This is a genomic window from Blastococcus sp. SYSU D01042 (genome assembly GCF_054050515.1).
Window position 1 is genome coordinate 169,477 of sequence record NZ_JBJGZM010000007.1, and the last position, 87,402, is coordinate 256,878.

The 87,402-nt window shown below is 74.9% G+C and carries 93 protein-coding genes and 2 pseudogenes (1 of these 95 only partly in view); 70 read left to right on the top strand and 25 right to left on the bottom strand.

Annotated elements, in window-relative coordinates:
• The 4 genes in view from galT to ACI79H_RS14420 are tightly spaced (at most 21 nt apart) and all read left to right on the top strand, a layout consistent with a single transcriptional unit that may run on beyond the window.
• Positions 1–246, top strand: partial view of a galactose-1-phosphate uridylyltransferase gene (gene galT, locus ACI79H_RS14405; protein ID WP_456555086.1) — the final stretch only. 840 nt of this gene lie to the left of the window's left edge; 246 of the gene's 1,086 nt are visible here — the last part of the coding sequence; its start codon lies beyond the left edge, outside the window; it ends in the stop codon at positions 244–246.
• Complete coding sequence (gene galK / locus ACI79H_RS14410; RefSeq protein WP_456555087.1) at positions 243–1,409, top strand: galactokinase; 1,167 nt, start codon at positions 243–245, stop codon at positions 1,407–1,409. The genes galT and galK overlap by 4 nt, the downstream gene beginning before the upstream one ends.
• A 21-nt stretch (positions 1,410–1,430) precedes the next feature.
• The gene (locus ACI79H_RS14415; protein ID WP_456555088.1) at positions 1,431–3,116 is read left to right on the top strand and encodes a sodium:solute symporter family protein; all 1,686 of its coding nucleotides are present in this window, start codon (positions 1,431–1,433) and stop codon (positions 3,114–3,116) included.
• Between the two features lie 20 nt (positions 3,117–3,136).
• A complete protein-coding gene (locus ACI79H_RS14420; RefSeq protein ID WP_456555089.1) occupies positions 3,137–3,421 on the top strand; it encodes a hypothetical protein in 285 nt (94 codons plus the stop codon).
• 9 nt (positions 3,422–3,430) lie between these two features.
• On the opposite strand, the gene ACI79H_RS14425 is transcribed toward ACI79H_RS14420, so the two are convergent.
• Positions 3,431–3,652, bottom strand: coding sequence for a hypothetical protein (locus tag ACI79H_RS14425; RefSeq protein ID WP_456555090.1), 222 nt, complete (start codon positions 3,650–3,652; stop codon positions 3,431–3,433).
• Between the two features lie 197 nt (positions 3,653–3,849).
• Between ACI79H_RS14425 and ACI79H_RS14430 the strand changes: the two genes are divergently transcribed.
• On the top strand, positions 3,850–4,515 hold the full coding sequence (locus ACI79H_RS14430; RefSeq protein ID WP_456555091.1) for a helix-turn-helix transcriptional regulator: 666 nt from the start codon (positions 3,850–3,852) through the stop codon (positions 4,513–4,515).
• Here ACI79H_RS14430 and ACI79H_RS14435 read toward each other — a convergent pair.
• Positions 4,512–5,213 (bottom strand): IclR family transcriptional regulator, encoded by a 702-nt coding sequence (locus ACI79H_RS14435; protein ID WP_456555092.1) that lies wholly within the window; start codon positions 5,211–5,213, stop codon positions 4,512–4,514. The two genes, ACI79H_RS14430 and ACI79H_RS14435, sit on opposite strands and share 4 nt — an antisense overlap.
• Positions 5,214–5,287: 74 nt before the next feature.
• Between ACI79H_RS14435 and leuC the strand changes: the two genes are divergently transcribed.
• Entirely contained in the window at positions 5,288–6,694 is a 1,407-nt protein-coding gene (leuC, locus tag ACI79H_RS14440) for a 3-isopropylmalate dehydratase large subunit (RefSeq protein ID WP_456555093.1), read from the top strand.
• 4 nt (positions 6,695–6,698) lie between these two features.
• Complete coding sequence (gene leuD, locus ACI79H_RS14445) at positions 6,699–7,298, top strand: 3-isopropylmalate dehydratase small subunit (protein WP_456555094.1); 600 nt, start codon at positions 6,699–6,701, stop codon at positions 7,296–7,298.
• Here the strand turns inward: leuD and ACI79H_RS14450 are convergent.
• Genes ACI79H_RS14450 through cofC form a run of 3 tightly spaced genes read right to left on the bottom strand, consistent with a single transcriptional unit; the run spans position 7,295 to position 10,941 of the window.
• Positions 7,295–8,224: an NUDIX hydrolase gene (locus ACI79H_RS14450; RefSeq protein WP_456555095.1), complete on the bottom strand. Its 930-nt coding sequence runs from the start codon at positions 8,222–8,224 to the stop codon at positions 7,295–7,297. The two genes, leuD and ACI79H_RS14450, sit on opposite strands and share 4 nt — an antisense overlap.
• Positions 8,208–10,280 (bottom strand): RNA degradosome polyphosphate kinase, encoded by a 2,073-nt coding sequence (locus tag ACI79H_RS14455; protein WP_456555096.1) that lies wholly within the window; start codon positions 10,278–10,280, stop codon positions 8,208–8,210. The genes ACI79H_RS14450 and ACI79H_RS14455 overlap by 17 nt, the downstream gene beginning before the upstream one ends.
• A gap of 4 nt (positions 10,281–10,284) precedes the next feature.
• Entirely contained in the window at positions 10,285–10,941 is a 657-nt protein-coding gene (gene cofC / locus ACI79H_RS14460; RefSeq protein WP_456555097.1) for a 2-phospho-L-lactate guanylyltransferase, read from the bottom strand.
• Between the two features lie 119 nt (positions 10,942–11,060).
• Between cofC and ACI79H_RS14465 the strand changes: the two genes are divergently transcribed.
• Genes ACI79H_RS14465 through ACI79H_RS14475 form a run of 3 tightly spaced genes read left to right on the top strand, consistent with a single transcriptional unit; the run spans position 11,061 to position 14,013 of the window.
• Positions 11,061–11,897, top strand: a complete 837-nt coding sequence (locus tag ACI79H_RS14465; RefSeq protein WP_456555098.1) for a lysophospholipid acyltransferase family protein — start codon at positions 11,061–11,063, stop codon at positions 11,895–11,897.
• Positions 11,894–12,889 carry an NAD(P)H-dependent glycerol-3-phosphate dehydrogenase gene (locus ACI79H_RS14470; protein WP_456555099.1) on the top strand — a complete coding sequence of 332 codons (996 nt, stop codon included), beginning with the start codon at positions 11,894–11,896 and terminating at the stop codon, positions 12,887–12,889. Before ACI79H_RS14465 ends, ACI79H_RS14470 begins: the two co-directional genes overlap by 4 nt.
• Positions 12,886–14,013: a cystathionine gamma-lyase gene (locus ACI79H_RS14475; protein WP_456555100.1), complete on the top strand. Its 1,128-nt coding sequence runs from the start codon at positions 12,886–12,888 to the stop codon at positions 14,011–14,013. Before ACI79H_RS14470 ends, ACI79H_RS14475 begins: the two co-directional genes overlap by 4 nt.
• On the opposite strand, the gene ACI79H_RS14480 is transcribed toward ACI79H_RS14475, so the two are convergent.
• Complete coding sequence (locus tag ACI79H_RS14480; RefSeq protein WP_456555101.1) at positions 13,987–14,760, bottom strand: CDP-alcohol phosphatidyltransferase family protein; 774 nt, start codon at positions 14,758–14,760, stop codon at positions 13,987–13,989. The genes ACI79H_RS14475 and ACI79H_RS14480 overlap by 27 nt on opposite strands.
• 76 nt (positions 14,761–14,836) lie before the next feature.
• On the opposite strand from ACI79H_RS14480, the gene ACI79H_RS14485 reads away from it, so the two are divergent.
• The gene (locus ACI79H_RS14485) at positions 14,837–15,958 is read left to right on the top strand and encodes a D-alanine--D-alanine ligase family protein (RefSeq protein WP_456555102.1); all 1,122 of its coding nucleotides are present in this window, start codon (positions 14,837–14,839) and stop codon (positions 15,956–15,958) included.
• Complete coding sequence (locus ACI79H_RS14490) at positions 15,955–16,623, top strand: hypothetical protein (RefSeq protein ID WP_456555103.1); 669 nt, start codon at positions 15,955–15,957, stop codon at positions 16,621–16,623. Before ACI79H_RS14485 ends, ACI79H_RS14490 begins: the two co-directional genes overlap by 4 nt.
• Before the next feature lie 2 nt (positions 16,624–16,625).
• On the opposite strand, the gene ACI79H_RS14495 is transcribed toward ACI79H_RS14490, so the two are convergent.
• Both ACI79H_RS14495 and ACI79H_RS14500 read right to left on the bottom strand, forming a co-directional pair.
• Complete coding sequence (locus ACI79H_RS14495; protein ID WP_456555104.1) at positions 16,626–17,156, bottom strand: DUF3515 domain-containing protein; 531 nt, start codon at positions 17,154–17,156, stop codon at positions 16,626–16,628.
• A 107-nt stretch (positions 17,157–17,263) separates the two neighbouring features.
• Positions 17,264–17,497: an Lrp/AsnC ligand binding domain-containing protein gene (locus ACI79H_RS14500; RefSeq protein WP_113834507.1), complete on the bottom strand. Its 234-nt coding sequence runs from the start codon at positions 17,495–17,497 to the stop codon at positions 17,264–17,266.
• Between the two features lie 92 nt (positions 17,498–17,589).
• On the opposite strand from ACI79H_RS14500, the gene ACI79H_RS14505 reads away from it, so the two are divergent.
• Genes ACI79H_RS14505 through ACI79H_RS14515 form a run of 3 tightly spaced genes read left to right on the top strand, consistent with a single transcriptional unit; the run spans position 17,590 to position 19,749 of the window.
• On the top strand, positions 17,590–18,627 hold the full coding sequence (locus ACI79H_RS14505) for a thiamine-phosphate kinase (RefSeq protein ID WP_456555105.1): 1,038 nt from the start codon (positions 17,590–17,592) through the stop codon (positions 18,625–18,627).
• On the top strand, positions 18,611–19,126 hold the full coding sequence (locus tag ACI79H_RS14510) for a GNAT family N-acetyltransferase (RefSeq protein WP_456555106.1): 516 nt from the start codon (positions 18,611–18,613) through the stop codon (positions 19,124–19,126). The genes ACI79H_RS14505 and ACI79H_RS14510 overlap by 17 nt, the downstream gene beginning before the upstream one ends.
• Positions 19,114–19,749, top strand: a complete 636-nt coding sequence (locus ACI79H_RS14515; protein ID WP_456555107.1) for a cytidylate kinase-like family protein — start codon at positions 19,114–19,116, stop codon at positions 19,747–19,749. The genes ACI79H_RS14510 and ACI79H_RS14515 overlap by 13 nt, the downstream gene beginning before the upstream one ends.
• Before the next feature lie 77 nt (positions 19,750–19,826).
• On the opposite strand, the gene rpmB is transcribed toward ACI79H_RS14515, so the two are convergent.
• Positions 19,827–20,018 (bottom strand): 50S ribosomal protein L28, encoded by a 192-nt coding sequence (gene rpmB / locus ACI79H_RS14520; RefSeq protein ID WP_029339036.1) that lies wholly within the window; start codon positions 20,016–20,018, stop codon positions 19,827–19,829.
• Between the two features lie 167 nt (positions 20,019–20,185).
• Between rpmB and ACI79H_RS14525 the strand changes: the two genes are divergently transcribed.
• The 12 genes from ACI79H_RS14525 (at position 20,186) to smc (ending at position 32,614) form a co-directional block, all read left to right on the top strand.
• On the top strand, positions 20,186–21,802 hold the full coding sequence (locus tag ACI79H_RS14525; protein WP_456555108.1) for a DAK2 domain-containing protein: 1,617 nt from the start codon (positions 20,186–20,188) through the stop codon (positions 21,800–21,802).
• Positions 21,803–21,820: 18 nt separating this feature from the next.
• Positions 21,821–24,016, top strand: a complete 2,196-nt coding sequence (recG, locus tag ACI79H_RS14530) for an ATP-dependent DNA helicase RecG (RefSeq protein WP_456555109.1) — start codon at positions 21,821–21,823, stop codon at positions 24,014–24,016.
• Between the two features lie 4 nt (positions 24,017–24,020).
• Positions 24,021–24,575: a 16S rRNA (guanine(966)-N(2))-methyltransferase RsmD gene (gene rsmD / locus ACI79H_RS14535; RefSeq protein WP_456555110.1), complete on the top strand. Its 555-nt coding sequence runs from the start codon at positions 24,021–24,023 to the stop codon at positions 24,573–24,575.
• Positions 24,572–25,060, top strand: a complete 489-nt coding sequence (gene coaD, locus ACI79H_RS14540; protein ID WP_456555111.1) for a pantetheine-phosphate adenylyltransferase — start codon at positions 24,572–24,574, stop codon at positions 25,058–25,060. Before rsmD ends, coaD begins: the two co-directional genes overlap by 4 nt.
• Positions 25,057–25,734, top strand: coding sequence for a hypothetical protein (locus ACI79H_RS14545; protein WP_456555112.1), 678 nt, complete (start codon positions 25,057–25,059; stop codon positions 25,732–25,734). Before coaD ends, ACI79H_RS14545 begins: the two co-directional genes overlap by 4 nt.
• A 117-nt stretch (positions 25,735–25,851) precedes the next feature.
• A complete protein-coding gene (locus tag ACI79H_RS14550) occupies positions 25,852–26,520 on the top strand; it encodes a YceD family protein (RefSeq protein WP_456555113.1) in 669 nt (222 codons plus the stop codon).
• A 2-nt stretch (positions 26,521–26,522) separates the two neighbouring features.
• Entirely contained in the window at positions 26,523–26,702 is a 180-nt protein-coding gene (gene rpmF / locus ACI79H_RS14555) for a 50S ribosomal protein L32 (RefSeq protein ID WP_456555114.1), read from the top strand.
• 35 nt (positions 26,703–26,737) lie between these two features.
• The gene (gene rnc / locus ACI79H_RS14560; protein WP_456555115.1) at positions 26,738–27,490 is read left to right on the top strand and encodes a ribonuclease III; all 753 of its coding nucleotides are present in this window, start codon (positions 26,738–26,740) and stop codon (positions 27,488–27,490) included.
• Between the two features lie 4 nt (positions 27,491–27,494).
• On the top strand, positions 27,495–28,373 hold the full coding sequence (gene mutM / locus ACI79H_RS14565; RefSeq protein ID WP_456555116.1) for a bifunctional DNA-formamidopyrimidine glycosylase/DNA-(apurinic or apyrimidinic site) lyase: 879 nt from the start codon (positions 27,495–27,497) through the stop codon (positions 28,371–28,373).
• A complete protein-coding gene (locus ACI79H_RS14570; protein ID WP_456555117.1) occupies positions 28,370–28,636 on the top strand; it encodes an acylphosphatase in 267 nt (88 codons plus the stop codon). The genes mutM and ACI79H_RS14570 overlap by 4 nt, the downstream gene beginning before the upstream one ends.
• 149 nt (positions 28,637–28,785) lie before the next feature.
• Positions 28,786–28,974, top strand: a complete 189-nt coding sequence (locus tag ACI79H_RS14575; RefSeq protein WP_456555118.1) for a hypothetical protein — start codon at positions 28,786–28,788, stop codon at positions 28,972–28,974.
• A gap of 73 nt (positions 28,975–29,047) precedes the next feature.
• Positions 29,048–32,614 carry a chromosome segregation protein SMC gene (smc, locus tag ACI79H_RS14580; RefSeq protein WP_456555119.1) on the top strand — a complete coding sequence of 1,189 codons (3,567 nt, stop codon included), beginning with the start codon at positions 29,048–29,050 and terminating at the stop codon, positions 32,612–32,614.
• Positions 32,615–32,638: 24 nt separating this feature from the next.
• On the opposite strand, the gene ACI79H_RS14585 is transcribed toward smc, so the two are convergent.
• The gene (locus tag ACI79H_RS14585; RefSeq protein WP_456555120.1) at positions 32,639–33,457 is read right to left on the bottom strand and encodes an endonuclease/exonuclease/phosphatase family protein; all 819 of its coding nucleotides are present in this window, start codon (positions 33,455–33,457) and stop codon (positions 32,639–32,641) included.
• Between the two features lie 12 nt (positions 33,458–33,469).
• On the bottom strand, positions 33,470–35,143 hold the full coding sequence (locus ACI79H_RS14590; protein WP_456555121.1) for an alkaline phosphatase D family protein: 1,674 nt from the start codon (positions 35,141–35,143) through the stop codon (positions 33,470–33,472).
• Positions 35,144–35,227: 84 nt separating this feature from the next.
• Between ACI79H_RS14590 and ftsY the strand changes: the two genes are divergently transcribed.
• The 5 genes from ftsY to ACI79H_RS14615 all read left to right on the top strand — a co-directional run bounded on the left by ftsY (position 35,228) and on the right by ACI79H_RS14615 (position 41,032).
• Entirely contained in the window at positions 35,228–36,427 is a 1,200-nt protein-coding gene (gene ftsY, locus ACI79H_RS14595; RefSeq protein WP_456555122.1) for a signal recognition particle-docking protein FtsY, read from the top strand.
• 189 nt (positions 36,428–36,616) lie between these two features.
• The gene (locus tag ACI79H_RS14600) at positions 36,617–37,948 is read left to right on the top strand and encodes an ammonium transporter (RefSeq protein WP_456555123.1); all 1,332 of its coding nucleotides are present in this window, start codon (positions 36,617–36,619) and stop codon (positions 37,946–37,948) included.
• A complete protein-coding gene (locus ACI79H_RS14605; RefSeq protein WP_091980408.1) occupies positions 37,945–38,283 on the top strand; it encodes a P-II family nitrogen regulator in 339 nt (112 codons plus the stop codon). Before ACI79H_RS14600 ends, ACI79H_RS14605 begins: the two co-directional genes overlap by 4 nt.
• A gap of 92 nt (positions 38,284–38,375) precedes the next feature.
• Positions 38,376–40,727 (top strand): [protein-PII] uridylyltransferase, encoded by a 2,352-nt coding sequence (locus ACI79H_RS14610; RefSeq protein ID WP_456555124.1) that lies wholly within the window; start codon positions 38,376–38,378, stop codon positions 40,725–40,727.
• A gap of 113 nt (positions 40,728–40,840) precedes the next feature.
• Complete coding sequence (locus ACI79H_RS14615) at positions 40,841–41,032, top strand: hypothetical protein (RefSeq protein WP_456555125.1); 192 nt, start codon at positions 40,841–40,843, stop codon at positions 41,030–41,032.
• A gap of 2 nt (positions 41,033–41,034) precedes the next feature.
• Here the strand turns inward: ACI79H_RS14615 and ACI79H_RS14620 are convergent, their stop codons facing one another.
• On the bottom strand, positions 41,035–42,081 hold the full coding sequence (locus tag ACI79H_RS14620; protein WP_456555126.1) for a baeRF3 domain-containing protein: 1,047 nt from the start codon (positions 42,079–42,081) through the stop codon (positions 41,035–41,037).
• Positions 42,078–42,524 carry a hypothetical protein gene (locus ACI79H_RS14625; RefSeq protein ID WP_456555127.1) on the bottom strand — a complete coding sequence of 149 codons (447 nt, stop codon included), beginning with the start codon at positions 42,522–42,524 and terminating at the stop codon, positions 42,078–42,080. The genes ACI79H_RS14620 and ACI79H_RS14625 overlap by 4 nt, the downstream gene beginning before the upstream one ends.
• Positions 42,525–42,735: 211 nt before the next feature.
• On the opposite strand from ACI79H_RS14625, the gene ACI79H_RS14630 reads away from it, so the two are divergent.
• Entirely contained in the window at positions 42,736–43,071 is a 336-nt protein-coding gene (locus tag ACI79H_RS14630; protein ID WP_456555128.1) for a helix-turn-helix transcriptional regulator, read from the top strand.
• A gap of 18 nt (positions 43,072–43,089) precedes the next feature.
• Here the strand turns inward: ACI79H_RS14630 and ACI79H_RS14635 are convergent, their stop codons facing one another.
• On the bottom strand, positions 43,090–43,560 hold the full coding sequence (locus ACI79H_RS14635) for a hypothetical protein (protein ID WP_456555129.1): 471 nt from the start codon (positions 43,558–43,560) through the stop codon (positions 43,090–43,092).
• Complete coding sequence (locus tag ACI79H_RS14640; protein ID WP_456555130.1) at positions 43,557–45,062, bottom strand: NADP-dependent isocitrate dehydrogenase; 1,506 nt, start codon at positions 45,060–45,062, stop codon at positions 43,557–43,559. Before ACI79H_RS14640 ends, ACI79H_RS14635 begins: the two co-directional genes overlap by 4 nt.
• Before the next feature lie 327 nt (positions 45,063–45,389).
• Here ACI79H_RS14640 and ffh point away from each other — a divergent pair, with 327 nt between their 5' ends.
• The 4 genes from ffh (at position 45,390) to ACI79H_RS14660 (ending at position 50,746) form a co-directional block, all read left to right on the top strand.
• The gene (ffh, locus tag ACI79H_RS14645) at positions 45,390–46,958 is read left to right on the top strand and encodes a signal recognition particle protein (protein ID WP_456555131.1); all 1,569 of its coding nucleotides are present in this window, start codon (positions 45,390–45,392) and stop codon (positions 46,956–46,958) included.
• On the top strand, positions 46,955–48,046 hold the full coding sequence (locus tag ACI79H_RS14650) for an amidohydrolase family protein (RefSeq protein ID WP_456555132.1): 1,092 nt from the start codon (positions 46,955–46,957) through the stop codon (positions 48,044–48,046). The genes ffh and ACI79H_RS14650 overlap by 4 nt, the downstream gene beginning before the upstream one ends.
• 64 nt (positions 48,047–48,110) lie before the next feature.
• Entirely contained in the window at positions 48,111–48,944 is an 834-nt protein-coding gene (locus tag ACI79H_RS14655; RefSeq protein WP_456555133.1) for an alpha/beta fold hydrolase, read from the top strand.
• A 53-nt stretch (positions 48,945–48,997) separates the two neighbouring features.
• A complete protein-coding gene (locus ACI79H_RS14660; RefSeq protein WP_456555134.1) occupies positions 48,998–50,746 on the top strand; it encodes a proline--tRNA ligase in 1,749 nt (582 codons plus the stop codon).
• A 13-nt stretch (positions 50,747–50,759) separates the two neighbouring features.
• Here ACI79H_RS14660 and ACI79H_RS14665 read toward each other — a convergent pair whose 3' ends face one another.
• Positions 50,760–51,170, bottom strand: coding sequence for a VOC family protein (locus ACI79H_RS14665; protein ID WP_456555135.1), 411 nt, complete (start codon positions 51,168–51,170; stop codon positions 50,760–50,762).
• A gap of 154 nt (positions 51,171–51,324) precedes the next feature.
• On the opposite strand from ACI79H_RS14665, the gene rpsP reads away from it, so the two are divergent.
• The 18 genes and pseudogenes from rpsP to whiG all read left to right on the top strand — a co-directional run bounded on the left by rpsP (position 51,325) and on the right by whiG (position 64,540).
• A complete protein-coding gene (rpsP, locus tag ACI79H_RS14670; protein WP_456555136.1) occupies positions 51,325–51,828 on the top strand; it encodes a 30S ribosomal protein S16 in 504 nt (167 codons plus the stop codon).
• A gap of 3 nt (positions 51,829–51,831) precedes the next feature.
• Positions 51,832–52,068 (top strand): RNA-binding protein, encoded by a 237-nt coding sequence (locus tag ACI79H_RS14675; RefSeq protein ID WP_456555137.1) that lies wholly within the window; start codon positions 51,832–51,834, stop codon positions 52,066–52,068.
• A gap of 31 nt (positions 52,069–52,099) precedes the next feature.
• Positions 52,100–52,648, top strand: a complete 549-nt coding sequence (gene rimM, locus ACI79H_RS14680) for a ribosome maturation factor RimM (RefSeq protein WP_456555138.1) — start codon at positions 52,100–52,102, stop codon at positions 52,646–52,648.
• The gene (trmD, locus tag ACI79H_RS14685; protein ID WP_456555139.1) at positions 52,645–53,340 is read left to right on the top strand and encodes a tRNA (guanosine(37)-N1)-methyltransferase TrmD; all 696 of its coding nucleotides are present in this window, start codon (positions 52,645–52,647) and stop codon (positions 53,338–53,340) included. Before rimM ends, trmD begins: the two co-directional genes overlap by 4 nt.
• A 3-nt stretch (positions 53,341–53,343) precedes the next feature.
• Entirely contained in the window at positions 53,344–53,844 is a 501-nt protein-coding gene (locus tag ACI79H_RS14690) for an NUDIX hydrolase (protein ID WP_456555140.1), read from the top strand.
• 151 nt (positions 53,845–53,995) lie between these two features.
• Positions 53,996–54,352 (top strand): 50S ribosomal protein L19, encoded by a 357-nt coding sequence (gene rplS / locus ACI79H_RS14695; RefSeq protein ID WP_456555141.1) that lies wholly within the window; start codon positions 53,996–53,998, stop codon positions 54,350–54,352.
• 65 nt (positions 54,353–54,417) lie between these two features.
• Positions 54,418–55,356, top strand: coding sequence for a signal peptidase I (lepB, locus tag ACI79H_RS14700; protein ID WP_456555142.1), 939 nt, complete (start codon positions 54,418–54,420; stop codon positions 55,354–55,356).
• A 241-nt stretch (positions 55,357–55,597) separates the two neighbouring features.
• Positions 55,598–56,305, top strand: coding sequence for a LuxR C-terminal-related transcriptional regulator (locus ACI79H_RS14705; protein ID WP_456555143.1), 708 nt, complete (start codon positions 55,598–55,600; stop codon positions 56,303–56,305).
• A 124-nt stretch (positions 56,306–56,429) separates the two neighbouring features.
• A complete protein-coding gene (locus tag ACI79H_RS14710) occupies positions 56,430–57,224 on the top strand; it encodes a ribonuclease HII (RefSeq protein WP_456555144.1) in 795 nt (264 codons plus the stop codon).
• Positions 57,221–57,541, top strand: coding sequence for a DUF2469 domain-containing protein (locus ACI79H_RS14715; RefSeq protein ID WP_456555145.1), 321 nt, complete (start codon positions 57,221–57,223; stop codon positions 57,539–57,541). The genes ACI79H_RS14710 and ACI79H_RS14715 overlap by 4 nt, the downstream gene beginning before the upstream one ends.
• 136 nt (positions 57,542–57,677) lie before the next feature.
• The gene (locus ACI79H_RS14720) at positions 57,678–58,166 is read left to right on the top strand and encodes an ester cyclase (protein WP_456555146.1); all 489 of its coding nucleotides are present in this window, start codon (positions 57,678–57,680) and stop codon (positions 58,164–58,166) included.
• A gap of 110 nt (positions 58,167–58,276) precedes the next feature.
• Complete coding sequence (locus ACI79H_RS14725; protein WP_456555147.1) at positions 58,277–58,636, top strand: YraN family protein; 360 nt, start codon at positions 58,277–58,279, stop codon at positions 58,634–58,636.
• Positions 58,637–58,683: 47 nt separating this feature from the next.
• Positions 58,684–59,753: pseudogene (locus tag ACI79H_RS14730) on the top strand (YifB family Mg chelatase-like AAA ATPase); the annotation flags it as partial.
• Between the two features lie 78 nt (positions 59,754–59,831).
• Positions 59,832–60,152: a magnesium chelatase subunit ChlI family protein gene (locus tag ACI79H_RS14735; RefSeq protein WP_456555179.1), complete on the top strand. Its 321-nt coding sequence runs from the start codon at positions 59,832–59,834 to the stop codon at positions 60,150–60,152.
• Positions 60,149–61,384 carry a DNA-processing protein DprA gene (gene dprA, locus ACI79H_RS14740; protein WP_456555148.1) on the top strand — a complete coding sequence of 412 codons (1,236 nt, stop codon included), beginning with the start codon at positions 60,149–60,151 and terminating at the stop codon, positions 61,382–61,384. The genes ACI79H_RS14735 and dprA overlap by 4 nt, the downstream gene beginning before the upstream one ends.
• Positions 61,385–61,504: 120 nt before the next feature.
• Positions 61,505–62,614 carry a hypothetical protein gene (locus tag ACI79H_RS14745; RefSeq protein ID WP_456555149.1) on the top strand — a complete coding sequence of 370 codons (1,110 nt, stop codon included), beginning with the start codon at positions 61,505–61,507 and terminating at the stop codon, positions 62,612–62,614.
• 99 nt (positions 62,615–62,713) lie between these two features.
• Complete coding sequence (locus ACI79H_RS14750; RefSeq protein ID WP_456555150.1) at positions 62,714–63,649, top strand: tyrosine recombinase XerC; 936 nt, start codon at positions 62,714–62,716, stop codon at positions 63,647–63,649.
• A gap of 90 nt (positions 63,650–63,739) precedes the next feature.
• Positions 63,740–64,540: an RNA polymerase sigma factor WhiG gene (gene whiG, locus ACI79H_RS14755; RefSeq protein WP_456555151.1), complete on the top strand. Its 801-nt coding sequence runs from the start codon at positions 63,740–63,742 to the stop codon at positions 64,538–64,540.
• Positions 64,541–64,708: 168 nt separating this feature from the next.
• Here whiG and ACI79H_RS14760 read toward each other — a convergent pair.
• A pseudogene (locus tag ACI79H_RS14760) lies at positions 64,709–65,167 on the bottom strand (M23 family metallopeptidase); the annotation flags it as partial.
• A gap of 299 nt (positions 65,168–65,466) precedes the next feature.
• On the opposite strand from ACI79H_RS14760, the gene rpsB reads away from it, so the two are divergent.
• The 5 genes from rpsB to ACI79H_RS14785 all read left to right on the top strand — a co-directional run bounded on the left by rpsB (position 65,467) and on the right by ACI79H_RS14785 (position 69,935).
• Complete coding sequence (gene rpsB / locus ACI79H_RS14765) at positions 65,467–66,411, top strand: 30S ribosomal protein S2 (RefSeq protein ID WP_456555152.1); 945 nt, start codon at positions 65,467–65,469, stop codon at positions 66,409–66,411.
• Between the two features lie 94 nt (positions 66,412–66,505).
• Complete coding sequence (gene tsf, locus ACI79H_RS14770) at positions 66,506–67,321, top strand: translation elongation factor Ts (protein ID WP_456555153.1); 816 nt, start codon at positions 66,506–66,508, stop codon at positions 67,319–67,321.
• A 99-nt stretch (positions 67,322–67,420) separates the two neighbouring features.
• Positions 67,421–68,191: a UMP kinase gene (gene pyrH / locus ACI79H_RS14775; protein WP_456555154.1), complete on the top strand. Its 771-nt coding sequence runs from the start codon at positions 67,421–67,423 to the stop codon at positions 68,189–68,191.
• Between the two features lie 70 nt (positions 68,192–68,261).
• On the top strand, positions 68,262–68,819 hold the full coding sequence (gene frr, locus ACI79H_RS14780; RefSeq protein ID WP_456555155.1) for a ribosome recycling factor: 558 nt from the start codon (positions 68,262–68,264) through the stop codon (positions 68,817–68,819).
• Positions 68,820–68,999: 180 nt separating this feature from the next.
• Positions 69,000–69,935 (top strand): phosphatidate cytidylyltransferase, encoded by a 936-nt coding sequence (locus ACI79H_RS14785; protein ID WP_456555156.1) that lies wholly within the window; start codon positions 69,000–69,002, stop codon positions 69,933–69,935.
• Here ACI79H_RS14785 and ACI79H_RS14790 read toward each other — a convergent pair.
• The gene (locus tag ACI79H_RS14790) at positions 69,932–71,041 is read right to left on the bottom strand and encodes a GNAT family N-acetyltransferase (RefSeq protein WP_456555157.1); all 1,110 of its coding nucleotides are present in this window, start codon (positions 71,039–71,041) and stop codon (positions 69,932–69,934) included. The two genes, ACI79H_RS14785 and ACI79H_RS14790, sit on opposite strands and share 4 nt — an antisense overlap.
• Before the next feature lie 18 nt (positions 71,042–71,059).
• Here ACI79H_RS14790 and ACI79H_RS14795 point away from each other — a divergent pair, with 18 nt between their 5' ends.
• On the top strand, positions 71,060–71,701 hold the full coding sequence (locus ACI79H_RS14795; RefSeq protein WP_456555158.1) for a TrmH family RNA methyltransferase: 642 nt from the start codon (positions 71,060–71,062) through the stop codon (positions 71,699–71,701).
• Here ACI79H_RS14795 and ACI79H_RS14800 read toward each other — a convergent pair.
• Both ACI79H_RS14800 and ACI79H_RS14805 read right to left on the bottom strand, forming a co-directional pair.
• A complete protein-coding gene (locus tag ACI79H_RS14800) occupies positions 71,698–72,564 on the bottom strand; it encodes an alpha/beta fold hydrolase (protein ID WP_456555159.1) in 867 nt (288 codons plus the stop codon). The two genes, ACI79H_RS14795 and ACI79H_RS14800, sit on opposite strands and share 4 nt — an antisense overlap.
• A gap of 29 nt (positions 72,565–72,593) precedes the next feature.
• Entirely contained in the window at positions 72,594–73,361 is a 768-nt protein-coding gene (locus ACI79H_RS14805; RefSeq protein ID WP_456555160.1) for a polyphosphate kinase 2 family protein, read from the bottom strand.
• An 88-nt stretch (positions 73,362–73,449) separates the two neighbouring features.
• On the opposite strand from ACI79H_RS14805, the gene rlmN reads away from it, so the two are divergent.
• Complete coding sequence (gene rlmN / locus ACI79H_RS14810; protein WP_456555161.1) at positions 73,450–74,625, top strand: 23S rRNA (adenine(2503)-C(2))-methyltransferase RlmN; 1,176 nt, start codon at positions 73,450–73,452, stop codon at positions 74,623–74,625.
• Positions 74,622–75,332, top strand: a complete 711-nt coding sequence (locus ACI79H_RS14815) for a VIT1/CCC1 transporter family protein (protein WP_456555162.1) — start codon at positions 74,622–74,624, stop codon at positions 75,330–75,332. The genes rlmN and ACI79H_RS14815 overlap by 4 nt, the downstream gene beginning before the upstream one ends.
• A gap of 60 nt (positions 75,333–75,392) precedes the next feature.
• On the opposite strand, the gene ACI79H_RS14820 is transcribed toward ACI79H_RS14815, so the two are convergent.
• The 3 genes from ACI79H_RS14820 to ACI79H_RS14830 form a co-directional block, all read right to left on the bottom strand.
• Positions 75,393–75,722 carry a DUF2631 domain-containing protein gene (locus ACI79H_RS14820; protein WP_456555163.1) on the bottom strand — a complete coding sequence of 110 codons (330 nt, stop codon included), beginning with the start codon at positions 75,720–75,722 and terminating at the stop codon, positions 75,393–75,395.
• Positions 75,723–75,856: 134 nt separating this feature from the next.
• A complete protein-coding gene (locus tag ACI79H_RS14825; RefSeq protein WP_456555164.1) occupies positions 75,857–76,828 on the bottom strand; it encodes an LCP family protein in 972 nt (323 codons plus the stop codon).
• Positions 76,828–77,739, bottom strand: a complete 912-nt coding sequence (locus ACI79H_RS14830) for a hypothetical protein (protein WP_456555165.1) — start codon at positions 77,737–77,739, stop codon at positions 76,828–76,830. Before ACI79H_RS14830 ends, ACI79H_RS14825 begins: the two co-directional genes overlap by 1 nt.
• Positions 77,740–77,897: 158 nt before the next feature.
• Here ACI79H_RS14830 and dxr point away from each other — a divergent pair, with 158 nt between their 5' ends.
• The 5 genes from dxr (at position 77,898) to ACI79H_RS14855 (ending at position 84,502) form a co-directional block, all read left to right on the top strand.
• On the top strand, positions 77,898–79,100 hold the full coding sequence (dxr, locus tag ACI79H_RS14835; protein ID WP_456555166.1) for a 1-deoxy-D-xylulose-5-phosphate reductoisomerase: 1,203 nt from the start codon (positions 77,898–77,900) through the stop codon (positions 79,098–79,100).
• Positions 79,052–80,449, top strand: coding sequence for a M50 family metallopeptidase (locus tag ACI79H_RS14840; protein WP_456555167.1), 1,398 nt, complete (start codon positions 79,052–79,054; stop codon positions 80,447–80,449). The genes dxr and ACI79H_RS14840 overlap by 49 nt, the downstream gene beginning before the upstream one ends.
• A 64-nt stretch (positions 80,450–80,513) precedes the next feature.
• A complete protein-coding gene (gene ispG / locus ACI79H_RS14845) occupies positions 80,514–81,674 on the top strand; it encodes a flavodoxin-dependent (E)-4-hydroxy-3-methylbut-2-enyl-diphosphate synthase (protein WP_456555168.1) in 1,161 nt (386 codons plus the stop codon).
• A 25-nt stretch (positions 81,675–81,699) separates the two neighbouring features.
• Complete coding sequence (locus ACI79H_RS14850) at positions 81,700–82,578, top strand: GNAT family N-acetyltransferase (protein WP_456555169.1); 879 nt, start codon at positions 81,700–81,702, stop codon at positions 82,576–82,578.
• A gap of 31 nt (positions 82,579–82,609) precedes the next feature.
• Positions 82,610–84,502, top strand: coding sequence for a penicillin-binding transpeptidase domain-containing protein (locus ACI79H_RS14855; RefSeq protein ID WP_456555170.1), 1,893 nt, complete (start codon positions 82,610–82,612; stop codon positions 84,500–84,502).
• On the opposite strand, the gene ACI79H_RS14860 is transcribed toward ACI79H_RS14855, so the two are convergent.
• Complete coding sequence (locus ACI79H_RS14860) at positions 84,499–84,966, bottom strand: ferritin-like domain-containing protein (protein ID WP_456555171.1); 468 nt, start codon at positions 84,964–84,966, stop codon at positions 84,499–84,501. The genes ACI79H_RS14855 and ACI79H_RS14860 overlap by 4 nt on opposite strands.
• Positions 84,967–84,978: 12 nt before the next feature.
• Positions 84,979–85,458 carry a hypothetical protein gene (locus tag ACI79H_RS14865; protein ID WP_456555172.1) on the bottom strand — a complete coding sequence of 160 codons (480 nt, stop codon included), beginning with the start codon at positions 85,456–85,458 and terminating at the stop codon, positions 84,979–84,981.
• A 206-nt stretch (positions 85,459–85,664) separates the two neighbouring features.
• Between ACI79H_RS14865 and rimP the strand changes: the two genes are divergently transcribed.
• A complete protein-coding gene (gene rimP, locus ACI79H_RS14870; RefSeq protein WP_456555173.1) occupies positions 85,665–86,339 on the top strand; it encodes a ribosome maturation factor RimP in 675 nt (224 codons plus the stop codon).
• Positions 86,336–87,402, top strand: a 1,067-nt coding sequence (gene nusA, locus ACI79H_RS14875) for a transcription termination factor NusA (RefSeq protein WP_456555174.1), incomplete at its 3' end; no start/stop codon positions are given. The genes rimP and nusA, both read left to right, overlap by 4 nt.

An 87,402-nucleotide genomic window follows, 5' to 3' on the forward strand; every position in this document is an offset into this window, starting at 1 on the left:
GTCTACCTCGACGTGCTGGGCCGCTTCGCGCACCGCTTCGACACCCCGATGCCCTACATCGCCTCGTGGAACCAGGCCCCGCTGCGCGCCCGGGACGAGTGGTGGCTGCACCTCCAGCTGTTCTCGCTGCGCCGCGCGCCGGGCAAGCTGAAGTACCTGGCCGGCTCCGAGTCGGGGATGGGCGCGTTCATCACCGACACCGGCCCCGAGGACGTCGCCGAGCAGCTGCGCGCGGTGAGCTGGTGACCCGGGACGACGCCGGCGAGCGGGCGGCCGCTGCCTTCGCCGAGCGCTTCGGCCGGGACCCCGAGGGGGTGTGGGCGGCACCGGGGCGGGTCAACGTGATCGGGGAGCACACCGACTACAACGGCGGCTTCGTGCTGCCCGTCGCGCTGCCGCACACCACCCGAGCGGCCGTCGCCCGCCGCGACGACGGCCGGCTGGTGGCCCGGTCGCTCCAGCACCCCGACGCGGACGCCGACCTCGCCGTCGCCGAGCTCGCGCCCGGCACGCCCCCGGGCTGGGCGGGGTACGTGGCCGGCGTCGTCCACCAGCTGCGCGACGCGGTACCCGGCGGGCTGGAGGTCCTGGTCGACGGCGACGTCCCGGCCGGCGCCGGGCTGTCGTCGTCCGCGGCGCTCGAGTGCGCCGTCGCCCTGGCGCTGCGCGACCTGCTCGACCTCGACCTGGGCCCCGCCGACCTCGTCGAGGTCGCCCGGCGCGCGGAGAACGACTACGTCGGCGCCCCGACCGGGATCCTCGACCAGTCCGCGTCCGTGCTCTGCGAGGCCGGCGCGGCGCTGTTCCTCGACACCCGCGACCGCAGCAGCGAGCAGGTGCCCTTCGACCTCGCCGCGGCGGGGCTGGCGTTGCTGGTGGTCGACAGCGGCACCACCCACGACCACGCCGACGGCGGCTACCGGGACCGGCGCCGCGAGTGCGAGCAGGCCGCCGAGCGGCTCGGCGTGCCGCTGCTGCGCGAGGTTGAGGACGTCGCCGCCCTCGCCGTCCTGGACGACGGCACGTCCGAGGGTGCGCTGCTGCACCGCCGCGCCCGGCACGTCGTCACCGAGGACGCGCGGGTGCTGCGCGTCGTCGACGTCCTGCGGGCGGGGGAGGACCCCCGCGCCATCGGCCCGCTGCTGACCGAGAGCCACGCGTCGCTGCGCGACGACTTCGAGGTCTCCGTCCCACCGCTGGACGCCTGCGTCGAGGCGGCGCTGGAGGCCGGCGCCCACGGTGCCCGCATGGTCGGCGGCGGCTTCGGCGGCAGCGCGATCGCGCTGGTCGAGGCCGACGCCGTCGACCGGGTCGCCGCGGCCGTCACCGCCCGCCTCCAGCACGACGGGCTCGACGCGCCCCGCACCTTCGTGACCGTCCCGTCCGCCGGCGCCCGACGGCTGGCCTGACCCTTCCGAGAAGAGGAACCGATGGACGACTCACTCCAGCTCGACGCGAACGTCGTCGACTACGCCCTCGTCGCGGCGTACTTCGCCGTGGTCCTGGGCATCGGCTTCGCCGCCCGGCGGCGGGTGTCCGACAGCCTGGACTTCTTCCTGTCCGGGCGCTCGCTGCCCGCCTGGGTGACCGGCCTGGCCTTCGTCTCGGCGAACCTCGGCGCGGTCGAGATCGTCGGCATGTCGGCCAACGGGGCCCAGTTCGGCATGGCGACGATGCACTACTTCTGGATCGGCGCCGTCCCCGCGATGCTGTTCCTCGGCGTCGTGATGATGCCCTTCTACTACGGCTCGAAGGTCCGCAGCGTCCCCGAGTACATGCGGCGCCGGTTCGGGCCCGGGGCGCACCTGGTCAACGCGCTCAGCTTCGCCGTCGCGCAGATCCTCATCGCCGGCATCAACCTCTACCTGCTCGCGCGGATCGTGGAGCTGCTGCTGGGCTGGCCGCTGTGGGTCTCGCTGATCGTCGCCGCGGTCGTGGTGCTCAGCTACATCACCCTCGGTGGGCTCTCGGCGGCGATCTACAACGAGGTCCTGCAGTTCTTCGTGATCGTGGCCGCGCTGCTCCCGCTGACCCTCATCGGGCTGCACCGGGTCGGCGGCATCGGCGGGATGATCGACTCGGTGCGCGAGGCCGGGAACGAGGAGATGCTGGCCTCGTGGCCGGCCACCGAGCTGACCGGCTTCGAGAGCCCGTTCTGGTCGGTCGTCGGCATCGTGTTCGGCCTCGGGTTCGTGCTGTCCTTCGGCTACTGGACGACGAACTTCGTAGAGGTGCAGCGGGCCATGGCCACCCACTCCATCTCGGCCGCGCGGGCGACGCCGATCATCGGGTCGTTCCCGAAGATGTTCGTGCCGTTCATCGTGGTCATCCCCGGCATCATCGCCACGGTCCTGGTGCCGGAGGTCGTGGAGGCCAAGGCGTCGGGCGACCCGGACTTCGACTACAACAACTCGATCCTCTACCTGATCAGCGACGTCCTGCCCAACGGTCTGCTCGGCGTCGCGCTGGCCGGTCTGCTGGCGGCCTTCATGGCCGGCATGGCGGCCAACATCTCGGCCTTCAACACCGTCTTCAGCTACGACCTGTGGCAGCAGTACGTGAAGAAGGACCGGTCGGACGACTACTACCTGCGGGTGGGCCGCTGGGCGACCGTCGGGGCCACGGTCACCGCCATCGGGACGGCGCTGATCGCGTCGGGCTACACGAACCTGATGGACTACCTGCAGACGCTGTTCGGCTTCTTCAACGCGCCGCTGTTCGCCACCTTCATCCTCGGCATGTTCTGGAAGCGGATGACGCCGACGGCGGGCTGGGCGGGCCTGGTGTCCGGCACCCTGGCTGCCGTGACCGTCGCGCTGCTGAGCGAGGACGCCTTCGGCGAGACCTCCCTCGGGGTGCTGCCGCTGGAGGGCCAGGGCGCCAGCTTCGTGGCCGCCGGCGCCGCCTTCGTCGTCGACGTCCTGGTCAGCGTGGTGGTCACGCAGGTGTCGCAGCCCAAGCCGGCGCACGAGCTCGTCGGGCTGGTCTACTCCGAGACGCCCAGGGAGCAGCGCACCGATCCCGAGGCGCACCGCCTGCCGTGGTACCGGTCACCGGTGCCGCTGGCCGGCATCGCGCTGGCCATGGTGATCGTCCTGAACGTCGTCTTCCGCTGACCACGAGGAGAGGGATCCGCATGAGCACAGCAGGCAGCAGGGACGCGGGCGCCGGCTCGGGCGAGAAGCGCGCCGCCGGGGCGTTCGACGTCCGCAACGTGATCGCCGGCCTCATCGGTCTCTACGGCGTCGTCCTCGTCGTCGTGGGGCTGGTCGACGGCGGGGACGAGGCGCTGGCGAAGACCGACGGGTGGAACGCCAACCTCTGGGTCGGCGTGGCCATGATCGTGTTCGCGCTGCTGTTCGCCCTGTGGGCGCGGCTGCGCCCGATCGTGGTCGCCTCCCCGGAGACCGGGGAGGACTGAGCCCGACCGTCAGCAGAAGGTCCCGGTCATCGGCAGGTCGGCGCAGGCGGGGTCGACCTCCTCGACCGGTGCGACCGAGCCGGTGGTGGCGGGGGCCGGGTCGTCGGCCGCCTGCACCACCAGGACGACGGTGACGGCGGCCACCACGGCGACGGAGAGGGCGAGCAGGAACAGCAGGGCGCGGTGGGCGGCGGCCCAGGTGGCGGCCGGCCCGTGGACGACGGTGCTCATCGGTGGTCCTGTCCGGGTGCGGCGCCGGCGGCGGAGCGACCCTCGGCTGCGGGGGCCGGGCGGAGGAGCCCGGTACCGACGACGGTGATCCGCCGGGACGGGGGCCGGAATACGCCTCCGGACGTATCCTCGTGCCCTTCCGCGGGCCCCGGTGCGGCTCTAGCGTCGGCTGCCACCGGCCGACGGCGGGAGCAGTCATGGGCACCGGTCTGGTCCGCGCGGGCGACGCCGAGGTGCTGCTCGCCGTCCTCGACGAGGCGCGGCACGACGACCCCGGGCCGATCGTCCCCTGGGCGTTGCTCGAGGGCCTGCAACGGCTGCTGGCCTGCGACCAGGACGTGAGCTACCAGCGCTACGACCACCGCCGGGGGCAGGCGCTGCTGCTGCAGTCCGTCGCGGCCGACGGCACCCGGGAGGTGGTCCGCTCCGGGCCCGAGGGGCCGGCCGAGCCGTGGGCGCGGCTGCTGGGGCGCCCGCCCGGGGACGCGCGCGAGGTCGTCGTACCCGTCCCGGCGCCGCCGGGGGAGGTGCGGCGCTTCCTCTTCGTGCGCTCGTCCGGACCGCCCTTCGACGCCGCGGACCGGCGCCTGCTGGAGCTGCTGCGCCCGCACCTGCACGAGGTGTGGCAGGACGCCGAGCGGCGCCGCGCCGGAGCGCTGCCGCTCTCGCCGCGGGAGTGGGAGGTGCTCGGCCTGGCCGGGACGGGGGCGTCCACGGTGGAGATCGCCGACGCCCTGTGGATCTCGGTGGGGACCGTGCGGAAGCACATGGAGCACATCCGCGAGAAGCTCGGCGTGCACACCATCGCCGCCGCGGCGGCCCGGGCGCTGCCGTTCGCGCCCGGCGGGTCGGACGCCGGCTAGCGCGCGGCGCGGGAGATCGCGGCCGCGGCGTCGAGCACGGCGCCCACCACCTCGGGTGCCGGCCGCCGGCCCAGCCGCTCGACGGGTCCGGAGATGGAGACCGCGCCGAGCACGGCGCCGGCGCCGTCGCGCACCGGGGCCGACAGCGAGGCCACGCCCGGCTCGCGCTCGGCGACGCTGTGCGCCCAGCCGCGGCGGCGGACGTCGAGCAGCGTGCGGGCGGTGAAGCTGGCCGACGGGAGCAGCCGGGTGACCTCGTCGGCCGGGGTGAACGCCAGCAGCGCGTGCGCCGCGGAGCCGGCGGTCATGGGCAGCCGCGCGCCCACCGGGACGGTGTCGCGCAGGCCGCTGGTGCGCTCGGCGGCGGCGACGCAGACCCGGCTGGCGCCGTCGCGGACGTAGAACTGGGCGCTCTCCCCGGTCGCGTCGCGCAGCGTGACCAGGTGCCGGCCGGCGATGTCGCCCAGGTCGGCCGAGCCGCGGCCGAGCTCGGCCAGCGCCGGACCGGGGGCCCAGGTGCCGGTGTCGGTGCGCCGCACGAGCCGGTGGCCTTCGAGCGCGACGGCCAGCCGGTGGGCCGTCGCGCGCGGCAGGCCGGTGCGGGCGACCAGCTCGGCCAGGGTGGCCGGCTCGTCGGCGACGGCACGGAGGATCGCGACCGCTTTGTCCAGAAGGGCGACGGGGTTAGGCTGTCCCACACAGCAATACTTGCATCTCACATAGTGAGACACAAGCGCGACGAGCCGGGTGATCCCCGGTGAGAGGACGGACCGTGCCCAAGACCCTGGCCGAGAAGGTCTACGACGCCCACGTGGTGCGCAGCGCCGCGGGCGAGCCCGACCTGCTCTACATCGACCTGCACCTCGTGCACGAGGTCACCAGCCCGCAGGCCTTCGACGGGCTGCGCGCCGCCGGGCGCACCGTGCGCCGTCCCGACCTCACCATGGCGACCGAGGACCACAACGTCCCGACGCTGGACATCCTCGCGCCCATCGCCGACCCGGTCAGCCGGGCCCAGGTGGAGGCGCTGCGCCGGAACACCGCCGAGTTCGGCATCCGGCTGGCCCCCATGGGCGACCGCGACCAGGGCATCGTGCACGTCATCGGCCCGCAGCTGGGCCTCACCCAGCCGGGCATGACGATCGTCTGCGGCGACAGCCACACCTCGACGCACGGCGCCTTCGGTGCGCTGGCCTTCGGCATCGGCACCAGCGAGGTCGAGCACGTGCTCGCGACCCAGACGCTGCCGCAGTACAAGCCCAAGCAGATGGCGGTCACCGTCGACGGCGAGCTGCCCCCGGGCGTCTCGGCCAAGGACGTGATCCTCGCCGTCATCGCGCAGACCGGCACCGGCGGCGGCCAGGGCTACGTGATCGAGTACCGCGGCAGCGCCATCGAGAGGCTCTCGATGGAGGCCCGCATGACCATCTGCAACATGTCCATCGAGGCCGGCGCCAAGGCGGGCCTGATCGCCCCCGACCAGACCACCTTCGACTTCCTGCAGGGCCGCCCGCACGCCCCGCAGGGCGCGGACTGGGACGCCGCCGTCGCGCACTGGTCGACGCTGCGCACCGACGAGGACGCCGTCTTCGACGCCGAGGTGCGCATCGACGCCTCGACCCTCACGCCGTTCGTCACCTGGGGCACCAACCCCGGCCAGGGCCTGCCGATCGACGCCGTCGTCCCCGACCCGGCCGACTTCGCCGACGAGGGCGACCGCCGCGCCGCCGAGCAGGCGCTGGAGTACATGGGCCTCACCGCCGGCACCCCGCTGCGCGAGATCGAGGTGGACACCGTCTTCCTCGGCTCCTGCACCAACGGCCGCATCGAGGACCTCCGGGTCGCCGCCGAGCTGCTGCGCGGCAAGCGGATCGACGCGAGCACCCGGATGCTCGTCGTCCCCGGGTCGGTGGCGGTCAAGGCGCAGGCCGAGACCGAGGGGCTGGACCGGGTGTTCACCGAGGCCGGCGCCGAGTGGCGCGGCGCGGGGTGCTCGATGTGCCTGGGCATGAACCCCGACCAGCTCAAGCCGGGGGAGCGCTCGGCCTCCACCAGCAACCGCAACTTCCAAGGCCGGCAGGGCAAGGGCGGGCGCACCCACCTGGTGAGCCCCGCCGTCGCCGCGGCCACCGCGCTGACCGGCCGCCTGACCGCCCCCGCCGACCTGATCGGAGCCTGACACCGTGGACGCCTTCGTCACCCACACCGGCACCGCCGCGCCGCTGCGCCGGACCAACGTCGACACCGACCAGATCATCCCGGCCGAGTACCTGAAGCGGATCACCCGCACCGGCTTCGAGGACGGCCTGTTCGTCGCCTGGCGCACCAACGAGCCTGACTTCGTGCTCAACCGGCCCGAGTACGCGAACGCCTCGATCCTCGTGGCCGGCCCGGACTTCGGCACCGGGTCCTCCCGCGAGCACGCCAACTGGGCGCTGCTGGACGGCGGCTTCCGGGTCGTCATCAGCCCGCGGTTCGCCGACATCTTCCGCAACAACTCGACCAAGGCCGGGCTGCTCACCGTCGTCCTCCCGCAGGCCGACGTCGAGGCGCTGTGGACCGCGATCGAGGCCGACCCCGCCCTGCCGGTGACCGTCGACCTGCAGTCGAAGACGGTGTCCTACGCCGGCGTGAGCGTGCCGTTCGAGATCGACGACTACATCCGCTGGCGGCTGCTCGAGGGGCTCGACGACGTCGGCCTCACCGAGCGCCACCTGGACGACATCGAGGCCTTCGAGGCGACCCGCCCGACCTGGAAGCCGACGGCGCTGCCCGCCGTCTAGGGGCGGGCGTCGGGGTCGGGCGCGAAGTCCCGGTAGTAGTCGGCGCTCAGCGCCCCCGCCCGGCCGCCGAGGGCCCACACGCTGCCCTTGGCGGCCGGCGGGAGCAGCCCGGTCACCCCGTGCCCGTGGACGCCGAGCGCCTGCAGCACCGCCGGGATGGCCCCGCCCTGGCTGCAGACGACGGCGACGCCCGGCCGGTCCTGTCGCGCGAGCAGCCGCTCCACCGCGGCCAGCCCTGCCTGCGGGTCGGCGGCGAACCCCTCCTCGCCCAGCTCCGGGAGCTCCGCGACGACGGCCCCGACCAGCTCGGCGAGCGGTTGCACCGTCTGCCGGCAGCGCAGCGGGGGGGCGGAGGCGACCTCGGCGGGGGAGAACGCGGGCAGGACCTCGGCCAGCCGCTCCGCCTGGCGCCGGCCCCTGCCGTCGAGCGGGCGCAGCTCGTCCGGGCCGTCGAACTCCCGCTTGTCGCCGGCCCGGCCGTGGCGCACCAGCAGCACCGATACCTCCCGCGGGAGGTCGTCGCGCGCGGCGTCGGCGACGACCTCCGCGTCGTGCTCGTAGCTGCACAGGGCCGCGGCGTCGGCAGGGGGGAGCCAGCGCAGCTCGTCGACCTCGTCGTTCGCGGCGAAGGCGCCGTCCACGCAGCGCATGACCCAGTACTCGACCCGCTTGGGCGCGCCGTCGACCGCGTACCGCGTGGTCAGGCTGCGCCGCCCGACGACGACGCCGAGCCCGGTCTCCTCCTCCACCTCGCGCAGCGCCGTCTGCACGGCGTGCTCGCCGGCGTCCACGTGGCCCTTGGGCAGCGACCAGTCGTCGTGCCGCGGCCGGTGGACGACGGCGACCTCGATGCCGCCGTCGTCCCCCGGCCGCCAGACCACACCGCCGGCGGCGGCGATCACCGAGCCGTCAGCCGACGAGCTCATGCATGCGGTCCATCAGCTCGGCCTGGTAGTCCCGCCCGGGGTGGTGCTCCCAGCTGCCGTCGCTGCGCAGCTCCCAGCACCGCACGTCCGGGGCCATGGCCGGTGCGAGCGTGCGCTCGAGCTGGGTGCGCGACTTCTCGTCGCAGACCCGCAGCAGCACCTCCACCCGGCGGTCGAGGTTGCGGTGCATCAGGTCGGCGCTGCCGAGCCACCACTCGTCCTCCCCGCCGTTCACGAAGGAGATGACGCGCGAGTGCTCGAGGAACCGGCCGACGATCGAGCGCACCCGGATCGTCTCCGAGAGCCCGGGCACGCCGGGGCGCAGCGCGCAGATGCCGCGCACGAACAGCTCCACCGGGACGCCGGCTCGCGACGCCTCGTAGAGCGCGTCGATGATGCGCTCGTCGACGATCGAGTTGGCCTTGATGCGGATGCCGGCAGGCCGGCCCTCCGCCGCGTGCCGCACCTCGCGCCGGATCTTCTCGATCAGCCCGTTGCGGATGCCGTGCGGGGCGACCATCAGGGTGCGGTAGTTGGTCTGCCGCGAGTAGCCGGTGAGCACGTTGAACAGGTCGGTGAGGTCGGCACCCACCCGCGGGTCGGCGGTGAGGATGCCGAGGTCCTCGTAGATCCGCGCCGTCTTCGGGTTGTAGTTGCCCGTGCCGATGTGGCAGTAGCGGCGGATGACGCCCTGCTCGCGGCGCACCACGAGCGCGGTCTTGCAGTGGGTCTTGAGCCCCACCAGGCCGTAGACGACGTGGCAGCCGGCGCGCTCCAGCGAGCGGGCCCAGCTGATGTTGGCCTCCTCGTCGAAGCGCGCCTTGATCTCCACCAGGACGACGACCTGCTTGCCGGCCTCCGCGGCCTCGATGAGCGCGTTGACGATGGGGGAGTCGCCGGAGGTGCGGTAGAGCGTCTGCTTGATGGCGAGCACGTTCGGGTCGGCGGCCGCCTGCTCGATGAAGCGCTGCACGCTGGTCGCGAACGAGTGGTACGGGTGGTGCACCAGCACGTCGCCCTCGCGCAGCGTCGCGAAGACGCTCTTGGGCGTCTCGCCCTCGCTCAGCCGCGGGTGGGTGGTGGGGACGAACGGCTCGTCCTTGAGCTCGGGCCGGTCCAGGTCGTACAGCGCCATCAGGGAGGCCAGGTCGAGCAGCCCCGGCACGTGGACGACGTCGGCCGGCGAGACCTCGAGCTCGGAGAGGAGCACCTCGAGGATCCGCGGGTCCATCGGCTCGGCGACCTCCAGCCGGACCGCCGGGCCGAAGCGCCGCCGGGCCAGCTCCCGCTCCAGCGCCTGCAGCAGGTCCTCGTCGCGGTCCTCCTCGACCTCGACGTCGGCGTTGCGCGTGACCCGGAAGAAGTGGTGGTCGAGCACGTCCAGGCCGGGGAAGAGCTGGTTGAGGTGCGCGGCGATGAGGTCCTCGAGCGGCAGGAACACCGCCGTGGAGTCGCTCCCGCCCCCGCCGCTCACCGGCACGAACCGCGGCACGTTGTTGGGCACCTTGAGCCGGGCGAAGCGGGGGGCGTTGGTGTCCGGGTCGTGGACGGACACCGCGAGGTTCAGCGACAGGCCGCTGATGTAGGGGAAGGGGTGCGCCGGGTCGACCGCCAGCGGCGTCAGCACCGGGAAGACCTGGTCGCGGAAGTACTCGCGCAGCCGCAGCGCGGCCTGCTCCTCGAGCTCGTCCCAGCGGACGATGCGGATCCCGGCCTCCTCCAGGCGCGGCAGCACGTCCTTGTTGAAGACGTCGGAGTGCCGCTGCACGAGCTCCTGGGTGCGGGCGGTGATCCGCTCCAGCTGCTCGCGGATGGTCAGGCCGTCGGGGGAGCGGACGGTGAGCCCGGTGCTCTGCCGCCGCTTCAGCCCGGCGATCCGCACCATGTAGAACTCGTCGAGGTTGCTGGCGAAGATGGCCAGGAACTTGACCCGCTCGAGCAGCGGCGCCGAGTCGTCCTCGGCCAGTTCGAGGACGCGGGCGTTGAAGTCCAGCCAGGACAGCTCGCGGTTCAGGAAGCGGTCGGCCGGCAGCGTCGCGTCGTCGGGGGAGGGCACGCGTTCATCGTGCCGCACCCAGGTGAACGGCGAGAGTCGACGGCCCGGCCAGCAGGTGCGCCGTCCGCGGTCCCGCGCCGAGCGCGAGCGCGGCCCGCAGGTCGGCCGGCGTGTCGACGTCGCGGACCAGCCCCGGCCAGTCGCCGGCGAGCTCCCGGGCACCGTCGTCCCGGTGGGCCTGCGCCGAGCCCGACCCGAACCTCGGCCGCAGCGGCGTGCCGACGGCGGTCAGCAGCGTCGTGCCCGTGCCCTGCGCGTCGGGCACGAAGGCCCGGGATGCGCCGGCGGCGGCCGCGAGCGCTGCCTCCAGCTCCGCCGCCCGCAGCGCCGGCAGGTCCGAGGAGAGCGCGGCGACCGCGTCGGTGACGGCCGCCCGGGCACCGTGCTCGAGGGCGGTGTTCAGACCGGCGTCGGGCTCGTCGCCGACCACGCGGGCGCCCAGGAGCCCGGCCTGCTCGACGGCGGCCGGCTCGTCGGTGACGACCACGACCTCGGAGACCAGGGGGCAGGCGAGCGCCGCGGCCACCGTGTCGGCGAGCAGTGCCAGGACCAGCGCCTCGTGGGCGGCCGCGGGCCGCTCGGCGCGGTCGGTCAGCGGGCGCAGCCGGGTCTTGGCCACGGCGAGCCGCTTCGCCGGGACGACGACCGACCAGGCAGGCACGGCCACAATGTGAGCACATCCGCGCCGGAGGTGGTCGCCCCGATCGGGACCCGGTGGTCCCGTGCGGTGGGATGGGGGTCGATCATGGGGCAGATCACACGAGACGGGGAGGCGGTCCGGTGGCGGAGGAGACGTCCTGGCAGGTCCCGGCGCGCAGCGGGGCGGGGCCGGCCGTCCGGCCGCGGAGCCGTCGCCCGGGACGGTGGGCCACGCGCGGGCGCATCGGCTGGGCCTTCTGGCTGTGCATCGTCGTGGTGTTCCCCGCGTCGAAGCTGATGTTCCGGATCCGGTACCGGCACGGCGACCGCATCCCGACCAGCGGTCCGGTGCTCCTGGTGGCCAACCACGTCTCGGTGCTCGACCCGATCGCCTGCGCCCGGCTGGTCTTCGACCACGGCCGCATGCCGCACTTCCTGGCCAAGGAGTCGGTGTTCAAGGGGCTGGCGGGGTCGATCCTGCGCTCGGCCGGGCAGATCCCGGTCGCCCGGTACTCCTCGGACGCGGTGGGCGCGCTGGCCGCCGCGCAGGAGGACCTCGAGAGGGGCAACCTGGTGGTGATCTACCCCGAGGGCTCCGTCACGCGCGACCCCGACTGGTGGCCGATGCAGTCGCGCACCGGGGCGGCCCGGCTGGCGCTGACGACCGACGCCGCCGTCGTGCCGGTCGCCCAGTGGGGGCCGCAGAACCTGCACGACTACCACACCAAGAAGCTGCACCCGCGGCTCCGGACACCCACCGACTACCTCGTCGGCGAGCCGATCGACCTCGCCGACCTGCGCGCCCAGGTGCGGGCCGGACGGCCGCTGACCGCCGAGCTCCTGAAGGAGACGACCGATCTGATGATGGGCCGCGTGCGCGACCAGCTGGCCGAGCTGCGCGGGGAGCCGGCGCCCGCGCTGTTCCACCCGCGCCCGCGCCGCGAGCTCCCCGGCGACCTGCCCGGCGGCGTGGCGTGAAGCGCGCCGCCGTCCTGGGCGCCGGCTCCTGGGGGACGACGTTCGCCAAGGTGCTCGCCGACGCCGGGTGCGACGTCGCCCTGCACGCCCGCCGCCCCGAGCTGGTGCAGGCCATCACCGACGACGGGGAGAACCGCGACTACCTGCCGGGCATCCGGCTGCCCGGGACGGTCCGCGCCACCGTGGACGCCGCCGAGGCGCTGGCCGACGCCGACGTCGTGGTCCTCGCGGTGCCCTCGCAGTCGCTGCGCGAGAACCTCACCGCCTGGGCGCCGCTGCTGCCGCCGGACGCGACGCTGCTGAGCCTGATGAAGGGCATCGAGCTCGGGACGACGAAGCGGATGAGCCAGGTCATCTGCGAGGTGACCGGCGCCGGCGGTGACCGCGTCGCGGCGCTGTCCGGGCCCAACCTCGCCCGCGAGATCGCCGAGGAGCAGCCCGCCGCGACCGTCATCGCCTGCACCGACGCCGAGCGGGCCGCCGCCCTGCAGGTGGCCTGCCACACCCGCTACTTCCGGCCGTACACCAACGCCGACCTGGTCGGCTGCGAGCTGGGCGGTGCGGTCAAGAACGTCATCGCGCTGGCCTGCGGGATCGCGGAGGGCCTGGGTTTCGGCGACAACACCCGCGCCTCGCTGATCACCCGCGGCCTGGCCGAGACCGCCCGGCTGGGCATCGCCCTGGGTGCGGAGATGACCACCTTCGCCGGCCTGGCCGGCCTCGGTGACCTGGTGGCCACCTGCAGCTCCCCGCTGTCGCGCAACCGGACCTTCGGCGAGAAGCTCGGCCGCGGGATGTCGGTCGCCGAGGTGCAGGAGAGCACCCGGCAGACCGCCGAGGGCGTGAAGAGCTGCCGCTCGGTGCTCGACCTCGCCCGGGCGCACGGCGTGGACGTGCCGATCACCGAGGCCGTCGTCCGGGTGTGCCACGAGGGCGAGTCGGCCGCGCGGATGGTCACGGCGATCATGTCCCGCGAGGCCAAGCCGGAATGAGCTGGGGCGACGGCACCCGTGCGGTGCGCGCCGGCGAGCAGCCCGCCGTCCCGGGCGCGCCGCTGCGGCCCTCGCCGGTGTTCGCCGCCCCGTTCCACCTCGGCGACCAGCCGCCGCGGGCCGGCGGCGCGGACGCCTACGCGCGCACCGAGCAGCCGACCCTGCGCGACTTCGAGGCGGCCGTCGGCGAGCTCGACGGCGGGCGGTGCCTCTCCTTCGCCACCGGGATGGCCGCGCTCGCCGCCGCGGTGCTCGGCTGCACCGGCAGCGGCGACCGGGTGGTCCTGCCCTCGGACGGCTACTACGCGATCCGGCTCCTGGGTGCCGAGGAGCTGACCCGGTTCGGCATCGAGGTCTCGCAGGTGCCCACGCCGGAGATCGAGCGCTTCGCCGCCGACGGTGGGCTGGACGGCGTCGCGATGGTGCTCCTGGAGACGCCCAGCAACCCGCAGCTCGACGTCTGCGACATCGCCGCCGTCGCCCGGGCCGCGCGGGCGTCGGGCACGCTGGTCGCCGTCGACAACACGACGGCGACGCCGCTCGGGCAGCGGCCGCTCGCCCTGGGCGCGCACCTCACCGTCGGCAGCGACACCAAGGCGCTGACCGGGCACAGCGACGTGCTGCTCGGGCACGTCAGCACCACCGACGACGGGCTGCACGCGCGGATCAAGGGCTTCCGCGACCGCACCGGCAGCACGCCCGGGCCCTTCGAGGCCTGGCTCGGGCACCGCTCGATGAGCACCCTGGACCTGCGGCTGGCCCGCCAGGCCGAGAACGCCGCGGCGGTGGCCGAGCTCCTGGCCTCCTCGCCGGCGGTCACCGGGCTGCGCTGGCCGTGGCGGGCGGGCGACCCCTCCTCCGAGCTGGCGGCGCGGCAGATGCTGCGCCCGAACGGCGTGCTGTCCTGCGAGCTGCGCGACGAGGCGGCGGTGACCCGGCTGCTCGACGCCAGCCGGCTCTGGGACGCGGCGACCAGCTTCGGCGGCGTGCACAGCACGATCGACCGCCGGGCGCAGTGGGGCGGGGACGCGGTCGCGCCGGGCTTCGTGCGGCTGTCCTGCGGCATCGAGGACACCGCGGACCTCGTCGCCGACCTGTCAGTCGCCCTGGCTGCCCTGGACTGACCGCGCGGCCCGCCGCGCGCCCGCGCCCCGGGCGGTCAGCCAGAAGCTCAGCCCCCAGTAGTAGACGACGTAGGCCAGCGACGCCGCGACGACCCACGGCGAGGGGTCCGGCAGCTGCACGACCAGCACCGCGTACGTGACCAGCCAGACCAGCGTGAACGCCAGCGTGAAGACGCGCAGGGCGCCCATCCGCGAGGGGTAGAGGTAGCGGATCGGCACGAAGACGAGCACCGCGAAGACCAGCAGCGACACCGATGTCACCAGCTCGCTCGTGTCGAGCACGATCACGTAGAAGGCGACCACGTTCCAGTAGCTCGGGAAGCCGAGGAAGAAGTGGTCGGAGGTCTTCGCGTCCACCCGGCAGAACTGGTAGCAGGACGCCAGCAGGGGGATCGCCGCGACCACCCAGCCAGGCGCGCCCTCGGGCAGGTGGCCGGTGGTCCACAGCAGCACGAGCGGGGCGAAGACGTAGGTCAGGTAGTCGACGATGTTGTCCAGCAGCGCGCCGTCGAACCAGGGGATCGTCTCCTTGACCCGGAACCGGCGGGCCAGCATGCCGTCGGTGCCGTCGACGAACAGCGTGGCCAGGCCCAGCCACAAGGCCGCCTCCACGTCGCCCTCGAGCGCGGCCAGCACGATGAGCAGGCCCAGCACCGACCCGCTGGCGGTGTAGAGGTGCACCGCCGCGCCGGCCAGCCGCTGCCGCCGCGAGAAGACCTCCGCCGGGGGAGCCGCCGCATCCTGCACGCGACGAGGCTGCCACACCGCGCGCGCCTCGGCGGGACGGCGCGGACGCCCGCGGCCGGCAGCTAGGGTCGACGCGATGAACGGGCAGTCGAGCAAGGTGCGCGTCGCGGTCGTGTTCGGGGGCCGCAGCGCCGAGCACGCGATCTCCTGCGTCTCGGCGGGGAGCGTGATGGCCGCCCTGGATCCCGAGCGCTACGAGGTGGTGCCGGTCGGTATCGCACGCGACGGCCGCTGGGTGCTCGCCGACCCCGGCCAGCAGCTCGCGATCGCCGACGGCGCGCTGCCCGAGGTCACCGGCGGCACCGCGGTCTCCCTCGTGGGCGACCCCGAGGGCCGCGGCCTGGCCGTGCTGGAACCGGGTGCGGCGGTCGGGCAGGCGCTGACCGAGGTCGACGTGGTCTTCCCGGTGCTGCACGGCGCCTACGGCGAGGACGGCACCATCCAGGGGCTGCTGGAGATGACCGGGCTGCCCTACGTGGGCTCGGGCGTGTTCGCCAGCGCCGCCTCGATGGACAAGGAGTTCACCAAGAAGCTCCTGGCCGCCGCCGGCCTGCCGCAGGGCGACCACGTCGTCCTGCGCGACTCCTCCGGGGCGATCTGCGCCGACCCCGACGTGCTCGATGAGGCCGCGCGCGAGCGGCTCGGCCTCCCGGTGTTCGTCAAGCCCTCCCGCGCGGGCTCCAGCATCGGCATCACCCGCGTCACCGACTGGGCCCAGTTCCCGGCCGCGGTCGCCGAGGCCGCCGCGCACGACGAGAAGGTCATCGTCGAGGCCGCCGTCCCGGGCCGGGAGATCGAGTGCGGCGTGCTGGCCGCGCGGGGCAGCGGGCTGCCCGAGGCCAGCCTGCCGGCCGAGATCCGGCTGCGCGACGGCGTCGAGTGGTACGACTTCGACGCCAAGTACCTCGACGACGCCGCCGAGTTCGACATCCCCGCCGACCTGACCGCCGAGCAGACCACGGCCGTGCAGGCGGCGGCCCGCCGGGCCTACCTCGCGCTGGACTGCCGGGGGCTGGCACGGGTCGACTTCTTCCTGGGCACCGCGGCCGACGGCTCGGACCTCCTGGTCATCAACGAGGTGAACACCATGCCGGGGTTCACGCCGATCTCCATGTTCGCCCGCATGTGGGCGGCCAGCGGGGTCGACTTCGCCGAGCTGGTCGACCGGCTGGTGTCCGGCGCGCTGGCGCCGCGGTGAGCGCCGGGCGGCGGGCCGGCGCTCACCGGGTCGCCGCCCTGCTCGCGCTCCTGCCCGTCCTGACCGCGGGCGGCTGCGGTGGGGAGAGCCCCGGCACCGCCGAGGCCGCGGACACCGCGGCCGGCACGGTCAGCCCCGAGGAGCTCGAGCGCCTCGTGGTGGACGAGGTGCCGTCGGGCCTGCCCCGGCTGCCGGACGACGCGATCTCGCCCCCGGCGGGCGCCAAGCGGCTGGAGGACGTCGCCGGCTACTCCGACGACCCGGCGCGCGAGCGCGGCGTGCTCGAGGACTACGGCTACCGCCACGGCTGGGAGCGGTTCTGGGGGTCCGGCACGGGGGAGGGGCCGCAGACCGGCGTCTTCGTCGACCAGTTCGCGGGGTCCGACGGCGCCGTGGCCTACGCCGAGGACCTCGCCCGCAACGACACCGAGCGCTACGGCGGGCTGCTCAGCGAGGGTTCGCCGGAGCTCCCGGACGGATGCCGGCGCCTGCTCGTCGACGAGGCACGCCCGGACGAGGGGCTCTCCGGGCCGGCGGCCTTCGCCTGGTGCACCCGAGGGGCCTTCAGCATCTCGGTGACCGCCGTCGCCGGGTCGCTGGACGCCGCGACCGCCGAGGTGGCCGCGGTCGCGGCCGATCAGCTGGACCGGCTGCCCGCGGGCTGAGCTCACTCCGCGGGCGTGGGCTCCTGGTAGGGCAGCGCCTGCGCCAGCCCCGCGGTCAGCGCGGTGACCGGTGCGCTGTCCACGCCGGCCGGCAGGTCCACCCGGACGTGGACGGGGCGGTCGACGGTCGTCCAGACGGTGACGTCGGGGTCGCTGCTGTCGACGAACCACTGCACGCCGTTGATCTGGATGGCCGACGCGCCCGTGGTCCAGCCGGCCGGGCGCTCCACCCCGCAGACGAGGACGACGGCCGGCTCGCCCCACGCGTAGGCGTAGGGGGAGTCCGCCTGCACCGGGCGCGACTGCTCCCCGGCGAGCTCCAGCGGCAGGCCGCTCATCACCGCCGGGCAGTGCTGGTCGGCCTCCGGGGTCACCGGGGGCACCGGCACCGGGAGCGGCGGGAGGTCGGCGCGGGCGGGGGGTGCGGTGCCCTCGATCTCGGCCGGCCCGCGCGCGGTGGTGTCCTCGTCGTCCGCGGAACCGCCGAGCACGTTGACCACGACCACGACGGCGATCACGACCGGCACGAGCACGGCCAGCGCGATCAGCGCGAGGCGCCGCAGCGGGTCGTCGGGACGGTCGGGCGGGGGCGGGTGCTCGGTCAGGGGAGTGCTCGCGGCGGGGTCGGGTGGTGCGGGGGTCAGATGTTGACGACGGGGCAGGTCAGCGTGCGGGTGATGCCGTCCACCGACTGCACGCGGGCCACGACGAGGCGGCCCAGTTCGTCGACGGTCTCCGCCTCGGCGCGCACGATCACGTCGTAGGGGCCCGTGACGTCCTCCGCGCGGGTCACGCCGCTGATCTCGCTGATCGTGGAGGCGACCTGGGCGGCCTTGCCGACCTCGGTCTGGATGAGGATGTAGGCGTGGACCACGGGAGATCCTTCCTCCGGCAACTCGGCCGATCAGTCGTCCCCGCCGGGTGGCGGACTGGTCGGCAACCTACCCCAGTGACCGGAGGCGCCTCGTGAGTCGGCCCCGGCCGCCCGTCCCCGCCCCCCCGGCCGACAGCGTCGGGGCGGTGGGGGAGTTCGGCGTCATCGCCCGGGTGGTCGCCCGGGCCGGGGCGGCCCGGCTCGCCCTGGTCGGGCCCGGGGACGACGCCGCGGTGGTCGGCGCCCCCGACGGCCGGGTCGTCGCCACCACCGACGTGCTGGTCGAGGGCCGGCACTTCCGGCGCGACTGGTCCTCGGCGGAGGACGTCGGGCACAAGGCGGCGGCCGCCAACCTGGCCGACGTCGCCGCCATGGGCGGGACGGCGACCGCGCTGCTGGTGGGCCTGGCCTGCCCGCCGGACACCCCCACCGCCTGGCTCGAGGGCGTCGCGACCGGGCTGGCCGACGAGTGCGCGCCGCTCGGCGCCGCCGTCGTCGGCGGCGACACCGTGGCCTCGGCGCCGGGCAGCGACGCGGTGGTGCTCTCCGTGACGGCCCTGGGCGACCTGGGCGGGCGGCCGCCGGTGCTGAGGTCGGGCGCCGTCCCCGGGGACGTCGTCGCGCTCGCCGGGCGGCTGGGGGGCTCGGCGTGCGGACTGGCGGTGCTGCGCCGGGGCTTCAGCAGCCCGCTGGCCGCCGTCGCCGCGCACCGCCGCCCCTCGCCGCCGTACGCGGCCGGGCCGGCCGCGGCGCAGGCCGGCGCGACCGCGATGTGCGACGTCAGCGACGGGCTGCTCGCCGACGCCGGGCACATCGCCGCGGCGAGCGGGGTGGCCCTCGACCTGGACCGCGCGGCGCTCGCGGCGGCCTGCCTCGTGCCGCAGGGGTCGCTGCAGCAGGTCGGTGCCGCCCTGGGTGTGGACCCGATGGCCTGGGTCCTCACCGGCGGCGAGGACCATGCCCTCGTGGCGACGTTCCCCACGGGCACCCAGCTCCCGGCCGGGTGGGTCGGCATCGGCGCGGTCCGTGCGGCGGGTGCGGTCGCCGGCGTGCTGGTGGACGGGCAGCCGGCCGACGCGGTCGCCCGCGCGGTCGGGGCGGAGGGGACCGGGCATGCCCACTTCGGCTGAGCGGCTGCGGCCGCTGCGCTACGAGGACCCCGTCGCCCAGTACCTCGTCGAGCAGGTGCAGCAGGAGTACGTCGTGCGGTACGGCGGGCGCGACGCCGCGGTGGTGGACCCGGCGGACTTCGAGCCACCGGCCGGGCTCTTCCTCGTCGCCGAGGTCGACGGCGTGCCCGCCGGCTGCGGCGCCTGGCGGGTGCTGCCGTCGGGTGACGTGGAGATCAAGCGCGTCTACGTCGAGCCGGGCTTCCGGCGCCGCGGCCTGGCCCGGCGGCTCATGGCGGCGCTGGAGGACAGCGCCGCGCGGGCCGGGCACCGGTCGGTCGTCCTGAACACCGGGCAGCAGCAACCGGAGGCGATCGCCCTGTACGAACGGCTCGGCTACCGGGCGGTACCCGGTTACGGGGTGTACGCATGTGCGCCGGACGCGGTGTTCCTGGGCAGGGACCTGGAGCCGCGCGACGAGGGCACCGACGGGAGAGAGGGGACGCCATGGGCGTCGTGACGCTGTCCGCGTCCTACGGGGCGGGCGGGCCGGAGATCGCACCGGCCGTGGCCGAGCGGCTGGGCCTGCCCTTCCACGACCGGATGATCCCCGTGCAGGTCGCCGGCCGGCTGGGCGTGCCGCTCGAGGAGGCGGAGGCCAACGACGAGACGGTCGTCGGTGGGCTGTGGCGGCTGGTGGCCGGGCTCGGCACGATGCCCGACACCGTCGGCGGCGTGCTGCCCGGGCCGGGCATCCCCGACGCCCGCGCGTTCCGGGAGCAGACCGAGCGGGTGCTCACCGAGATCGCCGCACCGGACGGCGCCGGGGGCGTGGTGCTGGGCCGGGCCGCGGCCATCGTGCTGGGCGAGCGGCCCGACGTGCTGCACGTGCGCCTCTCCGGGGCCAAGCAACGGCGGCTGGAGGTGGCCGTGGCGCGCTACGGGCACCCGGTCGAGGAGGTCCGCCGCGAGATGGAGGCCAACGACCGGGCGCGCGAGGCCTACGTCCGGCACTTCTACCGGGCCGACGCGTCCTCGCCCAAGCACTACCACCTGGTGGTCGACAGCACCGCGTTCCCGGTCGAGGCGGTCGTGGACCTGGTCGTGGCCGCGGCGCGCAGCCGGGGCATCGGCGCGGTCTGAGCGCAGCACGAGAGACCCCGGAGGCCGGTGGCCTCCGGGGTCTCTACGCGGTGTGCAGGTGTCGCGCGGCGCCGAGACTAAGCGCGCACGACCTTGCCGGCGCGGATGCACGAGGTGCAGGCGTTGATGCGCCGACGGTTGCCGGGGGCGATGAGCGCCCGCACGGACTGGATGTTCGGGTTCCAACGGCGCGGCGTGCGGCGGTGCGAGTGGGACACCGACATACCGAAACCGGGGCCCTTGCCACACACATCGCACACGGCAGCCACGGTGGATCACTCCCAGGAAAGAATCGTTCACAGACGGCGGGGCAAAGGCAGCACCCGCAACAAGACCGTGGAGGAGTCTAGCCGCTTCTCCGGGCGCGTGCCGCCACCGCCCCGGCCGGGCGGTCGTCGGGACCGGTCCTGTCGTCCGCCACGGGTACCCTCCGCCCGTGCTGCAGGCCCTGGACGAGGCGGCGGTCGGCTCCTGGTGCCGCACCGCGGTCGACGCGCTGTCCGCCGCGCGCGGCCGGCTCGACGAGCTCAACGTCTTCCCGGTCCCCGACGGCGACACCGGCACGAACCTGCTGCTCACGGCGCAGGCCGCCCTCGAGGCGCTGGAGCGCGAGGGGAGCCGCACCACCGAGCCGGCCTGGTCGGTGCTCGCCCGCGGTGCCGTCCTGGGGGCGCGCGGCAACTCCGGCACCATCCTGGCCCAGCTGCTGCGCGGGATGTCCGACCAGCTGGCCGGCCAGCCACCGGCCGACGGGCCGGTCCTCGCGGCCGCCTTCCAGAAGGCCGCCGAGACCGCGTACACCGCGGTCGCCGACCCGGAGGAGGGCACCTTCCTCAGCGTGGCCCGCGGGGCGGCCGAGTCCGCGGTCGCGGCGGTGGAGGGCGGCCGCACCGCGCTGGCCGACGTCGTCACGGCCGCCGCGGACGGTGCTCGGGCGGCCCTGGACCGCACACCCGGCCAGCTCGCCGTCCTGCGGGACGCCGGGGTGGTCGACGCCGGCGGCGCCGGGCTGTGCCTGGTCCTCGACGCCCTGGTCACCACCGTCACCGGGGTGGAGCCGGCCCGCCCGCCGCTGGCCACCCGCCGGGAGGCGGGGCACCGCCACCGCCCCGACCCGCAGCACGTCCCGCACCAGCCGCCGCCCGGGCCCGGCAGCGAGGTCCAGTACCTGCTCGCCGACACCGACGAGGAGGCCGTCGCGCGGCTGCACGCCCGTCTCGCGGAGCTCGGCGACAGCCTCGTCGTCGTCGGCGTGGACACCCCGACGGGCCGCGAGTGGAACGTGCACGTGCACGTCTCCGACATCGGCGCGGCGATCGAGGCGGGGATCGAGGCGGGCCGCCCCTACCGCGTGACGGTCACGCCGCTGGCCCCCGTCCCGCCGCCGGCTCCGGTGGCCGGCACGCGGGCGCTGGTCGCCGTCGTGTCCAGCGACGGGCTGGCCGAGCTGTTCGCCGAGGCCGGCGTGCGGGTGGTCACCTGCGGCCCCGAGGGCATCGTCGAGGACGACGTGCTCGACGAGATCGTCGGCTCCGCCGCCCACGAGGTGGCCGTCCTGCCCAACGACGCCGACCTGATCCCCGTCGCCTCGCGCGCCGCGGCCCGCGCCCGGGAGCTCGGGCGCGAGGTCGGCGTGGTGCCGACCCGCTCGCCGGTGCAGGGCCTCGCGGCCTGCGCCGTCGGCGACCCCGGCCGGCGCTTCGGCGACGACGTCATCGCGATGGCCGAGGCGGCCGCCGCCACCCGCTGGGCCGAGGTCACCCTCGCCGAGCAGGAGGCGCTCACCACGGCGGGGCGCTGCCAGCCCGGCGACGTGCTCGGCTCGGCCGAGGGTGACGTGGTCGTCATCGGCCAGGACCTCGCCGCCGTCGCCTGCGACCTGCTGGACCGCCTGCTGTCCGCCGGCGGCGAGATGGCCACCCTGCTCGTCGGCCCCGACGAGGCGCTGGGCGACGCGGTCTGCACCCACCTGTCCTCGACCCACCCGACGATCGAGGTCGTGCGCTACGGCGGCGGGCCGGCGGCGATCCCGCTGCAGGTGGGTGTCGAGTGAGCCGGCCGGAGGTCTGACGTGGCCGTCACGATGCGGACGCCGCTGACGCGGGTGCTCGGGCCCAAGACCGCCACCGGGATGGCCGAGCAGCTGGGCCTGGAGACCGTCGGCGACCTTCTCCGGCACTACCCGCGCCGCTACGCCCGGCGGGGCGAGCAGACCGACCTCGCCGACGTCCAGGTCGGCGACCGGGTGACCGTGCTGGCCCAGGTCCGCAGCGTCACCACCCGGCCGATGCGCAACCGCCGTGGCTCGCTCACCGAGGTGGTGGTGGGCGACGGCAGCGGGCGCATGAAGCTGGTCTTCTTCAACCACCGGCACGCGCAGCTGAAGGTGAACGCCTGGGGGATGTTCGCCGGGACCGTGGGGGAGTGGCGCGGGGACAAGCAGTTCGCCCACCCCGACATGCACCTGCTCGACGGCGCCGAGGACGACACCGACTGGGCCCGCGCCCTCATCCCGATCTACCCGGCGAGCAAGGACGTCTCGAGCTGGGTCATCCAGAAGTCGGTGAAGCTGCTGCTGGGCGCCACCGGCGGGTTCGGGGACCTCGTCGACGACCCGCTGCCGGAGGAGGTGCGCGCCCGCCACGGGCTGCTCCCGCTGGCCGCCGCGCTGCTCGACATCCACCGGCCGACGTCGACCGACGACGTCGAGCGCGCCGCGTCGCGGCTCAAGTGGGACGAGGCGCTGGTCCTCCAGCTCACCCTCGCCGCCCGGCGCCGGGCGGCCGCCCTGGAGCCCGGGATCGCCCGCCCCCGCCGGGCCGGTGGGCTGCTCGACGCCGTCGACGCCGCGCTGCCCTTCGCGCTGACCGAGGGCCAGCGCGAGGTGGGCGAGGAGCTCGCCGCCGAGCTCGACCGCGACCAGCCCATGCACCGGCTGCTGCAGGGAGAGGTCGGCTCGGGCAAGACCGTGGTCGCGCTGCGGGCCATGGCGCAGGTCGTCGACGCCGGAGGCCAGGCCGCGCTGCTCGCCCCCACCGAGGTGCTCGCCGCCCAGCACGCCCGCGGCATCCGGGCGCTGCTCGGTCCGCTGGGGCGGGCCGGTGAGCTCGACGGCGACCCGGCCGGCACGCGCGTCACCCTGCTCACCGGCTCGCTCAAGGCGGCGGCCAGGCGGCAGGCGCTGGCCGAGGTGGCCGACGGCAGCGCGGGCATCGTCATCGGCACCCACGCCCTGCTGCAGCAGACCGTCGACTTCGCCGATCTCGGCCTGGTCGTCGTCGACGAGCAGCACCGCTTCGGCGTCGAGCAGCGCGACGCGCTCCGCGCCAAGGGCACCCGCCCGCCGCACGTGCTGGTGATGACCGCCACGCCCATCCCGCGGACGGTCGCGATGACCGTCTACGGGGACCTGGAGACCTCGACGCTGCGGCAGCTGCCCAGCGGGCGCGGCGGCGTCTCCAGCTCCGTGGTGCCGGCCGTCGAGAAGCCCGGCTGGGTGGACCGGGCCTGGCAGCGGCTGCGCGAGGAGGTCGCGGCCGGCCGGCAGGCCTACGTCGTCTGCCCGCGGATCGGCGACGTCGCCGGTGCCGACGACGAGCCCGAGGACGCCGACGGCGCCCCGCCCGAGGACGACGGCCCGCAGAGCGACCGCCGTCCGCCGCTGGCCGTGCTGGACGTCGCCGAGCTGCTCCGCGCCGGTCCACTGGCCGGGCTGCGGCTCGACGTGCTGCACGGCCGGATGTCGCCCGAGGAGAAGGACGCGACGATGCGCGCCTTCGCCGCGGGGGAGACCCAGGTGCTGGTGGCCACCACGGTCGTCGAGGTCGGGGTCGACGTCCCGAACGCCACCGTCATGGTGGTCATGGACGCCGACCGGTTCGGCGTCAGCCAGCTGCACCAGCTCCGCGGCCGGGTGGCCCGCGGCCAGCACGCAGGGCTCTGCCTGCTGGTCACCGACGCCCCCACCGCCTCGCCGACCGGCACCCGGCTGGCCGCGGTCGCCGCGACGTCGGACGGCTTCGAGCTCGCCCGGCTGGACCTGGAGACCCGCCGGGAGGGGGACGTGCTGGGGGCCGCGCAGTCCGGCCGCCGCTCGGGCATCCGGCTGCTGTCGCTGCTGGAGGACGAGGAGCTGATCGCCAGCGCCCGCGCCGAGGCCACCGGGCTGCTGGCCACCGGTGGCGGGCTGGCCGACCACCCCGGGCTCGCCGCCGAGGTCGCGGCGCTGGCCACCGACGAGCGCGCGGACTACCTGGAGAAGGCGTGAGGGCATGACCCGGTTGATCGCGGGACTGGCCGGGGGGCGCCGGCTCAAGGTGCCGCCGGCGGGGGTGCGGCCGACCGGCGACAAGGCCCGCGGCGCGTTGTTCAACAGCCTGGGCGCGTTGCTGGACCTGGACGGTGCCGCCGTCCTCGACCTCTACGCCGGGTCCGGGGCGCTCGGGCTGGAGGCGCTCAGCCGCGGCGCGCGGTCGGTCCTCCTCGTGGAGAACGGGGGTGGCGTGCTCCCGGTGCTGCGCGCGAACCTCGCCGCCGTCGGGCTGCCCGGCGGGCGGGTCCAGGCCGGTTCGGTGCCGACCGTCGTCGCCGGGCCCGCGCCGGAGCCCTTCGACCTCGTCCTGGCCGACCCGCCCTACGCGACGCCGGTCGAGGAGGTCCTCGCCGTGCTCGGCTCGCTCGTCACGGGCGGCTGGCTCGCCCCGGAGGCCGTCGTCGTGGTCGAGCGCGGCCGGCGCGAGGAGCCGTGGGAGTGGCCGACACCCCTGATCGGACTGCGCGACCGCCGCTACGGCGAGGCGGTGCTCCGGTACGGTCGGCTGTCGTGAGACGTGCCGTGTGCCCAGGCTCCTTCGACCCGGTCACCAACGGCCACGTCGACGTCATCAACCGCGCCGCGGCGCTCTACGACGAGCTGGTCGTCGCCGTCCTGGTGAACCCGGGCAAGGCGGGCTTCTTCCCCGTGGACGAGCGCATGGAGCTGCTCCGCGAGGCCCTCGCCCACCTGCCCAACGTCACCGTCGACAGCTTCCAGGGGCTGCTGGTCGACTACTGCGTCGCCCGCGAGATCCCGGTGGTCATCAAGGGCCTGCGGGCGGTCAGCGACTTCGAGTACGAGCTGCAGATGGCGCAGATGAACCGCGAGCTGGCCGCGGTCGACACGCTCTTCATGCCGACCGCCCCCCAGGTCGGCCACATCGCCTCGAGCCTGGTCAAGCAGATCGCCACCTTCGGCGGCGACGTCTCCCGGCTGGTGCCGAAGGTCGTCGACGACCGGCTGCGCGAGCGGGCGGCGCAGGAGAAGGCGACGTGACGCGGCCCGGCCGGTCCCACACGACCGAGGTCGTCTACCGGCTCTACGAGACCGTCGACGAGCTCACCACCGTCATCGAGAACGCCCGCAGCGTCCCGATGTCGAGTTCCTGCATGGTCCCGCGCGACCACATCCTGGACCTCCTCGACGACCTGCGCGAGTCGCTGCCCGAGGACGTGCAGGCCGCCGGCGCGATCGTCGAGCAGCGCACCGACATCCTCCAGCAGGCGCAGGCCGAGGCCGAGCAGCTGACCACCCGCACCCGCGACGAGGCGGAGCGGCTGCTCGAGGCCGGCCGGCGGCAGCGCGACGAGGTGCTGGCCGGCGCCCGCCGGCAGCGCGACGAGCTGCTCGTCCAGGCGCAGGCCGACGCCGAGGCGCTGATCGCGCAAGCCGAGGCCGAGGCCGAGGTGCTGGTCGCCGACGGCCGCCGCCGCCGCGAGTCGATGATCGCCGAGGCGCATGCCGAGCACGAGCGGCTGATCACCGAGACCGAGGTCTACCGCACGGCCGTGCAGCGGGCCGACGACCTGGGCGAGCAGGCGCACGCGGACGCGGCGCGCATGCGGGCGGAGGTGGACGCCTACGTGGACACCCGGCTGGCCGACTTCGGGACGACGCTCGAGCGGATGCTGCGCTCTGTGGAGAAGGCCCGCACCACGCTCCGGGAGTGACGTCCCTCGCCGGGGGCGGCGGCTTGCGGCTGGTCGGGTAGGCTGGCGTCTCGGTCCGACCGCCGGTGGTCCCACCCCGGGTCGAGCCGCCTCCCACTGCCTACCGCGAGTACTGACATGCCTGCCGCTCCTGCGCCCCGCCGCGACGCCGCCTCCCCGGGCCGGCGTCCCTCCGCCAACCCCTGGAAGATCGACCTCCGGGAGCTGGGCCGGCGGGCCGGGTCGATGCAGGAGCTGGACCGGACGGTCCCGGCGCCCGAGGACTGGAAGGTCGAGCTGATCGGCGTGCCCGCCGGTGCCGACGTCCACCTCCGGCTGCGGCTGGAGTCGGTCATGGAGGGCGTGCTCGTCTCCGGCGAGATCGAGGCGCCGCTCGTGGGCTCGTGCGCCCGCTGCCTGGAGCCGATCGAGGACACCCTCACGCTCGACGTGCAGGAGCTGTACGCCTACGAGGGCAGCACCACCGAGGCCACCAGCGAGGAGGACGAGGTGCGCCTCGTCGAGGGCGACTTCCTCGACCTGGAGCCGATGGCCCGCGACACCGTCGTCCTCAGCCTGCCGCTCTCGCCGGTCTGCGACGAGGACTGCGGCGGCCTGTGCGTCGACTGCGGTCAGCGCGTCGACGACCTGCCCCCCGACCACTCGCACGAGGTGACCGACCCGCGCTGGGCCGGTCTCGCCGAGCGTTTCGCCTCCTCACCGTCACCTAGCTTCGATTCCTCGCCGTCACCTAGCTTCGATTCCTCGCCGGGCACCCCCGGTGACGACACCACCAAGGAGAACTGATCGTGGCCGTTCCGAAGCGGAAGATGTCCCGCGCCAACACCCGCATGCGCCGCTCGCAGTGGAAGGCCGCCGCCCCCACGCTCGCGCCGTGCCCCAACCGCGCCTGCGGTGAGCTCAAGCCGCCGCACATCGCGTGCCCGAACTGCGGCCAGCACTCGGGCCGCCAGGTCCTGTCGGTCTGATCGACGACCGCTCCGCCGCAGGGAGGACGGCCGCTGTGACGCACCCCGACGAGGGATCCGCGTCCGGCCGTCCCCCCGGCGGTCCGGCGCACGCCGAGCGGGCCGCCGCCTGGGCGCGGCAGGCACTGGGTGTGGACGTCCCCGGTGGGCTGCTCGACCTGGCCCTGACGCACCGCTCGTTCGCGTACGAGAACGGCAACCTGCCGACCAACGAGCGCCTGGAGTTCCTGGGCGACTCGGTGCTCGGCCTGGTCGTCACCGACGAGCTCTACCGAAGCCAGCCGGACCTCCCCGAGGGCCAGCTGGCCAAGCTGCGTGCCTCGGTCGTGAACATGACCTCCCTCGCCCGCGTCGCGCGCCGGCTGGGGGAGGGCGGCGTCGGGCCGCACCTGCTCCTCGGCCGCGGCGAGGAGGCCACCGGCGGCCGGGAGAAGGACTCGATCCTGGCCGACGCCGTCGAGGCGCTCATCGGTGCGGTCCACCTGGGCTGCGGCCTGGCCGCCGCCTCGGTGCTGGTGCACCGCCTCTTCGACCCGCTGCTGGCCGAGGCCGCCACCCGGGGCGCCGGTCTGGACTGGAAGACCAGCCTCCAGGAGCTCGGCGCCAGCCTGGGCCTGGGTGCCCCGAGCTACCAGTCCCGGGACGAGGGCCCCGACCACGCGAAGACCTTCACCGCTGCCGTCCTGCTGGCCGGGACCGTGCGCGGCGAGGGCAGCGGCCGCACCAAGAAGGCCGCCGAGCAGGAGGCCGCCGAGGTGGCCTGGCGCGCGCTCTCCGCGGAGGCCTGACGCCGTGCCGGAGCTGCCCGAGGTCGAGGTGGTGCGACGGGGCCTGCAGCAGTGGGTCGCCGGCCGCACCGTCGCCGAGGTCCAGGTGCACCACCCGCGGGCGGTGCGGCGGCACCTCGAGGGCGCCGACTCGTTCGTCCAGGCGCTGACCGGCCGGACCCTGACCGCCGCGCACCGCCGCGGCAAGTACCTGTGGCTGCCGGTGGCCGAGCCCGACGGCACCCCCACCGGACGCGCCCTCGTCGGTCACCTGGGCATGAGCGGGCAGCTGCTGGTCGAGAAGCCGTCCGCACCGGACGAGACGCACCTGCGCGCCCGGTTCACCTTCACCGACGGCGGCCGCGAGCTGCGCTTCGTCGACCAGCGCACCTTCGGCGGCCTGGCCGTCGAGGAGCTGGGACCCGAGGACCCGGTGCCGCCCCGCCTCGCGCACATCGCCATCGACCCGCTCGACGAGGACTTCGACGTCGACGCGTTCGCCGCGGCGCTGCGCCGCCGGCGCACCGAGGTCAAGCGCGCGCTGCTCGACCAGACGCTCATCGGCGGCGTCGGCAACATCTACGCCGACGAGGCGCTCTGGCGGGCCCGGCTGCACGGCGCCCGGCCGACCGGGAAGCTCACCCGCGCCCAGGTCGCCGACCTGCTCGAAGGCGTGCGCGACGTCCTCGGCGAGGCGCTGGCGCAGGGCGGCACCTCCTTCGACTCCCTCTACGTGGACGTCAACGGGCAGAGCGGCTACTTCTCCCGGTTCCTCGCCGTCTACGGGCAGGCCGACCGGCCCTGCCCCCGGTGCGGGACGCCGATCCGGCGCGAGTCGTTCATGAACCGGTCGAGCTACAGCTGCCCGGTCTGCCAGCCACGCCCGAGGGCCCGCCGGTCGTGAGGCGGGTGGTCGCCCTGGTCTCCGGGAGGGTGCACGGGGTCGGGTACCGGTGGTTCGTGCGCGGGCTGGCCGAGGCCGCCGGGCTGTCCGGGCGGGCCCGCAACCTGCCCGACGGTCGCGTGGAGGTGGTGCTCGAAGGGGCGGACAGCGCCGTTGCCGACGTGCTCGCCGCACTCGACGGACCCGCCGCCCCGGGGGCCGTGACGGGCGTCGACTCCCGGGACGAACGCGCTCGCGGCGGGTCAGGGTTCACGACGGAGTGACGAACGCGACACACGCCCGACACCCGGAGGTGGTGTGGTCGCCGTTGACCAGCGGGTGCGGGGCTGTCACGCTTGTACCACCACAGCCGCGCCGACCGGATCCCGGGGCGCAGGCCCACCCTCCCGCTGTCTGAAAGGCCGTTCCCGCCATGGCCAAGGCCCTGTTCGGTCACGTCGTCGCCCCCTCGCAGCTCCGCCTGGTCGAGGAGAACGCGGCCCTGCGGGCAACGGTGCGGCGGCTGGAGCAGGAGCTGGAGGAGCTGCGCGCCCAGCGCGAGGCCGCGATCGCCCACGAGCTGCTCTCGCTGACCGGCTCGAGCGAGCCCGCGCTCGCCTGACGGCCGTCCCGGCCGTCCCACCGGCCCCGAGCGCCCCCTGCCGGGCGGCTCGCGGCACTACGCTCCTCTTCCCGTGCACCTCTCCAGCCTGACGCTCAAGGGCTTCAAGTCCTTCGCGTCCGCGACGACGCTCCGGCTGGAGCCCGGCATCACCGCCGTCGTCGGCCCGAACGGGTCGGGCAAGTCCAACGTCGTCGACGCCATCGCCTGGGTCCTCGGCGAGCAGGGCGCGAAGAGCCTGCGCGGCGGCAAGATGGAGGACGTCATCTTCGCCGGCACCGCCGGCCGCCCGGCCCTGGGCCGCGCCGAGGTGACGCTGACCATCGACAACACCGACGGCGCGCTGCCGATCGCGTACACCGAGGTGTCGATCACCCGCCGCATGTACCGCTCCGGCGAGAGCGAGTACGAGATCAACGGCGACAAGGTGCGCCTGCTCGACGTGCAGGAGCTGCTCAGCGACTCCGGCATCGGGCGCGAGATGCACGTGATCGTCGGCCAGGGGCAGCTCGACGCCGTCCTCTCCGGCCGCCCGGAGGACCGCCGCGCCTTCATCGAGGAGGCCGCGGGCGTCCTCAAGCACCGCAAGCGCAAGGAGAAGGCGCTCCGCAAGCTCGACGGGATGCAGGCCAACCTCGACCGGCTGGCCGACCTGACCGCCGAGCTGCGCCGGCAGCTCAAGCCGCTGGGCCGGCAGGCCGAGGTGGCCCGCCGCGCCGCCGGGGTCCAGGCCGACCTGCGCGACGCCCGCCTGCGGCTGCTCGCCGACGACCTCGTGCAGCTGCGCGACGCCCTGGACAAGGACGTCGCCGACGAGAACGCCGCCCGCGAGCGGCGGACCGCCGTCGAGCGGACCCTGGCCGTGGTCGCCACGCGCGAGGGCGAGCTGGAGTCCGGCCTCGCGGAGAGCGCCCCGCGGCTCGCCGCCGCCTCGGAGACCTGGTACCGGCTCTCGGCCCTCACCGAGCGGTTCCGCGGCGTCGCCTCGCTGGCGGCCGAGCGGTCCCGGCACCTGTCCGCCGCGGGTCCGGCCGCCGCGCCGGGCCGCGATCCCGACCAGCTCGACGCCGAGGCCGACCGCGTGGCGGCCAACGAGGCCGAGCTCGCCGCGGGCCTGGACGCCGAGCGCACCCGGCTGGCCGCCGTCGTCACCTCGCGCGCCGGGCTGGAGACCGCGCTGGCCGAGGCGGAGAAGGCCTGGGTCGCCGCCGCCCGCGCGCTGGCCGACCGGCGCGAGGGGCTGGCCCGGCTGTCCGGCGAGGTCGCGGCCGCGCGCTCCCGCGTCACCGCCGGGGAGGCCGAGATCGAGCGGCTCGCCCTCGCCGCCGCCGAGGCGGCCGAGCGCGCGCAGGTCGCCGCCGACCGGCTGGGCGAGCGGCGCGACGCGGTGGCCGAGCAGGAGGACTCCGACGTCGCCCTGGTCACGGCGCACCAGGACGCCGTCGCCGCGCACGCGGCCGCCGCCACCGCCGTCACCGAGCTGACCGCCGCCGAGCGCGCCGCCGAGCGCGACCGCGCCTCCTGGCAGGCCCGCCGCGACGCCCTCGCCCTCGGCCTCACCCCGGTCGACGGCGCCGCCGCCGTGCTGGGGGCCGGCCTGCCCGGCGTCCTCGGCCCGGTGGCCGAGCGGCTCACCGTGCACCCCGGCGACGAGGTGGCACTGGCCGCCGCGCTCGGCGGGATGGCCGACGCCGTCGTCGTGTCCGGGGTCGCCGACGCCGCCGCCGCGCTGGACCGGCTGCGCTCGACCGACGGGGGACGGGCCGGGCTGCTCGTGACCGGCGGACTGCCCCCGGTGCCGCGGGACGGCTGGCCCGAGCTGCCGGCCGGTGCCCGCTGGGCGCTGGACGCGGTGGAGGCGCCCGTCGAGCTGCGGCCCGCGCTGGCCCGGACGCTCGAGCGGGTCGCGCTGGTGGCCGATCTCGCCACCGCCGTCGCGCTGGTCGGCACCCACCCGCGGGTCCGCGCCGTGACCGCCGACGGCGACCTCCTCGGCGCCGACTGGGCACTCGGCGGCCAGCGGGACGCCCCGTCGAACCTGGAGGTCCGGGCCCGGGTCGAGGAGGCCGAGGGGGAGCTGCGGGCCGCGATCGAGCGGGCGTCCGCGCTCGCCGACGACCTCGCCGCCGCCCGGGAGGCCGCCCGCACCCGCTCCGCCGAGGTGGACGTCGCCCTGGCCGCCCGGCAGGCGGCCGACCGCGGCCGGTCCAAGGTGGCCGCCGAGCTCGCCGAGCTGGGCGCCGCCGCGCGCTCGGCCACCGCGGAGGCCGAGCGGCACGAGGCCGCCCGCGTCCGGGCCGGGGAGTCGCTCGAGCAGGCGCAGCTGGCCCTGGCCGGGCTGGAGTCGCGGCTCGCCGAGGCCGAGGCGGCGCCCGTCGAGGAGGAGCCGCCGACCGAGGAGCGCGACCGGCTGCGCGTCGAGGTCGCCGCGGCCCGGCAGGGGGAGACCGAGGCCCGGCTGGCCGTGCGCACGGCCGAGGAGCGGGCGCGGGCGCTGCAGGGCCGCGCCGAGTCCTTGCGCCGCCAGGCGCGGCAGGAGCGCGCCGCCCGCGAGCGCGCGGCGCAGGCGCGGGCCGCCCGCGAGCGCGGTGCCGCCGTCGCCGAGCGGGTACGCGCCGACGCCGAACGGGCGCTGGTCGCGCTCGGCTCCTCGCTGGCGCGCGCCGCGGCCGAGCGGGACGAGCTGGCGACCGGCCGGGCCGCCGCCGAGGCCGAGCTGCTCGAGGTGCGGGGCCGGGTGCGCGCGGCGACCGCCGAGCTGGACCGGCTGACCGACGAGGTGCACCGCGACGAGGTGGCCCGCGCCGAGCAGCGGCTGCGCATCGAGGCGCTGGAGGGGCGGGCCGCCGAGGAGTACGGCGTCGACCTGCCGACCCTCGTCGCCGAGTACGGGCCCGCGGCACCCGTGCCGCCGTCCCCGGCCGCGGTGGCCACCGCCGAGCAGGCGGGCGAGCCGGTTCCGGAGCCCGAGCCCTACGACCGAGCCGTGCAGGAGCGCCGGGCGGCGCGCGCGGAGCGCGACCTGGCCACCCTCGGCAAGGTCAACCCGCTGGCGCTCGAGGAGTTCGCGGCGCTGGAGGAGCGGCACACCTTCCTCGCCACGCAGCTCGAGGACCTCAAGAGCACCCGCCGCGACCTGCTCACCGTCGTCCGCGAGGTGGACGACCGCATCCACGACGTCTTCGCGTCGGCGTTCGCCGACGTGGCCCGCGAGTTCGAGGCCGTCTTCGCGACGCTGTTCCCGGGCGGGCAGGGCCGGCTGGTGCTCACCGAGCCCGACAGCATGCTGACCACCGGCATCGAGGTGGAGGCGCGCCCGCCGGGCAAGAAGGTCAAGCGGCTCTCGCTGCTGTCCGGCGGCGAGCGCTCGCTGACCGCCGTCGCGCTGCTGGTCGCGATCTTCCGCGCCCGCCCGTCGCCGTTCTACGTGCTCGACGAGGTCGAGGCGGCGCTGGACGACGTCAACCTGGGCCGCCTGCTCACCCTCGTCGAGCAGCTGCGGTCGACCTCGCAGCTCATCGTCATCACCCACCAGAAGCGCACGATGGAGATCGCCGACGCCCTCTACGGCGTGAGCATGCGCGGCGACGGCATCACCGGCGTCATCAGCCAGCGCCTCCGCGAGCTGCCGGCCGCCTGACACCGGCTGGGACGTCGTCCCGGGCTAGACCCCGGAGGGGATGCGGAGGTCGACGACGAGGGGCAGGTGGTCCGAGGCGCCGTCCGCGTCGAGCACCTGGGCGCTCGCGACGGTGACGCCCGCCGACACCCACGCCTGGTCGATGCGGCGGTGCGGCGAGCGGGCCGGGTGGGTGCGGCCCTCGTCGCGCTGCCAGAAGCGCCAGCCGGCCTGGTCGGTGCGGTCCTCGGCCAGCTCCCACGCGTCGGTGAACCGCTCGCGCAGGGGCCCCAGCTCCGGGGCGTCGGGCCGGGCGTTGAAGTCGCCCACGAGGACGCCGGAGGCCATCTCCTCGGTGTGCAGCGCGGCGATGGCCGCCACCTGCTCGGCCCGCTCGGCGGCCGACCGGGTCGTGAGGTGCGTGGCGGTGACCCACAACGTGCCGCCGTCGAGCTCGAGCATGGTGCGCAGGGCGCTGCGCGGCTCACCGGTACCGGGCAGCCGGTGGACGTCGCTGATCAGGATCGGCAGCCGGGAGAGGAGCGCGTTGCCGTACTGCCGGCGAGGACGATCGCCCGGGTGGGGCTCGTCGATCGCCGGCCCCCACGCCAGCTGCATGTCCAGCGCCCGGGAGAGCAGCAGCGCCTGATCGACGTCCTCGCTGCGCTCGCCGAACCAGCGGTCGACCTCCTGCAGGCAGATGACGTCGGCGTCGGCCGCGGCGAGCACCCTGGCCAGCCGGGGCAGGTCGTGCCGGGAGTCGTCGCCCACCCCGTGGTGGGTGTTGAAGGTGACCAGCCGGACCGGGATGGGCGGCTGGTCGGGCCCGGGGGCGGGGCGGATGCCGAAGGGGTCGTCGGTCACCCGCCCAGCCTCTCAGGCGTCCGACAGCGGGCTGTCGAGCACCTGCCGCAGAGCACCGTCGCCGTTCTCCGCGATCGACAGCAGGAAGCGGGCCTCCCGGCCGTCGAGCACCAGCTCGCCGATCTGGTTGCCGAAGAACGGCCCGGCCTGCTTGTCCCACTCGAGCCGGGTCGGCTCGGCCTTGGCCAGCCGGGCCAGGCGCTCGGTCAGCCGTCGGGCCGAGCGGCTCCAGCCGATCTTGAACCCGACACGGATGGGGTGCGGCGCCTGGTTGTGCAGCGGCGAGACGGTGAGCTGGTGGACCCGTGACTCCAGCCCGCCGGGCCGCACCAGCTCCGCGGCGTAGGCGTGGTGGACGTCGCCGGACAGCACCATCGCCGTCGCGGGTGCCCGGCCCTGCTCGCCCCGTGCCACGGAGGTCAGCGCCGCGGCCAGCCGGTCGAACGAGTGCCCGAAGGCCGCCCAGTGCTCCAGGTCGGCGGCCTGCCGGATCCTCTCCGCGAGCCGGCCGCGCCAGCGGCCGTGGTGGCGCACGTTGAGCGTCTCGTTCCACCGCTCGATGTTGTGGATCGCGTGCGGCAGCAGCCAGGGCAGCGACGTGCCCAGGATGAGGTGCTCCACGCCCTCGTCCACGGCCCGGCGCATCGCGGCCTCGACCCAGGCGAACTCGTCCTCGTCGAGCATCCGGCGGTGCTGCTCCTCGAGCACCCGGCCCGCCCGGCTGTCCACCATGATCAGCCGCGCCTCGCCCCAGTGCCGCACGTAGCTCCACCGGATGGTGGCCGGCTCGGCGTCGGCCAGCTCGGCCATGCGGCGCAGCAGCGGCTCGGCGTCCCGGACCTCGTCGTCGTCGGCCATGTCCTGGATGGCCTGCCAGGTCGTGTTGTCCGCCAGCTCCTGGGGGCTGAGGTTGCCCAGGTGCTGGTACACCCAGTAGCTGACCAGCCCGCCGGTGATCCGCCCGTGCCACCAGGGCTGCTGCGTGGCGGTGGCGCGCCAGGCGGCCGAGGTGTTCCAGTCATCGATCATCTCGTGGTCGTCGAAGATCATCGACGACGGGATCGTCGACAGCAGCCACCGGACCTGCGGGTCCTGCCAGGACTCGTAGTACAGCCGGGTGTACTCCTCGAAGTCGGCGACCTGGTCGTCGGGCGAGCGCTCCTGCTGGTGCCGGTCCCGCCGGCGGTGCAGCAGCGACCGGGTGTGCTCGGTCAGCTCGTCGGCGTAGACCTGGTCGCCGAGCAGCACCAGGGCGTCGGGCCAGCGGTCCTCGGGCTGGGCGGCGACCTGCTCGGCGTAGAGGTCGAGGGCGTCGGGCGGGATGCCCTCGCTGTCCTCGACGGTGCGCGGGCTGGCGTAGCGGCAGGAGCCGAAGGCCAGTCGGAACGGACCCGGGCCGCCCGAGGTGCGGATCCGGCTGGCCGGGAACGCGCTGTCGGCCGGCGGCCAGACCTGCGTCCCGTCGAGCCGGACCTCGTAGGGCGTGGTGCTGCCGGGCTCGAGGTCCTCCACGACGACCAGGGCGTAGTGGTGGCCCCCGACGCAGAAGGTGCGGGCGCTGCGGCCCAGGACGTCGACCTCGCAGGGCCGGTCGGTCTCCACCCAGACGGTCGCCGACACGGGGTCGACGTGCCGCAGCAGCGGCCCGAGCAGCAGGGCGGGCGAGCCCGGTCCGGTGGCGTCCATGCGCCCAGCCTGGCCTACCGACCTGTGAACCGGCTGCACGGGAGCCGCCGGTGCGGGAGCGGTGCGGGCTGGAAGACTCGGGCCATGGAATTCGTGCTCATCGCGATCGCGATCCTCGTCGTCGCGCTGGTGACCGGGATCGGCCTGCTCGTCGGCAAGGGACGGCGGCTCACCCGCCTCGACGACGACGCCGTCGCCGGCACGACGCTCACCCGCCCGCGGCCGCCGGAGACCGAGGCGCCCCCGGCGGAACGCGCCCCCTCGGGGTCGACCGCGTCCGGCCTGGGCCTGCCACCGGAGACGGTCGAGCTGCCGCCGGCCGAGCCGGAGCCCGGGCTGGTCTTCGAGACGCCGCCGCCGTCGGCCGGCCGCCTGGTGCGGCTGCGCTCGCGGCTGGCCCGCTCGCAGTCCTCGCTGGGCCGCGGGCTGCTCACCGTGCTGGCCCGCGAGAAGCTGACCGAGGACGACTGGGAGGAGGTCGAGGAGACCCTCCTGGCCGCCGACGTCGGCGTCGCCGCCACCACCCGGATCGTGGAGCGGCTGCGCACCCAGTCGATGGTGCTGGCCACCGCGTCGGGCGCGGAGCTGCGCGAGCTGGTGGTCGCCGAGCTGACCGCGGTCCTCGGCCCGGACCTCGACCGGACGCTGGGCACCGCCCGGCGCGAGGGCCGCCCCGGCGTGGTCCTCGTCGTGGGCGTCAACGGCGCGGGCAAGACGACGACGGTCGGCAAGATCGCGCGCGTCCTCGTCGGGGACGGCCGCAGCGTGGTGCTCGGCGCGGCCGACACCTTCCGCGCCGCCGCCGCCGACCAGCTGGAGACGTGGGGCGAGCGGGTCGGGGTGCTCACCGTGCGCGGCCCGGAGGGTGGCGACCCGGCGTCGGTCGCGTTCGACGCGGTGCGCACCGGCGTGGAGGCCGAGGTGGACACCGTCGTCGTCGACACCGCGGGGCGGCTGCACACCAAGTCCGGCCTCATGGACGAGCTGGGCAAGGTCAAGCGGGTGGTCGAGAAGCAGGCCCCGGTCACCGAGGTGCTCCTGGTCCTCGATGCCACGACCGGGCAGAACGGCGTCGTCCAGGCGCGGGTGTTCACCGAGGCCGTCGAGGTCACCGGCGTGGTGCTCACCAAGCTCGACGGCACGGCCAAGGGCGGCATCGTCGTCCGCGTGCAGCAGGAGCTCGGCATCCCGGTGAAGCTCGTCGGGCTGGGGGAGGGGGCCGACGACCTGGCGCCCTTCGAGCCGCGCGCCTTCGCCGAGGCACTGGTGGGCGGCGAGGACTGAGAGGCCCGCGCAACACGCCTGCAACGTGGGGGCGGGACACGCGGCGCGGAGTTCACCGCGGCGAAACAGCGGAGCGCTGCCGGCAGAAACACGGTCCCGGCACGGTGAACGCCACGTCGCCCTCCCGCTCGGAGGGGGTCGGCGCCCACCGAACGGCCGCCCGGCCGACGACCCACTCAGGAGGTTGCCGTGGTCAACACCGGCGACACCGCCTGGATCCTCACCAGCGCGGCGCTCGTGCTGCTGATGACCCCAGGCCTCGCGCTCTTCTACGGCGGCATGGTCCGCGCGAAGAGCGTGCTGAACATGATGATGATGAGCTTCGGCGCCCTGGCGCTGATCAGCGTGCTCTGGGTGATCTACGGCTACTCGATGGCCTTCGGCGACGACATCGGCCTGGGCCTGCTGGGCGACCCGACCGAGTTCTTCGGGCTCCGCGGCCTCATGGAGGACACCACGGGTGAGGAGGGCGGCCTCCCGGTCATGGCCTTCGTCGGCTTCCAGGCCGTGTTCGCCATCATCACCGTCGCGCTGATCTCCGGCGCGATCGCCGACCGGGCGAAGTTCGGCTCCTGGATGGTGTTCGCCGCGGTCTGGGCGACGGTCGTCTACTTCCCGGTCGCGCACTGGGTGTTCGCCTTCGACGTCGACGACGTGGTGGGCGGCTGGATCGCCAACGACCTCGCGGCGCTGGACTTCGCGGGTGGCACCGCCGTCCACATCAACGCCGGTGCCGCCGGTCTCGCGCTGGCCCTGGTGCTCGGCAAGCGCCGCGGCTTCGGCCGCGAGGCGATGCGCCCGCACAACCTGCCGCTGGTCATGATCGGCGCCGGCCTGCTGTGGTTCGGCTGGTTCGGCTTCAACGCCGGCTCCGCCCTCGCCGCCAACAACACGGCCTCGGTCGTCTGGGTGAACACCCTCGTCGCCACCGGTGCCGCCACGCTCGGCTGGCTCCTGGTCGAGAAGCTGCGCGACGGGCACTCCACCTCGCTGGGCGCCGCCTCCGGCGTCGTCGCGGGTCTGGTCGCCATCACCCCGGCCTGCGCCGCGGTCTCCCCGATCGGCGCGATCATCATCGGCGTCGTCGCCGGTGCGCTCTGCGCCCTCGCCGTCGGCCTGAAGTACAAGCTGGGCTACGACGACTCGCTCGACGTGGTCGGCGTGCACCTGGTCGGTGGCCTGTGGGGCACCATCGCCATCGGCTTCCTGGCCGACCCCGACGCCCCGGCCGGCGCCGAGAGCCTGTTCTTCGGCGGCAACGCCGACCTCCTGTGGCGCCAGGTCGTCGGCGCCCTGGCGGTGCTCGCCTTCTCCTTCGTCGTCACCTGGGTGATCGGCACCCTGATCCAGAAGACGATCGGCTTCCGGATCAGCGAGGATGAGGAGATCACCGGCATCGACACCGTCGTGCACGCGGAGTCGGGCTACGACTTCGCCTCGCTCGGCAGCAGCGGCTCCACCGCCCCACTGGCCGGCCAGGCGCGTGCCGAGGCCCGGAACACCGAGAGGACCCTGGCATGAAGCTCGTCACCGCCATCGTCAAGCCGTTCAAGCTCGACGACGTCAAGAACGCCCTGGAGCTGATCGGCGTCGCCGGTCTCACCGTCAGCGAGGTCCAGGGCTTCGGCCGCCAGCGCGGCCACACCGAGGTCTACCGCGGCGCGGAGTACCAGGTGGACTTCGTGCCCAAGGTCCGCATCGAGGTCGTCGTCAGCGAGCTCGACGCGGCCCGGGTGGTCGACGCCGTCGTGGAGGCCGCCTCGACCGGCCAGATCGGCGACGGCAAGGTCTGGGTGACCACCATCGACGAGATCGTCCGCGTCCGCACCGGCGAGCGCGGGGACGACGCCCTGTAGCGCGCCCCCGTCAGGCACACAGCCGCGGCCGGGGTGGTGGGTCCGCCCACCACCCCGGCCGTCGCACTTCCGAGAGACACCGAGGGGGACGCGTGCTGGACACCGAGGCGCTGCCCGGGCTGGGCCGCACCGAGCGCGTGCAGGCCGTCGACGCCTGGCTGGCCGGCCTGCTGGACGACGCCGTCGCCGGCACCCCGCCGCAGCCGCGTCGCAACGGCCCGCCTCCCCGCACCGGCACCGACGGGCTGGCGCTGGTGGCCGTCGGCAGCCTGGGCCGCCGGGAGCTGCCACCGCACGGCGACCTGGACCTGGTGCTGGTCCACGACGGCCGCCCCGAGTTCGCCGCGATCGCCGACGCCCTCTGGTACCCGCTGTGGGACGCCGGGCTGCGGCTGGACCACTCGGTGCGCTCGGTGACCGAGGCGGTGTCCGTCGCCTCGACCGACGTCAAGGCCGGGCTCGGCCTGCTCGACGCCCGGCTCGTGGCCGGCGACGCGGAGCTGGCCGCCCGGCTGCGCACCGCCACGCTGGCCAGCTGGCGGCAGGCCGGCTCCCGGCTGCTGCCCGCGCTGCGCGACCTGCGGCGGGCCCGCGCACGCCAGGTCGGCGAGCTGGCGTTCCTGCTCGAGCCGGACCTCAAGGAGGCCTACGGCGGCCTGCGCGAGGGCCAGGTCCTGCGCGCGGTCGCCGCCGCGCAGCTGGCCGACGAGCCCACCGCCGAGGTCGAGGCCGCCTACGCCCTCCTGCTCGACGTGCGCGACGAGCTGCGCCGGCGCAGCGGCCGCCCCACCGACGTCCTGGTGCGCCAGGAGCAGCGGCCGGTCGCCGTCGCCCTCGGGCTGGCCGGCGAGGACGAGCTGCTGCGCGAGGTGAGCCTGGCCGGCCGCCGGCTGGCCTTCGTCGCCGACGAGACCTGGCGGCGGGTGGAGGCCGCGCTCGTGCGCCGGCCGCGCAGCCGCTACCGCCGCGTGCGCCGCGAGCCGCTGGCCGACGGCGTGGTGCGGCAGGGCGACGAGGTCGTGCTCGCCCGCGACGCCCGCCCGGCCGCCGACCCCGGCCTGCTGCTGCGCGCCGCGGCCGCCGCCGCCCGCGCCGACCTGCTGCTCTCGCCCTACACGCTCAAGGTGCTCGCGGTGCACAGCCAGCCGCTGCCCGAGCCGTGGCCGCCGGAGGTGCGCTGGTCGTTCCTGCGGCTGCTGGCCAGCGGCCGCTCCGCCGTCCCCGTCATCGAGCAGCTCGACCAGGAGGGCCTGCTGTCCCGGCTGGTGCCGGAGTGGGACCGGGTGCGCTCGCTGCCGCAGCGGCACCCGTGGCACCGGTTCACCGTCGACCGGCACCTGGTGGAGGCCGCGGCCGCGGCGGCCGAGCTGACGCGCGACGTCGACCGCCCGGACCTGCTCCTGGTCGCCGCGCTGCTGCACGACATCGGCAAGGGCTGGCCCGGCGACCACAGCGAGGTCGGGGAGCCCATCGCCGCGGCCATCGCCGCGCGCATGGGCTTCGCCGACGCCGACACGGCGGTGATCGCCACCCTGGTGCGCCACCACCTGCTGCTGCCGGCGACGGCGACCCGACGGGACATCGACGACCCCGCGACCATCGACCGGGTGGCCGAGACGATCGGCTCCGACGCCGCCGTCCTGCACCTGCTGCACGCCCTGGCCCAGGCCGACGGCGCGGCGACCAGCGCCTCGGCGTGGTCGCCGTGGAAGGCGCACCTGGTCGCGGCGCTGGTGGCGCGGGTGCAGGCGAGGATGGGCGGCGATCCGGTCCCGGAGGGTGCGCCGGTGCTGAACCCGGTGACGCCGCAGGCGACCACCGACGTGCCGAGCATCCCTGGGTGGACCGGCGTGGTCACGGTCGGCATCGAGGACGTCGCCGACGGGCAGCAGGTCACCATCGGGGCGCCCGACCGCCCGGGGCTGCTGAGCACCTGCGCCGGGGTGCTCGCGCTCAACCAGCTGGACGTGCGTGCGGCCAAGATCAGCGTCCAGGACTCCTACGCGACGAGCGTGTTCGCCGTGCGGCCGCGGTTCGGCCGGGCGCCGGTGCCCGAGATCCTCGCCGACGGCGTGCGCGCCGCCCTGGAGGGCAGCCTGCCGCTGGCCGAGCGGCTGCGGCAGCGCGAGGCCGACTACCACCAGGACGGCGCCCGCTCCGCACCCCCGCGGATCTCCTGGCACAATAGCGAGGTCAGCGGCGCCGCGACCGGGATCGTCGAGGTGCGCGCCGGCGACCGGGCCGGGCTGCTGTACCGGCTCACCGCGGCGATCGCCCACGAGGGGCTCGACGTCACCTCCGCGCGGATCGAGACCCTCGGCGCGGACGCCGTCGACTGCTTCTACGTCGCCAACCCCTCCGGCGACCCCGTCGACGTAGAGCAGCGGCGCCGGGTGGACGCCGCCCTGGTCGGGGCGATGAGCCCGGCGGTCGAGCTGTCCTGATCGCGGGCCGCGGGCACCGACACGCCGGGTCCCGGTTGCGCGGATTTGTCGGTGGCCCGTGCGACCGTCGGGTGGAACGGGACGGAACGGTCCCACCAGCGGGAGGGCGAGGCGTGGACGGTCAGCTGTGGCACTGCTCCGACTGCGGGGGCGAGCGGGTGTTCGTGCAGCCGGGGTGCCCCGACGGGCACACCGAGGACGGCGGGCTCTGCCCGGAGTGGGCCTGCGTGGACTGCGGATCGGCCCTCGTCGTGGGCGACGCGGTCGCGGTCGCCGACCAGCAGCCGCTGCACCGCGCGGCCTGACCTCACCGGAGGGTGAGGGCCACCCGCCCGTGCCCCGAGAGCGCCCCGTCCTCGACGAAGGCGATCCACCCGCCGCGGAGCAGCACGGTCTCGATCAGCTCGTCCACCACGTCGTCGACGACGTCGGGGTGCTCGACGTCCCGGGCGGGGGTCAGGAAGTCGCCGTCGGGGCTGAGCCGGGCCGGGTAGGTGTAGCTCTCCTCGACCGCCAGCATCTCCGGGCGCTCGCGCCGGGCGGCGAGCCACGCGGCGTCGATGCCGTCGACCACGGTCTGCCGCGAGCGCCGGCGGTCCAGCAGCTCCAGTGCCTCGTCCTGGCGGGAGCGGAGATAGGCGTCGAGCACCTCCCGCACCCGGGGGACCAGGGTGGGCAGCGGGGCCCGGAGGACGTTGGCGTGCACCGTGCCTGCGAGTCGCGCGGTGTTCCGCGACAGCCGCCGGAAGCGCCCGACGACCCGCTCGGCGCCCACCAGGACCAGTGGAGCCGGATGCAGCTGGAGGTGGGTGCCGAGCGTCTCGTCGACCCGGCGGAGGAAGGCGTCGAGCGATGCCTCCTCCGCCTCGAGGGGGAAGGCGCTGCGCGGCGGGGGGCTCAGGTGGTCGGCCACGCCCTCCAGCAGCCGGGCCTCCCGCTCGTCGAGCAGGAGGACGACGTGCCGCGGGGTGCGGTGCAACGCCCGTACCAGGTCCCGCGTCGCGAAGCTCGGGTCCACCACCACGCGGTCGACGACCGGGACGGGCAGACGCACCACCTCGCGGGCGTGGCGGCTCGCGAACACCGCGACGCCCGCGCCGGTCGGCTCCCGGCGCAGCCCGGCGACCAGATCGGCGACCGCGTCCGCCAGACCCTCGGCCGCGGCGCCTTCCTGCTGCAGGCGCGCCGCGGCGTCCTGGACCAGACCCCGCAGGCGGCGCGCGTCGGCCTCGCTCATCGTGGGCGCCGGGGTCGTCGAGGCGAGGATCGAGACGCAGACGTCGTCACGGACGGACTGCAGGAGCACGACCTCCTCCGGGGTGGGCCAGCCGATCCGCCTCGCGGTGGCGGTCACGACGGCACGTTCCCGACGGGTACCGCGTCGAGGCGCCGGGCGAGCCGGGCCACCGCCCGGCCGAGCACCCGTCCGCGGCGGCGCCCGCGCAGCCCGCCGAGCCGGTGCACGGTGATGCGTGCCTTCACCCCGTGAGCGGTGGCCCGCTGAGCGGCCAGCGTGACGAGGGCGGTCACCTCCCGGTCGTGCTCGGCGGCCAGCGCGCTCGCCAGCTGGGCGTCGAGGGTGAACGGGACCCGGGGGAGCAGCAGGGCCGTGTGCACCTCGTGCCCCTCCTCGCGCGCCAGCGAGTAGGCCCGGTCCAGGACCGGCAGGGCGCCGTCGAGTTCGGTGACCACCGCGAGCAGCCGCGGCGGGTCGCCACCGGGCTCGCAGGGTGGTCGGCCCGGGAGCAGGTCCGGTGCGCGCGGTGCGGGAGGGGGGAGCGTGCTGGTGAGGGTCACGGCATCTCCTCGGGCGACGAGGTCTCCCCCCGACCGGCGGAACCGGCCGGCTGCGCCCGGGCGGTGGCCGGGACTGGCGGACGCAGCAGCGGGGTCGCTCGGGGTACTCCCCTCGTGCGAAGCAGCATATGCGAAATGTGCATCGCCCTCAAGGGTGGGCCGCATGCGGCCGCAGGCATCCGGCGGTCACGTCTCCCGTAGCCTGCTCCGCATGAGCTCCCCCTCGCCGGGCTGGACGTTCCTGTCCAACCACGGGCACGTGCTCGTCGGCCTGGCCGCCGATCCGGAGGCGCGGATGCGCGACATCGCGGTCCGGGTGGGCATCACCGAACGAGCGGTGCAGATGATCGTCCGGGACCTCGAGGAGGCGGGCTTCGTCATCCGCGAGCGTGTCGGCCGGCGCAACCGGTACACGGTCGTGAAGCAGGGCCGCTTCCGGCACGCGCTGGAGGCCCACGTGCGGGTGGGGGACTTCCTGGACCTCGTGCTCGCCGACGGAGCGGCGCGTGCCGTCGCCGAGCCGGGGTCGCCCGCCGTGCGGGCCTGAGCGCGTCCGGCACCGGGATCACCCCCGTCGTCCGGCCGCCCGCCGGCCCCCGCCGGTGACCGACGTCGTGCGGCCGTCGGGGGCCGCGGCGTGCGGCAGCGCCACCTCGTCCAGGACCGCGGCGACCGCGAGGGCCAGGTGCGGCGGGTGGTGCAGCGGGAGGTCCGCCGTCAGCTCGCCGTCCTGGCCGAGGCACCGGTCGTCGTCGGTGGCCGTCCAGAAGACGTAGGAGCCGGCGCCGTGCGGGAGGAGGGTGGCGAGGCGGTCCGCCAGCAGGCGGTGGGTCGGGTCGGCGTCCTCGCCGATGGCCGGGACCGCCGCGATGCCGTACCGGCGGAGCAGGGCGAAGGCGAACTCGAGCCGCTCGCGGTGGGAGGCCCGGCTGGTCCAGCACGACGGTGGCGGCCCGGACGCCGGGTGCGGGCGGTAGGCGCAGGGCGGCCCCTGCGCCGGGGTGCCGGGTCGGCGCTGCGCCGTGGCCGTGCTCACTGCCCCTGCCCCAGGGAGTAGCCGGGTTCGCCGCCGAACCGGTAGAGCCCCTCGGTCTTCACGAAGTCGACGCCGGCCTGCTCCAGGAAGTGCAGCAGCTGCAGCACGTGCTTCGCGTGGGCGCACCCGGGTGCCGGAGCCGTGAAGCGGGCCCGCCAGTGGTCGGTGCAGAAGGTCTCGGGCAGGCCGTCGGGCCACACCTTCAGCCCCCGGTTGGAGATCATCTGCAGCTTCAGGTAGCAGTGCTCCGACGCCGCCCGGAGCGCCGCGGCCAGGTCGTCGGGGGAGATCCCCGCCCGGTGGACGAAGACGTCGACGCCGTCCATGGTCTTCCGCTCCGGCTCGCGCGCGGGCGGGGCGGGGGACGTGAACGGCGGCAGGCCGGCGTAGGTCACGGCGGGCAGCGTCGCCGGGCGCTCGCCGAGGCGGGCGACGACCGCGTCGGCGAAGGCGCGGGTGCCCAGCGGCGTCCCGCCGGGCGGCGTGATGTCGTACGTGCCGGCGCCCGACTCGAGCGTCGCGAGCCAGGCGTTGTGGACGCGCTCGGCCACCTCGGACTGGCCGACGTGGACCAGCATCATCACCCCGGCCATGAGCAGCCCGGAGGGGTTGGCGACGTCCTGCCCCGCGCGCCGGGGTGCCGAGCCGTGGATGGCCTCGAACATGGCGACGCGGTCGCCGATGTTGGCCGAGCCGGCCAGGCCGACCGAGCCGGCCACCTGCGCCGCCACGTCGGAGAGCACGTCGCCGTACAGGTTGGGCATGACGACGACGTCGAAGGCCTCCGGGGTGTCGGCGAGCTTGGCCGCGCCGATGTCGACGATCCAGTGCTCGGACTCCAGGTCCGGGTACTCGGTGGCGATCTCGTCGAACACCCGGTGGAACAGGCCGTCGGTCAGCTTCATGATGTTGTCCTTGGTGAAGCAGGTGACCTTCCGGCGTCCGTGCCGGCGGGCGTACTCGAACGCGTAGCGGACGATCCGCTCGCAGCCGGGGCGGCTGATCAGCTTCAGGCACTGGGTGACCTCGTCGGTCTGGCGGTGCTCGATGCCGGCGTAGAGGTCCTCCTCGTTCTCGCGGACGATGACCACGTCCATCCCGGGGTGCCGGGTCGGGACGAAGGGGGCGTAGGCCACGCACGGCCGCACGTTGGCGTAGAGGCCGAGGGTCTTGCGCACGGTGACGTTGAGCGACTTGAACCCGCCGCCCTGCGGGGTGGTGATCGGCGCCTTGAGGAAGACCTCGGTGCGCCGCAGCGACTCCCAGGCCGAGGCCTCGATCCCCGCGGTGTGCCCGCGCCGGTAGACCGCCTCGCCGATCTCGATCTCCTCGATCGCCAGGCGCGCGCCGGCCGCGTCGAGGATCCGCAGGGTGGCGTCCATGATCTCCGGGCCGATGCCGTCACCGCGGGCGACGGTGATCGGGACGGCGGCTCCCGGTGCGCGGAGCCGGGTGGCGGCTGCGAGTTCGGTGCTCTGCGGGTCCAGCATGGTTCCGGTCATGGGTGGCGCCCTTCCTGCCGAGGGTTCGTGCGCACGACAATACGCGAAATCGATCTCGTGTAAACCCTCGTCGTCGGACTCCCCGGGTCGCCGGTGCGGGCGGTCCTGCCGAGGAGGAGGGTCGGCCGGCGGTGTCGAGGGTCCCGGACCCGGCCGTGCGGGCGCCCTAGGTCGCCGACCCGGGTGCGTTCGCGTGCGGCCGTCGGCCGGTGGATCGTTACGCTGGTCCACGAGGTGGCGCGACGGCCCGGGTCCTGCCCGGCGCCGACGGCCGAGGAAGCCGGTCGGACCGGCCGGCCCGCGCCCGCGAGCGACCGAGGACGTGCTGTGTTCGAGACCCTCTCCGACCGCCTGGACAAGGTCTTCACCGGCCTGCGGGGCAAGGGCCGGCTGACCGACGCCGACATCGACGCCACCGCGCGCGAGATCCGCATCGCGCTGCTGGAGGCCGACGTCGCGCTGCCCGTCGTGCGGTCGTTCATCGACGCGGTGAAGGAGCGCGCCCGCGGCGAGGACGTCTCCCAGGCGCTGAACCCGGCGCAGCAGGTCATCAAGATCGTCAACGAGGAGCTCATCGGCATCCTCGGTGGCGAGACCCGCCGCATCCGGCTGGCCAAGCAGTCGCCGACGGTGATCATGCTGGCCGGTCTGCAGGGTGCCGGTAAGACGACCCTCGCCGGGAAGCTCGGCCGCTGGCTCAGGGAGCAGGGCCACACACCGATGCTCGTGGCCTGCGACCTGCAGCGCCCGAACGCGGTCAACCAGCTCTCCATCGTGGCCGGTCAGGCGGGGGTGGACGTCTTCGCCCCCGAGCCGGGCAACGGCGTGGGCGACCCGGTGCAGGTGGCCCGCGACTCGATCGAGCACGCCCGCCGCACCATGCACGACGTCGTCGTCGTCGACACCGCCGGCCGGCTGGGCATCGACGCGGAGCTGATGCAGCAGGCCGCGGACATCCGCGACGCCGTGCGGCCCGACGAGACCCTGTTCGTCGTCGACGCGATGATCGGCCAGGACGCCGTCACCACGGCGCAGGCGTTCCAGGACGGCGTCGGCTTCAGCGGCGTCGTCCTCACCAAGCTCGACGGCGACGCCCGCGGTGGTGCGGCGCTCTCGGTGCGGCACGTGACCGGGCAGCCGATCATGTTCGCCTCCACCGGCGAGAAGCTCACCGACTTCGACGTCTTCCACCCCGAGCGGATGGCCTCCCGGATCCTCGGGATGGGCGACGTGCTCACGCTCATCGAGCAGGCCGAGAAGACCTTCGACGCCGACCAGGCCGAGCGGATCGCGGGCAAGCTCGCCTCGCGCGAGGGCTTCACCCTCGAGGACTTCCTCGAGCAGATGATGGCCATCCGCAAGATGGGGCCGATCGCCAACCTCCTCGGCATGCTGCCCGGCGCGGGGCAGATGAAGGAGCAGCTCAAGCAGGTCGACGACCGCGACCTCGACCGCACCGCGGCGATCATCCGGTCGATGACCCCGGAGGAGCGGGTCAACTCCAAGATCATCAACGCGTCGCGACGCGTGCGCATCGCCAACGGCTCGGGCGTCAGCGTCACCGCGGTCAACCAGCTGCTGGAGCGCTTCGCGCAGGCCCAGAAGATGATGGGCCAGATGGCCGGCAGCATGGGTATGCCCGGCATGGGACCGATGTCGAAGAAGGCCCGCGGCCGCCAGATGCAGGCGCAGTCGAAGAAGGGCAAGGGGAAGAAGGGCAAGGGCAAGGGCGGTCCCGCCCGCCGGCCCGTCGGCGCCCCCGGCCTGCCGCCCGGCGCGGGCAACCCCTTCGGTGCCGGGATGCCCGGCGGGATGCCCGGCCTGCCGCCCGGCCAGGCGCTCCCGGACCTGAGCAAGCTGAACTTCGACCAGTTCAAGGACGGCAACGGGCGGTGAGCGGGCCGCTGCCCGCCCTGCACCTGTCCGGGGTGGTGCTGCCCGCCGGCGAGCACCGTGACGTGTGGGTGCGGGAGGGCCGGTTCACCTTCGAGCCGGTGCCCGGTGCCGAGACGGTCAGCCGCGGCGGGTGGCTGGTGCCCGGGCTGGTCGACGCGCACTGCCACGTCGGCATCCTGCGCGGCGGCGGGCACGCCGAGGGCCTGGCGCAGGCGCGCGAGCAGGCGCTGGCCGAGCGTGCGGCCGGGGTGCTCGCGCTGCGCGACTGCGGCTCGCCGGTGGACACCCGCGCGCTGGACGACGAGCCCGACCTGCCCACGATCATCCGGGCCGGGCGGCACATCGCGCGCACCCGCCGGTACATCCCCGGCCTCGGCGTCGAGATCGAGCCCGAGGACCTCGTCGAGCAGACCCGGGTCCAGGCCCGGCGCGGGGACGGCTGGGTGAAGCTGGTGGGCGACTGGATCGACCGCTCGGTCGGCGACCTCGCCCCCGAGTGGCCGGCCGACGTCGTCGCCGCGGCGATCGCGGCCGCGCACGAGGAGGGCGCCCGGGTCACGGCGCACACCTTCGGCACCGACGCCCTGCCCGCGCTCATCGCCGCGGGCATCGACTGCATCGAGCACGGCACGGGGCTGACCGAGGAGCTCATCGGCGAGATGGCCGCCCGCGGCACCGCCGTCGTCCCCACCCTGGTGAACGTGGAGAACTTTCCCGGGTTCGCCGCGGCGGGGGAGAAGAAGTTCCCCACCTACGCGAGCACGATGCGCCGCCTGTACGCGAACTCCGGCGCGGTCGTCCGGGCGGCGTTCGAGGCCGGTGTGCCGGTGTTCGCCGGGACCGACGCCGGCGGCGGCATCGACCACGGCGTCATCGCCGACGAGATCCGGGCGCTGTGCGAGGCGGGGATCCCCGCGGAGGACGCCCTCGCCGCCGGCTCGTGGAAGGCCCGCGAGTGGCTGGGCCTGCGCGGCATCGAGGAGGGCGCGGTCGCCGACGTCGTCGTCTACGCCGCCGATCCGCGGGCCGACCTCGGCACGCTGCAGTCGCCGCAGCGGACGGTGCTCCGGGGTCGCGTCGTCGCGTGAGCGGAGGGGGTCCGCCCGGGCCCCGGGGCGCGTAGCGTTCGTCGTCTCGCAGGAGGACCTCCCCGTGAAGGGAGCGCGGACGATGCCGTACTTCATCGGCGCCCGCGGGCGCATCCACCACGAGGCCTGGCTGCCCGACGGGGACGTCCGGGGCCTCGCCGTGTTCTGCCACGGCGGCTTCGGGGAGCACCTGGGCCTGTACGAGGCGCTGGCGCGGCGGCTGACCACCGAGGGCGTGGCGTTCCACGCGCTGGACGGCATGGGGCACGGGCTCAGCGACGGTGAGCGCGACCTGACCCTCAGCTGGGACGAGTACGTCGACGACGCCCGGACGCTGGCGAACCTGGCCCGCGCGCAGCACCCGGACCGGCCGCTGGTGCTGATGGGGCACTCCGCCGGTGCGCTGGCCGCGCTGCTGCTCGCGCAGCGGAGCCCGCAGCTGGCGCAGGCGCTGGTGCTCTCGGCTCCGCCGGCGCAGCCGCTGCCGTGGGCCGAGGAGCTGCTCGAGGAGGGCGACGACGCCGAGGCCCCGGACCCGTCGGCCATGTTCAGCACGCACCCCGAATACCTGGACGCGCTGCTGCACGACCCGCTGGTCCACCGCGGGCCCGTACCGCGGCAGACGATCGAGGCCATCGTGCGCACCTGGCCGGAGGTCGCCGCGGGACTGGCGGAGGGGCGGCCGGACCTCCCGGTGCTGGTCGTCCACGGCGAGGACGACCCGGTGGTCCCCGTCGCGGACTCGGCCGCGATCGTCGCCCGGTTGCCGGACGCGGTGCTGCGGACCTTCCCCGGTGACCTGCACGACGTGCTCAACGAGCACGACCGGGACGCCGTGCACGAGGTGGTGGCGGAGTTCGTCGGCCGGCAGGTGGGGCGGGCGGCGGTCAGCGCCTGACCGCCCGGCCGGGCCACCGGATACGGGTTCGCGTGGCCTGGGAGACTTCTCCCGTGCTGCTCCGGATGTCGACCCTGTTCCTGCGGACCCTGCGTGACGACCCGGCCGACGCCGAGGTCGCCAGCCACCGCCTGCTGGCCCGGGGCGGGTACATCCGCCGTGCCGCGCCGGGCGGGTTCACCTGGCTGCCGCTGGGCTACCGGGTCTTCCGCAACGTCGAGCGCATCATCCGCGAGGAGATGGACGCGATGGGCGCGCAGGAGGTCGCCTTCCCGGCCCTGCTGCCCCGCGAGCCCTACGAGGCCACCGGCCGCTGGACCGAGTACGGGCCCAACCTCTTCCGCCTGCAGGACCGCCGGGGCAACGACTTTCTGCTCGGGCCCACGCACGAGGAGATGTTCACGCTCCTGGTGAAGGACCTCTACGGCTCCTACAAGGACCTGCCGGTCTCGCTGTACCAGATCCAGACCAAGTACCGGGACGAGGCGCGACCCCGAGCCGGGCTGTTCCGCGGCCGCGAGTTCACGATGAAGGACAGCTACTCCTTCGACGTCGACGACGCCGGGCTGGACAAGAGCTACGCCCTGCACCGCGACGCCTACATCAAGATCTTCGACCGCCTCGGCCTGGAGTACGTGATCGTCTCGGCGATGTCCGGTGCCATGGGTGGCTCGAAGAGCGAGGAGTTCCTGCACCCGACCGCGATCGGCGAGGACACCTTCGTCCGCTCGCCCGGGGGCTACGCGGCCAACGTCGAGGCCGTCACCACCGTGGTGCCCGACGAGATCCCGCTGGACGGGCTGCCCGCCGCGCACGTCGAGGACACCCCCGGCACCCCGACCATCGAGACGCTGGTCGCCGTCGCCCAGGAGCTGTTCCCCGACGCCGGGTACACCGCCGCCTCCACGCTGAAGAACGTCGTCGTGACGCTGGTGCACCCCGACGGCAGCCGCGAGCCGCTGGTCATCGGCGTGCCGGGTGACCGCGAGATCGACGCCAAGCGCCTCGAGGCGCAGCTGGCGCCGGCCGAGGTCGAGCCGTTCACCGACTTCGCGGGCAACCCCGCGCTGGTGAAGGGCTACATCGGGCCCCAGGTGCTCGGCTCGGGGAGCGGGTCGGGGATCCGCTACCTGGTCGACCCGCGCGTGGTCACCGGCACCCGCTGGATCACCGGCGCCAACGAGGCCGGCAAGCACGTGTTCGACCTCGTCGCCGGCCGGGACTTCACCTGGGACGGCGTCATCGAGGCCGCCGAGGTGCTGCCCGGCGACCCCGCGCCCGACGGCTCGGGCCCGCTGGAGCTGGCCCGCGGCGTGGAGATGGGCCACATCTTCCAGCTCGGCCGCAAGTACGCCGAGGCGCTGGAGCTGAAGGTGCTCGACGAGAACGGCAAGCTGGTCACCGTCACCATGGGCTCCTACGGCATCGGCGTCTCGCGGGCCGTCGCCGCGATCGCGGAGTCCACGCACGACGAGCTCGGTCTGGTGTGGCCGCGCGAGGTCGCGCCGGCCGACGTGCACGTCGTCGCCACCGGCAAGGACGCCGCGGTGTTCGAGGCCGCCGAGGCGCTGTCCGCCGAGCTGGTCGCCGCAGGCCTCACGGTCCTCTACGACGACCGGCCGAAGGTCAGCCCCGGGGTGAAGTTCAAGGACGCCGAGCTGCTCGGGATGCCCACGATCGTCACCGTCGGCCGCGGCCTGGCCGAGGGCGTCGTCGAGGTGCGCGACCGGAGGACGGGTGAGCGCGAGGAGGTGCCGGTCGCCGAGGCCGGCGCCCGCGTGCTCGCCGCCACCCGCGGCTAACGCCCGGACGGCGTCAGGCGGGGTCGGCGACCAGCTCGACCTCGTAGCCGTCGGCGTCCTCCAGGAACGCCGCCCGGTGCGCCGGGCCGCCGGCGAACGGGTGCCGGTCGGCGAACATCAGCCGCCACCCGTGCTCCGGTGCCTCGGCGACGAGCGCGTCGAGGTCGGCGGCCGGGCCGGCGCGGAACGCCAGGTGGTTCAGCCCGGGGGAGCGGCGCTCGTGCCGGTCGCCCACGAGGTCCGGCGACTGCTCGACGACCACGTAGACGCCGCCCTCGCCACCCCACCGCCACGACCGCCCGTGCGCCCAGCTCTGGAAGGGCTCCGCCCCGAGCCGGGTCAGCAGCCACCCCCACGACGCCTCGGCGCGGGGGAGATCGGGCACCCACAGCTCGATGTGGTGCAGCGGGCCGGTGCTGGTCACGGTGCTCCTCCCGGGATCTGGCATCATGGTCGGTCGAACATGGCGGTGGCGGCCCTCTCACCGTTGCCGGCCGTGTCCATCGCCCGGCCCCGGCGTAACCCCACACGCCGCCCGGCGGGCAACCACACAGCGTTCGAGGAGTACACCACCCACCGTGGCCACCAAGATCAAGCTCATGCGCCTGGGCAAGATGCGCGCGCCGTACTACCGCATCGTCGTCGCCGACGCCCGCACCAAGCGTGACGGCCGCTCGATCGAGACGATCGGCAAGTACCACCCGAAGGAGGACCCCTCCTTCATCGAGGTCGACTCCGAGCGCGCGCAGTACTGGCTCGGCGTCGGTGCGCAGCCGACCGAGGCCGTCGCCGCCATCTTCCGCGTCACCGGTGACTGGCAGAAGTTCAAGGGCGAGCCGGCCCCCGCGCCGATGAAGGTCGCCGAGCCCAAGCCGGACAAGAAGGCCCTCTACGAGGCCGCCGTCCGTTCGGGCATGGACGAGCCGACCACCGAGGCGACCACCGCCAAGAAGAAGGCGGCGCCGAAGAAGGCCGCTGCCGACGAGGCGCCCGCCGAGGCCGGCACCGAGATCGCTGCTCCCGAGGTCGCCGCTGTCGAGGCCGCCGACGACGGCGACACGGCTCCCGCCCCCGCCGAGTAAGACGTGCTCGAAGACGCGCTCGAGCACCTGGTCAAGGGCATCGTCGACCACCCGGACGACGTCGCGGTCGACCTGCTCACCAACCGCCGCGGCAAGACCCTCGAGATCCGGGTGCACCCGGACGACCTCGGCAAGGTCATCGGCCGCGGCGGTCGGACCGCCAAGGCGCTGCGCCAGGTGATGACCGGTGTCGGCGGACGCGGCCTGCGGGTCGACGTCGTCGACACCGACGGGCGCTGAGCTGCCGCTCAGCACCCGCCCGAGCACACCCATGAGCGACCCGCACGACCCCTTCCCGGACACCGTGGTGGTCGGCCGCATCGGCCGGCCCCACGGTGTCCGTGGTCTCACCACCGTCGAGGTGCGCACCGACGACCCCGACGCCCGCTTCGCCCCCGGCACGGTGCTGCGCACCGATCCGCCCGGCCGCGGTCCGCTGACCGTCGTCGACAAGCGGTGGCACAGCGGCACGCTGCTGCTGCAGCTGGCCGCGCCCACCGGCGAGGTCTACGAGGCGCGCGAGACCGTCGAGGCCCTCCGCAACACGCTGCTGCTGGTCCCGGTGGCCGAGCTGCCGGAGATCGAGGAGCCCGACTCCTACTACGACCACCAGCTCGTCGGCCTGAGCGCCCGGCTGCCCGACGGCTCGGTGATCGGCGAGGTCACCGCCGTGCGGCACGAGGCGCAGGACCTGCTGGTGCTCCGCCGCGCCGAGGGCGGGGAGGCGCTCGTCCCGTTCGTGGGGGCGATCGTCCCGACGGTCGACGTCGCCGGCGGTTTCCTCGTCGTCGACCCGCCCGAGGGGCTGCTCGACCTGTGAGCGCGCCCTACCGGATCGACGTCGTCACGATCTTCCCCGAGTACCTCGCGCCGCTGCGCCAGTCGCTGCTCGGGAAGGCCGCCGAGCGCGGTCTGGTCAGCATCGGGGTGCACGACCTGCGGCAGTGGACCGACGACCCGCACCGCACCGTCGACGACGCCCCGTACGGCGGCGGTCCGGGCATGGTCATGAAGCCCGAGCCGTGGGCGCAGGCGCTGGAGGCGGTGCGCCCGCCCGGCACCCGGCTGGTGGTCCCGACCCCCGCCGGTCGCCCCTTCACCCAGGCGATCGCGGCCGAGTGGGCCGCCGAGCCCGGGCTCGTGTTCGCCTGCGGGCGCTACGAGGGCATCGACCAGCGGGTGGCCGACTGGGCGGCCGACGCGGGGCCGGTGTCCGAGGTGTCGTTGGGCGACTACGTGCTCGCCGGCGGCGAGTCCGCCGTGCTCGTGATGGTCGAGGCGGTCACCCGGCTGCTGCCCGGTGTGGTGGGCAACCGCGAGTCCGTGGAATTCGACTCGCACGCCGACGGCCTGCTCGAGGGCCCCTCCTACACCCGCCCGGCGTCGTGGCGGGGCCGCGAGGTGCCGCCGGTGCTCCTGTCCGGGGACCACGCGGCGATCGACCGCTGGCGTCGCGAGGAGTCGCTGCGGCGCACCGCGGAGCGTCGTCCCGACCTGCTCGACGGCCGCTGAGCCGTGCCCGGCGAGGCGCTGGTCCGGCCCTCGGCGCGCGTCGTCGTCCTGGACCCGACCGGCCGGGTGCTGCTGCTCGGCGCGCGGCTGACCGGTCCGGACGTGCCGCCGGCCGGCGTGCTGTTCTGGTACACCCCCGGTGGGGGCGTGGAGGCGGGGGAGTCGCTGCGCACCGCCGCCGTGCGGGAGCTCGCCGAGGAGATCGGCCTGGACGTCGACCCCGCCGCGCTCGAGGGGCCGGTGTGGCTGCGCCGCTTCGTCGGCCCGTTCGGTCCCCTGCTGATCGACAACCGCGAGACCTACTTCGTGCTCCGGGGCGTCGTGCACGAGGTGGACGCCCGCGGGCGCACCGAGCTCGAGCTGCTGGGCGACGAACCGCACCGCTGGTGGAGCGTCGACGAGATCGCGGCCAGCGCCGAGGAGTTCGCCCCGCGCGAGCTCGCTGCCCTGCTCCCGGTCCTGCTCGAGGGCCCGTGGACCGGGGCGCCGCGCATCGTCACCTGAAGATGTGGCACGATGGACCACTGCTGCGCACCGTCGGCCGTGTCGACGGGAGCTCCGCCGAGGGGCCCGCAGCTCTCGGACACGGGCAGCCGGGGATCCCGCTGCCCGCACCGAACCGACGAGCCACTGCCAGAACATGAGGACTGCCGCGATGAACACCCTGGACGCACTCGACGCCGCTTCGCTGCGCGACGACATCCCGACGTTCCGCCCGGGTGACACCGTCAAGGTGCACGTCCGCGTGGTCGAGGGCAACCGCTCGCGCATCCAGGTCTTCCAGGGCGTCATCATCCGTCGCCAGGGTGGCGGCATCCGCGAGACCTTCACCGTCCGCAAGGTGAGCTTCGGCGTCGGCGTGGAGCGCACCTTCCCGGTGCACACCCCCGTCGTGGAGAAGATCGAGGTGCTCACCCGCGGTGACGTGCGTCGCGCCAAGCTGTACTACCTGCGCGAGCTGCGCGGCAAGGCCGCCAAGATCAAGGAGAAGCGCGAGATCATCGCGCGCTGACCGGCGAGGGCGGCACGCGCCCCTCTGCGTCTCCGGCGGGCCCTCCGCGCCGTACGCTGCTCCCGATGAGCAGTCAACGGCCCGGGGGGCCCGCCGATGTCGTTCCCGGGGAGCCCGACCCGGAGGACGGCGCCCGCGACGGCGCGGCGCAGCAGGAGGCGCCGGCACGGTCCCGGCGCTGGCGCCGCGGTCGCGCAGCCAACGCCAAGAAGACCTCACTCCTGCGCGAGCTGCCGGTGCTGCTGCTGGTGGCGTTCCTCCTCGCGCTGGTGGTCAAGACCTTCTTCGTCCAGGCGTTCTTCATCCCGTCGGGCTCGATGGAGCAGACCCTGCACGGGTGCCCGGACTGCACCGGCGACCGCGTGCTGGTGAACAAGGTGCCGTACTGGTTCGGCGAGCCCGAACCCGGCGACGTGGTCGTCTTCAAGGGGCCCGACACCTGGAGCCCGGAGGTCTCGGTCGCCGAGCCGGAGAACTGGTTCACCAGCAGCATGCTGTGGCTGGGCCGCACGGTCGGCGTGGCGCCGCCCAGCGAGGACGACTTCGTCAAGCGGGTCATCGCCGTGGGTGGGCAGACCGTGCAGTGCTGCGACGCCGAGGGCCGGGTGACCGTCGACGGCGAACCGCTGGACGAGCCCTACATCTTCGAGGACACCCCGATCGAGCAGCGCGCCTTCGGTCCGGTGACCGTGCCCGAAGGCCGGCTGTGGGTCATGGGTGACCACCGCTCGGCCTCGGCGGACTCCAAGGCCCACGTCGGTGACCAGTACTCCGGCACGGTCGGCGTGGACGACGTCATCGGCAAGGCGGCGGTCATCGTCTGGCCGGTGAGCCGCTTCGGGCTGGTCGGCTCGCCCGACATCCAGGCCTCCGCCGCCGCGCCCCTCGGCGTCGACGGCGGAGCCACGGGGGTGCGCCCGGACCTGCTGGCCTCCTCGGCCGTCGGCCTGGTCGGCGCCGTCCCCGTCGTGGCCTGGCGCCGTCGCCGGCGCCGTCGAGGCTGATCCGCCGTCCCCGTCCGGACCGCTCCGCTGGTGCGGGGCGGCCGGACGCCATTCCTGGGTCACCGTCCCGCAATTGTCGACAAATCAGACCTGTTGCGGATGCGACCACGAGTGGGCGCGAATGGCGTCGCGCACGGTAATCCGAAAAATGTCGGCAAAGTGTTCAAGCAACCGTTTCACCCTTCCGATGGATGGAGTGCAAGCAATTCGGAGTGAAACGGAGTCAGTTGTGTCTGCACCCATGGCGAGCACCGCACGCGGAGTCACCCGCGTGCTCCTCCTCGCCGACGCGCCCGTCCTGCGTCGTGGCCTGGTCAGCATGATCAACGAGACCGCGGGCATGCAGTCGGTCGGCACCCCCGGCGAGCTGCGCCGCGCCATGACGCTGGCCGAGTCGGCCCGCCCCGACGCCGTCGTCGTCGAGCTGGGCCAGGGGCGCGCCGCCACGCTGAACGCCTGCCGCGACCTCCGCCGCCGCTTCCCCCGGGTCGCCATCGTCGCGCTGGCCACCTCCGAGGACCCCGCCGTCGTCAACGAGGCGCTCGCCGCCGGCGTCGGTGGCTACCTGCTCATGAACACCTCGCCCACGCTGCTGGGCTGGGCGATCCTGGCCGCCCGTGCCGGCCGCACCGTCGTCGACCCGCAGATCCGCCGGGTGGAGCCCTCGGCCTCCCCGGCCGCCAAGCCCTTCACGCCCGAGGTGCCCCTGACCCGGCGCGAGCAGGACGTGCTGGACGAGCTGCTCCAGGGCCAGTCCAACCGGGCGATCGGCCGCAACCTGTTCATCAGCGAGGACACCGTCAAGAGCCACGTCAAGGCCATCCTGCGCAAGCTGGGTGCCCGCGACCGGGCCCACGCGGTCTCCCTCGTGCTCTCCTCGCGCACCCCGGCCACCTGCACCTGCGGCGCCCACGCCGCCGTGCGCGCCGACGAGCCCGCCGAGGTCTGACCTCGACCGCACGACGTTCCTCCGCACGCGGGCCGGTCCGTTCTCGGGCCGGCCCTGCGTGTTCGTGCGTCCCGGCCGACCGCTCCCCGACGGGCGGCCGCGGACGTCGTAGGGTCGGTGCCCGATGGCTGCGCGACCCGTTCACTCCACCGCCGCCCCGGTGCCCCGGGGGCGGAAGGTGCCCGCCGACGACGGACGCCCCGACGCCCTCTGGGACATGGAGCGCTCGCTGCGGCGCCGCGGCTTCACGGCGGTCGCCGGTGCAGACGAGGCCGGCCGTGGTGCGTGCGCCGGCCCGCTGGTCGCCGCGGCGTGCGTCCTGCCTGCCGGGAAGCGCGGCCGCGTCCCCGGGCTGGCCGACTCCAAGCTGCTCACCGCGGCCGCCCGCGAGCGGGTGTACGCGGAGATCCTCGACCGCGCGGTGGCGTGGTCGGTCGTGCAGATCCCGGTCGAGGAGCTCGACGCCCGCGGCATGCACGTGACCAACCTCGAGGCGCTCCGGCGGGCGGTGTGCACGCTGGACCCCGAGCCGGACTACGTGCTCACCGACGGCTTCCCGGTGCCCGGCCTGGCGCGGCCGGGGCTGGCCGTGTGGAAGGGCGACCGCGTCGCGGCGTGCGTCGCCGCCGCCTCGGTGCTGGCGAAGGTGACCCGGGACCGGGTCATGCTGGAGCTGCACGAGCGGTGGCCGGAGTACGACTTCGCCGGCCACAAGGGCTACATCACCGACGTGCACACCGCGGCCCTGGAGCGGCACGGACCCAGTCCCGCGCACCGGATGCGCTTCGTCAACGTGGCCCGCGCCCGCGACCTGCACGCCACCGGGGTGCTCCGGCTGCCCGCCGGCAGCGCCATGCACGATGATGGAGCCATGCCCCCTGCGTCCTGCGAGCCCGCGACGAGCACCGAGGACCGATGAGCACCGAGGATCTCGAGAAGTACGAGACCGAGATGGAGCTGCAGCTCTATCGCGAGTACAAGGACATCGTCCGCCAGTTCACCTACGTGGTGGAGACCGAGCGGCGGTTCTACCTGGCCAACTCGGTGGACCTGCAGGTCCGCGAGGCCGGGGGAGAGGTCTTCTTCGAGCTGAAGCTCTCCGACGCCTGGGTGTGGGACATGTACCGGCCGGCGCGCTTCGTCCGCAACGTCCGGGTGCTGACGTTCAAGGACGTCAACGTCGAGGAGCTGGACAAGCCCGATCTCGAGCTGCCGGACAACCCGCGCCTGCCCTGACCGCGGTCGTCCTGCCGGGCGGGGGCCGTTGGCCTCTACCCCGGGACCAGCCCGGGCGCCATGCTCGGGCGCCGGCCCCGCCGCGGGCGCCGGGCCACGCGGCGGTGCGCACCGAAGGCCGGCGGAGGAGGCCGTCATGGGGCAGGCGCGCGACATCATGGATCGGCTCAGCGGTGCCCTCACCGCCGGTGACCGCGCGGCGATCACCGGGCTCTACGCGCCGGACGCCGTCCTGGAGACACCGGACGGTCCGCGCATCGACGGGGCCGAGGCGATCGCCGACTACTTCGCGGCGCTGGCGCGGGCGTTCCCCGATCTCTCGTTCCAGCTGGTCGCCGGCTACGAGATCGGGAACACCGCGATCGACGAGGGCTTCGTCGTGGCGACCCACGCGGGGGTGTTGACCACCCCGGACGGCGACATCGGACCCACGGGCAGGTCCCTCCGGCTGCGCGAATGCGACCTCGCCACCGTGGAGGACGGCGTCGTCACGAGGCACCGCATGTACTTCGACCAGCTCGAGTTCCTGGTCCAGCTGGGGCTCGCCGACGCCGGCGCCCCGGCCGGTGCCGTCCCGGCGCCGCGAGCCGGGGGCGAGCAGGCCGCGGAGGTGCCCGCCGGCTGAGCGGTGGGCGCCGCGGCGGCCCCGGACCGGCCGCGTCCACAGCCGGCGCCGTCGTCCACAGATCCGGCGGCATCCTGTCCTGACCGGCCGCGCCGGGCGACGGTCGACCGGTGCCCACACGCAACGAACTGGGGGCCCACGGCGAACGCATCGCCGCGGCCTACCTGACCGACGTCGGCCTCCGGCTGCTCGACCGCAACTGGCGCTGCCGCGACGGCGAGCTCGACCTCGTCGCCCGCGAGGGCCCCGCGCTCGTCTTCTGCGAGGTGAAGACGCGGCGCGGCGTCGGTTACGGGCACCCCGTGGAGGCGGTCACCCCGGCCAAGCAGCGGCGGCTCCGGATCCTGGCCCAGCGCTGGCTGGCTGCGCACGACGAGCACGCGCCCGACCTGCGCTTCGACGTCGTAGGGGTGCTGGTGCCCCGAACCGGCCCGGCGCTGGTCACCCACCTCCGGGCGGCGTTCTCGTGACGCTCGCCCGTACGTGGTCGGTGGGCCTGGCCGGCGTGCACGGTGCGATGGTCGAGGTCGAGGTGGACATCGCCACCGGGGTCCCCGGGGTGGCGCTGGTCGGGCTGCCCGACGCGGTGGTGCGCCAGTCGGTGGACCGGGTGAAGGCCGCCGTCGTCAACGCGGGCGGGGAGTTCCCGCTGCGGCGGATCACCATCGGGCTGTCACCGGCGTCCATGCCCAAGCAGGGGAGCGGCTTCGACCTCGCCCTGGCCGCGGCCGTGCTGGCGGCGTCCGGAGCGGTCCCGGAGAAGTCGGTGGAGCGGCTGGTGCTGCTCGGCGAGCTCGGGCTCGACGGCTCGGTGCGGGCCATCCGCGGCGTGCTGCCGTCGGTGCTCGCCGCGGCGCGTGCCGGGCACGCCGAGGTGGTGGTGCCGGCCGTCAACGCCGACGAGGCGGCGCTGGTCGAGGACGTCGCGGTGCTGGCGGTGAGCTCGCTCGTGCAGCTGGTGGGCCACCTCGCCGGCCGGACCCGCCTGGTGCCGCACACGCGAGGGGCGTTGCCGGAGCCGTCGCCGGGGCCGGACCTGGGCGACGTGGTGGGGCAGAGCACCGGCCGCCGGGCCGTGGAGGTGGCCGCGGCCGGCGGGCACCACCTCTTCCTGGCCGGGCCGCCGGGAGCCGGCAAGACGATGCTCGCCGAGCGGCTGCCCGGCCTGCTGCCCTCGCTGGACGAGCAGGGGGCGCTGGAGGTGACCGCCGTCCACTCGATCGCCGGGAGCCTGCCACCAGGCGCGCCGCTGCTCACCCGGCCGCCCTTCGAGGCGCCGCACCACTCGGCGTCCATGGCGGCGCTGGTGGGCGGCGGGTCGGGGCAGATCCGGCCCGGCGCGGTGTGCCGGGCGCACCGGGGCGTGCTGTTCATGGACGAGGCGCCCGAGTTCCGCGGACGGTGCTCGACACGCTGCGCCAGCCCCTCGAGCGCGGGCAGGTGACGATCCACCGCGCGTCGGGTTCGGCGACCTACCCCTGCCGGGCGCAGCTGGTGCTCGCCGCCAACCCCTGCCCGTGCGCCAGCGCCGCCGGCGACGCCGCCTGCACCTGCAGCCCGCTGGAGCGGCGGCGGTACCGGTCCCGGCTCTCCGGGCCGCTGCTGGACCGCATCGACCTGCGGGTGGAGCTGCCGCCGGTGACGCGGGCGGCCTGGCTCGACGGGATGGGCGAGCCGGAGACCTCCGAGGTCGTCGCCCGCCGCGTGCGGGTGGCGCGGGCGGTCGCGGCCGAGCGGCTGGCCGGCACCGGGCTGGGTGTGAACAGCGAGGTGCCCGGCCGGCTGCTGCGCGAGCGCTTCGCGCCGCCCCGGGCCGCCCTGGCCCTGGCCGAGCGGGCGCTGGAGCGGGGAGCGCTGTCCGTGCGCGGCTTCGACCGCGTCCAGCGGGTCGCCTGGACGCTGGCCGACCTCGCCGGCCGGACGGTGCCCGGCGCGGACGAGGTCGCCGAGGCCCTCGGCATGCGGCTGCAACGGGTGGCGGCGTGACCACCCTGGACGAGGACCTCGAGGATGCCGTCGCCGGGACGGGCGGAGGTCGGCAGGACGCCGGCCTGCGCCGGGCGCGGGCCTGGCTGAGCCGCGCGGTCGAACCGGGCACGATCGACCTCTGGCGGTACGTGGACGACTTCGGCCCGGTGGAGGCGGTCCGGCGGCTGCGGGACGGGCGGGCGCCCGCCGCGGTGCGCTCCCTCGTGGGCGCGCGGGCCGAGCAGGACACCACGCTGGCCGATCTGCGGCGCGCCGAGCAGTGCGGCGCACGGCTGGTCGTGCCGGAGGACGACGAGTGGCCGCACCTGCCGCTGCACGCGCTCACCCTCGCGGTGGCCGCGGAACCCGACGAGCGGAAGGAGCAGTCCGACCGGACCAAGGCCCTGGTGCCTCCGCTGGCGCTGTGGGTGCGCGGGCCCGGGCGGCTCGACGAGGTGGTCGACCGCTCGGTCGCGGTCGTCGGCGCCCGGGCGTCCACCGCGTACGGCGAGCACGTCGCGGCCGAGCTGGGGCACCAGCTGGGCGAGCGCGGCTGGACCGTCGTCTCGGGCGGAGCCCTGGGCATCGACGCCGCCGCGCACCGGGGCGCGCTGGCGGCCGGGGCGGCGACGGTCGTGGTGCTCTCCTGCGGGGTGGACCGGCCCTACCCGGCGGCGCACGGCGCGCTCTTCGCCCGGATCGCCGAGACCGGGTTGCTGGTCAGCGAGTGGCCACCGGGATCCGCGCCGCTGCGCCACCGGTTCCTCGTGCGGAACCGGCTGATCGCCGCGCTCACCCGTGGCACGGTCGTCGTCGAGGCGGCCGCGCGCTCCGGGGCGCAGGCCACCGCGCGCCGGGCGCAGGACCTCGGCCGGTCGGTCATGGTCGTGCCCGGGCCGACCACCTCCGCGATGAGCGTCGGGTGCCACGAGCTGCTCCGCGACGTGGGCCTCGCCGCCCGGCTGGTCGCCTCGGCGGCGCACGTCGTCGAGGAGGTCGGCAGCATCGGCGCCGACCTCGCCGAGCCCGCGCCCCGCCCCGCGTCGCCCCGGGACGGGCTCTCCGACCTGGCCACCCGCGTGCTCGACGCCTGCCCGGTGCGGGTGGGTGTGAGCCCCGAGCGGCTGGCCGCGGTGGCGGGCTGCGACGTCCTCGAGGTGCTGCGCGTGCTGCCCGCCCTGGAGCTGGCGGACCTCGTGGAGTGGACCGGTACCGGCTGGCGCGTCGCACGAGCAGCTGACCACGCGTGAGGGGAGCGGCGCCGCGCGGTCCGCCCACGAGCATCTCGGAGGGAGCGGAGGCCTCCGTGGACCGACGCCTCCCCCTACGCTGCCCGTCACTCGTGCGATGCGATCGACGGGGAGGGTGGCGTGACCAGTCGGGGGCGCCGGGTGTGCGTCGCGGTCGTCGCCGCCGCGATGCTGCCACTGCTCGCACCAGCAGCCGCGCGGGCCGACATCGTCGTCGGCACCGGTCCCTACGAGGCCACACGCGGCTCCGACGGGACGACGACGCTGCACCTCACGGTCTGGAACCTGAACGCCGAGGACGTCGAACTGTCACTCACTGCCAGCCGTTGCGAGGCCCCCGCGGTCGCACCGACCGTGGAAGCACTGCGCCAAGGCGAGGCGACCTTCGAGATGCGCTGCGAAGAAGGTGACGAGGAGAGGGCAGCCACCCTCACGACAGCGCCGGACGGGCCCGCCGGCACCACGACGGTGGACTTCAGCTTCTCGATCGCCCAGCCGCCGGATCCCGCGCCCGGGCCCCTGTGGTTCTTCGCGCTGGCGGGGCTCCTCGGACTCGTGGCCGTGGTACCTCCCTACGCGTTCTGGAAGACGAGTCCCCGCGGCAATCCGGAGCGCCCCGTTGCGAGCGGGGCAACCCAGGAGCAGAAGAAGCTCAGCCGCGTGTGGGCGACGTTGAGCCAGCGAGGTGAACACCACCTCGGCTCCACCTTGCCCGGGATCACCGCGGACTGGAGCTTCACCGACACCTGGGCTTCGAACGCCGGTCTCGCGACGGCCTTGTTCACCGGGCTGTTCGCCGCAACCGATCCGCTCGAGATCGTGCTGGGAACGGACTCGTCGCAGGCGCAGAGCACCATCGTCATCGCCTCGGCCCTCGCAGCCGGCTTGATCGGGGCAGCGCCACTGCTCCTGGTCATCTGCAAGCGACGCTTCGAGAAGGAGGGAGGCGTCGCCCGCCACAACACCATCGGGGGCGTGCTCGCGGCCTCGTGGGTCGTGATCACGGCGAGCACCGGATTGGTCCTGGCGGCTGCGGCGGCGCTCGACCGCCCCTGGCCGTGGGTGATCGCTGTCGCCGTCTGCCTCCTCCTGCTCGTCTACAGCTGGAAATCCGTACCGCAGACCCTGGCGCTCGGCAGCTTCCCGGTTGCTGAGGGAGCAGAGGCACGGCCGCCCGCCATCGGCGGCCCGGGTTCCCGGCGCGACTTCACGGTGGCCGCGATGCCGTAGCTGTGCGGACCCGGCGGTTGACGGACGGCGACGGAGTTGCGGTCCGCCGGTTCGGCGCGGCGTCTTGACCGGCCGCGCGTGCCGACGGACGGTCTGCGCATGGCGACCGGGACGGCAGATGCGCGCGCCGCCCTGCCCCCGGCCCTGGCCGAGGCGCTGGCCGGGTACGAGGAGCACCTGCGCAGCCAGCGGGACCTCTCGGAGCACACCGTCCGCGGTTACGTCACCGACGCAGTCGGTCTGCTCGACCACCTCGCGCGGCGGGGCGGGGAGCAGCCCCACCACCTCGACCTGCCGGTGCTGCGCAGCTGGCTGGCGCAGGGCCGCACGAAGGGGCACAGCCGAGCCACCACCGCGCGGCACGCCGCCGCGGCTCGCTCGTTCACCCGCTGGCTGCGCCGCGCCGACCTCACCACCGAGGACGTCGGGCTGCGATTGGTCAGCCCGCGGGCCCACCGCACGCTGCCCGACGTGCTCGCCCCCGAGCAGGCGCGTGCCGTCGTCGAGTCGGCCGCGGGCGCCGAGGACCCGATCGGGCTGCGCGACGCGGTCGTCCTGGAGCTGCTCTACGCCAGCGGCATCCGGGTCAGCGAGCTGGTCGGGCTGGACGTCGACGACGTCGACCGCGGGCGGCGCGTGCTGCGCGTGCTGGGCAAGGGGCGCAAGGAGCGCGCCGTCCCGTACGGCGTGCCGGCCGAGGCCGCGCTCGACGCGTGGCTGAGCCGGGGCCGCCCGGCGCTCGCCGTCGCCGGGTCGGGGCCGGCGCTGCTGCTCGGCGCCCGCGGGCGCCGGCTGGATGCGCGCGAGGCGCGCCGCACCGTGCACGCCGCCGTCGCGGCGGCGCCCGGGGCTCCCGACGTGGGTCCGCACGGCCTGCGGCACTCGGCGGCGACGCACGTCCTCGAGGGCGGCGCGGACCTGCGCTCCGTCCAGGAGCTGCTCGGCCACGCTAGCCTCGCGACGACGCAGATCTACACGCACGTGACCGTCGAGCGGCTCCGTGCGGTCCACGCCCAGGCTCATCCGCGAGCGTGAGGGGACGGGCGGCCACGGATGCGTCCGCGGCGATGACACCAGGCAGGACGACGGGGGCGCGAGCCCGCAGCGCGAGCGAGGAGGGCCACCGTGCCTGAGGCAACGATCCAGCGGCTCGACGAGGCGGCCGAGGACACCGACGCGTTCATCGCCCAGCTGTGGGCCCAGTACGTCGCCGACCGCGACCCGGCGCTGCGGGACCGGCTGATCCTCCACTACGCCCCGCTGGTGAAGTACGTCGCCGGCCGGGTCGGTAGCGGCCTGCCGACGCACGTGGAGCAGGCCGACCTGGTCTCCTACGGCACCTTCGGCCTCATCGACGCCATCACCCGCTACGAGCCGACCCGCGAGGTCAAGTTCGAGAGCTACGCGATGGCCCGCATCCGCGGCGCGATCATCGACGAGCTGCGCAACACCGACTGGATCCCGCGGTCGGTCCGCATGAAGGCCCGTCAGTTCGAACGCACCGTCGCCGAGCTCGAGGGGCGGCTGCACCGCACGCCGACCGACGACGAGGTCGCCGACGCCATGGACATGGACGTCGAGGACATCCGCAAGTTCCTCGGCCAGCTCTCCCTGGTCAACGTCGTCGCCCTCGACGAGCTCCTGACCGACGACGAGGGCGGCTCCCCGCGCCTGGGCGACACCCTCCAGGACACCAGCGCCCTCGACCCGCAGGCGATGGCGGAGAACGGCGAGGCGCGCCAGCTGCTGGCCCGCGCCGTCGAGCAGCTGCCCGAGCGGGAGAAGGTCGTCGTCTCCCTCTACTACTTCGAGGGGCTCACCCTGGCCGACATCGGCCGGGTGCTCGGCGTGACCGAGAGCCGGATCTGCCAGCTGCACACCAAGGCCGTGCTCCACCTGCGCACCAAGCTCGCCGACATCGCATGAGAGCCGTGGTCGAGGCGGTGCTGCTCGACCGGTGGGGCTCCCGCAGCACGGTCGACGGCAGACCGCACGAGGCGCTGGCGCTCTGCGACGCCGGCTGACCGCACGGCCTCCGCGCAGCGGCAGCAGGCGCACCCGCGGGACGGCCAGCAGCGTCATCGGGTCCAGGTAGACCTCCCCGCGCCGCAGCCCCCAGTGCAGGCAGGCCTGCGACGGGCAGCCGGGGTGCCCCGGCGCCAGCATCCCGAGCGGCGAGCCGCGGGCCACGCGCTGGCCGGCCGTGACCGAGCGCTCGACCGGCTCGTACGTCGTCCGCAGGCCGCCCGGGTGGTCGACGCTGACCACCGGCCGCCCGGCCACCATGCCGGCGAAGACGACCACCCCGTCCCCGGCCGCGAGGACCGGCGCCCCGGGGGACCCGGCGAGGTCGACCCCTCGGTGGCCCGGCCCGTAGGCGTGCGCCGGCGCCTCGAACGGGCGCGTGACCTCCGGCGGCCCGGGCAGGGGCGCCGTCCAGCCGGCGACCGGCACGGGGGAGGGGGTCGGGAGCCCCGGGGCGGCCGTCGAGGGACCCGGCGCCACGACGGCGGCGGTCAGCACCGCCAGCAGGAGGGGGAGCGCGGTCCGCATGCGCCGACGGTGGACGACCGGAGCCCCCCGAGGAACGGGTTCCGGGCAGCTGTGGACGGCCGGGACGGCTGGGGAGGACGGCCCCCGCTGTCGCGTATGCTGACCGGTGCGACCCGTCCGTCGGGTCGACTTCGCGCGTCCTCATCCCGCTCCGGCGGGGCAGTCGCCACCTCGGTCCCGGCCCGCAACGGCCGGGGGAGTGGCGCCGCAGGACGCCAGGGCGGGCCGTCAACCCGGCGCCCGCGGCAACCGAGAACGCGCGGCCTCGTGGCCGCGCGCACACGAGAGAGGCTGCGACCATGGCAGTCGTCAGCATGAAGCAGCTGCTCGACAGCGGCGTCCACTTCGGGCACCAGACCCGTCGCTGGAACCCGAAGATGAAGCGCTTCATCTTCACCGAGCGCAACGGCATCTACATCATCGACCTGCAGCAGACGCTCGGGTACATCGACAACGCCTACGAGTTCGTCAAGCAGACGGTCGCGCACGGCGGCTCGATCCTGTTCGTCGGCACCAAGCGCCAGGCGCAGGAGGTCGTCGCCGAGCAGGCCACGCGCGTGGGCATGCCCTACGTCAACCAGCGCTGGCTCGGCGGCATGCTCACCAACTTCCAGACGGTCTTCAAGCGCCTCGAGCGCCTCAAGGAGATCGAGGACATGGAGCAGACCGGCGTGCTGGTCAGCCTGTCCAAGAAGGAGCAGCTGGTCCTCAGCCGCGAGAAGGCCAAGCTGGACCGCTCCCTCGGCGGTATCCGCGACATGAAGAAGGTGCCCAGCGCCATCTGGATCGTGGACACCAAGAAGGAGCACATCGCCGTCGGCGAGGCCCAGAAGCTGAACATCCCGGTCGTCGCGATCCTGGACACCAACTGCGACCCCGACGAGGTCGACTACAAGATCCCCGGCAACGACGACGCCATCCGCAGCATCACCGTGCTGACCCGCGTGATCGCCGACGCCGTGGCCGAGGGCCTCATGGCCCGCTCGGCCGCGCAGGCCAACGCCGGCCGCGAGGACGGCGCCGAGCCCGTCATCGGCGGCGACCAGCCGCTGGCCGACTGGGAGCGCGAGCTGCTCACCGGTGGTGACGCCGCGGCCGCCCCGGCCGACGACGCCACCGCCACCCCGCTGCCGGAGACCCCGGCCGAGGCGCCGACGGTCACCGCCGAGCAGGTCGCCCCGGTCGAGGGCGTCCCCGCCACCGGTAGCACCGAGACCGGCACCCAGGGCGCGCAGAACGGTTGATCGCCCGGCGCCGCCCCGGGCTTCGGCCCGGGGCAGCGCCGCGGCACGCCCGCACCACTCTCTCCGCAGCACCACAGACCACAGAGGAAGTGACATGGCTGAGTTCACCGCAGCCGACGTCAAGCGTCTCCGCGACGCCACCGGCGCCGGCATGATGGACTGCAAGAAGGCCCTGACCGAGGCCGACGGCGACTACGACAAGGCCGTCGAGCTGCTGCGCGTCAAGGGCGCCAAGGACGTCGGGAAGCGCCTCGAGCGCTCCACGACCAACGGCATCGTCGCCAGCAAGGGCGGCGCGCTGCTCGAGCTCGACTGCGAGACCGACTTCGTCGCCAAGAACGCCGACTTCATCGCCCTCGCCGAGCGGCTGCTCGAGATCGGCGTCAGCAACGGGGCGGCCGACGCCGCGGCGCTGCTGGCCACCGAGGTCGACGGCCAGACCGTCGCCGCGCTGGTCGAGGGCGAGTCCGCCCGCATCGGCGAGAAGCTCGTCCTGAGCCGCTTCGCGATCTTCGAGGGCACCACGGCCACCTACCTGCACAAGCGGGCCACCGACCTGCCCCCGGCCATCGGTGTCGCCGTGCAGTACAGCGGTGGCAGCGAGGACGCGGCCCGCAGCCTGGCGATGCACATCGCCGCCGCGCGCCCGCGCTACCTCACCCGCGAGGAGGTCCCGGCCGAGGCGGTCGAGACCGAGCGCCGCGTCGCCGAGCAGACGGCCAAGGAGGAGGGCAAGCCCGAGCAGGCGATCAGCAAGATCGTCGAGGGTCGGGTCAACGCCTACTACAAGGACTTCGTCCTGCTCGAGCAGCCGTCGATCACCGAGCCCAAGCGCACGGTCAAGCAGATCGTCGACGAGGCCGGCCTGACCGTGGAGCGCTTCGCGCGCTTCGAGGTCGGCCAGGCGTAAGGCACTGCGCACGGCAGTCGGCCCCGCTCCCCTCCGGGAGCGGGGCCGATCGTCTGTGCGGCAGGATCAACCAACCGATGTCGAACGAGGGATGACGCGTTGACCGACACCACCGCACCGCTGTCCGCGCCGACCGCGTTCCAGCCCGCCGACGGCGACGGCTACAAGCGGGTGCTGCTCAAGCTCTCGGGCGAGACCTTCGGCGGGGGCAAGGTGGGCGTCGACGCCGACATCGTCCGCGGCATCGCCAAGCAGCTCGCCGAGGTCATCTCGCGGGGCACCCAGGTCGCCGTCGTCATGGGTGGCGGCAACTTCTTCCGCGGCGCGGAGCTCTCGCAGGCCGGCATGGACCGCACCAAGGCCGACTACATGGGCATGCTCGGCACGGTCATGAACTGCCTGGCGCTGCAGGACTTCTGCGAGAAGGAGGGCCTGGAGACCCGCGTGCAGTCGGCGATCACGATGGGCCAGGTCGCCGAGCCCTACATCCCGCGCAAGGCGATCCGGCACCTCGAGAAGGGCCGGCTGGTCATCTTCGGCGCCGGCGCCGGCATGCCCTACTTCTCCACCGACACCGTCGCCGCCCAGCGCGCGCTCGAGATCGAGTGCCAGGTGCTGCTCATGGGCAAGAACGGTGTCGACGGCGTGTACGACGACGACCCGCGCACCAACCCCGACGCCGTCATGTACGACGACCTGGACTACACGACGGTGCTGGCCAAGCAGCTCAAGGTGGCCGACGCCACCGCGATCAGCCTGTGCATGGACAACCAGATGCCCATCGTGGTGTTCAACCTGCTGCGCGACGGCAACATCGCCCGGGCGACCGCAGGTGAGAGGATCGGCACGCTGATCAGCCAGCCGGCCTGACGCCGGCGCACGATCGCACCAGACGAGGACGACGGCGGCCGCGGTCCGGCCGCCGCAGGAGGGACAACCCGTGATCGACGACACCCTGCTCGATGCCGAGGAGCGGATGGACAAGGCTCTGTCGGTCGCCCGCGAGGACCTCGGCTCGGTCCGCACCGGACGGGCCGCGCCCTCCATGTTCAGCAAGATCATGGTCGACTACTACGGCGCCTACACGCCGGTGCCGCAGATGGCCTCGATCACCGTGCCCGAGGCGCGCATGGCGGTCATCAAGCCCTACGACATGAGCCAGCTCTCGGCCATCGAGAAGGCCATCCGCGACAGCGACCTCGGCGTCAACCCGACCAACGACGGCCAGATCGTGCGCGTCGTGTTCCCGCAGCTGACCGAGGAGCGCCGTCGCGACCTGGTCAAGCAGGCCCGCGCCAAGGGCGAGGACGCGAAGATCGCCATCCGCAACATCCGCCGCCGCGCCAAGGACGAGCTCGACCGCATCGCCAAGGACGGCGAGGCCGGCGAGGACGACGTCCGGCGCGCGGAGAAGGAGCTCGACAACCTCACCGAGCAGCACGTCGCGCACGTGGACGAGGCGATGAAGAACAAGGAGTCCGAGCTGCTCGAGGTCTGACCTCCGAACGGCTCCGAGCCCATGACACCCCCAGCCGCCGACCGCCCGGGCTCCCTGCGCCCGGGAGCGCAGCCGTTCCCGCCCGCGGCTCCCCGAGCCGGACGGGCCGAGGGCGACACCGGGCCGGTCTCCCGGTCCCGCTCGGTGCCCCCGCTGCCGCCCCTGCCGTCCCGGTCACCCGTGACCGTGCCCGACGCGACGGTGGAGGCCCCGGCGGTCCACCCCGCGGACGCCGAAGCGGACGAGGCGCAGGGTCCGGCCGACGTCCCGGCCAGCGAGCTGCCGGAGACCGAGAAGCCGGTGCACGGCCGGGCCGGCCGCGACCTGCGGGCCGCCATCGGCGTCGCCCTGGGTCTGGTCGCCCTCATCCTCGCCTCGCTGCTGATCTGGCGCGGGGCGTTCGTCGGCCTGGTGGTCGTCGCCATCCTCGTCGGCGTCGTCGAGCTCACCCGCGCCCTGCAGGCCGGGTCCTTCCGCGCACCCCTGGTGCCGCTGCTGGTCGGCGCGGCGGCGATGTTGGCGCTGGCCTGGACCCGCGGTGCCACGGGGCTGGTGACCGGCTTCCTCGCCACCGTCCTGGCGGTGCTGCTGTGGCGGCTGGCCGACGGCCCGGCCGGCTACCTCCGCGACGCGTCGGCGGGCGTGCTGGTGGCGCTCTACGTCCCGCTGCTCGCCGGCTTCGCCGTCCTGCTGACCGTGCCCGACGACGGCGTGGCCCGCGTGCTCGCGTTCATCGCCACGGTGGTGTGCAGCGACGTCGGCGGCTACGCAGCGGGTGTGCTGTTCGGCAAGCACCCGATGGCGCCCTCGATCAGCCCGAAGAAGTCCTGGGAGGGCATGGCCGGCTCGGTGCTGGCCTGCGTGACGATCGGCGTCCTGCTGTTCACCCTCACCTTCCACGAGCCGTGGTGGGGCGGTGCCCTCTTCGGTCTGGCGATCGCGGTCACGGCCACGATCGGCGACCTGGGGGAGTCCCTGATCAAGCGCGACCTCGGCATCAAGGACATGGGCAACCTGCTGCCGGGGCACGGCGGGCTCATGGACCGCCTGGACTCGCTGCTGCCCTCCGCCGCGGTCGCCTACCTGCTGCTCTCGCTGCTCGCCCCGGTCGGCTAGGCCGGGCGGCTCACCGACCAGGTGCGGCCCACCTCGGTGAACCCGCGGCGGGCGTACCAGTGCCGCGGCCAGTCGTCGGCCACCGCCTCGAGCACCACGAGGTCGCAGCCCTGCTCGCCGGCGAGCTCCAGCGCCCGGGTGAGCAGCGCGTCGGCGTGCCCGCGGCCGCGGGAGGCGGGGTCGGTCATCACCGCTTCCACCGCCGCCGTGGCGCCGTCCACCCGCAGCTGCGCGGCGGCGACGACCCGGCCCATCTCGCGCACCGCCAGGTCGGTGACCGCGACGACGCGGTCGTTGAGACGCTCGCGTGCGACGAGCTGGGCGACGGTGGCGTCCAGCCGCTCGATGCCGGCCAGGTCGCGCCGCCACGAGCTGTCCCACAGGGCGTGCACCTCGGCCTGCGGCACGGTCTCCACCCGGTCGGTCGCGACCTCCGGCCGCGGGTCGGGGGAGCGGGCCATGAGCACCAGCTCCTCGACGGCCCAGCCCGACCGGGCCAGCTCCGCGGCGACCGGCCCGGCGCCGGGCCAGACGAGGTGCGCTGCGCGGTGCGGCCAGCCGGCGTTGCCGCCGACCTCCTCCGCGGCCGCCGCCACCGTCGCGGCGTCGACCGCGGAGGTGAGCAGCAGGCGGTTGTTGTCGTAGGACGCGACGACGTCCGGGTCGAGCACGGCCACCCCGCCCGGCACGTCGCCCACGCCCACGGCCCGGCGCACCGGCAGGGACGTGCCGAGCGCCACCGCCCGGCCGAGCGCGTCCGCGGGGGAGGGCAGCACAGGCTGCAGCGGCGGCCGGTAGGGGACGACGGCGACGACGGCGCGGGTCGGCAGCGGGCCGTAGAGGTGGGGGAAGAGCATCCCGGCCGGGTCCTCGGGGCGCCCGGGCTCCAGACGCACCGGATCGGCCAGCCGGGCGGGGTCGACGACGAGCAGCACGAGGTCCCGGCGACCCGGGAACAGCGCCTGCGCCGGGAGGTGCACCTGCTCGGGCGTCGACAGGTGGACGAACCCGACCGAGTCCAGCGACGGCGGCCGGACCGCTCCGTCGGCCAGCGCCGCCCGCCACGCGCCCGGCTCGATGAGGTGGACGTAGACGTCGGCAGCCACCCTGCGATCCTGCCTGGCGTGCCCGACGACGAGCTGCCCGGACCCACCGACTGGGGGACGACGGTCGGCGTCGGCCCGTGGGCGGGCCCGTGGCCGGAGGATCCCCGCTACGACCCCGAGCTGCTCGCCGGCGGCGACCGGCGCAACGTCGCCGACAGGTACCGGTACTGGTCGGTCGAGGCGATCGTCGCCGACCTCGACCGCCGCCGGCACGGGTTCTCCGTCGCCATCGAGAACTTCGGCCACGACCTGAACATCGGCACGGTGGTGCGCACGGCCAACGCGTTCCTGGCCGCCGAGGTGCACATCGTGGGCCGGCGCCGCTGGAACCGCCGGGGCGCGATGGTCACCGACCGGTACCAGCACCTGCACCACCACCCGGACGTCGGTGCGCTGCTGGCCTTCGCCGCCGCGGAGCGGCTGCCCGTGGTGGCCGTCGACAACCACCCCGGCGCTGTGCCGATCGAGACCGCCGTGCTGCCGGAGCGCTGCCTGCTGCTGTTCGGGCAGGAGGGCCCGGGCCTGACGGAGGAGGCGCGGGCGGGGGCGGATCTCACCGTCTCCATCGCCCAGTTCGGCTCGACCCGCTCCATCAACGTCGGCGTCGCGGCCGGCATCGCGATGCACGCCTGGGTGCGGCAGCACGCCGCCATCGGCTAGCCGGCGAGCACCTCCCGCAGCCGGGCGGCGAAGGCCTCCGGCTGGCCGGCGTAGCCGTGCTCGCCGCCCATGAACCCGCCGTGGTGGCTCGGGAAGACGGTGAGCTCCTGGCCGAGCAGCTCGGCGGTCGCGGCGGCGGTGCGCCAGGTGAGCGTGCCCCGCGACTCGGTCCCCGCGGCGATCACGACCCGGGTCGGCGCGGCCTGCAGGGCGGCGACGTCGGGCCGGTAGGCGGTGACGGCGTTGGAGGCACCGGACAGCAGCGGGTCGGTCCGGTTGCCGTCGTCCTCGGCGGGCAGCCCGGAGGTCTCCGGCGCGGGCAGCTCGAAGTCGTCGGTGAACTCGCCCTGCCGGCTGGTGAGGGCCAGGAAGCCGGCCATGCCGGCTCCCCAGCCGCGCTCGGCGTACGCCCGCTGCACCGCCCGCTCGGCGGCGAAGACCTGCTCGGCGTCGGGCAGCACGGCGACCAGCGGGGGCTCGTGCGCCACCAGGGTCCGGACGTCGCCGGGACGGGCGGCCACCCAGGCCAGCGCGGTGACCGCGCCGCCGCTGCTGGTGAGCACGTCCACCGGGCCGGCGCCCAGCGCGCCGACCAGCCGGTGCAGGTCGTCGGCCTGCTGCTCCGGGTCGTTGGTCGAGCGGCCGTCGGTGCGGGCGCTGCGGCCGAGTCCCCGCGGGTCGTAGGTGACCACGGTCCGGTCGGGGAAGAGCTCGGCGAAGGTGGCGAACCCGGCGGCCTCCATGGGCTGCCCGATCATGAGCAGCGGGGCCTGCCCGTCGGCGGTCGGGAGCGGGCCGCGGACGTCGTAGGCGAGGACGGCACCCGGCACGGGCAGCGTGCGGGTGGTGAGCACGGTGGTCATGCCGGTCCGACCGCCGCCCGCCGCGGAACTCATCGGACCGGCGGACGGTCGGCGTCGATGCCGCGGGCGGTCAGCGCCCGTTCGATCGCCTCGCAGACGGTGCGCACCACGAACACCCGCGCCCACCGCTTGTCCTCGGCCGCGACCACGTGCCAGGGGCCGGCGGGGTGGTCGGTGCGGTCGAGCATCTCCTCGACGGCGGCCTCGTAGTCGGCGCGCTTGTCGCGGTTGCGCCAGTCCTCGTCGGTGAGCTTCCAGGCCTTGTAGGGGTCGTCCCGGCGCGCCTCGAACCGGCGCAGCTGCTCCTCGGCGGAGACGTGCATCCAGAACTTGACCAGCACGGTGCCCTCCGCGGCCAGCGACGTCTCGAGGTCGACGATCTCGCCGTAGGCCCGGCGCCAGGCCTCCTCGGGGGCGTAGCCCTCGACGCGCTCGACGAGCACCCGGCCGTACCAGGTGCGGTCGAGGACGGCCATCCCGCCCCAGCCGGGCAGCACCGGCCAGAACCGCCACAGGAAGTGGTGCCGCTTCTCGTCGTGCGTGGGTGCGGCGAACTGGGCCACCCGGGCGTGCCGCGGGTCGAGCGGCTCGACCAGCCGCTTGATCGCCCCGCCCTTGCCGGAGGCGTCCCAGCCCTCGAACAGGACCAGCAGCGGCGGGCCCAGCTCGCCCGAGCCGATCTGGCCGCCCAGCAGCAGCCGCAGGTGGGTCAGCCGCTGCTGCGCGGCGGCGAGCTGGTCCTTCGCCTCCTTCCCGTCCAGCGAGGCGGTCAGGTCGACGTCGGCGAGCCGGCTCATGCCCGGAGCCTGGCACGTTTCGACCGGTGGGGTGAGTTCGGTCTCCGGACCGGACCGCCGCGGCCGGGAGTGGGACGATGGCAGGGCCATGACTGCCCTGCCCCTCGTCTTCGACGCCCCCCGCCGCGGCAAGCCGCCGCGCCACCTCGCCGACCTCACCCGCGAGGAGGCACGGGCGGCCGTCGCCGAGCTCGGGCAGCCGGCCTTCCGCGCCGACCAGCTGGCCCGGCACTTCTACCGAGGCATCACCGACCCCGAGCAGATGACCGACCTGCCCGCGGCCGTCCGCGAGACGCTGACCGAGGCGCTGCTCCCGGGTCTGCTCACCGTCGTCCGGCACCAGACGGCCGATGACGGGCGCACCCGGAAGACGCTGTGGCGGCTGCACGACGGCGCGCTGGTCGAGAGCGTGCTCATGCGCTACCCGGGCCGCGCCACCGTCTGCATCTCCAGCCAGGCCGGCTGCGGCATGGCGTGCCCGTTCTGCGCCACCGGCCAGCAGGGCCTGACCCGCAACCTCTCCGCGGCCGAGATCATCGGTCAGGCGGTCGCGGCGGCCGCCGCGATGGCGAACGGCGAGGTGGCCGGCGGTCCGGGCCGGCTGTCCAACGTCGTCTTCATGGGCATGGGCGAGCCGCTGGCCAACTACCCGCGCGTGCGGAAGACCCTCGACGCGCTGCTCACCCCGGCGCCGCACGGTCTGGGTCTCGGGCAGCGCTCGGTCACCGTCTCCACCGTCGGGCTCGTGCCGGCCATCCGCCGGCTGACCGACGAGGGCCTCAACGTCACCCTCGCGGTGAGCCTGCACGCCCCGGACGACGAGCTGCGCGACACGCTCGTGCCGATCAACACCCGCTGGAAGGTCGGCGAGGTCATCGACGCCGCCGACGCGTACGCGAGGAGGACCGGCCGCCGCTACTCCATCGAGTACGCGCTCATCCGCGACGTGAACGACCAGCCCTTCCGGGCCGACCTGCTCGGGGAGCTGCTCACGGGGAAGCTCGCGCACGTCAACCTCATCCCGCTCAACCCGACGCCGGGCAGCCGCTGGGACGCCAGCCCGCTGCCGGCCCAGCGCGAGTTCGTCGCCCGGCTGCGCGCCGCCGGCGTGCCGACGACGGTGCGCGACACCCGCGGCCAGGACATCGACGGCGCGTGCGGCCAGCTCGCGGCGGCCGACCGCGTGGACGGGGTCCCCACCGTCGCGGTGCCCGCCCCGTCCCTGGAGCCGCCGGTGGAACTGGGCGCCGAGAGCGACCAGTGACCACGACCGACGCCGAGGCCCACGAGCACTCGCACGCCGACGTCTCCGGCGGCTGGCTGCGGGCCGCCGTCTTCGGGGCCATGGACGGGCTGGTCACCAACACCGCGCTGGTGGCCGGCGTGGGCGGTGGTGGCGCGGCGCCGCGGGCGATCGTCCTGGCCGGGACGGCCAGCCTCGTCGCCGGCGCGATCTCCATGGCGCTCGGCGAGTACACCTCGGTCAGGACGCAGAACGAGCAGCTCGACCTCGAGGTCGAGAAGGAGCGCCGCGAGCTCGAGCGCAACCCCGAGGGGGAGCTGGCCGAGCTCGTCGAGATGCTGCGCGTGCGAGGCGTCGACGACCGCCTCGCACGGCAGGTCGCCGTGCAGCTGTCACGCGACCCGGAGACCGCGCTGCGGCTGCACGTCGTCGCCGAGCTCGGGGTCAGCGCTGAGGACCGGCCCTCCCCGTGGGTGGCGGCGGTGTCGTCGTTCCTGACGTTCTCGACCGGAGCGGTGATCCCGCTGGTGCCCTACCTGCTGGGCGCCTCGCTGCTGTGGGTGGCGCTGCTGTGCGGGGGGATCGGCCTGTTCGCCGCCGGCGCCCTCAGCGCCCGGTTCACCCCGCGGCCCTGGTGGTACGCCGGGCTGCGCCAGCTGCTCTTCGGCGCGGCCGCGGCCGGGATCACCTACGTGGTCGGCTCCGCCATCGGCGTCGCGGTCGCCTGAGCCGCTCAGCACGGAGGCCGGTCCCCGCGCAGGGGAACCGGCCTCCGGTCGAGTGCTGGGTCAGCGGCTGCGCCAGGCGTTCCGCCGGCGGACGATGTCCCACACCAGGATGATGATCATGATCGAGGCGGCGCCCAGGACGAAGAGGTCCTCGACCCGGCCCTCGTGGTTGCCCACCAGGTAGCTCAGGGTGACGAGCACGGCGATCCAGGCGCCGATGCGGCCCTTCTTGCCGGTCTCCCCGTGCCAGCCCCAGTCGGCCGGCTCCTCGTGCTCGGTGAGCGGGCGCGACGCGGCGCGGACCACGCCCTCCTCGCGCCCGGGCTGGTTGACCCGCTCGGTGCCCGGGTGGTCGATCGAGATCCGGTCCCGGTGGGTCTGCTCGCTCACGTGCTCTCCTCGCTGGCGCTCGCCGCGCTCGCGACGATGCTGGGTCCGTCGTCAGCCGGCGTTCTCGCTGACACCTGCATCCTGCCAGGCGGGGGAGCGGTCCACCGGTCAGGGCGGCCGGGCGGTCGTGAGGTTCAGCCGCGGCAGGACAGCCCCGCGCCGGAGACGGCGGCCGCGGTCCCCGCGGTGGGCAGCCGGAGGAGGGCCTCCCCGGCCGGGGGGCCTGCCGGGAGCACGGTGACCTCGGCCAGGTCCGCCCGGGCCACGGCGAGGAGATCGTGGAGCGAGGTGCCCGGGTCGCGGGCCACCGCACCGGATGCGGCCCAGGCGAGCCCCTGCAGCCGCCAGGGCCGGTGGACGGTGTCGCGCACCCGGTCCAGCAGGGCTCCCAGCACCTCGGCCGCCGTGGCGGCCCGCCCGTCGGGGTCCACCGGTGCCGGCACCCAGGCGTCGCCCGCGCGCGCTTCGGGGTGCCGGGACCGGACCAGGGCGAGCGCCGTCGCGCCGTCCACGGTCTGCCGGCCCGAGCGGGTGAGCAGCAGCCCGGCCTGAGGGTCGCGGACGGGTTCCGGCACGTCCAGGTCCACACCGCCGACGGCGTCGACGACGTCGGTGAACCCGGCGAGGTCGACGGTCACCAGGTGATCGGTGGGGATCCCCAGCCCGCACAGAGCAGCCACCGTGGTCTGCGGCCCGCGCAGCCAGCTCAGCGCCAGCCGTCCGGTGAAGCCGTCGCCGGTGACCAGCAGGTCGCGGGGGACCGACAGGACCTGCGTGGCGGCGTCGGTCTCGTGGACCACCAGCACGACGTCGGCACGGCTGCCCGGCACCTCCTCGGGCGTCCCGAAGGCCGCCGCGTCCGCGCCGGCGGGCAGTGCCTCGCGGGAATCGAGCCCGACCAGCACCCAGGTGCGACCGGCCCCGTCGTCACCGGGCAGGTCGACGGCGACCTCCCCCACCCGGGCGGAGAGGAGGGCGGCGTCGGCACCGGCGGCGAGGAGGGTCAGCAGCACGGTCGCGACGGCCGCCCGGCGCCACCTCCGGGACGACGGCCGACGCCGGCCAGGGCGGGCCTGGCCGGCGTCGGGATCGTGCGGTGCGGCCATCAGCCCTGCACGGCCCCCGGGGACCGGCGACGCGCGACGAGCACCAGGCCGCCACCGGCGGCGAGGGCGCCCAGGCCGAGGCCCAGCGGCAGTGCGACGCTGGCACCGGTCGAGGCCAGGCGGGCCGAGCCGGTCGTGGCGGGAGCAGCGGCGGCCACCGCGAAGGCCTCCTGGAAGTAGGTGCCCTTGTCGCCCTCGTAGACCAGCGTGTGGTCGCCGACCGGCGTGCCCGCGGGGACCGTGAACTCGACGAGGACGGTGCCCGACCCGTTGGCCGTGAAGGAGCCGACCCGCTGCGGGGTCGAGTTGAGGGTGACCGTGACGAGCTCGAAGGGCTTGAAGCCGGTGAGCACCTTCACGACCTTCTGGCCCAGCGGGGCCCGGTCACCCGTCGCGGCGCCGGTGTCCGGGCTGGCGACCCCGGGTGTGATGGCCGCCGCGCCGCGAGGGGTGCCGGGCGCGGCGGACGCCGCGGGTGCGGCCGGCGGGGGAGTCGGCGCCGGGGCCGGGGCCGGGGCCGGGGCCGCCGAGGGCGCGGCCACCGTGATCGTGAAGTCGGCGTACTCGAAGCCGTCGGTGTACCAGTCGCACACGGCGGCGTAGGTGTAGGTCCCGACCTCCGTCGGCGCGGTCGAGGTCACGGTCCACGAGCCGTCCGCCGCCGCTTCCTCGGCGTCGGCCGACTGGGCGCCGACCGCGAGGAAGACCACGCCCACGGCGTCGTGGTCGGGGTCCTCGGAGATGCAGGCGGTGCCGGAGACGGTGTAGGTCGCGCCCGGCGCGACGGTCGTCGAGCTGACGGTCACGGCGGGGGCGGCGAGCGCGGTGGGGGCCACCGCGACGCCGAGGGCGGCGGTACCGAGGGCGAGGCCGGCGGCGGTGAGCGCGCGGCGGGTGGGGAGAGGTGGCATGACGAGCCTTCCGTGGCGTCTGCGACCCGGGGCTGGGCCGTCACCAGCGACATCGGCACGAAATCGTCTCGCTTGAGGCGAGGTGATCACTTCGTGGGACACAGGTGCCGACCGGGACCGGGATGCCCGGTCGACGGCGGTGTTGGCAGGATCGCGGCATGAGCGAGCCGCGTGAGGTCACGGTCCTCGGGTCCACCGGCTCGATCGGCCGGCAGGCGATCGCCGTCGCCCGCCAGAACCCGGACCGGCTGCGCATCACCGGGCTCGCCGCGGGCGGTGGGGACGTCGGCACGCTGGCCGAGCAGGCGCTGTCCCTGGGCGTGCGCACGGTCGCCGTCGCCCGGGCCACCGCCGCGCAGGACCTGCAGCTGGCCTTCTACGCGGCGGCGTCGCAGCGCGGCTGGTCGCGGGGCGAGTACGCGCTGCCCGAGATCCTCGCCGGTCCGCGCGCCGCCGAGGAGCTCGCCGCCCGCCCGGCCGACGTCGTGCTCAACGGGATCACCGGCTCCATCGGCCTGGGCCCGACGCTGTCGGCGCTCCGGGCGGGCCGCACGGTCGCGCTGGCCAACAAGGAGTCGCTGATCGCCGGGGGAGACCTCGTGCTCGCCGAAGCGGCGCCGGGTCAGCTCGTGCCCGTCGACTCCGAGCACTCGGCGCTGGCGCAGTGCCTGCGCGCCGGCGAGCGCGAGGAGGTGGCGCGGCTGGTCCTCACCGCCAGCGGCGGCCCGTTCCGCGGGCGCTCGGCCGCCGAGCTCGAGGCGGTCACCGTGGCGCAGGCCATGGCCCACCCGACCTGGGACATGGGCCCGGTCATCACCATCAACTCCGCGACGCTGGTCAACAAGGGCCTGGAGCTGATCGAGGCCCACCTGCTCTTCGGCATCCCGTACGCCGACATCGACGTCGTCGTCCACCCCCAGTCGATCGTGCACTCGATGGTGACCTTCGCCGACGGCGCGACCATCGCCCAGGCCAGCCCGCCGGACATGCGGCTGCCCATCGCCCTCGGCCTGGCATGGCCCGACCGGCTCCCCGACGTCCAGCCGGCGCTGGACTGGACGACGGCGAGCACCTGGGAGTTCATGCCGCTGGACTCCGAGGCGTTCCCGGCCGTCCGGCTGGCCCGCAGCGCGGGGGAGACCGGTGGCGTGGCACCGGCGATCTACAACGCGGCCAACGAGGAGGCGGTCGCGGCGTTCACGGCGGGTCGGCTCTCGTTCCCAGGGATCGTGCAGCTCGTCGCGCGTACCCTCGACGAGGCGCCGGACCTCGGCGCCCCCACGCGCGTCGAGGACGTCCTGGCCGCGGAGAAGTGGGCCCGGGAGCACGCCCGGGGAGTCATCGCCGGAGGCATGAGCTGAGCGGGTTCCTCCTCACGGTCCTCGGGATCGTCGCGTTCGCGCTGGGCCTGCTGTTCAGCATCGGGTTCCACGAGTACGGGCACTTCTACTGGGCCCGGAAGTTCGGCATGCGCGTGCCGCAGTTCTTCGTCGGCTTCGGCCCGACGGTGTTCTCCCGGCGCTACGGCGAGACCGAGTTCGGCATCAAGGGCGTCCCGCTGGGCGGCTACATCCGCATCGTCGGCATGATCCCGCCGGCGGAGGAGGGCGAGAGCAAGCGCGCCACCCGCATGCGCAGCTTCATCGCCGAGGTCCGGGGGCAGGCGCTCGACGACGTCCTGCCGACCGACGGCGACCGCGTCTTCTACAAGAAGCCGTGGTGGCAGCGGATCATCGTCATGTTCGCCGGGCCGTTCCACAACCTCGTGCTGGCGGTCCTGTTCTTCACCATCGTGCTCACCGCCTTCGGCGTCCCGGGCGCGACGACCACCGTCAGCGCCATCCCCGAGTGCGTGCTGCCGGCCGACGCCGAGGTCCGGGAGTGCGCGGACGACGCGGCGCCCTCGCCGGCCGCCGAGGCCGGCATCCAGGTGGGCGACACGATCGTCGCCGTCGACGGCACCCCGGTGTCCCCGGACGCCGGCACCGCCGAGGACGACGAGGTCAGCGGCTGGCAGCAGGTCCAGGAGGCCATCCGGCGGAGCACCGGCACCCCGGTCGTCCTCACCGTCGAGCGGGGGGAGGACGGCGCCACGCGGCAGGTGGACCTGACCGTCACCCCCATCGCCAACACCGTCCGCGTCGACTCCGACGGCGACGGGGAGGCCGACGGCACCGAGACGGTCGGCTACGTCGGCGTCCAGGCGGCGCAGTCCTACGTGCGGCAGCCGGTGACCGCGGTCCCCGGGTTCATCGGGGACTACGTCGTGCGGGCCGTCGACCGGCTGGCCGAGATCCCGCAGCGCGTCCCGGCGCTGTTCCGCGCCGCCTTCCTGGGCGAGGAGCGCGACCCGCAGGGCCCGATCGGCGTCGTCGGCGTCGGCCGGATCTCCGGTGAGGTCTTCGCGTTCGACGACTTCAGCACCACGGAGAAGGTCAGCCTGTTCTTCCAACTGCTGGCCGGGATGAACCTGGTGCTGTTCCTGTTCAACCTGCTGCCCGTCTACCCGCTGGACGGCGGGCACGTCGCCGGGGCGCTGTACGAGAAGGCCCGTGCCACAGTGGCCCGCGTGCGCGGGCGGCCGGACCCGGGGCCCTTCGACATCGCCCGGCTGATGCCGGTGGCCTACGTCGTCGCCGGGTTGTTCCTGGTCCTCTCGGCGCTGCTGTTCATCGCCGACGTCGTCAACCCGATCACGCTCGCCGGCTGACGGTCGGGCCGAGGTCACAGCGCCGTCGACGGCGCGGCGTCGCCGACAGGGGATACTGGTGGTCATGGCGATCCCCGTCGGTCTCGGCATGCCCGCTGCACCCCCGCCCGTCCTCGCTCCGCGGCGCAAGACCCGCCAGCTCGACGTGGGCGGTGTCGGCGTCGGCAGCGACTTCCCGGTCAGCGTCCAGTCGATGACGACGACGAAGACCGCCGACGTCAACGCGACGCTGCAGCAGATCGCCGAGCTGACCGCCTCGGGCTGCCAGATCGTGCGGGTCGCGGTGCCCGACACCGACGACGCCGAGGCGCTGCCGATCATCGCGAAGAAGTCGCAGATCCCGGTCATCGCCGACATCCACTTCCAGCCGCGCTACGTCTTCGCCGCCATCGAGGCCGGCTGCGCCGCCGTCCGCGTGAACCCGGGCAACATCAAGAAGTTCGACGACAAGGTCGGCGAGATCGCCCGGGCGGCCAAGGACGCCGGCATCCCGATCCGCATCGGCGTGAACGCCGGCTCGCTCGACAAGCGCCTGCTGGCCAAGTACGGCAAGGCCACCCCCGAGGCGCTGGTCGAGTCGGCGCTCTGGGAGTGCTCGCTGTTCGAGGAGCACGACTTCCGCGACATCAAGATCTCGGTTAAGCACAACGACCCGGTCGTCATGGTGCGCGCCTACGAGCTCCTGGCCGCCCGGTGCGACTACCCGCTGCACCTCGGCGTCACCGAGGCGGGCCCGGCGTTCCAGGGCACGATCAAGTCCGCCGTCGCCTTCGGCGCGCTGCTCAGCCAGGGGATCGGCGACACGATCCGCGTCTCGCTGTCGGCGCCACCGGCCGAGGAGGTCAAGGTCGGCAACCAGATCCTGGAGTCGCTGAACCTCAGGCAGCGCGGGCTGGAGATCGTCAGCTGCCCCTCCTGCGGGCGGGCCCAGGTCGACGTCTACACCCTCGCCAACGAGGTCACCGCCGGTCTCGAGGGCATGGAGGTGCCGCTGCGCGTCGCCGTCATGGGCTGCGTCGTCAACGGCCCCGGCGAGGCGCGCGAGGCCGACCTCGGCGTGGCCTCGGGCAACGGCAAGGGGCAGATCTTCGTCAAGGGCGAGGTCGTGAAGACCGTCCCGGAGTCCAAGATCGTCGAGACGCTGATCGAGGAGGCGCTGCGCATCGCCGCCGAGCAGGCCGACGCCGGCGTCCCGTCGGGGCCGCCCGTCGTCTCCGTCAGCTGACCGGCTCGGACCCCGCCCGCCGCTCGTGCTCCGATCGACAGGGTCATCCGCCCACCCCACCACCCCGTCGGCTCGCGTCCTGGACGAGTCCGACGAGTCGGCCGTCCACCGGCTGCTGGCCACCGACCCCGTCGCCGCCTGCGTGCTGGCCGGCCGCGTCGAGCTGACCGGCACCGCGCCCGCGGCCGTCGGGGCCCCGCTGTGGGGCGTCGGCTCCGGCCGCACCCTGGAGGCGGTGTGCCTGGCGGGGGCCAACCTGATCCCGTTCGCCGTCCCGGGCGCCGAGCGGGCCGCCGCCGCGGCGTTCGCCGACCGGGCCCGGCGGGCCGGGCGCCGCTGCAGCACCATCGTCGGACCGGCCGCCTCGGTCGCGCCGCTGTGGGACCTGCTGGCCCCCTCCTGGGGGCCGGCCCGCGACCACCGGCCTCGGCAGCCGCTGATGGCCATCGCCGGACCACCGGCCGTCGCGCCCGAGCCGCGGGTCCGCCCCGTCCGGCCCGAGGAGCTCGACGTCCTCCTGCCCGCGGCCGTCGCGATGTTCACCGAGGAGATCGGGGTCAGCCCGCTGCGCGTGGACGGCGGGGCGGGCTACCGCGCCCGGCTGGCCGAGCTGGTGCGGGCCGGGCGCTCGCTGGCCTGGATCGAGGACGGCGCGGTGGTGTTCAAGGCCGAGATCGGGGCGGTGAGCCGGGCGGCCTGCCAGGTGCAGGGCGTGTGGGTCGCGCCCTCCCACCGCGGCACCGGGATCGGCGCAGCCGGCACCGCCGCGGTCGTCGAGTACGCCCGCGCGACCCTCGCCCCGGTGGTCAGCCTGTACGTCAACGACTACAACACCGCCGCCCGCGCCGCGTACCGCAGGGTGGGTTTCGACGAGGTCGGGCAGTTCTCCAGCGTGCTCTTCTGAGAGGGCCGGGTCCGTCTGAGAGGCTGCCCGGGTGCGCGTCCGATCCGGCTCCGTCCTGCTCACCTCGCTCCTGCTCGCCGGCCCCGTCCTGGCCGCCTGCTCGGGTGGCGGTGAGGACGAGGTCCGCGAGACCGCGCAGGCCTTCCTCGACGACTGGGCGGGTGGGGACGCCGGAGCCGCGGCGGAGGCCACCACCGACCCGGACGCGGCCACCGCGCTGCTGGAGCAGACCGCGACCGACCTGCCCGACGCGCAGCTGACCGCGGAGCTCGGCGAGGTCACCGTCGAGGACGGCACCGCCACCGCCGACTGGACGGCGACGTGGGCCCTCGCGGCCGCCCCCGACTGGCGCTACGACGCCACCCTGCAGCTGGAGGAGGGCGACGACGGCTGGGCGGTCGTCGCCGAGCCGACCCTCGTGCACCCCGAGCTGGCCGAGGGCCAGCACCTGGAGCTGGCCCGGTCGCTGCCGGAGCGCGCCCCGATCACCGACGCGTCCGGCGCGCCGCTGTTCACCCCGACCGAGGTGGTCAACGTCGGCGTGGACCCCGGCCAGGTGACCGACCTGCCGGCGCTCGCCGCCGCCCTGTCCGCCGCCACCGGCATCGCCGCCGAGACCATCACCGCCGACGTGCAGGCCGCCCCCGCCGGGCAGTTCGTCCCGGTGATCACCCTGCGCCGGCCGGCCTTCGAGGCGATCCGCGCCCAGGTCTTCGACCTCCCGGGTGCGGTCTTCCCGACCGACACCCGCCTGCTGGCGCCCTCGGCCCAGTTCGCCGAGGCGCTGCTCGGCCGCGTGGGCGCCGCCACCGCGGAGATCCTCGAGGAGACCAGCGAGGACGGCGAGCCCCGCTTCGCCGCCGGCGACCAGCTCGGCACGTCCGGTCTGCAGCGCGCCTACCAGGAGCAGCTCGCCGGCACCGCCGGCTTCACCGTCCGGGTGGTCGCACTCGACGAGACCATCGCCGACGAGGGCCGCGAGATCGCCGCCGTGGAGCCGGTCCCCGGCGAGGCGGTGCAGACGCCGCTGGTCCCGGCCGTGCAGAACGCCGCCGACGCCGCGGTCGCCGCCGAGGCGCGCCCCACCCACCTCGTCGTGGTCCGCCCGGGCACCGGTGAGCTGCTGGCTGTCTCCTCCAACGAGGTCGCCGACGCCGGCAACGCCCTGGCCGGCCGCTTCCCGCCCGGGTCGAGCATGAAGACCATCACCGCGACCGCTCTGCTCTCGACCGGGACGCTGATCCCCACCACCGCCGTCCCGTGCCCCGGGACGACGGTCGTGGAGGGCCGTGAGTTCGAGAACCAGGACCAGTTCGACCTGGGCACCGTGCCGTTTACCGAGGCCTTCGCCGAGTCCTGCAACACCACCTTCATCCAGCAGGGGCTGCAGCTGCCCGACACGGCGCTGGCCGACGCCGCGGCCGCCTACGGCGTGGGCACCGACTGGCAGCTGCCGGTCGACGTCTTCTCCGGCAGCGTGCCGCGCGACAGCACCGGCACCACCAAGGCCGCGAACGCGATCGGACAGGGCCAGGTGCTGATGAGCCCGGCGCAGATGGCGCTGGTGGTGGCCGGGATCGCGGGCGGCACGCCGGTCGCCCCGGTCGAGGTCGTGGGTGCCGAGCCGGCCGGCACCGTGCCCGCGGGCCCCGGGCCGCAGGTGCTCGACGCGCTGCGGCCGATGATGCGGCAGGTCGTCCTCACCGGCACCGCCGCGGCGCTGGCCGGCCGCGGCGAGGTGTTCGGCAAGACCGGCACCGCGGAGTTCGGCACGGCCACGCCACCGGAGTCGCACGGCTGGTTCGTCGGCTACCGCACCGACGGTGCCGCGGGGCCGATCGCCTTCGCGGTCCTGGTCGAGGCGGGGCAGTCCAGCACCGCCGCCGTCGCGGTGGCCGACGCCTTCCTGGGGGGACTCGGCTAGTCCGCCGGCAAGCCGGGCAGGGACCGGGTGACCGGGGTCTGGCCCGCGGCGGCGCGCCACGAGACGGCGCGCACCTCGGCGCCGGTCAGCGCCTCCAGCGCGAGCTCTCGGGTGCTCCGCTCGGCGGCCTGGTCGAGCACCCGCACCCAGGCGGCGGCGACGCCGTCCTCGAGGACGACGGCGAGCGCGGCGGCGTCCACGGGGGAGAGGACCGGGAAGGGGAGCGCGTAGGCGCCCTCGGCCGGCGGCGCCGGCACCGAGCGCTCCGCGAGCAGCGTGACCACCCGGTCGCGCACGTCGCGGTGGGCGGTCTCGGCCGCGCCCGCAGTGCCGCGCGAGCCGGCGTCCAGCGCCGCGCCGACGACTCCGTAGCCCCAGACCGCTGTGTGCTCGGCGCCCAGCGCCAGCACCAGCGCGTCGTCCTCCGCCCCGAGGTCCCGGGTGCCCTCCGCGCCGTCAGCCACGACCGCTCCCCGTCATGCCAGTCGTCCGTCCTGCCCGCGCAGCCCCGCGGCGATGGAGCCGAGGAGGGCCGCCCGGGCGCCGGACTGGTCCACGCACGCGGTCGCGTGCGAGTCGGCCGCCGCCGCCACCTGGGCGCGCAGCCAGGGCCGCGCCTCGGCGGGGGACGGCGGGGTGCCGGGGGAGGTGGAGCTGGGTGTCGCCCCGGGCGCCGCGGCGCGCAGCCGCTCGAGCTGCTCGGCGGCCTGGGCGGCGAGCTCGGCGACCGCGGCGGCCAGCGCCGGATCGGCGGCACCGGCGGCCGTGTAGGCCGCGACCAGCGTCTCCTGCACGCCCACCTGCCCGAGCAGCGCGTCGGCCTGCGCCCCCGTGACCTGCTCGCGCTCGTCGGTCGGCGCGGAGGTGCAGCCCGCGGCGACCAGCGCGAGCCCGGCGGCCGAGGCGGCCAGCAGGGTGCGCCGGGAGAAGCCGCGCGGGGAGGGGAGGGAGGACATCGCCGCCATCCTCTCAGCCGCGGGTCGGCCCCGGGCGGACGACGGGGCCGGGCGGGTCCCCGCGTCGGGTTCCCGGTGCCCGTCCCGACCCTCTGCCCCGGGCGGTAACCTGGCCTCTTCCCCTCGGAACCCCGACCCGGCGCACCGGGGGCGGGTCCGGGGACGCGCTCCGCACCCTGCGGCCGCCCGAGCCTGAGGAGGTAGCCGTGTCCGCCTCTCGTGGCACCCCCCGCACCGACCCCGCCACCGCCCGGCTCGCCGGGTGGATCGCGCCCGCCGTCGAGGCCGCGGGCTACGACCTCGAGGAGCTCGTGGTGACCCCGGCCGGCCGGCGCAGCGTCGTCCGGGTCGTGGTCGACCGCGACAACGGGGTGACCCTCGACGACATCGCCGAGGTGAGCCGCGCGGTCTCCGACGTGCTCGACAGCAACGACGACGGGATGGGGCGCACGCCCTACGTCTTGGAGGTCACCAGCCCCGGTGTCGACCGGCCGCTCACCGAGCAGCGGCACTGGCGGCGCAACACCGGCCGGCTGGTCACCGTGGCCGTGGGCCCCGGGGGCTCCGGCGACCAGGTGACCGGGCGCGTCACCGCCGTGGACGACGCCGGCGTCGAGCTCGCGGTCGAGGCGAAGGGCAAGCCCGGCGCGAAGAAGCGGCCGCCGACCCCGCGGCACGTGCCCTGGGCCGAGCTGGGCGCCGGCCGGGTGCAGGTGGAATTCGGCCGCGCCACCGCCGAGGACGACGTCGTCGCCGACGACGACCTCGACGAGGACGACCTGCTCGACGAGCTGGTCGACGACGACATGGACGACGACCCGGGGCACGGCGAGGACGTCGTGCGCGGGAGCGCGCCGCAGGCGCGAGGAGGAGCACAGTGAACATCGACGTCACCGCGCTCAAGGCGGTCGAGCGGGAGAAGGGCATCCCGGCCGACACGGTGATCCAGGCCATCGAGACCGCGCTGGTCACCGCCTACCGGCACGCGGACGGCGCGGCCAAGCACGTCCGCGTGCACGTGGACCGCAAGAGCGGCGAGGTCGCGGTGCTGGCCCAGGAGCTGGGCGCCGACGGCGAGGTGGTCCGCGAGTGGGACGACACCCCGACCGACTTCGGGCGCATCGCCGCCAGCACCGCCAAGCAGGTCATCGTGCAGCGGCTGCGCGACGCCGAGCACGAGCAGACCTTCGGCGAGTACGCCGGCAAGGAGGGCGACATCGTCAGCGGTGTCGTGCAGGCGCACGACCGCCGCAACGTGCAGGGCACCGTGCTGGTCGACATCGGCAAGGTGGAGGCGGTGCTGCCGCCGACCGAGCAGGTGCCGGGCGAGGACTACGCCCACGGCAGCCGGCTCAAGGCCTACGTCGTCTCGGTCGCGCGCACCTTCCGCGGCCCGCAGGTGACCGTCTCGCGCACGCACCCCCACCTGGTGCGCAAGCTCTTCGCCCTCGAGGTGCCCGAGGTCGCCGACGGCAGCGTCGAGATCGTCGCCGTCGCCCGCGAGGCCGGGGCCCGCTCGAAGATCGCCGTCCGCACCAAGGTGCCCGGGCTCAACGCCAAGGGCGCCTGCATCGGCCCGATGGGCCAGCGGGTGCGCAACGTCATGAGCGAGCTGCACGGCGAGAAGATCGACATCGTCGACTGGTCGGACGACCCCGCGACCTTCGTCGCCCAGGCGCTCAGCCCCGCACGGGTCACCGAGTCACGGGTCGTCGACGCCGCGGCGAAGGCCGTGCGCGTCGTCGTCCCGGACTACCAGCTGTCGCTGGCGATCGGCAAGGAGGGGCAGAACGCCCGGCTGGCCGCGCGCCTCACCGGCTGCCGCATCGACATCCGCAGCGACGCCCAGGCCGACGACGCCGCCGCGGCGCCCTCCCCGGGCGTCGGCCGGGCCCCCCTCCGCTCGGGTGCGCCGGCCGCCGCTCCCGGTGCCCGGCCGGCCGG

Coding starts and splice junctions, on each gene's coding strand:
- ACI79H_RS14415 (WP_456555088.1), top strand. CDS start 1,431: ATGGACGACTCACTCCAGCTCGACGCGAACGTCGTCGACTACGCCCTC.
- ACI79H_RS14420 (WP_456555089.1), top strand. CDS start 3,137: ATGAGCACAGCAGGCAGCAGGGACGCGGGCGCCGGCTCGGGCGAGAAG.
- ACI79H_RS14425 (WP_456555090.1), bottom strand. CDS start 3,652: ATGAGCACCGTCGTCCACGGGCCGGCCGCCACCTGGGCCGCCGCCCAC.
- ACI79H_RS14430 (WP_456555091.1), top strand. CDS start 3,850: ATGGGCACCGGTCTGGTCCGCGCGGGCGACGCCGAGGTGCTGCTCGCC.
- ACI79H_RS14450 (WP_456555095.1), bottom strand. CDS start 8,224: ATGAGCTCGTCGGCTGACGGCTCGGTGATCGCCGCCGCCGGCGGTGTG.
- ACI79H_RS14475 (WP_456555100.1), top strand. CDS start 12,886: ATGAGCTGGGGCGACGGCACCCGTGCGGTGCGCGCCGGCGAGCAGCCC.
- ACI79H_RS14485 (WP_456555102.1), top strand. CDS start 14,837: ATGAACGGGCAGTCGAGCAAGGTGCGCGTCGCGGTCGTGTTCGGGGGC.
- ACI79H_RS14510 (WP_456555106.1), top strand. CDS start 18,611: ATGCCCACTTCGGCTGAGCGGCTGCGGCCGCTGCGCTACGAGGACCCC.
- ACI79H_RS14515 (WP_456555107.1), top strand. CDS start 19,114: ATGGGCGTCGTGACGCTGTCCGCGTCCTACGGGGCGGGCGGGCCGGAG.
- rsmD (WP_456555110.1), top strand. CDS start 24,021: ATGACCCGGTTGATCGCGGGACTGGCCGGGGGGCGCCGGCTCAAGGTG.
- ACI79H_RS14550 (WP_456555113.1), top strand. CDS start 25,852: ATGCCTGCCGCTCCTGCGCCCCGCCGCGACGCCGCCTCCCCGGGCCGG.
- ACI79H_RS14575 (WP_456555118.1), top strand. CDS start 28,786: ATGGCCAAGGCCCTGTTCGGTCACGTCGTCGCCCCCTCGCAGCTCCGC.
- ACI79H_RS14590 (WP_456555121.1), bottom strand. CDS start 35,143: ATGGACGCCACCGGACCGGGCTCGCCCGCCCTGCTGCTCGGGCCGCTG.
- ftsY (WP_456555122.1), top strand. CDS start 35,228: ATGGAATTCGTGCTCATCGCGATCGCGATCCTCGTCGTCGCGCTGGTG.
- ACI79H_RS14605 (WP_091980408.1), top strand. CDS start 37,945: ATGAAGCTCGTCACCGCCATCGTCAAGCCGTTCAAGCTCGACGACGTC.
- ACI79H_RS14630 (WP_456555128.1), top strand. CDS start 42,736: ATGAGCTCCCCCTCGCCGGGCTGGACGTTCCTGTCCAACCACGGGCAC.
- ACI79H_RS14640 (WP_456555130.1), bottom strand. CDS start 45,062: ATGACCGGAACCATGCTGGACCCGCAGAGCACCGAACTCGCAGCCGCC.
- rimM (WP_456555138.1), top strand. CDS start 52,100: ATGAGCGACCCGCACGACCCCTTCCCGGACACCGTGGTGGTCGGCCGC.
- rplS (WP_456555141.1), top strand. CDS start 53,996: ATGAACACCCTGGACGCACTCGACGCCGCTTCGCTGCGCGACGACATC.
- lepB (WP_456555142.1), top strand. CDS start 54,418: ATGAGCAGTCAACGGCCCGGGGGGCCCGCCGATGTCGTTCCCGGGGAG.
- ACI79H_RS14705 (WP_456555143.1), top strand. CDS start 55,598: ATGGCGAGCACCGCACGCGGAGTCACCCGCGTGCTCCTCCTCGCCGAC.
- ACI79H_RS14710 (WP_456555144.1), top strand. CDS start 56,430: ATGGCTGCGCGACCCGTTCACTCCACCGCCGCCCCGGTGCCCCGGGGG.
- ACI79H_RS14715 (WP_456555145.1), top strand. CDS start 57,221: ATGAGCACCGAGGATCTCGAGAAGTACGAGACCGAGATGGAGCTGCAG.
- ACI79H_RS14720 (WP_456555146.1), top strand. CDS start 57,678: ATGGGGCAGGCGCGCGACATCATGGATCGGCTCAGCGGTGCCCTCACC.
- ACI79H_RS14735 (WP_456555179.1), top strand. CDS start 59,832: ATGGGCGAGCCGGAGACCTCCGAGGTCGTCGCCCGCCGCGTGCGGGTG.
- ACI79H_RS14750 (WP_456555150.1), top strand. CDS start 62,714: ATGGCGACCGGGACGGCAGATGCGCGCGCCGCCCTGCCCCCGGCCCTG.
- rpsB (WP_456555152.1), top strand. CDS start 65,467: ATGGCAGTCGTCAGCATGAAGCAGCTGCTCGACAGCGGCGTCCACTTC.
- tsf (WP_456555153.1), top strand. CDS start 66,506: ATGGCTGAGTTCACCGCAGCCGACGTCAAGCGTCTCCGCGACGCCACC.
- ACI79H_RS14800 (WP_456555159.1), bottom strand. CDS start 72,564: ATGACCACCGTGCTCACCACCCGCACGCTGCCCGTGCCGGGTGCCGTC.
- ACI79H_RS14805 (WP_456555160.1), bottom strand. CDS start 73,361: ATGAGCCGGCTCGCCGACGTCGACCTGACCGCCTCGCTGGACGGGAAG.
- rlmN (WP_456555161.1), top strand. CDS start 73,450: ATGACTGCCCTGCCCCTCGTCTTCGACGCCCCCCGCCGCGGCAAGCCG.
- ACI79H_RS14825 (WP_456555164.1), bottom strand. CDS start 76,828: ATGGCCGCACCGCACGATCCCGACGCCGGCCAGGCCCGCCCTGGCCGG.
- ACI79H_RS14830 (WP_456555165.1), bottom strand. CDS start 77,739: ATGCCACCTCTCCCCACCCGCCGCGCGCTCACCGCCGCCGGCCTCGCC.
- dxr (WP_456555166.1), top strand. CDS start 77,898: ATGAGCGAGCCGCGTGAGGTCACGGTCCTCGGGTCCACCGGCTCGATC.
- ispG (WP_456555168.1), top strand. CDS start 80,514: ATGGCGATCCCCGTCGGTCTCGGCATGCCCGCTGCACCCCCGCCCGTC.
- ACI79H_RS14865 (WP_456555172.1), bottom strand. CDS start 85,458: ATGTCCTCCCTCCCCTCCCCGCGCGGCTTCTCCCGGCGCACCCTGCTG.